We start from the raw sequence: 115,343 nt of genomic DNA, 5'->3' as shown, positions 1-115,343 counted from the left end.
ACAGTACTCTACTTATCTTCATCATTATCTTACCATGGATCATTCCAATTATGATTTTCGGCGTTTCAGCTGCTACAGCCCCAACAAATCCAAATGCCTCTTTTCTTACCTCCTTAGCTCTTCTTAGCGCTTTTTCACTTTTTTTGAGCCTTTTCAGCCCTTTTGTTGCTGCTAGAACGCTCAAGCTTTTATTAGAATAATAAAAGATGATTGCCGCATAACAAAACTATGTTTATTATCAATTGCATGAATAAAATAACTCGCACATATAACACATATAAAATGATGTCACTCCCTATAAGTTTTACTCGCTTCATGAAAATAAGCAAAATACTTTTGCCTTGGTTATCCAGCATAACGTTGTGTTTCCTGATCTTAGGGCTTATTCTTGTAATGCATTCCCCTGATGACTATCAACAGGGTATTACTGTTAAAATTATGTACCTTCATGTGCCTTTTGCGTGGTTGTCTACATTCTGTTATATAACGATGAGTGCAGCAGCACTAGTAAATCTAATTTGGAAATATCATCTTGCTGATATGGTACTCAAATGTGGGGCACCTATTGGGATAATTTTTACCGCCTTAGCTCTCATGACAGGAGCCCTTTGGGGGCGCCCTACATGGGGCACATGGTGGGTATGGGATGCACGATTAACATCAGTTTTAATTCTGCTCTTTATCTATCTTGCCATTAGCCTGCTTGGGCAATCTTTTGACAACCAAACAAAAGCTGCTCGCGCTACTGCAATTCTCACACTTGTTGGATTTGTTAATATTCCTATTATCAAATTTTCCGTTAATTGGTGGAATACATTGCATCAACCAGCATCACTTTTACGTGCTGGAGGACCAACAATTGACAATGCTATGTTATGGCCCCTTATAACAATGCTATTTTGTTTCATATTTATGTTTATTACACTTTATTTGATGGCTATGCGAAATGAAATCAATCGTCGCTATATCCAAATACTCCAGATTAAAAAATCTCGTCGTGCACAGCAACAGGACTCCTCATCATGTTCAACTTAAATGTCATTCACAGCGGACTTTTAGGAAACCTGTCTCAGAAAATTGATTATTTCCTTGGAACTCTTAAACACGAGCAAATTGTTGCTTTAAGCTATCTTCTATCTGCAATAACCCTCCTTTGTCTTATTGGATATATTCTTTGCAAAGCCTTATATCAAAAAAAAATTCTTCAACAGTTACACAAAAAAAAGCTTTCACAAAAAGAACAATATAATGAAAAACACCACTCCAAAACTTAAAAAAAATATATCTTTGTCTGTTTTGTTTGTTCTTTTTGGACCATTTTTTCTTTTTCTTCTTCTTATGGTACTTTTTTTCAATTTTATGACTAAAAAATACCCTCAAGATCCTTCGCTGCTCCCAAATGCGTTAGCTGAAAAGCCTGCCCCCTATACTCACCTTCCCCTTCTTGATAAAGAAAGTTATCTCAATTCAAAACAGTTTAAAGGACATGTTGTCTTGGTCAATTTTTGGAGTTCTTGGTGTTTACCCTGTCGCGCAGAACATCCTATTCTTATGAAAATTGCACAAGATAAACGTATTGATCTAATTGGTATTAACTATAAAGATAACAAAGCAAACGCCCTGCGCTTTTTAAATAATATTGGTAATCCTTTTAAATCGATTGGCTTTGATGTTTCAGGATATACAGCCATTGACTGGGGGGTATATGGGCCACCAGAAACTTTTCTCTTGAATAAAGAGGGCATCATTATTGCCAAACATGTTGGTCCCTTAACATGGGAAATTTATCAAAAAAAAATTCTACCAAAAATTGAACAAGCAATCATAATAGAAGAGAAATAAAACATTAAATATTGGTTTATAAATATAATTTATCGACTTTATTTTAAGTGAGAACACCGAATACTATGAGTTTTTTAAATTTCTTTATAAAAATGTTTAAGAAAAGGCTAAAAATCCTTTTTATGAATCATCTACACATAAAAATAATTAGCAACATTTTAAGTTAAAAAACATAATAATGCAGAGTTGTAAGAACATAAATTTTTATCATGCCATGCATGCCATTTTGTTTAGACGAACCATTCTTCTTAGAAAGTTTTACAAAATTCCCTTTTTAAAAAAGCACATCGGATGAATAGTGATTTTAAAAGGATGATTATTGATATATATATTGAAAAGCACTACGAAAAGAAATATTCTAGAGCTTCATATGAGCTCGTGTTTAGGTTTTTACAGCGCTAATAAAATGGATTTTTGTTAGAATCATCATTTTTTATGAAAAATATTTGATTATGTTTTTTCTTCAAAAAATTCCTAAAGTGTAAAACGATACACTTTTGAGCAAAATTCACATGTAACTGAAATATGTCCACTTTCAACCATTTTATCGCGTTCATCAATTGGAAAACCTTCTAAGATTCCTTTAATTTTTTCGTGTGAACAAGAACATTGATCGACAAGAGAAAAAGATTTAAAAACTCTCACACCTTGTTCATGAAAAAGACGGTATAAGAGCTGTTTACTTCCAACTTGGGGATCTGTTAATTCTGAACTTTCAATCGTTGCCATGAGTATTTTAGCTTCTTGCCATCGATTATCTAATTGAGTTTTCATTTCTTCTCGCTTTTGACGAAGATCTTCTGTTTTATGATGGAATGATGCTTGGGGTAAAAGTTGAGTCAAAATGCCTCCAGCTCGCCAGCTTTTTCGTTGTTTTTCTTGTTGATCATGATTGATTAATCTAGCAACAGCCAAACGGATATCGGTAGGAATTTGTTCTGATTGATCAAAATAAGTACGAGCAGCTTCTTGTAAATTTGATCCATCTAATGGAACTATCCCTTGATAAGGTTGCATGTGGGGACCTTGATCAATCGTGAAAGCTAAAGTGCCTTTTCCTAAAAGTGTTTCTGAAGAAGTTTGATCATTATTTATGGCTTGTTTAAGCTGTTCTTTATCAAAACGAGCATATCCCCGTAAACTAGAAGGAGGAGAAAAATCGCACACCACCATATCAACCGCTCCATCGGAATTGGTTTGTAAAATAAATTTTCCCGTAAACTTGAAAGAAGTGCCAAGCAGAACAGTTAAAAGTAAAGCTTCTGCCAGAAGATAAGAAACTGGTTCAGGATATTGATGTCTTGTGAGAATACAATTTAAAGTTTCTCCAATTTGGACAACACGTCCACGAATATCAAGTTTTTCAACTTGAAAAGGAATAACAGTATCATCCTCATGTAAGAAATTGTTGTTGAGAAAGACTTCTTCTTTTGCTTGCTCACTCATGACTCTACCTTTTATTATAATTCATTGTAGAGAATCTATTGTGGTGAAAAAAAAGCATCTTGTAAATACCAAGAAAAAACAGCTTTTTGAGCATGAAGACAATTTTCAACTTCATCGAAAATAACTGTATGCGGTCTATCAGTCACAGTATTGATAACTTCTTCACTACGATCAGTAGAAAGATAATGCATAAAAAGAGCATCAAGTTTTGCTAATTTCATGAGAGTTTCTTTGATTTGATAAAGCTGAAAATAGAATGACTGTGCGCATAAAATCCTTGTCCATAGAGACCAATCGGTCATATATACAATCAAAATCTTGAGCCGCTTTTGAAGGATTATAGATTAGAGTAAGGTACGCTCCCCGTTCACACATCCAATATGTAATAATGTATAAATTGTCCTTATGATTCACTGCCCTTTGGAGTAGCAAGATGCAAATAAAAATTCTAAAGGAGCCGTAGATTCAATCGAGGAATGGAGGACTTTATTCCCCCCATCCACACAACTATTTTGTTCGTAATTGGCCCTCAATATCCTGATAGATTAAGATATCTGCTAGAATTTTGTAAGAAAGTGTGTCATCTATTAAGGACGTTAATGACAGGAATTTGTGTATCTTGTGTCAACTCCAGTATGAATTGATGTGTTGTTGTTAACAATATTACGATATCCACAAAACGGGATAAAATGCATACCGTGTCAGCTATGAGTTCACTATGACCAAGCTGCATCTCTACATCCGTGAGCTTGATTGCTTTTCCCCAAGCTGGTGCATACCGATATTAAATGAAATACAAGTTCGTGTGGATAATTTTTCACAAATCATCGCGAATGTGTTACCCATAAAAACTTTTGAACCTTTCCCTGCTCTAAAAGTTGCTTTAAGGATTTTTGGATAATCGATTATTGCACGTGTTACTTCTGGCATTAAATTGGATAAGTCTATGAAATGACGAGTAAATTTTGTCAAGTGTGTGATTTTTGCTTTTCTTTATTGATTTGCGAAAGATAAGCTATTGCTTTTTCAATACGATGCAAACTTTCATCTATCTCTTCTTCCTTGATGATAAGAGGAGGCAATAAGCGTACAACGTTGTTGTTAGCTGCAACACTTAAGAGATATTCACTTTCCAAAGCATTAACGACAAGATTTGCAGGCACAACACACTGAATGCCCACCATAAGCCCCATCCCCTGAACTGCACAGATAATATCAGGATAGATATTAAGAATATGTAAAATGCCTCTTTTCAGTCTATCCCCCATACACTGCACATGGTTAAAAAAACTTGGCTCTAATAGGGTATCAAGAATACTATTTCCTACAGCCATTCCAAGAAGATTTCCTCCAAAGGTTGAACCATGGGTCCCAGGTGTCATACTTTTTGCAACTTTATCCGTTGCAAGGCACGCGCCTAATGGAAATCCACCTCCTAACCCTTTTGCAAGAGTAAGAATATCAGGTGTGACATTACTCCATTCATAAGCAAAAAGCTTTCCTGTTCGTCCCATACCTGTTTGAACTTCATCAAAAATCAACAATAGACCATTATCATCACATATTTTACGTAAAAATCTTAAATATTCATGAGAAACTGTACGTATTCCTCCTTCTCCTTGAATGGGTTCAATAAGAATAGCGGCAGTATTTTTATTAATAGCGTTACGCAAAGCGATTTCATCACAAAAAGGGACTTGAATGAATCCACCAACTTTAGGTCCAAAGCCTTTAAGATATTTTTCATGCCCAGTCGCAGCGAGTGCTGCAAGCGTCCGTCCATGAAATGCCCCTTCAAAACTAATTATTTCAATGCGTGCTGAATGACCCGCAGCATAGTAATAATGACGTGCCGTTTTGAATGCGCATTCCAATGCTTCAGTACCTGAATTGCAGAAAAAAACCTTGTCCGCAAAACTATTTGCACAAAGCCGCGTTGCAAGAACTGTTTGTTCAGGAGACTGAAAAAGATTAGAAACATGCCAAAGCTTTTCAGCTTGTCTTTTAAGCGTATCAATTAATTTAGGATGGGCATACCCTAATGCATTAACAGCAATGCCAGATGTAAAATCAAGATAATTTTCCCCTTTGTCGGACATAAGCCATACACCATGCCCCTGTTTAAAATGCAAATTTCGTCGTTCAAAACATTCATAAAGTGGTTGCAGAGAGATGGCATTCATCATAATACCCTTTATATTTTAACCCTTTCATAATATATACAAAGCAACGCTACAAATAAAACAACATGATATATTTCGTTAAAGTACTTTCAACATTTCACTAGATTAATGATTATGCCTACAGAATAGATCATTACACCAATTGAAAAAAAGTCAATGAAGGTTTTACAAAGAAGCATTTTTGAGAAAAACCTTAAATAAAAGTGAATGTTTAACCTATAATTGATTTGCAAGTTGGGGAAAACATTCTAAATAAACACTTTAAGAGGTAAAGACTCTTGTCATGGAGTGAGTGCATATTGTAGTTTGCACTATAGTAAGTATGATGATGTGTTTTAATTTATAAATTACACAGGTTGGATGATTTTCTTATGCTCACTTAGAGTATAAAATTCTTTCATTCAGCGCATTGAGAACATTATTGAAATATTTGAAGATGCAAAAGGGGGCGTCTCAGTGGCGTAATTGGAATGGAGTGCTGATATGGGTTGGACATGTGAACGCGTCGAGCTTCTTAAGAAGCTTTGGAGTGAAGGGTTAAGTGCAAGTCAAATTGCTGCTCAATTAGGTGGAGTGAGCAGAAATGCAGTCATTGGAAAAGTACATCGATTAAAATTGCCAGGGCGTGGCAAGACAGCACAAGGAAACGTACGTGCACAAAAAACTCCCGTAGGAAGCAACCCATCATCTCCACGTGTACGTCGCAACATATCTACAGTATCACCAATAAATATATCATCTGACAGCGTTGAAGAGATAACTTTCAAAACAGAGTTTGTAGCAGAAAATATAAAAGAAGTTGATATGTCCACAAAATCTAATGTAGTAGTGCCTATATCACGTCAACTTAATCTGCTACAATTGAGTGAAAATACATGTAGATGGCCAGTTGGGGATCCATTATCAGCCGATTTTCATTTTTGTGGTGCCGATTCTGATGAAAATAGTCCCTACTGTGCTTTTCATGCTAAGCTAGCATTTCAACCAATATCTGAAAAACGGCGAATAAGAATATAGACTCGCGATATAATTTCATATTCTGCGTTTTCTGTGCCTCATTATTAAATTTCAAGACCGAATTATTATGAGAAAGGAATTTGATGAGGTTTATAATGGATGAGTGCATTTTCTCCTGAAAATATGTAACGAAATTATATCTTTTAGTGCTCGGTGCAGCTATATGTTAAGCTAGTTCTTGTTTATTTTCACGATTCTCTTTAATTCAATTGTACTGTTTTTAAAACTATTTATAAGGATATCTTTTGAAGAATGTAGTTCCTCAATTTATAACGTTTTTATCCTTCATATGCTTACATAAGGTAATGTTGTAGTTTATAAAAATAATTTATCGTTTGCAACCTAAGTAAAACTCACAAATATCTTTCTCATTTTGAACTCTCTTATATTGAATTAATCAAAATCTTTCGCTTACACGTCACAAACGAAAGGAGCCATCTGGAGTAAAAACACTTAAAGAAAAGTTTGCCTTTTATAACCCCTTTCAGGTGCTAAGAGTTTAGCAATATTGAAGATTAGAAAAGTGTGTGATGGTGCCCTACTTGCACTTTTATTAGGCGTAAAGATGGAGGTAGATAACGAATTTTACGCTTCAGGGAGATTACTATTTTTGTGCCCTGCTACAGAATAAGCTTAAAAGTATTAAGGGGTATTTCTCTACAATGAGCACGTGAATATGCAAAATCAGAGTATTCTACTTTAAGCATTCTGTTTTACGCGAAGAGCATAACCAAAAAAACACGTTATAAACAAAAGCACGATGCAATGCGCAGCGTGTAAGATGAATAGTCTTTAATAAAAAAATTAAAAATAAGAGTATATTGTATTCGCAACACCTATGCAATAGATGGAAATTATAAATTAATATATTCTCATGCCTCTCTTATGAGAGAATAAACGAGATCTTTTGAAATCAATATTAAATCTAAAACAACTATAATAGCATCACATTCCTTTTCCCGACACAAAACGACGCAACCAAATGTAAAGCGCACCTTCACCGCCATGCTGGCGCGCTGCTTTCTCAAATGCATGAACATAATATCGAAAAGCTGGTGTTGATAACCAATACGGAACAAATCTATACAAAGCCCCATTACTCCCTATGGATCGGCCTTTTCCTGTAATCACAAGAACATAACGCAATCCATTCTGCTGAGAGGATTGTAAAAATTTCTTTAAGAAAGAATAGGCTTCTTCCTGCATATAGCCGTGAAGATCAAGACACGCCTCAAGAGGATAACGACCTTGAGAAATTTTACGATGTGTAGCACGATCAAAAAAATGAATCTTATGTGCTTGCGTAACTGCTCTCTTCTCCTTTTTAATAATTGTCAAGGGCTGTTGATTTTTCTGAAACGCTAGAGGGATTTGAGTTATGTGCTGTTTTTTATCATTAATATTTGGAAACGCTTCTGGAATAGAAGAACTTCTCTTACCATGAAAAGGTGTTATCGTACGACAAACCATGTCCCATAAAAGGCGATCTCGTGAAGTTAATAAATCTCTTTCTTGTCTCCATTTACTTGAGGACATTTCAATTTCTCATAAATCATTGAGTACTTATGGAAAAAAGTACTTTAATTTTCATCTTCTGTAGCAAAAAGCTTCCAGTTTGGATCCAGCGATAGGCTATTGCGAACGAATGTCCAAATATCCCTAATTTCTACAATAACATCAGGATCACCATCTATACGCTCGCCCTGTTCATTATAAGTAACAGAAATCATCTCACTGATAATACGTATCGTTAAAAATTCGTCTTTTTCTTGTATTGTCGCTGCGACAAACTCGATTTTATTAATTCCAACAAAAGTAAACTCTATTTTTTCTTTGTTTTTTTCTCGTTGCTCAATAGCAGCACAAAAACTCTCAAAAACACTCTGACAAAGCAAACTTTCAAGTTGATTGCGATCACCTTTGGCAAAAGCTGTTACAATCATTTCATAAGCAACTCGCGCACCTTTTATAAAAAATTGAGGAGAAAAATAAGGATCAATACTGCACAGCGCGCGCAAATTTTCATTCAAAATACTTCCCTCTGGTGCAATCTCATTAATTTCACTAAAATCGCCTTTTTGTGAATTTTTCTGATGAGGGAACGAAACAATATTATCTGTCGTTTCTGCCTCAGCTTGTTCTTTAGAGCGACGTGAATAAGGATCAAAGGGAGGCTTTTCAAATCCAATTCGCTTCCCTAATACACTACGGAGTTGCACAAAAATAACAACCATAACAACAAGAGCGATGACAAGTATAACGTCAAATTCCATAGGTGCTGTCAATCTCCAAAAATTAAGTCTGTAATAAATATTGCAGTCAATATCATTTATCAATAAATATGTAAAATAGGGAATCCTATCATTTAAATATTTTTATAAATTTTATATTAAGGAGTGCTCTTAAGAATTTCTGCCCTAATCATCCAGAAGGAAATTTTCATGTGATAAAACTTTATTCTATAAATCCTCGTTTTTTTATCGTTATATTTCTCTGTATTCTTTTAATTGAGATTGCTGGTTTTATTTTTGTTGGTCAAGAAATTGGCATTTTGGCAACTTTGAGTTTGATTATTCTCACAACCATAGTTGGGGTTTTTTTATTGCGAATTCAAGGATTTAGCCTTTTAAAAAACACACAAAGTGAACTTATCCAAGGACGCACATTAGAAAACAATATTATTCATGATGTTTGCATCATGTTTAGTGCGATTTTGCTTATTCTACCCGGTTTTGTAAGTGATCTATTAGGAATATTACTTCTTATTAAACCAATTCGCTCTGTTGCTTGGCATTTCTTTTTATCACTAAAAAACACCCTGAAACCTAATATGAAAAGAAAAAATGACGCTGAAAAAGTAATTGATCTTAACGCTGAAGATTATCAAATTCATGATGCAACAGAATCCCCATGGCACAAAAATGATGACAACCAATGAAATATTGTAACGAGTGAAAAAAATAAGCAAAATGAAAGAGTGTATTCCTTGCAACCTTTTGCAAGGCGTGATAACCAATTCGATCTTTAAGATCTAAAATAAATATACATAATTATAATGAGAGAGGTTCGTTGATGGCTGAAGGTGAAATGAACAATAGTGGTGGAGAGCCGATTTTTGCTGTATTAACGCAATATTTAAAAGATTTATCATTTGAGAACCCAGGTGCTCCTCATTCATTGCGTGCGCGTGAAAAATCACCACAAATTGATATCAATATTAATGTCAATGCTAACCCAATTGGTGATGACAATTATGATGTCGTCTTGTCTCTGTCCATCAAAGCCAATGATAACACTGAAACCTTATTTCATGTAGAGTTAATTTATGGTGGCGTTTTCCACCTTAAAAACATTCCACAAGAACATGTTATGCCTCTAGTCTTTATTGAATGTCCTCGCCTTTTATTTCCATTTGTTCGCCAAATTATATCTGATGCTACTCAAAATGGTGGTTTCCCACCTTTGTGGATTGATCCGATTGATTTTGCAGCCCTCTTCCAAAAGAGGCTCTCTGAAGAACAAAAAGACAATCAAATACAAACATCTTGAAAATTTATTCCTTTTCTATCAAAAAGCCCCTTGTATATTATTGATCTATTAGGGGATTTTTTTAGACAGTTTTTGCCGCATGATAAGCTGCAAGCATTGCAATATTGACAACATCTGTATCGTTTCCACTAAACGGTACAATTTGGACAGATTTTTCCAATCCAATTAAAATAGGACCAATAATGGTTGCTTCACTAAGTTCTTGTAACATTTTGCTCGCAATGGAAGATGCGTGATATCCAGGCATAACTAAAATGTTAGCTGGCTCTGTTAATCCCATAAATGGATATTGCTGCATCAATTTGGAATTAAGTGCCACATCAGCACTCATTTCTCCATCAAACTCAAAATCAACTTTGCGCTCATGCAAAATATTAATCGCATCCTGAATTTGTTGCGTAACTCTTCCTTTCATATAACCAAACGTAGAAAATGCCAAAAATGCAACCCTTGGATGGTGTCCAAATCCACGTACAAACGAAGCGGTTTGTTCCGCTATATCCGCAAGCTCTTCAGCATTAGGATTTTCATAAACAGCAGTATCCGCAATAAATACAGTTCGACCACGACAAATAGCCATTGAAATACCAATCAATCTTTCTTTTGGTTTTTCATCAATTGCCCTACGTATATCAACCAATGCTGTTTCATAATTGCGTGTTACCCCTGTAACCATTGCATCCGCATCTCCTAGTGCCACCATACACGCAGCAAAATAATTTCGATCATTATTGATGCGGCGATGACAATCACGCAACAGCCAGCCTTGACGCTGCATTTTTTTATAAAGATAATTTGCATAAGCATCTGTACGACAAGAAAGCTTGGCATTCATTAATGAGATACCTTCACGCTCCAGATCAATTCCAGCGATAACAGCCGTCTCTCTTACTTGCTCTTCACGACCAACCAAAATCGCTTGTCCTAATTTTTGATGAACGTAGGAAACGGCAGCCCGCATGACTTGCTCTTCTTCACCTTCTGCAAAGACAATTTGTTTTGGTACTTGACGAACATGATGATAAACCCCTCGCATCACCGAAGAAATAGGATCACGTCTCGCACTCAAATCGCGCTCATAGGCCTCTAAATCATCTATGTTCTTTTGCGCAACACCGCTTTCCATTGCTGCTTTTGCTACCGCTATTGAAACAACCGTGAATAAACGCGGATCAAAAGGAACAGGAATGATATAATCAGGACCAAATTTTAATCGCTTTCCTCGATAGGCTTCTGCAACACTGTCAGGAACTTCCTCATGCGCTAAATCGGCAAGAGCCCTAGCCGCAGCAATTTTCATATCTTCATTAATAACCGTTGCACGCACATCAAGTGCACCACGAAATATATAAGGAAAACAGAGAACATTATTAATTTGATTTGGATAATCGGAACGACCTGTTGCTACAATGGCATCCTGACGCACTTGTAAAACCTCTTCCGGTGTAATTTCTGGATCGGGATTGGCCATAGCAAAAATAATTGGCTGCGGCGCCATAGATTTTACCATTTCAGGGGTCAGTGCACCTTTAGCAGAAACCCCGAAAAATATATCAGCCCCTTCTATTGCTTCCATAAGCGTACGCTTATCCGTCTGAACAGCATGTGCTGATTTCCACTGATTCATTCCCTCTTTACGACCTTCATAAACTACACCTTTTGTATCACATAATATGATATTTTCAGAACGAAAGCCCATCGCTTTAATCAATTCAATACAAGCAATCCCAGCAGAACCAGCACCATTACAAACTAACCGCGTATTTTGCATATCGCGTCCCGTTAAAGCTAAAGCATTGAGAACGCCAGCAGCCGCAATGATTGCTGTACCATGTTGGTCATCGTGAAAAACAGGAATATTCATCACCTCACGCAGGCGACTTTCAATCATAAAACACTCAGGTGCCTTAATGTCTTCAAGATTGATTCCTCCAAAAGAGGGTTCTAAATGACGTACCAAATTGATAAAACTTTCCGTATCGTCTATATTAATCTCTAAATCAATGGAATCAATATCTGCAAAACGCTTAAACAGCACTGCTTTCCCTTCCATAACCGGCTTAGAGGCAAGGGCACCTAAATTGCCCAATCCTAAGATAGCTGTACCGTTTGAAATAACAGCAACAAGATTGCCTTTTGTTGTATAATCGTAAGCTAGTGCTGGATTTTGAGCAATTGCCTTAACTGGGACCGCAACACCTGGTGAATAAGCAAGAGCTAAATCATGCTGTGTTGCCATAGACTTTGTTGCAACAATCTCAAGCTTGCCAGGCCGATTACGACTATGAAAATCAAGAGCTTCTCGTTCGCTCGCACTATAAATCACTTGAGGTGTTTTTTGATCTTGCTCGCTCTTTTTCATCTCACTTTATTTTCTCCAAAAACAGTGTAAATTTTACTTGATAATGCGTATAGTTATTAAATTTGATTCACATGTCGTAAATCGCTATTCTTTGCCTTAGCAAATCTAATGATGTGTTTCAATTTAGAGATAAATAAATATCGAAGTAAACAAAAAAGACTAAAAGCTTCATTGAAAGGGAACAGGCCACGTAAAAATGGATAAAAAAAATGATCATAAAAATAATTTAATTCCACAATCAGCCTCCTCATCTGCTTCCTCTCAAGAACGTCTTACACCTATGATGGAGCAATATATAGAAATCAAAGCCGTCCATCATGATTCACTTCTTTTTTACAGAATGGGAGATTTTTATGAATTATTTTTTAATGATGCAATTGAAGCTGCTCAGGCTTTAGGAATCACACTTACAACACGCGGAAAACATCTCGGGAAAGATATTCCTATGTGTGGTGTTCCCGTTCATGCTGCAGACGATCATTTGCAAAAACTGATTGCTTGTGGTTATCGCGTTGCTGTTTGTGAACAAACAGAGGATCCTGCTGAGGCAAAAAAAAGGGGCTCAAAATCTGTTGTTCGGCGTGATGTTGTTCGCCTTGTAACCCCAGGAACGATAACAGAAGAAAAACTCCTTGATCCAGCGCGCGCAAATTATTTGATGACACTTTCCCGTATAAAAACCGGCGATGGAGAAGAATTTGCTCTTTCTTGGATTGATATCTCAACAGGCGTATTTCGTGTAATAGAAAGCCGACAAGAAAAACTTTTAGCAGATATTATGCGTGTGGATCCGCAAGAAATTATTGTTGCTGATTCATTTTTTTATGATAAATCGCACAAATCACTCTTTAATGTTCTTGATCGTATTGTTTCACCTCAACCGGCTTATCTCTTTGATACTCTTACCGCTGAACGCGATATTTGCACTTATTTCAAACTTTCAACTCTTGAAGGTGTTGCCGATTATTCACGTTGTGAAATTTCTGCCATTGTAGCTGCTATTCGTTATATCGAAAAAACACAAATCACACATCGTCCTCCCCTTATGCAACCTGAGCGCCAAAATGAAAGTGCTACCCTTTTTATTGATGCCGCAACTAGGCTAAGCCTTGAGCTTATTCGAACGACATCAGGTCAACGAGATGGAAGCTTATTAAAAGCTATTGATCGTACTGTAACAGGAGGAGGCTCTCGCCTTCTCATCGATCGCCTTATTGCTCCTCTTACCACCCCTTCAGCTATTGATACGCGTTTGGATTCTATCGACTTTTTTCTCCGTAATCCTTCTCTTACCGAAGCAATAAAACTCACTTTAAAAGGGGGGCCAGATATGCCCCGCGCTGTTTCACGTTTGGCTCTTGAACGAGGAAGTCCTCGTGATATGGCAACGATTCAACGTGGCTTTGAAATCATTCGTGAAATTCATCAGCTTCTTAATAATGAGCTTCTGCCTCAAGAAATAAGTGATATACAACAGGTGTTTTCAAATCTACCCATTGCTTTACATTGCCATTTAGAACAAGCGTTGGCCGATAATCTCCCTCTGCTGAAACGTGATGGTGGTTTTATTCGTGCCAACTATCATAAAGACCTCGATGAAATGCGTGCTTTACGGGATGAGTCGCGCCGTGTCATTGCTGAACTACAAGCGCAATATGCCCAAGAAACAGATATTAAGACGCTTAAAATAAAGCATAATAATATTCTAGGCTATTTCATTGAAGTCACCAATATACAAGCAGCCGCACTCACCAATAGTCCACAAGCTAAAGCACGCTTTATTCATCGGCAAACAATGGCAAATGCTATGCGTTTTACAACAACAGAGCTTGCTGACCTTGAAAGTCGTATTGCCCATGCTGCCAACCAAGCCTTGACACTTGAACTGGAAATCTTTGATACTCTTGTTCAAGAAATTATCAAACAGGTTGATTTTATTCGTAAAGCTGCTGAAGCACTTGCTATTTTAGATGTTTCTGTCGCTTTAGCACATCTTGCTGAAGAACAAGGATATTGCCGTCCTAAAATTGATTATTCCCTTACCTTTCACGTCACCGCAGGACGCCATCCTGTTGTCGAGCAAGCCCTCCGCAAACAAGCAGCAGAACCCTTTGTTGCCAATAATTGTGATCTCTCTGTGAAAGAAAATCAACAATATGCAGCAATCTGGCTTTTGACAGGACCTAATATGGGCGGAAAATCAACTTTTTTGCGCCAAAATGCTCTCATTACTATTATGGCGCAAATGGGTTCCTTTGTTCCAGCAACTTCAGCACATATTGGTGTCGTTGATCGTCTGTTTAGTCGTGTCGGTGCCTCTGATGATCTTGCACGGGGACGCTCAACTTTTATGATGGAAATGGTTGAAACAGCAACTATTCTCAATCATGCAAGTCACCATTCTCTTGTTATTCTCGATGAAATAGGACGCGGAACTTCAACCTTTGATGGGCTTTCTATTGCTTGGGCAGCCGTCGAATATCTCCATGAAGTTAATCACTGTCGTGCTATTCTCGCGACCCATTTTCATGAAATGACAGCACTGACTGAAAAACTTGACAGACTGCATAATGTAACCATGAAAGTTAAAAATTGGAATGGTGATGTGGTTTTTCTTCATGAGGTCATACCAGGAGCTGCTGACCGTTCCTATGGAGTACAAGTTGCAAAGCTTGCCGGGCTTCCCTCAGCTGTTATTACACGAGCGACAGATGTTCTCCATCAATTAGAACAAGGTGAAATGGCTGGGAAAGGGCATAAACTCATTGATGAGTTACCTCTCTTTTCTCTTAAAGCAACCTCACCCCTCAACGAAGAGAGAAACAAACATGATGTACTTCACGAAGTTTTAAAAAATATTCATCCCGATGAGCTTTCCCCTAAGCAAGCTTTAGAAGCAATTTATCAGCTTAAACAGCTTGAAAAGAATAACATCCTATAAAAATAGATGTTTTTTTATTAAAAATCTTTCTTAATAGGAAATTAAAGTTCCCTTTTTTGATATGTTTCAGCATAAAACTATTGTTTACTGCTTCCTAATTTCTTTTCTGCACAACACATTTTGATAAACATCGAGAGGAAAAATTCTACGCACTTTCATATTTTCTTAGATTAAGGCTGATTTTTTTACAAAAAAAATTGATTAACGTTGATTCTTTTTTTGCAAAGATTGTTATGAAGTCTCTTTCATCTTGTAAATATACAACATCTAGTGAATCATACTTTTCACAATCAATATTCTTGTTATTATAGCAACAGCTTGATTTAAATCTATTTCTGGGTTGGAATGCCACCTAATTTTGCGTGATAAATTCATAGATAATGGAGTCATCTATTTTCTTTACATTTCGAATGATAAAGAGCTTTTTTACTGTTTTTACATATATTATCTAAGCAGGCCCTGCTGCTTTTGATTTTCTTAAAAAGCCCTTGAACTCTTTCTCGCATCTCAAAATAAAGATTTTCTCTCGAAACTAGTTTGAAAATAGTCTAAATTCTAAGAGCTTTCCCTTGCTTTTCAGTCATATGCTATGCTCATAAACTCATAGAATATCTGCTTAGAACATCGTGCAAAAAATCAGATACCCTCTCTTTTTATAAAACGCATCCTTTATCTCATTAAAGATTACGAACTGCACCCTTTGCAGCAGATGTGGTCATAGCAGCATAAGCTTTGAGAGCCTTTGAAACTTTACGCTGACGCTTTTCAACCGGTTGCCAAGCGCCTTTTCCTTTTGCTTCCATCTTAGCACGACGCCGCTTCATCTCTACGTCATCAACCAACATATGAATGCTACGGTTTGGAATATCAATTTCTATGATATCTCCTTCTTCCACCAATGCAATTTCTCCTCTTTCAGCCGCTTCTGGTGAAACATGTCCTATCGAGAGCCCTGAGCTGCCCCCTGAAAAACGTCCATCTGTAACAAGTGCACAAACTTTACCCAATCCTTTAGATTTGAGATAACTCGTAGGATAAAGCATTTCTTGCATTCCGGGTCCCCCACGTGGCCCTTCATAACGGATTAAAACAATTTCACCTTCTTTAATTTTATCCGTTAATATAGCTGAAATAGCTGAATCTTGGCTTTCAAAAATTCTTGCTGAACCTTTAAAAGTCAAAATTGATTGATCAACACCTGCTGTTTTTACAATACAGCCATCTTTTGCTAAATTTCCATAAAGAACTGCCAATCCTCCATCTTGTGAATAGGCATGTTCCTTATCGCGAATCACACCCTTTTCTCGATCAAGATCAAGAGTTTCATAGCGACAAGATTGGCTAAAAGCTATCTGTGTTGAAATCCCTCCTGGAGCAGCACGATAAAATGCACAAACTGTCGGTTCAGTGGTTTGTTTTATATCCCAATGATCAAGAGCTTCTTTCATTGTTTTTGCATGAACCGTATAAGTTGATGTATCAATGAGTCCCGCTGCATCCAATTCACCTAAAAGCCCCATAATACCACCCGCGCGATGAACATCTTCCATATGGATATTCGCAACAGCAGGAGCAACTTTGCATAAAACTGGAACACGACGTGAAAGATGATCAATGTCCGTCATGGTAAAATCCACCTCACCTTCCTGCGCTGCAGCTAAAAGATGCAGTACTGTATTGGTTGATCCCCCCATGGCTATATCAACAGCCATGGCATTTTCAAAAGCTTTGCGTGAAGCAATAGAGCGTGGCAAAACTGTTTCATCATCTTTTTCATAATAACGCTTGACCAATGCAACAATCTGTCTGCCAGCTTCTTCAAAAAGCATCCGTCGATCTGAATGTGTTGCTAGCACTGATCCATTTCCGGGAAGCGAAAGCCCCAAGGCTTCCGTTAAGCAATTCATGGAATTAGCAGTAAACATTCCTGAACAAGAACCACATGTAGGACAAGCAGCACGCTCCATTTCAGCAACTTCTTCTTCTGAATTCTGTTCTGAAGCGGCAGCAATCATGGCATCAACCAAATCAACCCTTAAATCTTGATCTTTCCATTTAATCTTACCGGCTTCCATCGGACCGCCTGAAACAAAGATTGTTGGAATATTCAACCGTAAAGCAGCCATTAACATTCCAGGGGTAATTTTATCACAATTAGAAATACAGACAAGAGCATCCGCACAATGGGCGTTGACCATATATTCTACAGAATCAGCAATAATTTCACGTGAGGGCAAAGAATAAAGCATTCCGTCGTGCCCCATCGCAATTCCATCATCAACAGCAATAGTATTAAACTCTTTCGCAACACCACCGGCAATGGTTATCTGTTGTGCAACTAATTGGCCAATATCTTTTAGATGAACATGCCCTGGTACAAATTGTGTAAAAGAATTCGCAATCGCAATGATGGGTTTACCAAAATCCGTATCTTTCATCCCTGTTGCACGCCAAAGACCGCGGGCTCCTGCCATATTACGCCCGTGAGTCGATATTCTTGAACGGTAAGAAGGCATTATTTTTCCCCCTCAAATAATTCCATTTTGTTCATTGTGCTGTAACTTCACTATAAAAACAAGAGCTTTAATATTAATAAAGAAAAAAATACTTTGTACTGAAGCATTTGAAGCACAAAGTTGTAAAAGCACTGTATAAGCTTCCTCATAAAGTTATAAAGCTTTATTTTTTATTACCAGTTAATCAACATCTAATCCCAGCACAACTGCACGTTTGAAACAAATATCAAAACGATTCAGGACAACACGAACTGTTCCAGATTTTTATATGCCAGATTTAGGAAGAATATTGCATCGATCTGTTTGCATAATTTCTGGAACAAGAAGACAGTTTAATTGGTGAAGAATATAAAAGCCTAATGGTATAAAAATTTACTATATTCTTACACTTCAGCTTTATGCCTTTCAAAAGCATCTATAGCGATATCTTAAATAATAATGACACATTGTCTCATGTCTTTGTTTTTCATATCCTTCAATGAAGTCATGTCCCCTTACAAAGAATAGAATATCCCAACAAAATCTATTTTCCTAACACTTCACATACTCATTTTAAAGAAGTATCTCTCAATATGCTCTAGGCTACTATTTCATTTTCAAGTCCTTGAGCCGTATAACGACCCTATAAATAAAACTTATAGAGCACCATCACCTTTATATTTATGTAAAGAAAAATTTAGTAAGAGGAATATTCCTTTCCTCAAGTACTTTTCACCTACACGCCAACTCTGCTTATAACGGAAAACAAGTAATTTAAATTGATCAATTCCTTTTACCCCCATATATAATACCAAAACACCACCGGCCATCAGCAACAAAAGAAAAAAAATCAAACATACCGCTAAACAGATTAATACCCTTTAAATTAAGAAAAAACGGCTAGAATTTATAAAGAACTCCGTTTTTTCTCGTACGGTAATTCTAATGCAGAGTTACAATTTGGAGCTCATGCTCATTGGCTCCAGCAAGGGCAATAGAGCGTTCATCGGATAAAATGATAGGATAACCTGTTTCACCAAAAAGCGCCCATATGGTAATGCCTGGAGTCATGGGGGGAAGATCTGGAAAATTTTTAGCTAGATCATCTGTACAAACCTTTTTTAAATAAGCAATCTGTCCTGTATCAGAGTAGGACGTATTCTGAAACGATAAGCTTTGTTTATGTTCTCCCATTTCACTGTTCCTTTACGCCTTAACTTTTATGATTCACCACTACTGACTTTAATTGGTATCTGTTTTATTTCTTTTTTTAATCTTGGTTGATACAGATTAATTGATAAAAGACCATTTTTCAACTCGGCATTTGTGACATTCATACCTTCTGCAAGGACAAAGGTCCGCTGGAATTGTCGTGCGGCTATACCGCGATACAAATATTGATGACTTTGATTATCCGTTTGTTTACCATGAATAACCAATTGATTATCATCGAGCAAAATATTAAGATGATTAATCTTAAATCCAGCAACAGCTAAAGTTATCCGGATATGATTCGCATCATCGTTTTTATGTAAACGTTCAATATTATAGGCTGGATAAGCCTCATCAGCTTTACCGATACGTTGTAATATTTTTTCTACGGTTTCAAATCCTAAAAGAAAAGGATTGGAAAAGGGTGTCACATGTGTCATTCATGAGTATCCTCTTTAAAGCGTATTTACTTGACCAAACTCTATATTAAAGTGTTCGCTGCATTCTTCTCATATGGCGAGCGTGAATGATAACTTCAAGAGAGAAGATGAAGAGAGTTCAATGCCTCAAAGTAACATAAAAATATCTCGAAACACCATAAATTTGTCAAAGGTGCGCAATTTATCTGATATATTATATAATGAAGGTGAAATTGCAGAAATATTTCGCCGTTTTTCTGTGCAACGCCCGACACCTAAAAGTGATCTTAACTATATAAATATTTTTACACTTTTGGTTGCAGTTGTTCTTTCAGCTCAAGCGACAGATGTAAGCGTTAATAAAGCGACAAAAGAATTATTTCGCCTTGCTGATCAACCGGAAAAAATGGTTGCATTAGGGGAAGAAGAAATAGCACATCATATCCGTTCAATTGGTCTTTGGCGTGCAAAAGCACGCAATATTTATGCACTTTGTAACTGTTTAATTGATCAATATGGCGGTCAAGTCCCTGACACACGTGAAGCACTCATGACTCTTCCAGGCGTAGGACGCAAAACAGCTAATGTTGTTTTGAATGTTGCTTTTGGTTTGCCTACATTGGCGGTAGATACACATATTTTTCGCTTAAGCAATCGTCTTGGTTTGGCGCCTGGCAAAACACCAGAGATTGTTGAGAAAAAATTATTAAAAATTATACCGATTCATTATCTTCGTCATGCGCATCATTGGCTGATTTTACATGGACGCTATATTTGTCAAGCACGTAAAACGCAATGTAAGCAATGCATTATTGCCGATTTATGTAAAGCTGCAAGAAAAACAAATGCTATTCCGGCACCTTTGGTTGAAATTCAAGGTAATGGAGCGCCGATTTTTTTGTAATACACTCTTGCTATTTTGTGTAGACTAGCTTATAAGAGCATCTTTTAAGAACCGCCCGGCAGGGCATGCCGTGGCTGTTTAAATGGCTTATTCAAGCAGTGGTCCGCTTGAAGAGATGAAATGTTTGATTGAATCAATTTATGTATGGAGTAGCAAAATGCCCAAGATGAAGACCAAATCATCCGCTAAAAAGCGGTTTAAAATCACTGCGTCAGGTAAAATTAAAGTAGCAGCTGCTGGTAAGCGCCACGGCATGATTAAGCGTTCGAATAAATTTATTCGCGATGCACGTGGAACAATGGTTTTGTGTGAACAAGATGCTAAAAAAGTTATTCAGCATTATTTGCCGAATGGTATTTAAACCTTGCGCTTTTGATTTTGAGGAGATTATAATATGGCACGTGTGAAAAGAGGTGTGACAGCACACGCTAAGCATAAAAAAATTCTTAAACAAGCTGAAGGCTTTTACGGTCGACGCAAAAATACCATTCGTGCTGCTAAGGCAGCAGTTGATCGTTCAAAACAGTATGCTTATCGTGATCGCAAAAATAGAAAGCGGACTTTCCGTGCTTTGTGGATTCAGAGAATTAATGCAGCTGTTCGTGCAGAAGGTTTAACTTATGGACGTTTTATTGATGGCTTATCAAAAGCTGGTATTGAAGTTGATCGTAAAGTTCTTTCAGATATAGCAATCTACGAATCGGAAGCATTTTCTGCTTTAGTTATTTCAGCAAAAAAAGCTTTAGAATATTTAAAAGATACAACGCCTAATGCTTTTGAAAGCGCTGTCAAGTAAGCCAGTCGTGTTCTCTTAAGGCATTTATTTATTCGGGTTCCCGTGCTGGCTATTGCGAGTGCGGTTTTTTTTATTAAAAATAGGCAAAAATATGAACGATATTGAGCGTCTGGAACAAGAAATTTGTTTAGCTTTAGAAGCTGCAGATGATGAACAGGCACTTGAAACAGTGCGTATTGCAGCATTAGGTAAAAAGGGCAGCATCTCTGAAAAATTAAAAGCATTAGGAAAGATGGAAGCTAGCGAGCGCCAAAAAGCTGGACCAGTTCTTAATGGGTTAAAGAATCGTATTTTAGAATTATGGGCGCAAAAGCGTGATCTTCTAAAAAGACAAGCAATGAATACGCGTCTTTCTTATGAAACAGTTGATATTACCTTACCTGTTCGCTCTTCGCCTATGGAACGTGGGCGTATTCATCCTATTTCACAAGTAATTGAAGAAATTATCGCTATTTATACAAAATTGGGTTTTTCTCTTGCAGAAGGGCCAGATATTGAAACAGATTATTATAATTTTACGGCTTTGAATTTTCCTGAAGGGCATCCAGCACGTGAAATGCATGATACCTTCTTTTTTGATGTTGATAGAATAGGAGAACGCAAATTATTGCGAACCCATACATCACCCGTGCAAATTCGCACGCTAGAAAAACAAAAAACACCGATACGGATCATTATTCCTGGAAAAACTTACCGCATGGACTCGGATGCAACACATTCACCCATGTTTCATCAGGTTGAAGGCCTTGTCATTGATAAAAGCTCCACTATTGCCCATATGATGTGGCTGCATGAAACTTTTTGTAAAGAATTTTTTGAAGTTCCCTCTGTAAAAATGCGTTTTCGTCCTTCTTTTTTCCCTTTTACCGAACCATCCATGGAGGTGGATATTCAATGTGATCGTTCTGGTTCAGAAATAAAGTTTGGCGAAGGACAAGATTGGTTAGAAATTTTAGGATGCGGAATGGTGCATCCTCATGTGTTAAAAAATGTTGGTTTAGATCCCAATGAATATCAAGGCTTTGCATGGGGGATGGGTATTGATCGCATTACTATGTTGAAATACGGTATGCCTGATTTACGGGCTTTTTTTGATGCTGATCTGCGTTGGTTAGATCATTATGGCTTTCATTGCTTTGATATGCCTGTTTTTTTTTCTAATAGAAATGTGTGATCTTATCATTGCTTTCATGTAAGGTTTTAAAATGAAATTTACTTTGTCATGGTTAAAAGATCATTTAGAGACAGATGCGCCTTTGGGTGAAATTTGTGAGAAATTAACAGCTATCGGTCTTGAGGTTGATCATGTTGATGATCGCTCTTCTTTAAAAAATTTTGTGATAGCAAAAGTTTTAACAGCAATAAAACATCCTGATGCAGATAAATTACAGATTTTATCAGTGGATACGGGAACTGCGACACCTGTTCAAGTTGTCTGTGGAGCGCCAAATGCACGTGCTGGACTTGTTGGTGTCCTTGCGCAACCAGGGACCTATGTTCCAGGACTCGGTGTGACATTATCTGTAGGAAAAATTCGCGGCGTTGAAAGTTTTGGAATGATGTGTTCACAAGCTGAGCTTGAATTATCAAATGAGCATGATGGCCTTATCGAACTTCCAGAAGACAGTCCTATTGGAGTTTCATTTGCAGCTTATGCTGGTCTAGATGATCCAATCATTGATATTGGTTTGACCCCCAACCGTTCTGACTGCACAGGTGTTCGTGGTATTGCACGTGATCTTGCTGCCACTGGAATCGGACAATTAAAAGAATTATCTTTACCAAAATTTAAAGCGTCCTTTGACACACCTCTCAACGTTTCATTAGATTTTCCGCAAGCTGCATCATTATGTTTAGGTTTTGCTTGGCGTGAGGTGTGTAATGTTCAAAATGGTTCATCACCGCAATGGATGCAACAGCGTTTAAATGCAATCGGTTTGAGACCTATTAATGCGCTAGTTGATATGACCAATTACATCAGTTTTGATCTTGGCCGTCCACTTCATGTTTTTGATGCTGATAAGATTAAAGGGAATTTGTATGTTCGTTGTGCTCATGAAGGAGAACAACTTCAAGCACTTAATGGAAAAACTTATCATTTGAGCACTCAAGATTGTGTCATTGCAGATGAAGAAGGTATTGTCTCGATTGCTGGTATCATGGGCGGTGTAAGAACGAGTTGTGATGAAGCAACACGACGTGTTATTATTGAATCAGCACTTTGGGAAGCGCAACGCATCGCACAAACAGGGCGAACATTAGGTCTTATCAGCGATGCACGTTATCGGTTTGAACGAGGTGTTGATCCAGCTTTTATTGAAACAGGACTTGATATTGCGACAGAATTGGTCTTACGTCTTTGTAACGGTGAAGTATCTAAGGCAAAAATTGTTGGTTATCAGCGACAAGAAACCAAACAAATTGCTTTTCCTTTTTCTGAAATTAAACGTTTGACACATTTGGAAATAGAGCCTGTAAAAGCCATCTCTATTTTAACAAAACTTGGATTTTGCGTTGAGGAAAAGGGAGATGTCGTTACAGTAAAAGTACCATCATGGCGCCCTGATATTATGGGTAAAGCCGATCTGGTGGAAGAAGTCATGAGGATTTATGGGTTAGATAAAATTAAACCTATTCCTTTGGAAAACTTCGCAGAAGAAAAAAATCAAGTTTTAACATGCGCGCAAATTCGTTTACGTACTGCCCGTTTGGCTTTAGCACATCGCGGCATGAAAGAAGCGGTCACATGGTCTTTTATTTCTGAAAATCAGGCTCTTGCTTTTGGGGGAGGTCAAGCAGAGCTTAAATTGGTTAATCCTATTGCCGCTGATATGTCAGTGATGCGCCCTTCTCTTTTACCTGGTTTGCTTATGGCAGCGCAGAGAAATGCTGATCGTGGCTTTTCTAATCTTGCTTTGTTTGAAGTTTCCAGCATTTATGAAGGCGATACCCCTGATAAACAACGGCGTGTTGTGAGTGGAATTCGCCGTGGCACAGAGAAATTTGAAGGTGCCGGGCGTTTTTGGAATGGAAATGCAACCGTAGTTGATGTTTTTGATGCCAAAGCAGATGCTTTAGCAGTTTTAGAAGCATGCGATATAAATGTTGGAAAATTACAGATTGAAGTTGGAGCGCCCAATTGGTATCATCCAGGTCGTTCAGGAATCATAAAACTTGGCTCAAAGATTATTCTTGGTTTTTTTGGTGTTTTTCATCCAACAACCTTAGAAAAATTAGATATCAGTGGTCCCTTATGTGGTTTTGAAATTTTTCTAGATGAAATTCCAAAATCAAAGAAAAAAACAACGAAAAGCCGTCCTCCTTTGAAATTATCGCCTTTTCAAATAGTGCGGCGTGATTTTGCATTTATCGTTGATAAAACGATTGCTTCCTCTCTTATTATTCGCGCTGCTGAGGAAGCTGATAAAAAACTTATTCGTTACGTGCAAGTTTTTGATCTTTTTGAAGATCAAAGCTTTGGTAAAGATAAAAAATCTGTTACCATTGAGATTGTTATTCAACCAATTGAACGCACTTTGATAGATAAGGACCTAGAGGAAATTGCTGCAAAAGTAATAGAAAACGTTACCAAAATGACAGGCGCTTATCTTCGCCGTTGAGTATTTTCGGATTACTTTTCTAAAGATAGAAACACTTTTGAATGCTTCTTTATTTTTAAAAACTTGAAATCTGTAGAATTGTTTTGAAAAAAACTTTTACTACAATAGATTGATTTATAATAATAATTTTTCATATTAAATAAAATCTTTAATATTATAAAACTTATTATTCTAAATTGTTTTTGAATGAATCAAAATCTTTTATTTTCGTACCTTAAAGTGGAATGGTTGTGTAGAAACCATAAAAAAGTAAGCATGCCCCCTTATACAAGCTCTCAAATGCCAAAACCTATCGTCAATATAAAGAATTAATCATGCAACATTGATATTGAAAAAATAAATAATAGTACTGCATTTTGTAAAATCAATGATGATGCTCAGTGGATCTCATCCCCTTTGGAGTATGCGCTTGACAGGTATTGCTATGAGATAAGATGTTTCGTTAAAATAGGTGCATAAATAACATGATAAGCCCTTATTTTGAGCATTCTATCGTTTGTGAGGAATGTGATCTTCTCATTACTCAATAAAACGATACATTATCCTTAGAAATTAACATGTTATCATTGATGATTAGATGTTAATTAATCAGCAACAAAAAAGACACAAGCTTTATGAGACAAAAAGTGCCATAAAACATAAGGTTTCCAAAAAAGAACGAGAAAAATAACTCAGCTTTTTATAAAATACTTTGCAAAATAACAAAGTAATTTTTCTTTAAAATTATCTACTTTTTTCAAGGTGAATTTTCAAGGCGAGAAAGAATTATTTAAAAAGGGCTTGAAAAGTTAATTTTTATAAAAATCCTTCATTGCAAATGCAAAAGATAACTGTTATTGCTAAATGATAATGCAAACCATTCGCAATAAAACAAGAGAAACTTAATGAATATAAAAAAATTTTTTACTCTGATTCTGGGAAGTTTTATTTTTCTTACACCCAATTTAGCGGTATGCGCTGGTAAATTTAAAGCTGTCACGACATTTACCATTATTGCTGATATAGCGCGAAATGTAGCTGGTGATGCTGCTGATGTTGAATCAATCACAAAACCAGGTGCTGAAATTCACGAATATCAACCTACCCCTCGCGATCTTATGCGTGCGCAAGATGCAAATCTTATCTTATGGAATGGATTAGAGTTAGAGCTTTGGTTTGAAAAGTTTTTTCAAAATATTAAGGATGTTCCAAGTGTTGTTGTTTCAGAAGGTGTTGTACCAATTATAATTGGTGAAGGGCCCTTTAGTGGTAAGCCAAATCCTCATGCTTGGATGTCACCGACTTCTGCTCTGATTTACGTCGATAACATTCGTGATGCTTTTGTAAAGTACGATCCTAAGCATGCTGCTATTTATAAAAAAAATGCCGAAATTTATAAGCAGAAGATTCGCGCCACCATTGATCCAATTAGAGCTGAATTGTCAGCTGTTCCTCAAGATAAACGTTGGCTTGTAACCAGTGAGGGTGCATTTAGCTATTTAGCACGTGATTTTTATCTAAAAGAACTTTATTTATGGCCCATTAATGCAGATCAGCAAGGAACACCTCAGCAAGTTAAACATGTTATTGATATGGTTCGAAAATACAATATTCATGCAGTTTTTTCTGAGAGCACAATTTCTCCAGCACCTGCTAAACAAGTGGCAAAAGAAACAGGAGCTAAATACGGTGGTGTTCTTTATGTTGATTCTCTAAGTGAAAAAAATGGGGAGGTACCCACTTATATTGACTTACTACGTGTCACGAGTGGTCGCATTAGCAAATCCTTATTAGAGGGAGTAAAACACCAATGACGAAATATGGAATATTTGCCCAAGGGGTAACAGTAACTTATGGTAATGGACATACAGCTTTACGTGAAGTAAATTTTGAAAGTCCAGAAGGTTCTATTACAGCATTGGTTGGGGTTAATGGATCCGGTAAATCAACATTATTTAAAGCAATTATGGGATTTGTACGCCCCTCAAAGGGAAAAATTCGCATATTTGGTTTGCCCATTGATATAGCTTTGAAAAAAAACCTTATTGCTTATGTTCCTCAAAGTGAAGATGTTGATTGGAATTTTCCTGTCCTAGTTGAAGATGTTGTCTTGATGGGACGTTATGGCCATATGAATTTCTTTCGTTATGCACGAACGCAGGATCATGAAGCCGTTCGTGTTGCCTTAGAACGCGTGGATATGTTGCCTTTTGCCAAGCGCCAAATTGGCGAACTTTCTGGTGGGCAAAAAAAGCGCGTTTTTCTAGCGCGTGCTCTAGCACAGAAAGCAAAAGCTATTTTATTAGATGAGCCGTTTACAGGAGTTGATGTTACAACAGAAGATAAAATCATTACTCTGTTGCAAGATCTTCGTAAAGAAGGGGCAGTAATCTTGGTCTCTACACACAATTTAGGTTCTGTCCCGGAATTTTGTGATCATACAGTTTTAATAAAAGAAACCGTTTTAGCTTCTGGGGTAACAGAAAAAATCTTTACAAAGGAAAATTTGGAGAAAACTTTTGGAGGTTCGTTGCACCACCATATTTTTGACCTTCAAGGCACGAAAAAAAATGATGTTTTCATGAAAAGAAAACAGTCTGCAATTTGTAAAAATGTCGAAAGAGTGGAGCACGTTGCATGATTTCTTGGTTGCTTGAACCACTAAGCTATCAATATATAGTGAATGCAATGTGGGTTTCTGGGTTAGTTGGATGTGTTTGTGCCTTTCTTTCAACTTTTTTGATGTTAAAAGGTTGGTCATTGATTGGTGACGCGTTATCCCATTCGATTGTTCCTGGTGTAGCAGGAGCTTACCTTTTAGGATTACCTTTTTCACTTGGCGCTTTTTTTTCTGGTGGTCTTGCTGCAGCAGCAATGCTGTTTTTGAATCAGCGAACAAAACTGAAAGAAGATACTGTTATTGGTCTCATTTTTTCTTCCTTTTTTGCTTTTGGATTATTTCTCAAATCATTAAAACCAATGGCTGTTAATATTGATACGATTGTTTTAGGAAATATTTTAGCCGTTAGTTCATCAGATATTATACAATTGGCTTTGATTGTTTTTGTTTCTTTATTTATATTGCTTTTGAAATGGAAAGATCTTTTTGTTTCTTTATTTGATGAAACACACGCGCGTGCCATTGGATTAAACGTAAAGTTTTTAAAGATTCTCTTTTTCACACTGCTTGCTGCTTGTACTGTTGCTGCCATGCAAACAGTTGGAGCATTTTTGGTTATTTGTTTGGTTGTGACGCCTGGGGCAACCGCTTATCTTTTAAGTGATCGTTTTATAAATATCTTGATTACTGCAGTTATTATTGGGACACTCACAAGCATATTAGGTGTCTATGTGAGTTATTTTTTGAATGCACAAACAGGGGGGGTTATCGTACTTTTTCAAGCATTCTTATTTATGTTAGCTTTTATTTTTGCTCCTAAACACGGATATATTGCTGCGCGTTTGCGTATAAATGCAGCAAAAAAGATGTAGTATGACCATGATTGATCAATTACTGTTCCCTTTTCAATTTTCTTTTATGTTGAAAGGTATGCTTATTGTCACGATCCTTTCTATTCCAATGGCAATGCTTTCTTGTTTTCTTATTTTGAAAGGATGGGCATTATTAGGCGATGCCATTTCCCATGCAGTTTTTCCAGGTGTTGTTGTTGGTTATATGACAACACCGTGGGTGATAGCTTTTTTAGCTTCTTTGCCATTTGCTTGGTTCCAGCATATGCGCCCAGAGAATATTACTATCACTTTAATTACTTGTGGTGCTTTTATTGCGGGTATAATTTGTACACTTATAACAGGTTTTTTGGGAAGCAATAGTCGTATCAAACAGGATACAGTGATGGGTATTGTTTTTTCATCGATGTTTGGTTTAGGACTCGTTTTGGCAACATCTATCTATAGTAGCCTAGATTTAAATCATATTCTATTCGGTAATCTGTTAGGCGTTAATTGGCTTGATATTACGCAGACAGCGATCATTTCTGCCATTGTTACTTTTACTTTAGGAGCAAAATGGCGCGATTTTATGCTGTACATTTTTGATTCAGTACAAGGTTGTGCAATGGGATTGCGAATATCATTGCTCCACTATACCCTTCTCACGATGATTTCTCTTACAATTGTTGCAGCTTTGAAAGCTGTTGGAATCGTGCTTGTTATTTCTTTACTGATAGCACCAGGAGCAATTGCCTATCTTGTTACGAAACGGTTTTCTTTTATGTTAATGATTGCGATATTTGTTGCAGCTTTTTCTGGTTTTTTAGGGATTTATCTTAGCTTATTTATCGGTTCTGATTCTGCTTCCACAAGCGTATTAATCTTGACGTTGATTTTTATTGTCATTTTCATGATGACTTTTTTTCGTCGAAACATAATTCAAGAAAATTGACGGTGATAAAATTCATGCATATCAGCCATGCATTTTTATATATTGTTTCTCATGATAATTTTAATTACAGGTTGAGTCGCTAGGTTGTTTTTCCTCCTAATGTCTAGCAAGTGAATGCAGTGCATATTCTCCCCCCCCCCCAACACTGCATTCTTAATTAAGAGGCTGCATTGATTTATTTTGCAGCCTTTTTATTTTTTACTTTTCTAAAATCTCTTCTTATTTCTTGAAATCATTTAAAATAATTATCATATGATAAAGCTATTTAGTATCTTAAAGGAACTTATGGCAGTAAAAGCACTTACACATAGAAATGGTGGAAAAGGGAAATGATGAAGAGAAATTATCCACTCAGACAGATATAATTTTTTGCGAAAAATTTTGCGTAGAGGAAAATAATACGAGAGAATGAAGAAATATTTCAAGATATCAAATCCTTTGCGACTCTGCTATTATATAGCAGGTTGGGCAATGCTTATATTAGGTATTATCGGTGTGGTATTACCTATTATGCCGACTGTTCCTTTTTTGTGGGTTGCCTCATGGTGTTTTACGCGTTCTTCTCCACGTTTTCATCAGTGGTTGAATAATCATCGTATTTTTGGTCCCCCTCTTAAACAATGGGAAGAAAGAAGAGCTATCTCTCCATTTATTAAAATTTTTGCAGTAATGAGTATGATAGGAGGAGGATTATCCTTTTTCATAATGTTACACCCGCCTTTATGGATTTCTTTATTCGTTGCTGTTATATTATTGTTAATTGCTAGTTATATTGTGACACGTCCATCTTCATAATGACATAAAAGATTTTATGAGATGCTCTTTTTAACTTTGCTTATTTGTTAGAATGATGAAAGAAACTTTTCCCTCAAGTTTTAGATATAATTTTCCCACATTCAAAATGCATATGAAATAATAAACTTTTTAAAAGCAATTGATTAATGATATATTTATGAAATAATTTTTATGAACAAAGAAAATTATGCACAAAACCTTTAAAATTCAAAAAGTTGATTTGTAAACAATGATAATAAAATATTTAAGCTTCCTTAGCTTAAACTTCCTTGGTACATTAAGTTTTTAAATGCATCATATATATTTTTAAGTTTTGCTTATTGAGTCTTATGTCAGTAAACCGCATGTGTGGAAAGCCAAATGGAATCCGCTTAATGGGAAGTTGAACTATTTACAGACCCGAAAGGGTTGTTAAGAATCTTGGTCCTTAGGGTGGGAAAAGAATTAATCTTATAAATAATATGATGAGCCAATATATCCGTTTAAAAAGCTGACAACTACATCTTGATAGGTCTAGCAACACGCTTTTTATTACCAAAAAAATTGAGATAACGTTGTACTTCTTTTGAATCGCCGATCGTTTTCTCAGGATTATCTGAAAGTTTTACGGCTGGCCGCCCATTGGCAGAGGTCACCTTACAAACAAGGGAGAGAGAATCAAGGGTGGCGATTTCTTGAGGGGCACAGCCTGTAAAGTCATTGGTAAGATCAGTGCCCCATCCAAAACTCATGCGCACTTTCCCATGGAAATGATGATAAGTTTTTTCAATCGTATCAACATCAAGTGCATCAGAAAAAATTAAGAGTTTTTCGCGCGGATCTTTCCCTTTTTCTTTCCACCATTGAATAATACGTTCTCCACCTACAATAGGGGGTGCACTATCCGGTCTAAAACCCGTCCAATCCGCTACCCAATCTGGAGCATCACATAAAAATGCCTCTGTACCGAAGGTATCAGGTAAAACAATCAGAAGATTTCCACCATAATAACGGTTCCAATCTTGCAAAACTTGATATGGAGCTCTGCGTAATTCATCATCATTGTTGCTGAGAGCAGCAATAACCATAGGCAATTCATGCGCATTGGTTCCAAGAGCTTCTAAATCTGTATCCATAGCGAGAAGAACATTAGAAGTTCCCGTAAAAGAATTCCCAATGCCTTCTTTTAATGCCTCAACACACCAGCGTTGCCATAAAAAAGAATGGCGACGCCTTGTACCAAAGTCGGATATTTTAATATCAGGCAATTTTTTAAGGCGTTCAACTTTACTCCACATTTTTGCCTTAGCACGTGCATAAAGTACATCAAGAGCAAAGCGATCCAGTTTTTTCATAGCAGCACGTGATCGTAATTCACTGACAATAGCAAGAGCCGGAATTTCCCACATAGAACTATGAGCCCACGAACCATGAAAATATAGAATATATTGGCCATCTTTTCGGGTTAATTCATATTCTGGTAGTTGAAAATTCTCAAGCCACTGAAGAAAATCTGGTTCAAAAATTTGTTTGCGTCCATAAAATGTATTACCAGCAAGCCAGATCATTTCCTTTTTCGTAAAGCGCAAACTAAGAGCATGGTCAAGTTGAGCTCGCAATTCATCTTCATTAATATCGTCGGCAAGACGTATTGTTTTAGAGCGATTTATGAGGGAAAAAGTAACATTGACATTGGGATAAAGCCCCCAAATCATCTGCACCATAAGAAGTTTATAAAAATCTGTATCAAGAAGTGAACGAATAATGGGATCAAGTTTCCAGGTATGATTGTAAACACGTCTCGCAATGTCTGGATGATTCATAATCCTCTTTCTTTCGGTTTCATAGAATTTAAAGTTATTGTGCTCCAACAAGATCCATATAGGAATGAAAAAAAACTATAACAACTCTAAGATTTTGGGCAAGAATAAAAAAGCCTTTTAGCTTTTCTGTTTTGAGGATTTAAGTGTGCGGATGATTTCATGTTTTCCGGTTTTTTCTAACTTTATTCCTGTTTGAACATGAGCATATTCTTTTCCATTAACGCTGAGTGTATTTTCAGATCCCCATTTCACTTTAAGAATATAAATAGCCTCATAAAATTTCATTCTTGCTTCATATCCGGGCCAGAAAGAAGGTAAATGTGGATGTAAAAATAAAAAATCACCTTGACGATGAATACCAAGAATTGCTTTTGTTGCAGCATGATAAAACCATCCGGCTGAGCCTGTATACCATGTCCAACCGCCTTGACCACATCGTGGTTCAACAGTGTAGACATCCGCAGCCATCACATAAGGTTCAACACGATAGGTTTCAGGATTTTGTCCATGATTAATAGGGTTAATCATGGAAAATAAATGATAGGCTTTATCGCTTTCATCTATTTGTGCAAGCGCTAAAATGCTCCAAATAGCACCATGGGTGTATTGTCCACCATTTTCTCGAATACCAGGGGGATAACCTTTTATATAACCGGGTTCAAGAGTTGTTTTATCAAAAGGAGGCCAGAAAAGACGTAAAAGTTTTCTTTTTTCATCATAGAGATGCTCAAGCATTGAGGCCATAGCCTGTTTTTGGCGCTCAAGTGGTGCCATTTGAGAAATGACAGCCCATGATTGAGCAATAGTATCAATTTGGCATTCATCATTGCTTTTAGAGCCAAGAGGTGTTCCATCATCAAAATAACCACGTCGATACCAAGCGCCATCCCAACCATTTTCCTCTAAGGATTTTTTCAAGCGTTCAAGGTACATACTCCATATTTGCATATGGCTGTTGTCACCACGTTTTTGGGCCAAAGGAATAAATGCTTGTAGTGTATACCCAAGAAACCATCCTAACCAAATACTTTCGCCTTTTCCTTGGCTACCTACCAAATTCATGCCATCATTCCAATCACCACCCAAAATAAGAGGAAGACCGTGGGGACCACAGCGTTTAATAGCAAGATCTAGAGCTAAAGCACAATGTTCATAAACTGTTGCAACCTTTGAAGATTGAGTAGGTTGAAAATAAACATCCTGTTGTCCACTTTTGAGAACATCGTCTTCAATAAAAGGAATGAGCGTATCAAGAAAAGTGTCATCGCCCATAGTATTAACATAAAGAGCTGTTGCATATGCAAGCCAAACGATATCATCAGAAATGTATGTGCGAACACCAGCATTTGTGTCAGGCAACCACCAATGTTGCACATCTCCTTCAAGAAATTGGTGCGCTGCAGCATTTAACAATTGTTCATGGGCTAATTGTGGTTTCAGCAATAACAAAGATAAACTATCTTGTAACTGGTCACGGAAACCAAATGCTCCACTTGCTTGATAAAAGGCAGCGCGCGCCATGATGCGGCATGCATAGATTTGATAGGGAAGCCAATGGTTAACCATAATATCGAAAGAGGGATCTGGTGTTTTTACTTGAAGCGGTGAAACAAAATCACTCCAATATTGTTTTTGTTGTGTGAGTAAAGTTTCAAAATCATTTTCACGGACTTGATTGAGTAATTTTTCAGCTTCTTTTCTATTTTCAGCGCTGCCAAGATAGAAAATGATTTCTTTTGTTTGTCCTGGAAGAAGCTCAATATCATAAGCAAATGCCGAACAAGGATCACATCCTGCTTCAACTGTATTCGAAAGAGCACCAGCTTTACGGATCGCATTTGGATGTGTTACAGTTCCGGTTACACCGATAAATTCTGTGCGATTGGTTGTAGTGCTGGATGGCATTTCGGAAGCTGATAAAAATGTGACTTGTTGAGATTTTTCTATATGATAGGGATTTTGAATAAAATGTGCACCCCATCTAGCCTCATAAGAGGAAATAATAAAGGGAGCATATTTTGTACGAACATTTCCCAAAACCCATTCAACATAATTATAAAGACGTAAACTACGTGATTTTTTTCCTTTATTTGTAAGGATAAGACGGGAAAAGCGAATAGGTTTTTCAAGATCAAGCGTGTGAGTAAGTTCTAATGCAATTTCTGAATGGGTTGATTTAAAAGTTGAGAATCCAAAACCATGACAAGCCTCATAAACAATATTTTCATCACATTCAACAGCAGAAACTGGTGAAAAACATTTTAAAGACTGATGATCAACCAGATAAAGTGCTTCCCCTGGTCGGTTAGACGTCGGATCATTCGTCCAAGGAGTTAATTGATAATCACGACTATTGTTAACCCACGTAAAAATGGCACCTTCAGCAGAAACATGAAACCCAAACCGAGAATTAGCAATGACATTAATCCACGGATGTGGTGTGGCGGTGTGTCCACGAAGACGTATTACATAATGATTATGCTGATTAAAACCACCATAACCATTCCAATGCCTTAAATCTTCTCTATATGTAGGAAAAGAAGATAGTTTTTGTTGGCTAGAAAAATCAACGGCAGTAAAAAGATTCTGTTTAATTCGTGTTGCAATGTGCCTTCCTTGGTTATATTTTAGCGAGTTTGATTTATCAATTGTGAGATCAAAATCATTTTCATCAAGTCGTTTAAGTTGTTCAGATAAAGAGCCATTTTGGGCATCAAGGATGATGCGCGCTGATGCAAGAAGCGTTTTAAAACTCTGTTCGCTCATTTGATCACGCCGAAGTGTGAAAATATGTTGGCGTTTATCTGCCTCTTGCGTATGATGACGATAAGATTCACAAACCCATTCAAGAACGCGTTGTGTATTTTGTATATAAGAAAATGCTTGTTCATTGAGAATGACCAAATCAACAATGAGTCCTCGCATACGCCAATATTCATGTGCTTTGAGGAGCTCACGCAAGACAGTTATATTTCCTTCACTATTTAATCTAAGAAGACAGATAGGATTGTCACCTGAGATAGACATGGGCCAAAGATCAGACTGTTTTCCAAGCGTTTTTGCTAATAGTTCAGAAGGAAGACGCCATTTTCGTTCGGGATAGATAAGCGGTGTTGCATATTTTTGATAGACAACAGCTTCTTTAAGCTGGGTTCCACGCTGATAGAGGGCGACTTGGGAGTGCATCCATGCCCTTGAAAGTTCTTTTTGAAACATATCATGTTGTCGATAATGTTTAATATGATTATGTAGCGCTTCTTTTGTATGGGCAGCAAAAGTCCAAAAAATAAGTTCTGATTTTCCATTGGCTGGTATTTTTATCCGGCATCGCAATGACATAATAGGATCAAGAACACAACCTTGACTGTTACTGAAATGAGTATTTTTGTCAAATGCAGCGGGACGATGAATGGATCTCCCCCGTCCAATAAACAACGAGCGATCCGTTTCAGCTTCTGTCTTTTGGAGGATATCTGTTGTACTAGAAACAAAATGGGTAATATAGATTTCAGGATCGCTAGGTGAGAATTTGCGCCTTTTGGCAAAAATTGTTTTGCCTTCCTCAGCAATTTCTGTCTCTATAAACATCCGGGAAAAAATAGGATGAGCACAATCTATGTCCATTGTTGCAAGCGCTAATTCACCATAAGAAGTAACTTCAATAAGACAATCTTTATTTGTCATATTCAGTAGTTGAATACGTCTACCTTCGCCATCTCCTTCAGACGCAATAAGACATTCAAGTGTTGATTTTATACCATTAACTATTTTTGTATATTCAGCCTTTTCATCTGTAAAAATGCTGACAGCTTTTTCTTCAATAATACGTGTTGGTTCACCCGTAACAGACCACCATCGTCCACTATGCGTATCGCGTAGAAAGAATAAAGTACCTTGTTGATCTTCTGTTGCATCAGGAATAAATCGCGTAATCGCATAATCATGCCAACGGCTATAACCAGAACCATTAGCTGTTAACATGATAGAATAAAAGCCTTTTGATAAAAGCAAAGTTGCTCGTGGTTTGAGTAATGGGTTTGTAATAATACGCAAAGGGGCAGCATCAAATGCTTGAGATGTATTGCGCATACGACTAACGGCTTTGGTATGAAGTAGAGGAATGAAATGTGGTGCTCGCTCCTGTAAGAGAAATTGAGTCGCTTCAATAACGGGATTACGATGAAAACGATCACGCATTCGCCCTTGAAAAATAACATTATTAAGAGCAAGAATAGACATGCCATGATGGTGTGCATAATAATTACGCACAATAGCGTATTTTTCCCCTGTCTTCACGCGTGAAGGGGTAAAATCAACAGCATCATAATAACCGTATGTTCCTAAAGCTCCAAGATCACGTAATCGTTTTAAATTGGCGACAGCGCAAGCAGGTATATATTGTGCCGCTAGGATGCTAGCATAGGGAGCAATGACAGCATTACGTGAGAGACCACGTTGAAGTCCGAGATTTGGAATACCAAAATGAGCGTATTGGTAATTCATTAAATGATCGCGAGCGTTAAATGCAGCCTCTGAAATCCCCCATGGCAATTTCCGTTTATGAGCATATTGTATTTGACAACGAATAATTAATCGATTTGTTTGATCTAGTAGCGATCCTAACGGTTCATGCATCACAAGAGATGGCATAAGGTATTCGAACATGGAACCAGACCATGATAGGAGCGCACTTTTCCAACCTATAGGTACGAGGAGTCGACCAAGATGAAACCAATGTTTAAGTTTTATATCTCCTTTGGCAATGGCAAAAAAGCTTGCAAGACGTGCTTCAGAAGCAAGGAGATCATAACAATTTTCATCAAGCTTATTTTCTTGCACACGATATCCAATGGATAAGAGGTGCCGTTTAGGTTGTTCTAAAAAGTCAAATTTCATGTCAAAGGCTATTTGCCGTGCCATTATAGCTAACTTGTTTAGTTTCTTGCATAATTTTTCAGTATCATAATTATCAGTAGCATCATGATGATGAGCATTGCAGGTTTCTACAAGGCATTTAGCCCAAGAGAGTGCACGAGCAGATTCTATCGTTTGAATTTTTTGGTCGAGTTCATCGATTAAGTGCACAATATCATGAGCTGTAAGTGAAAGAGCCGTAATGTGAGAAGCGGTCGTATTGCCATACTCTACGAAAGTACGGACAGAATGATAAAAATGCGTAATATTTTCTTCAACTCTTTTGCGTAAGGGACGTAAACTGGATTGATGATTTGGAACTTCTTTGACGGTTTCTTCAAGAATAGAATGAACATCCGATAAACCTTCTCGATCACTTTGAAAAAAAATATGAGGTTTTTCAGCCCATTCACTTAAAGCAGAAGAGAGTGTTATCAAATGACCAGCAAGATTTCCTGAATCAACAGTTGATACATAAGTAGGCAAAAGAGGTCTGAGTGTATCTGTTTCATACCAATTATAGAGATGACCACGGAACTTTTCCATTTTTGCAAGAGAGCGCAACGTACATTCAATACGCGTGATGGTCTCTTCAAAACCAATCCAGCCAAAATCACGTGCAGCAATAATAGAAAGGAGATAAACCCCGATATTCGTTGGAGATGTACGTTGGGCAACAAGAGGTTCGGGATCTTCTTGAAAATTATCGGGAGGCAAATAGTTGTTTTGTGCATTGACAAAAGTTGCATAATAAAGCCATGTTCGTCGTGCAATAGAGCGGAGTTTTTTTTCATCCTTTAAAGAAAGATTAAGACTATCTTGAAATGTTGAAGGTTGACTCACCAACCAAGCAATGAAGGGTGAAAAAAACCATGCCAACCCAAAAGGCAAAGCAATCAAGTTTGCAAAGATATCAGCAAAGAAAGGTAGTGTTATAACAAGAGCACCAATAAGTGATGCCGGTGCCATTGTAAAAATATAGAAACGCAAACTATTAGGCATTGATTTTGTTGCGGTAGAGGTTGTCCATTCAAGAAGGTGCTGTTTTGAAATCATCACACGATAGAGTGTACGAATAATCGCATCGGTCATAAAATACGCCGAATGAGCGAGAAATGTCGTTTTAAGAAATATATCAGCGCCTGTAAGAACAGTTTTGTTCCAAATTAATTGAAAATGTCCACCCAAAGCATGATCTGTATTAGATGAGACAAGCGTTTTTAATACACATAAAATGGGTGAAATGAAGACGCTAAACAACAAGAATATTTGCCAAACAATTGCACTCTTTAATGGTAAAAAAGTCCATCCTGCAAATGCCGCAATTAACCACATAAGAGGAGTGAGAGAACGACGTAAATTATCATGCATTTTCCAACGCGTCACAGAGCTTATTTGACGAGAGAAAAAAAGATAAGGTAAAAGTTGCCAATCACCGCGAATCCAACGATGATAACGCATAACATCAATATTATAAGCTGTCGGATAATCTTCAATGACTGCTATGCTACTTACCAGAGCAGTACGAGCATATCCTCCTTCTAAGAGATCATGACTGAGAACAGTATTTTCTTTAATTCTGCCGTGAAGTGCTTGTTCAAATGCATCAATATTATAAAGGCCTTTACCGATAAAGGTACCTTCTCCTAATAGATCTTGATAAGTATCAGAAACAGCAAAAACATAAGGATCAAGACCACGGCTAGTAGAAAAAACCCGTTGGAGAATTGATGTTTTTTTTCCTGTTGTAAGAGAAGGAATAATGCGCGGTTGCAAAATGCTATAACCTTTTACAACCTTTCTACTTTGCGCATCGAAAAGAGGATGATTAAGGGGATGATTAAGCTTTCCAACAAGTTTTGTGACACTTTCAGAAGTAAGACGTGTATCGGAATCCAATGTCATAACAAAACGACAATCCACAGGAAGACGTGGATCGGGAGGATAGAAGCTCGTATTTTTATTGCCTCTTAAGAGCTGATTGAGTTCATGAAGTTTGCCGCGCTTTCGTTCCCACCCCATCCAACATTTTTCGCTTGGATTATAAAGGCGTCGGCGATGTAAAAGGAAAAAAAGAGGAATATCTTCACGATGATAACGATTATTAAGTTTATCAATATTCTTTTGTGCATAGTGCAACAAATCAAAATCATCTTGCGTTTCTCTTAATGGAGCATCCACCCAATCTGTAATAAGTGCAAAATGAATAGCTCCTTTAGGATTGGAAAGATAGTGCACTTCAAGAGTATGCACTTGCTCATCAATATCATCGTATGATGTCATCAAAGTAGGCACAACAACGATTGTACGTGCATGTTTGGGAATACCTTCTTTATATTCATAACCAATGAGTTGCTTTGATGGGACAAACCACGAAACAACAGTATTAAAGAAGGAAAAAGCAGCATCCATAGCAGGAAAAATTGCCAATGCAGTAAAAAAAAGAGACATCCATGATGTTATGCCAGATATTTGTAAAAAGGTGTAAATTACAAGCAAAAGAGCAAGCGTTAGAAAAGAAACCGGAATGACGATGACTCGCAATTTTAAGCAACAGAAAGCATGTGCCCATTTTATGAAAAAGGGAGGGCTATATCCACAAGCCTTTTCAAAAGCGCTACGACCGTCATCAACAAGATACCACCCCACACAGGAACAATGTGGCATATCTTCAGAAGTGGAATTTGCCATTTCTATGACTTTATGTGCAATTTCCAGCTCACTAAGAGATGAAAAGCGTGCAACTTTTTCAATGACTTGTCGATAAATCGTGCGTGAGTGAGAATCAATTTCAGAAAAATCACTATTTTTACGCAAAATAGAATCAACACAACTCACCGTTTCAAACCATACTGTCCAATCAACATCATCTATAGCTTTAAGAGCACGGATAATATTGCCCATAGTTACACCATCTGCAGCTTGTCGGGTATGTTCATCGGCTGTTGCAATCTCTAAGCTGCTGTCTTGGCTTTCCAATTGCTTTTCAAGCCAAGCTAATGCTACAGTTGAATCAATAGATGCACTGCGCAGACGATAGAATAAATACGCTGAAAAGGTTGGATCAGCAGTAAGTGGTTTATACTGCGCAAAAATAGAATGTAGTTTTGTTTTATTTTCTACACAAGAAATTCTATTGGCTACTTGGCCAGCAAGATGGCGCATATGTCGCACTTTTTCAATACGTACTGAAAGACGACGCACATTTTCAATTAACAGCATTTGCATAACAGAAGGAAGGGCCCACAATTCACCAATTGTGAGCGCACAAGCTTCTTGAAATCCATTGATCATAGCAGTGAGTGTCTCTTGTGAAAAGCTGCTATCGGTATGCGCAATATAAAGCCAAGTTAAAGCAAAAATTCGTGGTATTTCTGCTTTTTGTGTAAAAAGAGGAAGTTTCTTTATGAAGGACTTGGATAAGTTACAACGTAGCTGTCTTACGGCTTTATCAATGGTGTAATGATTATCAAGAAGCCATTGAGCCGACGGCGCTATAGTCTCATCATTTCGGGCAGCAAAATCACTGGCATGAAACGCATGAAGAATAAGTTTAGCATTTTCATTCAATCTCCTGCGAAAATCTTCTATTCTTTCATATTCAGGAAGTAAAATCTCTTTACCAGAAGCCAAATCATATCCTAAGCTATAAAGGTCTTCCTGTACTTTATAAATTGCACGAAGAGGAAAATCCGTATTAATAAAATAGTCTTTTTCCTCTTTGTACGAAAAAAACTGCTTGATGAAAGGTATTATGCCCGCCATACTGTTCCATTATTATTCAATTACATAGTTTTTTATTTAAATTGTAAACATTTTATCTGAATAATGAGCCGTTGATAGCTAAAAAACAAACTTTTTGTTTTTATTTGCAATTTTTTGACGTAATAATTAAAAAAACGAGCAAACAATTTCTTAAAAAATAAAAAGGTCACTCCTAAAACGAATGACCTTAATAACAACATCAACGTTTATGATTAATCTTGTTCTTGTTTTTTCAAAGCTGCACCAAGAATATCACCAAGAGAAGCACCTGAATCTGTAGAACCATATTGCGCAACAGCTTCTTTTTCCTCTGCAATTTCTAAAGCTTTGATCGATACTGAAATTTTACGTGTTTTTTTATCAAATGCTGTAATACGAGCATCAACCTTTTGCCCAATTGCAAAACGTTCAGGGCGTTGCTCATCACGATCACGCGCTAAGTCAACACGGCGAATGGTTGTCTCAAGACTGTGGTCAATCAATTTCACATCAATATCATTGTCGTTAACAGCAGTAACTTCACATGTTACAACAGCACCTTTTCGCAATTCACCAGAAGCCGCTGCTTCTCCAACTTTGTCATTAGAAAGCTGCTTAATTCCAAGAGAGATACGCTCTTTTTCGATGTCAACATCAAGTACCACAGCTTTAACGATATCGCCTTTATTGTAAGTATCAATAACTTGTTCACCAGGGCGGTTCCAATCAAGATCAGATAGATGAACCATACCATCAACATCGCCTTCAAGCCCAATAAATAGACCAAATTCTGTTTTATTTTTAACCTCTCCTTCAATTTGCGAATTGATAGGAAATTTATTGGCAAAAGCTTCCCATGGATTTTCAAATGTTTGCTTTAAGCCAAGAGAAATACGTCGTTTAGAAGGATCAATTTCAAGAACAACCACTTCTACTTCCTGTGATGTGGACAGAATTTTTCCAGGATGAACATTTTTCTTTGTCCAGCTCATTTCAGAAATATGGATCAGCCCTTCAATTCCTGGTTCAATTTCAACAAAACCACCGTAATCAGTAATGTTGGTAACAGTACCCGTAATTTTTTTACCAATTGGATATCGTAAACTAATACTTTCCCAAGGGTCACTTTCAAGCTGTTTCATGCCAAGAGAAATACGGTGTGTATCTTGATTGATACGAATAATCTGAACTTTAATCGTTTGACCAATTGTGAGAACCTCAGATGGGTGGTTAACACGCCGCCATGCTATATCTGTAACGTGTAAGAGACCGTCAATCCCTCCGAGATCAACAAAAGCACCATAATCTGTGATATTTTTCACCACACCTTCAACGATTTGGTTTTCTTCAAGATTTTGTACGATTTCTGAACGTTGCTCGGCACGACTTTCTTCTAAGACGGTGCGACGTGAGACTACGATATTGCCACGACGTCGATCCATCTTCAAAATTTCAAAAGACTGTGAATTATGCATGAGAGGTGAAACATCACGAATGGGACGAATATCAACTTGGCTGCGAGGCAAAAAAGCAACGGCACCATCAAGATCAACTGTAAAACCACCTTTTACTTGGCTAAAAATAACGCCATCAACACGTACACCAGCATTGAATTTTTCCTCCAAACGGATCCAACTTTCTTCACGCCGTGCTTTTTCACGCGATAAAACAGCTTCACCCATCGCATTTTCAATGCGTTCAATGAAAACTTCAACTTCATCGCCAACTTGCAAAGAACCATCCTTTGCTTTAGCTCCAAATTCTTTGAGAGGAATACGTCCTTCGACTTTAAGCCCAGCATCAATAATGGCCATATCTTTTTCGATTGCAATAATACGACCTTTAACAACAGATCCTTCATTTAGATCATTGATTCGAAAAGATTCTGTTAAAAGGGCTTCAAAATCCGCTGTTGTAGGATTGTACTGTGACATAAGAACTCCTAATAGACACCTTTATCATAAGGTATGAGCGCTAGGTTAGTGTTAACATAAGCAACCTCCTGCCTTTTTCCTTGAACACAGGAAAATAAAGTTAGCGCTAGGCTGGAAATTACCTTAACAAATTTATCCAATTATATGCACTTTTATGATCGGATCAATAAAAGTGCGTGCAATTGCAAATGTTGCTTCTATACTCAATTCTGATGTATCAAGCAAGTGGGCATTTTTTGCTGGTTTTAGGGGGCTTTGTTTGCGCATTATATCGCGACTGTCTCGCTGTTCAAGTTGAGCTAGGATTTCATGATAATTTGCCTGAACACCTTTTTTTAAAATCTCCTGGTAGCGACGTTTGGCGCGTATTTGAATATTGGCTAGAATATAAAACTTGATATCGGCATCAGGGCAAACGACAGTACCAATATCCCGTCCATCAAGAACGCTTCCAGGTAAAGTTTTAGCAAAATCTCGCTGTCTATCGATAAGAATTTTTCGTACACTAGGGTTAAGCGCTATTTTTGAAGCCGCCTCACCAAGTTCATGAGAAGAGAGAAAAGCAGGATTCAAAGTATCCAAATCAAGTTCTTTAGCATAAATAATAGCATTATTCTCATCATTAAGAGCCAAATTTTGTTTTAAAAGCGCATGAGCAACCCCACGATAAGTGAGACCAGTATCGAGATAATGAAGATGATAATGTGCAGCAATTTTGCGTGCTAAGGTTCCTTTGCCTGAAGCTGCAGGCCCATCAATTGCAATAATAAAAGGCTTCAAGCGATTTTTCCCCCAAGTTGTTTTATAAAAGGAATAAATTCTGGAAAGCTCGTAGCAATCATTCGTTTATCATCAATGGTAACAGATTTTTCTGAGGCAAGTCCAAAAATGAGAAAACACATAGCAATTCGATGATCAAGATATGTAGAGACATGCCCACCACCCAATCCCTTGGCAGAACCCTTCCCATAAACAACGAGAAAATCTTGACCTTCTTCACAGTCTACGCAATTAATTTTTAAGCCTTTAGCAACAGCAGACAATCGATCTGATTCTTTAACACGCAATTCTCCAATGCCTAGCATGACTGTTTTGCCTTCTGCAAAAGCTGCTGCGACTGCTAAAGCAGGATATTCATCAATCATCGACGGAACACGTTCCTTGGGCACAGTGACACCTTTAAGGATTGATGATTTTATCCGTAAATCAGCAACATCTTCTCCACCTGTCTGGCGTTGGTTTAAAAATTCAATTTGAGCACCCATCTCCCACAATATTTCTATAAGTCCTATTCGAGAGTTATTTATTAGAACATTTTCAATGGTAATATCAGAGTTTTCAACAAGAAGAGCTGCTATAATTAGAAAAGCAGCAGAAGAAGGATCGCCCGGAATATGGATCGTTTGTCCAGTAAGATGGGAATGACCATAAAGATGAATCAAACGCGCACCTTCTTTATCTCTTTCTATTTCAAGTTTAGCACCAAATGCTTTCAACATTTTTTCTGTATGATCTCGTGTAAAAACAGGTTCAATAACAGTTGTAATGCCGGCAGTATTGAGTCCAGCTAACAGGATAGCTGATTTAATTTGGGACGAAGCTATTGGAACACGGTAGCGAATTGGGTTAGCCATTTTCGGACCATAAAGCGTTAAAGGAAGATAATCGCCATGTGTTGCTTCAATTTCAACCCCCATAAGACGCAGAGGATCAAGGATACGTCTCATAGGACGTTTGGCAAGAGAAGCATCACCGATAAAGGTTGTTTTCATATGATAGGGGCCAACCATGCCCATAACCAAACGAGCACCTGTTCCAGCGTTTCCAAAGTCTAAAGGTTTTTGCGCAGCTAAGAGGCAACCATTCCCTGTTCCTCGGATGATCCAAAAGTTATCCTTTTTAATAATACAAGCACCCATAGCTTGCATAGCAGCAGCTGTATTGTATACATCAGCGCTTTCAAGTAATCCGTGGATATATGTCTCACCATTCGCTAATCCCCCTAATATAAGAGAGCGATGAGAGATTGACTTATCGCCAGATATTTGAATTTTTCCAGAGAGATTACTCGATTTATAAGCAGTTATAGGGATTGCTTTTTGCATGAAAATTCTATCTAATTTTTATAAATTATGCATCCTTTAGCACATACTTTAAAGAACGTCATGAAAAAATCTATGTGGAACTGTGGATTTATCTTTGACAAAAGCATTATTTTTCGATTAAGCACCATGGAATTTATCTTTTAATGGAATAATAGTTAATCAAAGAGGCGCGATTTATGGCAAAACAAGAACTTGGAACTAAACGTGTTGATCCAGAAACAGGAAAAAAATTTTACGATCTAAATCGCGATCCTATTGTGTCACCTTATACAGGAATTTCTTATCCGCGTTCTTATTTTGAGGTTGCCGCAGCTGAAGCAAATAATGAAGAAGAAGTTGACACTGAAGAGCTTGATACAGCACTTGAAAAGTCTGCTTTTATGCTGCTTGAAGAAGATGATGAGGATTCTAAAGGGGATGATCTTCCTGATTTGGACGATAGTGATGTAGATCTCAGTGATGATGATGATACATTTTTATCTCATGATGATGACGATGAGGAGGATGACGTTACTGATATTCTCGGAGGAGGTGTTACTAATGATGACGATATTTAAGAAAAGTATAAAGAAGGCATCTTTTCCATTGAATGCAAATTCTTCTTGACCTCCAATTTTTCTCGCTTTAAACAAAGCTGAAATTGTAGACTATCCTTTTAGCGAAATTTGTTTTATAGGGGCTATAGCTCAGCTGGGAGAGCGCTTGCATGGCATGCAAGAGGTCAGCGGTTCGATCCCGCTTAGCTCCACCAAAAGGATCAGCTATCCTATCAAGATAATCAATTATAACAGAGAATGTGTGCATCAGTTAAAAGATTTATATGCTTTGGTATCTCTATCTTAACAGCGCTTTCCTTGTATTTTAATGCTATCATAATATATTCTTAACCGTTTATTGGCTTGTAAAATTGCACCATTATAGCAGTAAAATAGGTAATTTTTTATGCTTGCACAAAAATAAAAAATGAATTGTTTAACTTTCACCTTGTTTTAAGAATAAAATTTGAATGCCACTTCACTACAACATTTCCCAAAAATCATAAGATGTTGATCGTAGATATCCTTTCCAACAGGATTAAATACTTAAACAGAGATTTGGAAATAGAATAAGCTTTTCTCATCATAAGTTCTTACATATTGAACCAATTAATTTTTTTCCTTGAGTATCACAAACAATGGTGAGGAATAGGTGCCAAAGCAACGCCATTATTCTATTTACCAGCTCCCAATATGGCTATAGCCTTGACACTAAGACGATTTAGAAGAAGTATTTTTAATCTTTTCTTGTACAGTTTTTATCCACATGCCAATCACACTTATTTTATGGACAAGCCAATAGTTTTTCTTGATTCAACAAGAGATTTGAAATGACAGAATCCTAAGCTATTCAAAACTCTTAATTCAATATAAATAACAATATATTATCTTTATAAATCAACAAATTGCGTTAAATTTAATAAAAGAATAAAAATGCTTCTTATAAATAGCCTCAAATTCAAGCGCTATCATAACATTGGAGACTTGCTTATTACTTCACAGGCGCTACAAGTAAATTTTACTCTGAATATTCTTCTATATAAAATTGTACATACCTTACCATCCTATAAACGAACGTGTTTTACAATACAACAAGATAACTTTTTTCAATTAAGATGGACAGGTAAACGGATAAGACACACTTCATTTCATGCAATACGAAATACTATCAATCTTTGGAGAACTGCAACTACTCCTTTACACAAAGCAAAGTTTTACGAAACGATGCTCTTTAGTTTAATGCATTTCTCATTTTTTATATTGAACTTTTTATCTTTTTATGCTCTTAGAATTGCATTTGCTTTAATTACTATTCTTACGTTTAATAACACGTAATAATCAGGCAATAACGCGCATAATGAAAATACTTTAAAAATTTTCCTTTAATAGCCTCTGATATTTAGTCCACGTTAAATAGTTTCTCTTGTAAATTTTTCAATCAAGGGAATAAAAATATCGAGGGTAGATAAATACATTGCGTATTACAAAAGCCTTCTGTCACCTGCGTTTATTCTACTCAATAACAATTCATTCCCTTCGACAACCGAAAAAATGACATTGCCTTATCACACCACAAAAAATTTTCTTTCCAACAATTTTACAACAACAATTCCCTGATTGAGATTTTCAGAAACCTTCCTAACGCCATCCACAGCTCTTTAATTGCTGTTCATAGAGCTTCGCTATTCTTGCCATACGCTGTGCTGCCTGTGAAAGTGCAAGAGGAATATGCCCCCCATTACGTGCATAAGCACCATGTCCTAGATGATAATTTAAATAAAGGCTATATGCATCATCAAACCTTACACCATTGCGTTGAACACTTTGGTGATGGTACCAAGCAACAAAATCAGCAGAATCTGCGAAATTCGTACGCCATGCAAAAGACTTACCTGTGGAACGTAGATACATTGCCCATGTACTATCAAGCGCTTGAGAATAACCATAAGCTGTTGATCGACGCTTCCATGGAATAAAACCAAGGAGTTTTTTGCGTGGAGGATGTGCATTGTGACGAAAGCTCGATTCCATATTAATGGTTGCAAGAATAATAGGCATAGGAATCCCATAGCGCATTTCTGCTCTTTTTGAAGCCTTTCTCCAATTATCAAAAAAACCATTTTTTTGTGCTAACAGAATACAAGCATTATTTGTGTGGATAGGGGTAGTGGTAGCACATCCCCCTAGCAGAAACACCAATGCCCCTAAAAACAAAAGGTGCCGCATATTCTCTATGCCTCTCATTTAAGAAATAAACCAGAATGAAGATACTAAAAAATTATTACCAATCAATAAAGAACATGATCTAATTCGCGATATTTAGGCAACATATTGATTTACATATATAATATAGTATTATTCATATTGAATGAGAGTCCCGAATAACGTAAAATTCTCTTATTTCAAACCTACTTATTTTTAATCAATCAAAACCACTCTACTTGCACACCACAAGCGGGATGGGGGTATGGATCAAATTTGTATAAGAAAGGACTAAAAATGACTCTTATGAGCCGTGGTAATGCAAGAGTTATTGCATCATTTAGAAGCTTTCTTTGCTTTATTCCTCATCAACTAAATGCAATGGTTGCGATTGAATAGCGGATGTTGTCATTTTTGTTGGTTCAGAGTAATTTTCTTTTAGTTCGAAAGTTTCAATACGATTTGCCCGTTTCATAATTTTTGATGATGATATTAAAATTCTTTCGATATCTTCACCTGCCTTGTAAAAGTGCTTTTGTAACGCGCGAACGCGCGTATCCATTTTTCCAAAATCTTCCATTAATTTTGCCACTTCTGATTGAATTAAATGTGCTTGTTCACGCATCCGTGCATCTTTCAGAATGGTTTGTACAACTTGGACAGATAGCATCAACAAAGACGGTGAAACAATAATTACATGAGCTCTATTGGCTTTTTGTACTAATGGCTCAAAATCCTCATAAATTGTTGCAAAAATCGATTCCGACGGCACAAAAAGAAAAGCGGTGTCATGGGTTTCTCCAGGAATCAAATATTTTTGTGCAATATCCCGGATATGGACTTCCATATCGGTACGAAATTGGCGCTCTGCCTCTCGGCGTTCTTGCACTAATGCTGCTTTACGCATAGCATTCCAAGCCTCCAGAGGGAATTTAGCATCAATAACAAGAGAGGGTGCTTTATTGGGCATATGAATGAGACAGTCCGGACGTTTTCCATTGGAAAGAATCGCCTGAAAAACGTAGGCATTAGCTGGTAAGGCATCAGCAATAATTGCTTCCATCCGCCCCTGACCAAAGGTACCACGTGTCTGTTTATTGCTTAAAATAGATTGCAACTGAACAACTTGTCCCGTAAGCAATTGAATATTATTCTGTGCCGCATCTATCACTGCTAAACGCTCTTGCAAACGATTCAAATTTTCATAAGTGGATTTAGTCTGTACCTGAAGTGTTTGACCTAAACTTGTTGTCATACCATTGAGTTGCTCGCTGAGTGATTTATTTAATTCAGCCTGCCGTTGACCAAAAATTTCCGCCATCGTTTGCATTCGTCCTTGCATTTCAGCTTGTGTCTTCAATAAAGTAGCTATCTGCATTTGTGTCTCACGCACGCATTCAGCAGTTTCATTTGCCAAAAATGCCTTTTTTCGGTAAGAATGTATCAGCATAAAAAATACCAAACAGACCAGTATAAATAAAAGTAAAATTACGGGTGTAGAGCAAAACTCACCAATGAGGATAGAAAAAAAAGAATCAAACATAAATAGTAATATAACGCTCTCATCGTAAAAAAATGCAAGAATTCGTTATTCAATATTGACCAATAAAAAACCATTGATTAATCTCTCCTTATGTCAATAAGATCTTTAGTTACTTTACCTGATCCAATTTTACGGGAAATGTCTAAACCCGTTGAGCAGGTTGATTCAGCTCTCCAAAAACTCGCGGATGATATGTTGGAGACTATGTATAATGCTAAAGGCGTTGGTCTTGCTGCTATTCAAATTGGTGTACCACTACGTATATTGGTTATGGATGTCGCTAGAAATCACGAAGATGAGCAAAAAAAACCACTTGTTGTCATCAACCCTGAAATTTTATGGCTTTCAGATGAGCGTAATATTTACAAAGAAGGTTGTCTTTCTATTCCTGGCTATTTTGTAGAAGTTGAACGCCCTAAACGCCTTCGCATTCGCTATCAAGATCGCGGAGGAAAACAGATAGAAATTGAGGCAGATGATCTTTTGGCAACTTGTTTACAGCATGAAATTGATCATTTAAATGGGTGTCTTTTTATTGATTACATTTCAAAAGTTAAACGTGATATGGTGATGCGAAAATTTAAAAAACGCGCAAAAGAAAAAAACACACAGGAAGCAGTTTTGTAATGGCATTACGATTAAGTTTTATGGGAACACCAGATTTTTCTGTTCCCATTTTACATGCTTTATTGGATGCGGGTCATAATGTTGTCGCTGTTTATAGCCAGCCTCCTCGTCCAGCAGGACGTCGGGGGCTTAAATTAATTCCTTCAGCTGTTCACAACGCAGCAAAAGAAAAATCTATTCCTATCTTTACGCCTCAAACACTCAAAACAGCCGAACAACAAGAGAAGTTTTCAGCACTTTCTGTTGATGCTGCTATTGTTGCGGCTTATGGACTCTTGTTACCCAAAACTATTCTCGAAATACCGCGTTTTGGTTGTTTAAATGCCCACGCTTCTCTCTTACCACGTTGGCGTGGTGCTGCACCTATTCAACGAGCAATTATGGCTGGTGATAAGGAAACAGGAATAATGATTATGAAAATGGAAGAAGGTCTTGATACGGGGCCTATCGCTCTTTCTCGCTCTATCCCCATTACTGATAAAAGCACGACTGCTGAGCTTTCCAAAAAACTTTCCCATATAGCCGCAGAACTTATGATAGAAGCTTTATCAACTCTTGAAAAAGGGCAACTTAAACTAACCCCACAATCAAAGGAAGGCATAACCTATGCTGCCAAAATTAAAAAAGAAGAAACTCGCATTGATTGGACAAAACCTGCAGAATTTATTCATAGGCATATTCGCGCGCTCTCTCCTTCTCCTAGTTGTTGGTGCAATATGAATATTGGTGGTCGAGAAGAACGCGTAAAAATTCTTGAAAGTCGCTTAACAACAGGGCCTTCTCTTAAAACTGGTCAAATAGAACCAAATTCTTTGATTATCCATTGCGGACAAGGGCGCCTTGAAATCACCCATCTCCAAAGATCTGGCGGTAAAATTCTTGATAGCTCAACCTTTTTGCGAGGTGCTTATATTTCTGCTGTTTTTTAATATGCCACGGTTTAAACTCACTCTTGAATATGATGGCTCAAATTATGCTGGTTGGCAACGCCAAGAAAAACTCCCAACTATACAAGGAGCTCTTGAACAGGCTATCTTTTTCTTTAGTGGACAACAATTAACCATAACAACAGCAGGACGAACGGATGCAGGGGTGCATGCGACAGGGCAAGTTGCCCATGTTGATTTCATGAAAAACTGGCACTCTCACACTGTACGTGATGCGCTCAATGCTCTTTTACGTAAACAGGGAGAAGCAATTTCAATCTTAAACGTACAAAATGTCCCTGATAACTTTGATGCACGATTTTCTGCAATCAAACGCCACTATCTTTTTAAAATTCTCAATCGCCGTTCTCCACCAGCTCTAAATGTTAAACGTGTCTGGTGGATACCAAAGCCTCTTAATGCTGAAGCCATGCATGAAGCCGCGCAAAAGCTTGTCGGACAACATGATTTTACAACTTTTCGTTCAACACATTGCCAAGCCAAAAGCCCTATTCGTACCCTTGAACGCCTCGATGTTCAAAGAGAAGGAGAAGAAATCTTCCTTTATGCGCAAGCTCGTTCTTTTCTTCATCATCAAATCCGTTCATTCGCAGGAAGCCTTATGGAAGTAGGTATTGGACATTGGACAACTCAAGATCTTGAAGCAGCTCTTCAGGCTAAAGATCGTAAACGTTGTGGTGTCGTTGCTCCTCCTTCAGGGCTCTATTTAACTAAAGTGGAGTATTAATTACCCTTAAAAAGTTAATATCTCAAAAGCTGTTAAGTCAGCTTATAAAAAGAACGAATCTCTTCAAAAGCTTCTACTGCTGTATTAACAAATTTCACAAAATTAACATCAGTAGGAGAGATTGTGCCTTGTGTAGACAAATACTCAAAATTGATAGCATTGCTCCAAAATTCTTTGCCAAATAATAAAATTGGTACCTGCTTCATACACCCCGTCTGTACTAAAGTTAATGTCTCAAACAGCTCATCCAGAGTCCCAAATCCTCCAGGAAAAATAGCTAATGCTTTTGCTCGTACTAAAAAATGCATTTTTCGCATACCCAAATAATGAAAATTAAAACACAAATGCGGCGACACATACGAATTAGGCTCTTGTTCATGCGGTAAAATAACATTTAAGCCAATCGTTGGAGCACCAATATCACAAGCACCACGATTTCCCGCCTCCATAATCCCTGGTCCTCCCCCGGTAACAACCACAAATTCACGATATTCTGTCGTTGCAGAATAAAGTGAACACAAACGTGCAAACTCTCTTGCTTCATCGTAATAATGTGACATAGCACGCAAATTTCGCTTTTGTGTTTTATTTTTTGCAGCCCACGCTGCTTGCCCAGGTTCAGGAATACGTGCACCACCAAACAAAACAACTGTTGATTGAATATTATATTCTTTAAATATTATTTCCGGCTTTAAAAATTCAAGACTAATACGTTGTGAGCGTAGCTCTGGACGCATCATAAACTCTTGATCGATATATGCTAAACGATAAGCAGCCGAATGCTTTTGGGCTGAATTAGAGCCTTTATGTATTTGTTGTAGATTATCCTTTGTATGGAGAAGTAGAGTCCTTTTTTCCTGCTTCCCTTTTCTTTTTTCTTTACAGCTTTTTTTCATGCATTTGTCCTACCTCTTTATCGTTTTATTGACTGAAAACACTTCTTCGCCTAAATCATAGAGAATAAATCTTGAAGCTTTCAACTTGTTTAACGGAACTATGTTCATGATCAATCTCTCACAACTTGAAATCATTATCGAAAAAGCATTTGATGATCGCGATTCTATCAATACTACCACAAAAGGCAAAATCCGTGAGAGTGTCGAACACGTATTGAACCTTCTTGATAAGGGTGAAATTCGTGTTGCAGAACGACAAAAAAATGGACAATGGCATATTCATCAATGGTTGAAAAAAGCTGTTTTGCTCTCTTTTCAGCTTAATCCTATGCAAATTATTTCGGGTGGCGTAAATGGAACACATTGGTGGGATAAAGTTCCTTCAAAATTTTCTAGTTGGCAAGAAGGAGATTTTAAAAGCGCTAATTTCCGGTCTGTCCCTGGAGCCCTTGTGCGTCATTCTGCTTATATTGCACCACATGTTGTGTTGATGCCATCCTTCGTAAATCTTGGCGCCTTTGTTGATGAAGGAACAATGGTTGACACATGGACTACCGTTGGTTCTTGTGCACAAATTGGTAAACATGTTCATCTTTCTGGCGGTGTTGGTATTGGAGGTGTTTTGGAACCTCTGCAAGCAAATCCAACAATCATTGAAGATCATTGCTTTATCGGTGCTCGCTCTGAAATTGTTGAAGGCTGTATTATTCGGGAAGGCGCTGTTTTAGGAATGGGAGTCTTTATTGGAAAATCTACAAAGATTATTGACCGAACAACAGGTGAAATTTTTATCGGTGAAGTACCAGCCTATTCAGTGGTTGTGCCAGGTTCTCTCCCTGGGAAACCATTACCAAATGGTGAAGCAGGCCCAAACCTTTATTGTGCCGTTATAGTAAAACGCGTTGATCAAAAAACACGTGAGAAGACATCCATTAATGATCTTTTACGTGATTAGAAATAATATTGATTCATATTGATAATTCATCGTCTTAACTTGAATAATAACATCAAATACAGGGATTCTTTCACATTGAATCAATCACTATCATTCCTGCATGTCACAAACGCTGTTAATGTATGCGTAAAAAACACTTTAAGAAAAGAACAAAAATGTCTTTAATGAATTCTCTCAAGAACCAAAGGCTATCATAACGTTTCAAACTAGCCAAGAGAGAGAGAATGATGATAACCCTTGCATCTTTATGATGTGTAAAGATGGTAGAGCATGTAATTTATAGTGGGTTTTATGTTATATTTCTCACGATCCCCAGTGTAAAATGAAGCTTGATACATTGAGAAATATTCCTTTGAAATAAGTGCATAAGTATGCAATACAAACGTATTTTGTTTAAAGTGCTTTGTTTACGTAAGAAATGTGGGATTATTACGTAATATATAAAAGCGTGTAACCCTTACAATTTGCATTAAAAAGTATTCTTAAAAACTGAACTAATCGATAAAAGCAAAGCGTAATTAATGAGGAGAAATTCCCTTTTTTCTATTATTTATTCATTTTGAGTGCTTGAATAAAAGCTGATTGAGGAATTTCTACCTTTCCAAATTGACGCATTCGTTTTTTTCCTTCCTTTTGCTTTTCCAAAAGTTTGCGTTTACGCGTTACATCTCCCCCGTAACATTTCGCTGTTACATCTTTACGCAAAGCACGAATCGTTTCACGCGCGATAATTTTACCCCCAATAGCCGCTTGAACTGGAATCTGAAACATATGCTGAGGAATAAGATCTTTTAGTTTTTCGCACATTGAACGCCCACGCTTTTCTGCAATTATGCGGTGCACAAGCATTGACAAGGCATCAATAGGCTCGCCATTCACCAAAATAGTCATTTTAACTAAATCTCCTTCTGCATAATCCGTCATGTGATAATCAAAAGAAGCATAACCTTTTGAAATCGATTTTAAACGATCATAAAAGTCAAAAACAACTTCATTCAGTGGTAAATCATACGTTACCATAGCACGCGTTCCAACATAAGATAAACCAACCTGGATCCCACGCCGCTCTTGGCACAATTCTAAAATTGATCCAAGATAATTATCAGGAGTCATGATTGTCGCCTGGATCCATGGTTCCTCGATGGAAGAAATTTTAACCACATCAGGCATATCTGCTGGATTGTGCAACTCTTTAACAGAACCATCATTCATATTCATGCGATAAACAACCGAAGGTGCTGTTGCAATTAAATCCAAATTAAACTCGCGCTCTAACCTTTCTTGAATAATCTCAAGATGAAGAAGCCCCAAAAAACCACAACGAAAACCAAAACCCAAAGCTGCCGATGTTTCTATTTCAAAAGTAAAACTTGCATCATTTAAGCGTAATTTACCCATGGCCGCACGCAAATCATCAAAATCAGCAGCATCAATTGGAAAAAGTCCACAAAAAACAACCGGTTGCGCAGGTTTAAAACCAGGCAAAGCATTTTCACAAGGACGACGCTCTTCCGTAATTGTATCGCCAACCCGTGTATCTGCTACCTCTTTGATCGAAGCAGTGATAAAACCAATCTCACCTGGTCCTAATTCATCAACCTGAACCATTTTAGGTGTAAACACACCAACGCGTTCCACTGGATATTTTGCCCCTGTCCCCATCATACGAATGATTTGACCTTTTTTTAAAATACCATCTATTACTCGTACCAAAACAATGACGCCAAGATATGCATCATACCAGCTATCAACCAACATTGCTTTTAAGGGATTTGCAACATCACCCACGCGTGGAGGAGGCAATTGCGTAACAATTGCCTCCAAAACATCAAGAACACCAAAACCTGTTTTTGCTGATATTTCCACTGCTTCAGATGTATCAATGCCTATCACATCTTCAATTTGTTCTTTAATACGCTCAGGTTCTGCTGCTGGAAGATCAACCTTATTGAGCACAACAACCAACTCATGAGAATTATCAATGGCTTGATAAACGTTTGCTAACGTCTGCGCCTCTACGCCTTGACTCGCATCCACCACCAACAAAGAACCTTCACAAGCTGCCAACGAACGCGAAACCTCATAAGAAAAATCCACATGACCAGGTGTATCCATAAGATTTAAAATATAGGTCTCATCATTCTTTGCTTTATAATGCAACCGTACCGTTTGTGCTTTAATAGTAATCCCGCGTTCACGCTCAATATCCATGGAATCGAGCACTTGTTCTTTCATTTCACGGGTTTCAAGCCCACCTGTCATTTGAATCAAACGATCAGCTAAAGTGGACTTTCCGTGATCAATATGTGCCACGATGGAAAAATTACGAATATAATTACGATTTATTGTCATATAAGGCGATTTAGCAAAGAATAATACAAAACGCAAAGACCAATTATGCTTCAGCTCTTTGCAAGAAAAGATAAATCAAAAGAGCTTTTCAAAATATAACTTCTCATAGTCTAAAAAATGAGGCTTTTGTTTGCTCAATTAAATATAATAAGGTACTAAAAAGATCTTTTCACATCTCGTTTAATGACTTATATGCAGACCCAACGCGATGAGTGTATATATTATTTAGGCGTTCAATGAAATTCACAAGAAATGTTTTTTTATTTTTACGAAATAATCTGCAATCTTATATAAAATAAAATGGATATCGGGGGAGATAATTTTCTTCTCAATGTTTAAAACTTTTAAAATATGTCCTCTTAAACAGAAATTTTATGTACTTTCTGTCAACTCCTTTTTTTCATTAAAGGTAAAAAAGACTAATCCTCTTCGATTCGCGGAATTATGCACCAATTTATAATGATTGCTTAGTGTTTTGCAATTTAAATGAAACCCTTGAATATCATAAGCCTCACTCATCTTAAACTTGTTCATAGTGAGTCAATAATTTTTTTACGCATTACAAATAGGGCTAGCGTGTAGATAAAATCGTTTAAGAAATAAGTAAAAATGCCTCCTGTAAACTCTTTCAAATACCAAAGGTTGTCATAATATTAGAAACTAATAAAAAATAATACATCTTTTATTCTAAGTAAACATGGCTATGGCTTTACGCAGACTCTCAATGAGTAATGGCATACATTAAGAAAACGTATCAATATACAACATTAGGAAGCTGCTTTGAGCGTTCAATTTTGCGTGACAAGCATAACTCGATTAAAAAATAACATATGATAGTGTATAATTCATTATTCAAAAACATTACCGTAGATGTTTTTGAAAGTTATAATGATTGTAAATATGGACATTGATTTTTACCTATACCGCTAAAGTTGTCTTTCCGTTAATGAAAACTCCAAATGCGTAGCTAATCAATTTTTCTATGTTTTTTACGCCATTGTGAAGATTGTAATTCAGCTACAACGATCCCGATCAAAATAAGTAAACCACCCAATAAAGCTAAAGGGGATAAATGTTCGCCAGCCAAACGTCCAACGATCCCAGCCCATACCGGTTCACCTGCGTAAATGAGTGTTGCACGCGTAGGGGAAATAGACTTTTGTGCCCAATTCATAGCTAATTGAATAATAGCACTCATTAATGCCAATCCTATACCAATACTAAACCATACCCATGAAAATTCAGGAATACTTTCACCTATCAAAAGCATACAAGAAAATGAAAAAAAACCACTAAAAAATAACTGCATAATAGTCACACGTCGGCTATCAACCTTGTTGGCAAAAATTCCGATGAGTATGACTTCTCCAGCAATCGCTAAAGCGCCTAACAAAGTCAAAATTTCACCTTTTGAAAAATCAAGACTTCCCGGTTTTTGTCCTGAAACAAGGACAAGTCCAAGAAAAGCAAAAACAATACCAATCCAACAAGTTAAACGAGGAGGTTTTTTAAAAACAATCCATTGCAAAATTGGAACCATCGGTACATAAAGCGCTGTGATAAAAGCCGACTGACTACTAATAATCGTTTGAAGTCCAGCTGCTTGAAAAGCATAACCTAAAAACATGGCTAAACCAATCGCCATCCCAGCGAAAACTTCATAAACAGTTATACCTTTTATAGAGTGCCAAAAAATTGTTCCACATATAAGAGATGCAACAATAAAACGAAATCCAACAAAAAATAGTGGACCGCTATAGCGTACTGCAATATGAATTACTAAAAATGTAATGCCCCATAATATTGTCGCAGCAAAGATTGCCAATTCTTGCTTACTGAATAAAGGATATTTAAACTGTTTTATATTTGTCATGAAAAGTCTGCTCCTCCAATTTTCCGTACAATTTATGAAACAATAAGCGTTCCACCCCCCTGTTCGGTAAACAGTTCTAGTAAAACAGAATGAGGGGTTTTACCATTTAAAATGGCAACACCTTCCACACCATTTTTAAGAGCTTTCATACAAGTTTCTACTTTTGGAATCATGCCTCCTGAAATTGTCCCATTTTTAATAAATTTCTCAGCTTCAGAAACTGTTAATTCTTTTAAAAGGTTACCCTGTTTATCCAAAACACCAGGAACATCAGTGAGAAATAAAAGACGTTTAGCTTCTAATGCACCAGCAATAGCTCCAGCAAAAATATCAGCATTAATATTATAAGTTTTACCATCGCGTCCTGGAGCCACCGGAGCAAGAACTGGTATCATCTCAGAACATGCTAAAAGATCCAGCAATGTGCGATCAATTTCAATAGGCTCACCAACAAACCCCAAATCTAAAACACGTTCAATATGCGAATCAGGATCAATGATAGTTTTATAAGCCTTTTCGGCAAAAACCATATTGCCATCCTTGCCGCACAACCCTATTGCCCATTCACCTTCAGCATTGATGAGAGCAACTATTTCTTTGTTTATGGAACCCGCTAAAACCATTTCAACCACTTCAACGATCCGCTCATCGGTTACCCGTAAACCATTTTCAAATCGTGATTCAATTCCCATTTTCATTAAAATTTCAGCAATTTGAGGTCCACCACCGTGAACAACAACAGGATTAATCCCCGATTGCTTTAATAGAGCGATATCACGCGCAAATGCTCGCCCCAAGGTAGGATCGCCCATAGCATGGCCACCATATTTTACCACGACCGTTTCACTTTCGTATTTTTGCATATAAGGTAAAGCAGACGATAAAAATGCTGCTTGTTTTTCCAAAACATCTACAGCATCGTTTTTAGCACCATCCATTAATAGAGCCTCCTCATCACTTTTTTCCATCTCTTAATGAAATTTAGGAAAAGTGAAAATAATAAAACAAAGCGTTACTTTATCTATCCCCCTGAAAACCGTCAATTTTCCTTTAAATTACAAAAAAAGAAGAACGAGATGAAACACAAAAACTCCCTTTGAAAATTGACAGCAAAAAATTAAACAAAATAGGTGTAAAAAACATTTTTAGTTTATGATTTTATGTCTAAAATTGAAAAGTAAAATTTTGAAAACTTTCAAGCTACACCTTCCCTTCAACTCACCAGTTGATCCCTATGGAGATTTAACAATGAATAGAAATATATACTACCATTGATTTTGTAAGATAAAAACAGACTCTCTTATAATAATAAAATTAACATATCGCCAAGATAAGAAATCGCTCACCTGCTTTATGGGATATTTCTATAAATGATAATTTTGCTTCTAAAAATTGGCTATTTCTCAATCATTAAACATGAAACAATACCAATTAAATGCTCTTTACGAAGAATTATAATAAATTATTCTTTTATATCGTCAAATCGTAAAAAAGTTTTGCGAAATAATTATATATTTTAACTTTATTATGAATAACTCTTCAAAAGTATCTTCATAAAAGAATAATTTATTATAATTCTTCGTAAAATTTTGCACAATCTTTTATTTTCATGATTTGTTTATTAAACTTTTCTTTCCGCACAACAATAAATGCTTAAGTCATTCAATTTATTCTAGAATTTATAATTCTTTATATTGCTTTAATTATGTTATTGTATGAAATAATCTCCACCTTTTTATTATGCCAAGAAATTCAACTCAACGAATTCCATCGTATCTACTCCCTAGAAGAACCATCGAGGACCTCAAAACATGTTTTGTTACAGCAACTTTAGCATTCAAGACACATAATCTCATTCCACACTTTCTTTGAATATGGATAAGCCCTTTTTAAACTTAAAAATTAAGACTCATCCATAAAACTCATGAAACGTAAAAACCATCAGCAGCGGGAGATTATTTTAAATCATCCGTCTCTTTCTTTATTTTTTCAAGGAAAAATGCTTTCCAAAGATGATGAAATAATAGAAAGCTTAATAGAAATAATTTTCCCAAAATCCTTTCTAATTTATTCTGAGAACATTCATATACTTTAACTAGAAATATTTTCAAAAAATTCTTTCATACGTGAAAAAAAACCATGTGACTGCGGTGAATTTTCATGATTTGAGAGTTTTTCAAATTTTTGCAACAGCTCACGTTGCTCTTGCGTTAATTTCTGCGGAGTCTCAATTGTGATATGAATATAAAGATCACCCCTTACTTGCTGACGACGCAACATAGGCATACCTTTGCCTTTAAGGCGAAATTGACGTCCATTTTGCGTCCCTTCTGGTATCTTAACACGTGCTTTAACACCATCAAGGTTAGAAACTTCAAACTCTCCTCCTAAAGCAGCTGTTACCATTGAAATAGGAACGCAACAGTGAAGATCCGCTCCTTCTCGCTGAAAAAATTCATGCGGCTTAACAGAAAGGAAAATATAAAGATCACCATTGGGACCACCACAAATACCAGCATCACCCTCACCAGAAAGACGAATACGTGTCCCATCTTCAATACCAGCAGGAACATTTACACTCAATAAACGTTTTTTCTCTATACGTCGTTTTCCTTGACATTTGGGGCATGGATCCGTAATAGTTTCACCACGTCCATGACATGTAAGACATGTTCGTTCAATAGAAAAGAAGCCTTGTGCAGCACGCACGCGACCAGATCCGTGACATGTTCCACAAACTTGCGGCTTAGAGCCCTTTTTCGCTCCTAATCCTTCACAAACATCGCACATGACGGAACTGGGAATATTAATCTCTGCAGTTTTTCCTGAAAATGCCTCTTCTAAAGTCACTTCCATATTATAACTCAAATCTGCACCACGTTCGCGACTATCACCACGCTTACGGTGCGCGCCCCCCATAATTTCACCAAAAAAATCTTCAAAAATATCAGCAAATCCACCACCTGCAGCAAAACCGCTAAAAGGATGTGCTCCCCCTTGACCACCGCTATTTTCAAAAGCCGCATGACCAAATCGATCGTAAGCAGCGCGCTTTTGAGGATCTTTAAGAATTTCATAGGCTTCACCAATTTCCTTGAATTTTCGCTCTGCCTCTTTATTCCCTGGGTTGCGATCAGGATGATATTGCATTGCCAACTTACGAAAAGCAGATTTCAACTTTTTATCATCACATTCACGAGTCACGCCAAGAATTTCATAATAGTCAACCTTCATCATGTATTCCTGATAATTTCTCTGTCATCCATCTTTATGAATAATATTGCTTTTTAATTTATATTTTTAGCAACAAAGTTGCAACTCACTCAAATAATAAAGCCCAGCCTTATATTTCAAAGACTGGGTTATAACTTAATCAACACATATGCTGACACTATTTCTTCTTATCATTAACTTCTTCAAAATCAGCATCGACAACATCATCATTCTTTGTATCGGTTTCAGTTTCTGCAGTCGCTGCCTGTGACGCTTCATACATAGCCTGTCCAAGTTTCATACTGACCTCTGCTAATTTTTGCATCTTTGTTGTTACTTCTTCAATATCAGTGCCTTCAAGCGCAGACTTCAAATCAGACATTGCTGTCTCAATCTGTGCCTTTTCTTCAGTTGATATTTTATCGCCATATTCATTGAGTGACTTTTCAGTTGAATGAATAAGGGCTTCAGCTTGATTCCTAGTTTCAACACCTTCACGGCGTTTTTTATCCTCAGCAGCATGCTCTTCCGCATCCTGTATCATTTTTTCAATATCAGAATCACTTAAACCACCGGATGCCTGAATGCGAATTTGATGCTCTTTGCCAGTTCCCTTATCCTTAGCTGAAACATTAACAATACCATTCGCATCAATATCAAAAGTAACTTCAATTTGTGGTATACCACGTGGTGCTGGTGGAATACCAACAAGATCAAACTGAGCCAATAACTTATTATCACTTGCCATTTCCCGTTCACCTTGGAAAACACGAATAGTTACAGCACTCTGATTATCATCAGCTGTCGAAAAAACTTGCGATTTTTTCGTTGGGATAGTGGTATTGCGCTCGATGAGACGTGTGAAAACTCCACCTAAGGTTTCAATACCCAAGGATAAAGGTGTTACATCTAGCAGCAATACGTCTTTGACATCACCTTGCAAGACACCTCCTTGGATAGCAGCACCCATTGCGACTACTTCATCAGGATTAACGCCTTTGTGCGGATCCTTGCCAAAGAAGCTCTGTACAACTTCCTGAATCTTAGGCATACGTGTCATACCACCCACTAAAACAACTTCATCAATCTCTCCAGCCTTTAATCCAGCATCTTTCAATGCAGCTTTACAAGGTTCGATAGTACGCTGTACTAAATCATCAACGAGAGATTCAAATTTTGCCCGAGTCAATTTCATTGTTAAATGCTTGGGACCCGATTGATCTGCCGTGATAAATGGTAAATTAATTTCCGTTTGTTGTGATGAAGAAAGCTCTATCTTCGCTTTTTCTGCTGCTTCTTTTAAGCGTTGTAAAGCTAATTTATCATTTTTCAGATCAATTCCTTGCTCTTTTTTGAATTCATCTGCAAAATAACCAACCAAGCGCATATCAAAATCTTCACCACCTAAAAACGTATCACCATTGGTTGATTTAACTTCAAAAACACCATCTCCAATTTCAAGGACTGAAATATCAAATGTACCACCACCAAGATCATAAACAGCTATTGTTTTTCCGTCTTTTTTGTCCAAACCATAAGCTAAAGCAGCAGCAGTTGGCTCATTAATAATCCGTAAAACTTCAAGTCCAGCAATTTTGCCTGCATCTTTAGTAGCTTGACGTTGTGCATCATTAAAATAAGCAGGAACAGTAATAACCGCTTGTTCAACTTTCTCGCCAAGATAAGATTCTGCTGTTTCCTTCATCTTTTGCAAAATCATAGCTGAAATTTGCGATGGAGAATATTTTTTACCTGCTTCTTCAACCCATGCATCACCATTGTCACCTTTAACAATTTTATAAGGCACAAGTGCCTTATCTTTTTCAACCATAGGATCATCAAAACGACGCCCTATCAAACGTTTAACTGCAAAAACTGTTCCTTCAGGATTTGTTACTGCCTGCCGTTTAGCAGGCTGCCCAACAAGTCGTTCCCCCCCATCAGTAAAAGCAACAACGGAAGGTGTTGTTCGTGCCCCTTCTGAGTTTTCTATAACCTTTGCGTTTTTGCCATCCATAACAGCCACACAAGAGTTTGTTGTTCCCAAATCAATACCAATTACTTTTGCCATATTATAATCTCCATTCAGCAAGCTACCTCAACCTTCATAAAGCATCTTTTTAAGACAGCTCCTCATAACATTCAAAGCCAGTATACCGTGCTTTAAGCAACATAAAATAATAATAAACCGCAAGTCGCAACAAGCCTTGCTGCCTCGTATATAAGAACAGGCTTTTATTGCTACAAGAGAATAATGAGAGAAACATCGCTAAAATAAAAAAATTCTTTTAAAACAGGCACCCTAATGATCCATAAATACCAGATTTATGAAATAACTTGAAATCATAATCCATTTTTTTTGCAATTCTCAATAAATATACCTGTCGATAAAAATTAAAAAAATAAAAAAGAGTGATTGCACACCTGTTCTCGATCGCTCATCATTAATAAAAAAATACTCATGTAAAAGCTTTTAAAAAACAACACTTAAAAGCGGATAACCCGTATCACAAATATTATAACCCTTCTTTAGACTAAAAGAATCGTCATAGTCTTATGAAGCTATTTTTTATTAGACTCCTTCATGGTATTAAACTGCGCTTTTCCAAATGCTCATATCAGGAAAGGTATTATCTATCGATCTCCTCTCACAATTCCCCTTCCAATGGCCTCATTGTTCACTGCTTTCAAAAACTGTGCTTTTTAAACTCACAAGAAGCGTTTTTTTACTTGTATAATTCTAAAATTTGAAATTACCTCTATATAAACGTTTTAAAGTGCTAAAAATTATTGTAACATTAAAAGTTGGTAAAGTATGACAGTTCTGTGTTATATCTTAGTAAGTAAAATAGTGGCGCACCATAGATTTTATACTATTTACAAAGGTATTATAAAATGAACAGAGAAACGTTGAGAGATGTTTTATTGTTGTAAACTTTACTGTTTTCCCTTAAAGTCTACAAATCCTATGCTTGCTCTTCATATTCAAATCGATTCAGTTCAGCAATTCTTTCTTTTATTTTAAATAAAAACTCTGCTAAACTAAAAAAACATTCAAAGTGTGAATCTTATGAAGGAGGGCAAATCAATGATGACATCTATTATTAAGAAAATAATAAATCTCATCTTCAAGCATACAATATATGCACAATATCCATACAAAAGGGTTATCAAAAATGTCGTGTGGGCTCTTCTTTTTGCTGGTACAGCCTTTCCAGCAGATGCTCAGCAATATAAACTTGGCGACATAGAAATTCTCAATCCCTGGACACGCGAAACACCTAGAGGCATAAAAGTTGGTAGCGGTTATCTTTACATTATTAATCACAGTAACACCCCAGATCGTTTAGTTTCTATTTCCACAAATGGGGTAAAAACAACAGAGATCCACTCTATAGCAGTTGTTAATGATATTATGAAAATGGAAAAAATGCATAATGGCATTGAAATTCCAGGAAATGGTGAAATTACACTTAAGCCTGGAGGTGATCATATCATGTTTATGGGACTTTCACAACCATTCAAGCTAGGTGATAAAATTAGCGCAAAATTGACATTTGAGAAAGCAGGAACCATTAATGTTGATTTCTCTGTAAACGCTATAAAAGCAATATCACCTTCTAAGCCCACTTCTGTTCATTAAACTCTCTTTATTATAAACACATATTATAAAATAAGAAGCGTGAAAATTTTTTACGCTTCTTATTTTTTTAATGCCAACGGTAAAAATTATCTCTTTTGGTGAATTAAGTATGATCAATTTCAGGGATACGCAAAACTTGTCCAGAATAAATTTTATCAGGAGACTTTAGCATTGGCTTATTAGCTTCAAAAATAAATGTGCTTTTATCACCTTGCCCTTTTCCATAAACTTCTTCAGCAATTTTCCAAAGATTGTCACCAGATTTAACCTCATAAAAGCGAGAAGTTTTTCCAGGCGTAGTATCATCTACAACCTTTAATTGATCAACATCTACAGAAGCGATACCTTGTGAATTTCCAACAACTAGAAGTGCTTTTTCAAGTGTTTCTCTATCTGGAACCTCACCGCTTAAAATAGCTTTACCGTCTTTAACTTGAATATTTACTTTTTCTGTATCGAGTTGAAAATGATCAAATACTGCCTTAAAGTCTTTTTCCTTTGGTTCATGATCTCCAATACCCAACTTTTCTCCTACAGTTTTAATAAAATTAAAAAATCCCATTATGACCTCCTTTCGTGTAATAGAAACAAATTTTTGTGCATATTTTGTTCATATATTGCCACATTCTTTTCTTTGCTCTTAAAACACATAGGCGGATTCCCTAAACTTCAACAATTAAAACTAAACTTGTTCAATTATGGAACAAATACGATAGTAAACTTTGCAATAAACTTTGATAAAAAAGCCTTTATGAAAATTTTCTCTCAAACGAAAGGATCTTAATAAACATAGAAACATTATAAATTATGAAAACAAAACAAGATTTTACAGGAATGATAACAGAGTTTTTCCTTTGCTACAATTTGTATCATATTTGTTTTGCAAAAAAAATGTGAACTCCCATATAAATAAGTGTGGGTAATTTGCTACCACAGCAATAGAAAGGTCTAAGAAACCATGAAAGATACACCAACAATCACACAAACGATTGTACTTGTTGATGATGACCGCAATATCTTGACATCTTTGTCTTTTGCGCTTGAGACAGAAGGATATCGGGTTGAAAGCTATACAGATGGAGCATCTGCACTTAAGGGTCTCACACTTCACCCCCCACACTTAGCTATTTTTGATATTAAAATGCCCCGAATGGATGGGATGGAGCTTTTACGCCGTTTGCGTCAAAAATCTGATCTTCCAGTTATTTTTCTTACCTCTAAAGACGATGAAATTGATGAATTATTTGGTCTCAAAATGGGAGCTGATGATTTTATCACTAAACCTTTCTCACAACGTCTTCTCATTGAACGTGTGAAAGCTATTTTGCGCCGTTCCAATGCACGTAACCAACCACTTTCTGCAGGAGCTTCTTCCACCTCTTCTCTCAAACGTGGAGATCTTGTGATGGATCAAGAACGACACACCTGTACATGGAAAGATAAACCTGTTATTTTAACTGTTACAGAATTTTTGATTCTGCAGACTTTAGCACAAAGACCGGGGGTTGTAAAAAGTCGTGATGCTTTAATGGATGCGGCCTATAGTGATCAAGTCTACGTAGATGATCGCACCATTGATAGTCATATTAAACGTCTGCGTAAAAAGTTTAAACAAGTGGATGATGATTTTGCAATGATTGAAACACTTTATGGTGTAGGTTATCGTTTTCATGAGGTATAAAACTAATTTGTTGCAGAAATTTGAACGGCAATCAAATCGATGACAAACAATTCTCAACTGGAAACTTTACAAAAAGCAACTCCTAATGATACATCTTCAACGGCATTTCTTGTGTTTGCTCGTTTGCATCTTCGAATACAACGCCTTTTCAGACAATTGCTTTTTTCCAGTCTCACACGTCGTATTGTTATATTAAATATTGCTGCCCTTGCCGTTCTTGTTACAGGCATTTTATATCTTAACCAATTTCGCGATGGTTTAATTGAAGCAAAAATTAAAAGTCTATGTACCCAAGGAAAAATTATTGCTGGAGCTATTGCTGCTTCTGCAACAGTAGATACAAACTCCATCCTCATTGATCCGCAAAAGCTTTTAGAGTTACAGGCTGGAGAAAGTGTTACACCCGCCCCTCAATCAACAGACTCTTGGGATTTTCCCATTAACCCTGAGCAAGTTGCTCCTCTTTTAAGGCGTCTCATCACACCTAAAACGACAAGAGCGCGTATCTATGATCGTGATGCTACTTTACTTCTTGATTCGCGTGTTCTTTATTCTAGTGGAGAAGTTTTTAGCTATGACTTACCCCCACTAAAAACAGAACAAAACATGTGGGATCGCCTCAGTTCATGGTATTCAAGTACATTTTATGGCAAAGGTATAGTTCTTGACAGAGAACAAATGAAAACCAATGGTATTCCTTATCCAGAAGTATATCGAGCATTAAACGGATCTCTTGCAACCGCTAAAAGACGTAATAAACAAGGTCAATTAATTGTCTCCGTTGCCGTTCCGGTTCAACGCTATCGTGCAGTAGTTGGTGCCCTTCTTCTTTCAACCACTGGCTCCGATATTGATAACATCGTAAAGGGTGAAAGACTGGTTATATTTAAAGTTTTTGCCGTTGTAGGCAGCGTACTTTTGGTCCTTTCTCTCTTTTTAGCTCACACGATTGCCCACCCATTAAGCAAATTATCTGCATCTGCTAACCGAGTACGGAATGGCAACAATCAGCGTGTAGAAATTCCTGATTTTTCAATGCGTGAAGATGAAATTGGTCACCTTTCAACTTCTATTCGTGATATGACCAATGCCCTTTATATGCGTATTGAAGCCATTGAACGCTTTGCTGCTGATGTAAGTCACGAATTAAAAAATCCCCTCACCTCTCTACGCAGTGCCGTTGAAACGCTCCCTTTAGCGAAAAATGAAGAAGCACAAGAAAAATTACTCGAAATTATTCAACATGATGTGCGTCGTCTTGATCGGTTGATTACAGATATTTCTGATGCATCGCGATTAGATGCAGAACTTGCACGAGAAACTGCAGAAATCATTGATATGACACCACTTTTGGAAAGCCTTGTTCATGCTGTTCAAGAAGTATACCGTAATACGCAAACCATTGATGTAAGCCTTAATATTATTCCACGTCCTCACGGAAAAGCCTATCTTGTGTTGGGACATGAACTGCGTTTAGGGCAAGTGATTTCAAATCTTCTTGAAAATGCACGTTCTTTTATTCCTCGTGATCGTGGAAAAATTTGCATAACTATGAAAAATCATGCTTCAACCCTTATTTTAACCATTGAAGATAATGGCCCTGGCATTCGTTCAGAGAATATTGAACGCATTTTTGAGCGTTTTTATACAGATCGACCAAACGAAGATGCTTTTGGACAAAACTCTGGACTTGGCCTTTCTATTAGTCGGCAAATCATCGAGGCTCATAATGGAACAATTACTGCCGAAAATATTATTGATCCCACACTGGGGAAGAGTAAAACTGGCGCACGTTTTATTATTATGCTTCCCCTCGCTAAATAAATATTTTATCCAAAGTAAAAGGTATGGAAACAAAATGTGAAATACACCACGCAAATTGCCTTCAACTGGGTAGAAAGGGGCTGTTAATTATAGGTCCATCGGGATCAGGAAAATCGACCCTTACTCTTTCTTTGCTTGACCGTGCTAAGTGGTCAAAACGTAAAGCGAAACTTATCAGTGATGATTATACAATACTGCGTGTGGAAAATGGAAAACTCCACGGATACACTCCTGACAGCTTAGAAGGCGGAATCGAGATTCGCGGTGCTGGTCTTTATACGATAGAATTTGAAAAGAATACAGCTATTAATTGCGTTATTTCTCTCGGTCCTGAATATGAGCGTTTTTCCACAAATAAAACTTTTCAATTTGAAAATTTACATATTCCTCTTTTAAAACTTCCCTCTCTTCGTGAAGCCGATTGTACAGCCATTTGTCAAGCTATTGAAGCATTTTTGTTTCGAAAAATATGGCGCAAAAACGTCTAATTTCTTTCTAAAAATAAAAAAATTACACTTTTTGCCTTTTTTTTGCAAATTTTTCTTGGCAGCAGAACAAAGCCTTGTAAAATACCCTTCCCAACCAATATGGTCGGATCTTATTTAGTTAACAGGAGTTTGCGTAAATGATTGGACTCGTGCTTGTAACGCACGGTGAATTGGCTGTCGAATTTTTACATGCCGTGGAACATGTTGTTGGAGTGCAAGAAAAGTTCGCAACAATATGCGTTTATCCCGATGACGATATAGACCAACGCCGAGGTGATATCATAGCCGCAGTAACCGATACAGATACAGATCATGGTGTAATCATATTAACAGATGTGTTTGGTGGAACGCCATCAAATATAGCTATTCCTGCTATCGAAAAAGGACGCGTTGAAATGATTGCGGGTGTTAATTTACCCATGCTTATTAAGCTGATTTCTATTCGCCAATGTCCTGATATTTCATTATCAGATGCACTAAGAATAGCACAAGAAGCAGGGCGTAAATATATTAATGTACCAAGTATGATTTCATAGCGGATAAGAAAATACCAATGTTTTCCAAAGATACTCCCCCATGTATAAGTCGTCATTTCAATATCTGTAATAAGCGCGGGTTGCATGCCCGTGCTTCTGCAAAATTTGTACAAACTGTTGACAATTTTAACGCCACTGTTGAAGTTGAAAAGGATGGAAAAATCGTTGGTGGCTCATCAATTATGGGGCTTATGATGTTAGCAGCTTCATCTGGTTGCAACCTCACTATTCATGTTTCAGGACCAGAAGCAACAGATGCTCTTAATGCTCTTGAAAAGCTCATCAATAATAACTTTGGAGAAGAAAACTAGTGCCTCTGACCATAAAAAAATGATTATCCTTAGAGAATAAAAAAATTTCTATCGCTATTTTGAATTTTAATCGCCTTTCTTGTTTTTATATTAAAATTTATAGCAGCTATGGATTGGCAAAATTATCGTAAACATAAACATTTGTTGTAATTTTGTTATGCCTGAATTTTTTCTTCCTTTCTTCACATGGCTAATTTGAATAGTTTTGCATATATGGCTAACATCCAATTTAATCATATAATTAACATCTTTTTATAGAAAAGAAAAATCTTTCTTTATAGCCTTTATCACACATAAATAATCTTCCATTGAGCATTATTGCAATGCAGATTAGGAAAACCTAATTTTTATCGATATCATAATTATTTTCTTAAAATGAATAACCTTTGTTCATTCATAATTATAGTAAGCATTTTTAGATCTTCTTTTGCTATACTATTGGTCTTATCTTTTGGGGTATATGTCCCATCTTGATTATCTATTATCGCGCTTGGAATAGCCTCTTTTTATTATATTATAAGAAGATAATATTATGCTTCATTTATTTAGTGCTCTTCAGCTTCCTAAAAAACAACAATATATTGATTTATAATGATAATTTACTGTTTTGTATATTGAATGAGAATCCCTAATATCGTAAGATTCTCTCATTTCAAATCCATGTATGTTAATCAAATAAACCCTTTTCCTTACACATTACAAGCGCAGCTAACGTGCGGGTAAAAACTATAGAAAAAAGGACTAAATATTTCTTATGAATTGTCTTAATGTAAGATCTGACGCAATATTGGGAACTAATAAATATAATGATAGTGCCAGCTTACTCCTTCACAAATAAAAACCCTCATATCATTACAAAATAGCTTATCAAAAATGCTGTGGTTTAATCGATAAAATTTTTATGTCACCTTATTTCTGGGGCGAAGTTGAAAATTCCCTAGCAGATGAAATTACGCACACCTTTAATACTGTAGAACATCCTTCTTTTACACTACCCGACAAAAGGTTTTAAAATTTTGGATTCAGAAAATACTTTCCATTCTCTTGTGATTCGCCCTAAACCTTACAAAGGGCTCAATTTTTTTTACATGAAAACATGCAATATATCTACAATAAATTAGAGTCAAAACCTGATGAAAAACAATTTACTCTGCATATTATTCGTACACCAATGCTTGATTATTAATCTTGAAGATTTTCCTTCTTTTTTATTTTCTTGAGATGATTTCTTCTCTCTCCTTTTGGCGTTTGATCATTTTATTTTACTGTTATCGCCTTCTCTCTTAAGTGTTGCTCCTATATTGTAAAAGGAAGTTGGACACTTTAAAAATAAAGGGTGTTTGTAACACCCTTTAAAAATTCTTTGAGAAAAGACCTCATATATGTAAACGTATGGAAAGCTTTGCGCTTTATGTTGAGGGGATGTTATTGATGTACTTTAAGCCGAATCAACCTCAACGGGAGCTTCTTTTGCTCCTCCTTTAGCTACACCTACTATAGCTGGACGTAGCACCCTTTCCCCAATAATATAACCTGCCTGAACAACTTGTTGAACAGTGTTATCTGGAACATCAGCGTTAGAAATTTCAAACATCGCTTGATGAAAATAAGGATCAAATTTTTGCCCTTCTGGATAAATTTTCTGCACCCCATGACGTTCTAACGCGGCCATCATGGCACGTTCAGTCATTTCAACGCCCTCTGCCAATGATTTCAAACCAGCATCACTCTCCCGTACACCTTCTGGAATAGCTTCCAAAGCACGATTGAGATTGTCAGAAACAGATAACATATCCCGTGCAAAATTAGCAATCGAATAAGCCTTCGCATCTGCCACATCACGTGCAGTACGACGTCGAAGATTTTCCATATCTGCAGCAAGACGTAAAAGCTGATCTTTCAGTTCTTTATTTTCATCCTGCAAAGATTCTAAAGGATTACTCACGTCATTGCCTTTTTCTTCAATGTCTTCAGCTCCATGTGATTCTGTTTTATGTGTTTCTAAAAATTCATCGGCCGATTGTTTAAATGCATTACGATCAACCGGATTTTTTAAATTGCAATTTTCAAATGAAGCGTCAGTAAATTTGTTTTTTTCATCAGACATAAAAATTTTATTCCTTCATAAGATTTATTATTCTCGATATCGAAATTTTACAGACAAAAATCAAGAGGTATCCATATATATTAATACAATGAGCTTCTATAATACAAATACTTACCTACATCGTTTTAACGCAATAATTGTGACACAAGTTGAGCTGTATAATCAACCATGGGTACAATCCTTGCGTAATTAAGCCGTGTAGGACCAATAACACCTAAAGCACCAATGACTCTTTGTTGTGAATTACGATAAGGTGCTACAACTAAAGAAGAACCAGAAAGTGAAAATAACTTATTTTCTGAACCAATAAAAATTCGAACCCCCGAACCTTCATCTGTTAAATCGAGAAGCTGTGCCATACTCTCACGCGTTTCAAGATCATCAAATAAATGGCGTAACCGCTCTAAATCTTCTTCTGCTTTCACGTCCTCAAGCAAATTGCTGCGCCCGCGAACAATGAGACGTATTTTATGATCAGCCCCTTCTCCTCCCCAAAGAGCTAATCCCGTTTCAATAAGATGCTGCGATAAATCATCAAGTGCAGCCCGTGTTTCTGCACATAAACGGGCTATTTCCTCTTTAGCTTCACTCAATGTACGCCCTTGTATATGGGCATTGAGAAAATTCATTGCTTCCGTCAATTGTGCATGGGTAACCCCTTCTGGCAAATGAACAATACGATTTTCAACTTCACCTTGTTGAGTCACCAAAACAGCAAGAGCGTGCTCCCTATCAAGACGCACAAATTCAAGATGTTTCAATGTTCCTTCTTGTTTTGTTGCTAGTACAAGCCCGGCCCCCCGTGAAAGATCTGAAAGAACTCGACTTGCTTGAACAAGAAAATGTTCAACTGATTGCGCATGACCAGCCTCTTTGACTTGCATTTCAATATTTTCTCGCTCCTCGTTTGGTAAATCACCTGCTTCCATAAATGCGTCAACAAAAAAGCGTAAACCTGATTGTGTCGGCATTCGGCCTGCAGAAACATGTGGTGCATAAATCAAACCAAGATGTTCAAGATCACTCATCACATTGCGAATCGTTGCAGGTGATAATGTCTGTTGTAAGAGCCGCGAAAGATTGCGTGACCCTACAGGTTCGCCATCATTAAGATAAGCTTCAACAATATGACGAAAAATATCACGCGAACGTTCATCAAGATATTTTAGTTCATTATCAATAGGTTTGTGCTTCATTACAATTTTTTCACTACTAAAAAAACACTTTATCTCTTATATAAGTTTTGCCAAGGTTTGGTCAAATAATCTAAAGTAGGATAAAGCATATTATCCTATCGGGTCGTAAAAAACCATCTTTTAGAGTGATAATATAAGGTGCAATTATGCACTGAGTGTTTTTGTTAGAATCTGGAATGAATATTTAAAACAGAAGGAGCTGTAGGAGAGAATAGTCTGCTGTAAGCACGTTCTAAGAAGAGCTGTTTTTTTACAAACCGATGTGAATAGAATTTTCATACTTTAGAGCAAAAAATTGGGCATTTTCCATAAAACTCGATCACAAAAAAATATCTTTCATATGTTTTCAATCGTTATTTTAGCAAAATACAAGAAATTTTCTTTGAATAAAATTTCATAAAACATTTTAAAAGATTGTATCCTATAAAGCCAAGCAAAATATGTGTATAAAGAGAGCATTTAAGTTGGTTTTTAGCACAAAAATAGTGCTCCTTCTATTTTTGGAGAAATCTATATGAGAAGCATAGTAGATAAAAAACTCGTCATTGCTACACATAATATGGGTAAATTGCGTGAAATCACTGCTTTAGTTGCGCCTTTCAGTTTAGTAATACAATCAGCAAAAGAGCTTGGCTTGCCAGAACCAAAAGAAACGGGAAAAACATTTGAAGAAAATGCTTATATCAAAGCTTTCTCAGCAGCAAAAAACACAGGACTTCCTGCCCTCTCTGATGATTCAGGCTTAGAAGTGGATGCATTGGATGGTGCGCCAGGTGTTTATACAGCTGATTGGGCGATTCAAGCCGATGGTACATGTAACTTTCCAAAAGCTATGAAAAAAATAGAAAATGAACTCCAAAAAGTCGGAGCACGAGAAAAAAATCAACGAAAATGCCGTTTTATATCTGTTATTTGCGTTGCATGGCCTGATACTCATGCAGATTATTTCCGCGGATGCGTTGAAGGAACATTCATTTGGCCTCCACGAGGAAACAAAGGCTTCGGCTTTGACCCTATTTTTTTACCAGATGGATATGAAAATACCTTTGGAGAAATGTCAACAAAGCAAAAACATGGCTGGGAACACAATGATACACCCCCTCTTTCACATCGCGCGCGTGCTTTTAAACTTTTGACAGAAAACCTTTTGGAATCTTCATGAATGAACCTTTTGGCATTTACATTCATTGGCCCTTTTGTGCAGCCAAATGTCCTTATTGTGACTTTAATTCGCATGTTCGCATCCACGGTGTTGATCAGCCGCGTTTTATTGCCGCCTTTGAGCGCGAAATAGAAACGCAATACTACAAAATAGGCCCACGCCATATTACAAGTATTTTTATTGGTGGAGGAACCCCCTCCCTTATGGAACCGCAAACCGTTGATGCTTTATTGCAAGCACTTGCAAAAAAGTGGATCGTCGACGATAAAGTTGAAATTACATTAGAAGCTAATCCATCCAGTGTAGAAGCAGAGCGTTTTCGTGGATATCGTGCAGCAGGTGTTAATCGCTTATCTTTAGGTATACAAGCACTTAATGATAAAGCACTACGCAAACTTGGCAGACTCCATAATGTGGAACAAGCTCTTTGCGCTATTGCTTTAGCGCGGCAAATTTTTCCACGTTTATCCTTTGACCTCATTTATGCCCGCCCCGAACAAACCCTTGAAGAATGGAAATCTGAACTTGTACAAGCAATTGATTTAGCAGCAGATCATCTTTCTCTTTATCAATTAACGATCGAAGAAGGAACAGCCTTTAAACGCCTTCAGGATGCAGGAAGACTTATCCTTCCCCCATCAGAGCTAGCAGCAGATCTATATCATCTTACCCAAGAAATAACGACATCACATGGACTTCCTGCCTATGAAATCTCAAACCACGCAATGCCCGGTGCTGAATCAGCACATAATCTTCTTTATTGGCGTTATCACCAATATGCAGGCTTTGGTCCGGGAGCACATGGACGTTTCATTGAAAACATACGGGATCATTCCCCTACCTGTTCAAAAGCATCATTAACATACCTTGAAAACCATGAACGTTATGTCACAATAAATGAAAAGCACCCCGAACAATGGCTTAATTTGGTAGAAACAATAGGACATGGCTGTATTGAAACAGAACAACTAACCACGGAGCAACAAGCAAATGAAATGCTCCTTATGGGATTACGTCTGTGCGAAGGCTTAGAACTTATACGCTATGAGGCTTTAAGCCCCAAATGCATTCCAATGCAAAAACTTATGGATTTACAACACCAAGAATTGATAGAAATGGTAGATAACAAACGTTTAAAAGCGACACCCAAAGGACGCATTGTTCTTGATCACATCATTAGCCAACTTGTAAATTAAATTTTATAATATCATATTGATCTTAATCTGTTGTTATCATTTTTCATAGCAAAAGCAAGGCTAAAATATCGTAAGATTATCTCATCTCAAAATATTTATAATAAATTAATTATAACCAATTGCTTACACCCTAAAAGTCGAAGAGTGAATAGATAAAAACTATAAAAAAGAGTCAAAATGCCTTTTATATCCATCCTCAAGTATTAAAAGCGATCTCAATATTTTGAAGTGAAAATTGTTATGGTAATCCAACTTTCTTTTTCATAAACGTAAAGATAGGGCCCTTAATAGCTTTATCGTTATACCATTCACAAGCATCATCCTGAAATAAGCTTGAGTTCCTTAAGAGATGTTTCTTTAAAACAAGCACATGAATGCATAATACAATAATGTATTGTTCTCTTTATGAAATCGTGGCACCATTAAAGAATTAGAGAAAGAAGCATGAAACAATGCATCAATCTTTAATTATTAAAAAAATATTACGTTAGATACTTTTGAAAACCGTAAACCAAATGAAAAAAGATAATAAAAGACATGCTGATTTTTACCTTTATGCTTTTATATTCTCTCTTAATGAAGCAAAGTTGCATGTTTATTTCAGAGACTATAAAACACAGATATAATAGAGATACATGCAATATTTATTTGAGATATACAACTGTACGACTGGCATGATTTGCAAGTCGCAGCAAAATCATGAGCTTTATTAAACAAACAATGTCATTACCGGTATGCGTACATGTTTATGGATATCTGCCGTACACGTTCTTTAAGGTTATTTTATAAAAAAATTAAAAATAATATAGGATAACTCTTAGCTAAAGAAGTCAACGTAACACTACAGAAAAATTTCTGTGTATCTTTATCATTATAAAGTATTAAAGCTGATTGAATAAGTTTACTTTCTATCGCGTGCTGATTTTTTTGTAATGGGGTTCTTTGGAACAAAGAGAGCATGGAAAATATATAAGATAAATTTGAAATACGTTTCTATGGACTTTACTCTAAGAGAGGCTCATTGAAACAAGGTATACCTTTTATGAGAATGTAGAAACCCTATTAAGACATGTGTTGTAAATAAATGCATTTACGTTGTGCGAACTTTTTACAACAGCAGCATACCTTTGTATGTCTTTATGACTTAAAAATATAGTAATATAATTTATGACATAATATTTTCTTCCCCTTGCGCGATTGCGTATTAACTTTCTTCTTACACTTTAAAGTACGAATATTTTAACCCAATTTCATCTGCAAATAATTCTGCTTCTATTATTCTCCACTCGTGCGATGCACTTAACTCAGACCTTGCAGCCAAGAATTTTAACTTAAGAATACTTACCACCCACTCTAAAATCATTTAATAAATTAAGTCTTCCGTGCCTTATATCAGCATACCTAAAATTACAATGTTTTTATAGCACAACAAAACAAAGATATTTTTGAATTGAAATATTTTCTTTAAGCAAAAAACTCAACAATAAAACGCTCATAAATAGCAGTGAGTGTTTCCATTGCATCAAGGGTTACATACTCATCTACCATGTGCATTGTTTGCCCGGGTAAACCCAATTCAACCACTGGGCAATAATCCTTAATAAATCGCGCATCTGAAGTGCCACCAGAGGTAGAACATTCTGGTGCTCTCCCTGTTACACTTTTAATAGCATTGGATAAAATTTGAATCAGTCTATCATTTTTGGTCAAAAAAACATCCCCTAAACTTGGAATCCATTCAAGCTGATAAGAGAGATATTGATCCCCATTGTTTTTTAATTGCACCGAAGCAAGACGCTTTTCAATTTCTGCAATAAGTGTTTCTTTTGTCCAAAAATCATTGTAGCGGATATTAAAACGAATTGTTGTCTGCGCTGGAATAACATTAACTGCATAATTACCGGTATCGATAGTCGTTAGCTCTAAATTACTGGGTTGAAAATTTTCTGTCCCTTTATCTAAAGGAGTTTGTGTTAATTCCTGAATAAGTTTATTTGCCAAAGGTAAGGGATTAGCCGCCCGCTCTGGGAAAGCAACATGACCTTGGCGACCTTTCACAGTAATGATACCAGAAATCGATCCGCGACGACCAATTTTGATGATATCTCCAGCAGTCTTAATGCTTGTTGGTTCTCCCACAAGCGCCGCAGTCCATTTTTCGCCTTTTTTTTCTGCCCATTTGAGAAGTTTGACCGTACCATTAACAGCAGGCCCTTCTTCATCCCCAGTAATCAAAAGGCTTACTATTCCTTTAATAGACCGTTTCTCAAGAACTCGAGCTAGCGCTGCAATAAAACAAGCAATTCCACCCTTCATATCAACAGCGCCCCGCCCATACAATTTTCCCTGATCTATGACAGCTTTAAAAGGTGGATAGGTCCATTCATCCAATGCACCTGGTGGTACAACATCCGTATGACCCGCAAACATAAGATGGGGTCCTTGATGTCCCATTTTTGCATAAAGATTTTCAACATCATGTGTATTTTTATCCGTAAAAATAGGGCGTTCGACATGAAATCCCATTTTTTTTAAAAATTGTTCCAAAGTTGATAAAGCCCCTGCTTCATGAGGTGTAACAGAAGGACAACGTATAAGATCCTGTAATAGCTGAAGTGGATCTGTAAGAGCAAGCATGAGAACCCTCCCCATTTGTTATAAATCATCGAAACTTAAAATTACTACGCTGAATTACAAAAAAGATAAAGCCAAAACATTGAAAACTCTCAACAAACCAAGTAGGGGAGGACAATCTGCTGAGAGCTTCAATAGCTTCCCTATATGTACGATGAAGCACATACACAACGACACACCCAATAAAAAGTTCCATAAAATATTGCTTTTACTTGAAAGCTTTTTACGCTTTTAATTTATATGAATCAAAATTAATTGCCTGCAACCTGTGAGCATTTTCCTTCAACCAAGTACGATACATTTTACTACCAGGACATAGTTCTTCACAAAGAGCCCAAAATCTTGGTCCGTGATTCATTTCCACAAGATGAGCAACTTCGTGAGCAACAACATATTCAATAACTTCTTTTGGTGCCATTACAAGGCGCCAAGAAAAAGAAAGACGCTTATCTATGGAACAAGATCCCCAACGACTTTTTGTATCTTTATAGCAAATTGATTTGACTTTACGCTCTACCTTATGGGAGTAATGTGTCACTAAAGGTGTTATAATAAATGCTGCTTGTTTTTTCAAAACGTCAGCAATACGTCTTGGAAGATATTCTACTTGACCATAAACAATAATTTTAGATCCTTGCCCAGCATCTGCTGTAACAATTTCTGTTACTCCACGTCCTTCTCTATGCCTTATAGTATGGGAAACACCCAAAAAAGGAATCGTCGCCCCTTCTTTAAGATAAGCGTTTTTATGAGAGATTTGCACACGAGCAAGACGTGCCTCTATCCAAGCCCGATGTTTTTCAATAAAACTTTGAACCGTACAGAGACTTATTGATAGCGGTATTGTTACGCAAATCTCTTTACCGCTAGAATTAACACGTAAGGTAAGACGACGCGCGCACCTTCTCCTCCGCACTCGTAAAGGTACAACGCAATTAGAAAAAATAAAACGCTGTTCAGAAATGCTCATATATTTATTTTCATCATCAATAAATGTATTCCTTATCTTGCATTAATCTGATCAATCAAAGATCTCAATACTGTTTCAAGGCAATTTAAATCTTGTGCACGAGAAAAGCGATGATCCGCATCACGAACAAGAGTCAATGTTACATCATGAAGCGGCAAATGATCAAGTAAAGTCAATGTATGCTGATAGGGTATCTCCACATCCTCCATACCCTGCAGAATATGGATTGGGCACCCAACATCAATGCATCCCTTCATGACACAGTTGTTTCTGCCATCTTCAATAAACGCTCTTGTAAAAGGAACCGGTTCCGTATAACTAATTTCAGAACGTTCAATATGCTCTGTTCCTTCCAAAACTTTCCACTTCTTCACACCTAAGCCTGATTCTATCAATGTTTTTGTAAAATCAGGTGCTGGAGCAATCAATATCATTCCAGCAAGCTTTTTATTTTTCTGCGCTAACAACATAGAAAGCCTTAAAGCAATCCACCCACCCATAGAAGTACCAATCAAAATTTGTGGTCCTTCACAATAGCTTTCAAAGACCGCTAAACTTTCCTTAACCCAACGTGAAATCGTTCCTTGAAAAAAATCACCTCCCGATTCTCCATTCCCAGAGTAATCAAAACGTAAGCAGGACAGATCATTCTTCTGAGCAAAATTATCAACAAACGCCGCTTTATCCCCTAACATATCGGATAAATAGCCAGGAAGCCAAACTAAACCTGGAGAATGGCGCCCCTTGCGATAACGTACCGCAAGAGCGATATCCTCAAACGGAAAAAATTGACAAGAAATATTTTGATTCATGATTCTTTTCCTCCATAAAACAATTTCTTTAAATTTAAGAGAAAAACTTTTATAATCCAAATTGTTCAAAAAAGTAATAAATCAAATAATAAAAAAGACGCGAATTATAGTTGTTTTTATGTGTATAATTGTATATTAAATTAACTGTAGTTGAATCAAAAATAAGGAGCGTAAACCATTCGTAGACCGTTTAAAATGACATCTTCCCCAAAAGACGGACCACGTTCAAATCAAGATATTCGGGTATCTCATGTTCAACTTATCGATGATGAAGGACAACATCAGGGAGTTGTTGCGATACAAGAGGCTCTTACTATGGCTGCAGATGCGGGACTTGATTTGGTTGAAATTGTACCAAATGCGGAACCGCCTGTGTGTAAAATCATTGATTTGGGCAAATTAAAATATCAAACCCAAAAAAAAGCCGCTGAAACACGTAAAAAACAAAAAGTCATCGAAATCAAAGAGATTAAGATTCGGCCGAATGTTGATGTCCATGATTATGGAGTTAAGCTTAAAGCTGTTCATCGCTTTATTGATCATGGTGATAAGGTAAAAATTACTTTGCGTTTTCGTGGTCGTGAGATGGCTCATCAGGATCTTGGATTAAAGCTTCTTCAGCGTGTGAAAGAAGATACAAGTGAAATTGCTAGAATTGAATTGGAACCAAAACTTGAAGGACGGCAAATGATGATGGTGATAGCACCTAAATAGTTTTTGTTAGAATAATATCTTGTGTGCAATTCATCAAAATGAGTGTATGTGTGTAATTTAAAAGCACCATATAAAGTTTTTTGTGGTGCTTGTGAGGTTTTATAGATGTGTATAAATCCTTCTAATTTAATGGCACTTTCTCGATTTATAAGAAAAATTCATTATTTTGCGCATTAAATGAAAAGTCTCAAACATCGTAAGATTTTTTCATTTTGGACTCTTTTATATGAAATATGGTAAAATAATTTTCTTGCACGTGGAAAAAATAAATAAGGCATAAAACATTAAAAAAGCAGAAATGCCTTTTGGGATCTTTTTCAAGTGTAAAAGATTATTACATATTACAATATGGAAATTGATACAATAAAATGGTGGGATGCACTTGATTCTTTTATTTAATGAAGACAGTGATAAACAAAATATTTTCATTATATTTTTTTACAAAAATTTTGCATTATATTCTTCACGCTCTTTGTCGTGAAATGGGTGTGTTAAGCCTTAAAAAACTCCTTTTAAAAAAAGATTAAAGGGCTTTTTAATTAAGAGTGCTTCAATCTTGCATAAAATAATAAGAAAATATAGAAGCACTTCATGGCCAAAAAACAAATTTCCTCTTTTGAGAAACATCTTATTATTCGTCTTTTGCGAGAAAATTTTCATAAACATGCGCGTTGGTATAGCGCAGCTATTTTCTCAATGATCATCATTTCTTGTACAACTGCATCCAGCGCATGGATTATACGCGATGTTGTTAATCATATTATTGATGCACAGAATTTTCCTATGATCATTTTGATTTCTAGCATCATTGCTTTTATCTTTATTCTCAAAGGATTTGCAACTTTTTCCCAAACTTATTTTTTAAACAAAGCAGGCAATAGCATCATTGCTGAACAACAACGTAAAATTTTTGCACGGCTTATGGAACAAGGAATCTCTTTTTATCATAATAACACTTCATCTGATCTTCTTGTTCGTGTAACCCACAATGCTACAGCCGTACGTACAATTATTGATACTATTATCACAACTTTTGTGCGTGATTTGCTTTCCGTTAGTGGTTTGTTACTTGTCATGTTCATTCAAAACTTTATGTTAATCTCTATTACTTTAATCATAGGACCACTGGCTTTTTTAGGCATTCGAATGGCCTTAAAACGAATTCGCTGCCTTATGGAAAAAGAACTCTTTTCACTTGGTGAAATTATTAAAATCGTACAGGAAACTGCTGTTGGCATTCGAGTCATTAAAGCTTTTTCACTAGAAGAAATTATGAAGAAAAGAATGGACAAAGCCATTTGTGATGTTGAAAAACAAACTAATAATATCGCAACACTCGAAGCTATTACCAATCCGATTATGGAAACACTTACGGGGGTTGCCATTGCAGGTATTATCTGTTTTTCTGGTTACCTTGCAACCCAACGAGCAGGTGTTCAAGGTGAATTTATGTCTTTTATTGTTGCTTTACTTTTAGCTTATGAACCCGCAAAAAGACTAGCGAATGTCCGTGTCAAAATTGAATCCGGCTTAGTCAATGTCCAGACGATGTTTGAAATACTCGATCGTCCCCTTACAGTTATAGAACATAAAGAAGCTAAAGATCTGAATAAAACACAAGGAGCTATTTGTTTCGAACACGTTTCTTTTGCCTACACTGATAACAAAATGGTTTTGAAAGACATAAATTTTGAGATAGAAGCTGGAAAAATAACTGCAATAGTGGGACCATCGGGTTCTGGAAAATCAACCCTTATTAACCTTATTATGCGCCTCTATGACCCCACAGAAGGACGCATATTGATTAATAATCAAGATATCCGCTACACAACATTTCGCTCTTTGAGAAACTTAATGGCTTATGTAGGACAAGATACTTTTCTCTTTCAAGAAACTATTAAATATAATATCGGACTCGGAAAAGAAGGGGCTAATGATGACGAAATTATCAAAGCAGCAAAAGCAGCAAATGCTCATGACTTTATTGTGAATTTACCAAATGGTTATGATACACAGATAGGAGATAATGGTTGTAAGCTTTCAGGTGGACAAAAACAACGACTTGCTATCGCTAGAGCAATGATTCACGAAAGTGAAATTTTGATTCTTGATGAAGCAACAAGCGCTCTTGATGCACACACCGAAGCACAAATTAATGAAGCACTTCATCACCTTACCAAAGGACGCACAACAATTATCATTGCTCATCGCCTCTCAACGATTGCTCATGCTCATAAAATCGTGGTTATACAAAATGGACAACTGATGGAACAAGGCACTCAAAAAGAATTGCTCGCAAAAAAACATGGATTTTATAAAAAACTTCATAATATTCAGTTTAAAAAGCACATGTCCTAAGAATATTTAAATAAGCTTTGAAATAAAAATCCATAGAGGTAAATCCTCATTTGTACGAAAAGAAATGTTATCAAGGGAAAGTATTACTTCAATCAAAGCTTAGCAAATAATTTATGATTTATTAAAAATAATTTTTTTGATTTAGATAAAAATTAGGAGTTTCATACATTGCTTTATTGAATGTAATTAATTTTAACAACAACGAAATATTGATTCATAAAGTTGATTTACTTTTTTGCATGTTGAATAAGCAAACCGAATATCGTAAGATTTTCTCATTTCAAATTTATTTATCTTGCATCAATCAAAATCACTCCCTTGCCCGTCATAAACGGGGGTGTCGTGTAGGTAAAAGCTGTACTAAGAAAAGACTAAAAATGGCTCTTATAAACCGTTTTAATGCAAAGGCTGTCGCAACAATTTGGAGCTAGCAAATATAATGATGGCATCGGCTTACTTCTTCACAAGCGTAAAGATGGAGGTGCTTAATGGCTTTATCGTTATACCATTTATAGGCATCGCTGTGAAATAGGCTTAGATGCGTTGCGAAATGTTTCTTAAAAACAAACACGTGAATTTTCAACATTCTAGCATTCTGTTTGGGAGACTGTTTGTCATAAGAAAAGGAAGCTTGCTAAAAAATATAATAAATAAAAATGTGAGTAATAGGCCATGTTCATTATTTAAAAAATATTGCTTTAAATGCTTTTTAAAATAAAATTTGTACCATATGAATTTTACATTATACACTTCACACAACCACATGAAATGGGGTTGAGAACAAAGATAAGATATTTCTCTAAAACTAAGTATACAATAGAAAAATAATATATTGTCTTTCGTGAAAATTTTATCTCTTTAGAATAATATCATAAACAAAAATAAAATATTTTAGATAGACTTCTTTACACCTCAACAAAGATCTTCTTCTTTAATAGGGTTTCTAGTCTATGCTTTTTTCTCAAACTTAAAAATAAGAGATAAAAAACGAAGAAATTGATTTTTCAAAAATTCAATCATTTAATAATCTCTTTCATAAAAGAGACCAATGCTAGAATTTTGTTCATTTCCTATGGCCCCTTTAGCTTTGAAATGACGCGAAATATCTAAATTAATTGTCCCTTTCGTCATTCCATCAGACCCTGCTTCAAAGCCCAAATAAACATTATTGTGTATGTAGCGTCCAATACGTAAGCCTGTATTACCCTTTTCATTAACAATAACATCAAGATCATCAAGTCCAATTTTAGCTCGTAAAGTATTCAACAAAGATGTATTAGAAGCACCTGCAAGATCTGCGGCGGCTGCCGCAAGTTGAGCAATCTGAAATGGTGATAATTCATTAAGAGAGCGATTAAAAATCAAACGCGCCAAAATTTCATCCTGTGGCAAATTCGGTTGTGATGAAAAATTAATATCAAGATTGTCAATTGTTCCACTTACCGTAACAGTAACGCGAATGTCACCACTGTTATTGTTAGTGACAAAATAAACTGTAGGATTAAGATTACCGCTAAAACTCGCTTGTCCTTGATCAAAATTAAGACGTTGCGAAAGAATATCAAAACGTCCACGAATCATTCTAAATTCACCAACTGGATGCACATCATTCAACGGACCCGCTAGATTAATGCGTCCTCCCAGTTCAGCATCTAACCCTTTTCCGCGTACAAAAAATTGATTGCGTGCTGTAATACGCATATTTGATAGCACAACAGATGAAGATTCTGGTGTGATAATACGGTTTTTGTTCGTATTTTTCACATCAGCACGCTCAAGCGTTGTTTGAATCAATTTGGTTAAATTCTTATTTCTTACACCAAGAAATTTGGCATTTCGAAAATGATCAGGAATAAAAACTTCAGCTTTTTCAACAATAATATCACCACCAATAACAAAATCACTCAAAAAATGACCTGCCATTGTCATCTTACCTGACAATGTTGCAAGAATCATAGAACCATCATTATAATTGGCATTATCAAGATGAAATATTAAATCTGCCTCTAGATTATTAGAAATACGACCTGAAGCAGAAATCTTTCCCCCTTCCAACGAAGAAGCTGAAGCTTCCTCTATAAGAATACGATCGCCATTTAATCTGCCTACAAGTGTTATATTATTCAATCCTACATTTGTTTGTGAATCAAAAAAACTACCGTCTCTTATAGAAACATTTCCCATCAATTGAGGCTTTGATAACGCACCATTAAGAACCGTATCAATTCTTGCTGTACCCGTTATATGTGCGCCACGCTTAGCTAATAAGAGATTAACAAAATCAAGAGGCATTATCCCTTTAATGTTTAATTTTGTCTCTGAACCATTAAAAGAAACAGGCCCATGTATAGAAAAATCTAATCCTTTATCTCCTGTAGCTATCATCTTTTCAAGATAAAATGTCGATTTTTTATAGGAACCATAAGCATTTATATTGATTGACATCGGTTCTTTATGTGTCACAATGGCTAAACTTTGACTGGAAAGCTCAAAATGAGCAGAGGGATCTTTCATTGTTCCACCAATATCAATTTTGCCTATCACCGTCCCATTAAGCACTTGTCCTGCAATAAAATTATTCGCCAAACGTGTAGATAAATTTTGCAAATTAATATGGAGATCAAGCTTGTCTTGCTCTAGAGACACATGTCCCTGAGCTTGTGCTTGTATTCCTTCTCCAATTAAATTTGCATTCAAAGTAAGGTTCTTGTCTAAAGTTTGCCCCGTAGCAGAAAATGAAAAAGGCATAATTTTTTTATCTTGAAGCGCAACAGTTGTCAGTCCCTCACCTCTTATATCATAGGTTATATCAGGTTTTTTTAAACGACCACGAATCATAACCTCCCCTGTTATACTCCCTGCTGCTCCAAGATCAGATTTCCACAGATTAGCTAAAGTAGCAGGAAGAGCATTCATCGTAAGCTGCAAATTCAGAGTATCTTGAATATTCCCGGCAAGGATAATATTGCCTCCATTTATTGCAATTCCTAATTTATTAATTGTTATTCCATCTTTATCAAAAACAATTATCGATGGTTTTGGCAATGTTGCATGAAGATTGCGTTGATTTAAATCCATAGTTTCAATTTGTACCTCTCGCTTTATGCCTTCTGGAAGTTCCACAACCATTACATGACCAGAAAGCTGAGCCTTGAGAGCATTAGGCAATATTGCCTGAACAGTAAAAACCGTTTGTCCATTATTTCTATTGGCATGAGCATTTAAACTATTGGCTATTAGAAAAGGTGTTTGAATATGCTCTGCATTGATAACCCCTTCAAACTGTGTTATTCTAAAAGGATCAAATATGTCAGCATCTATTACCAACTTTTTTATTTTATTTTTGGCAAAACTCAAATGGTTAATAGATGCTTTCACATTGGTTGTTTGTTTGCCATTTCGTTCATCAAAAATAAAATCTCCTTTTACTTTTCCATTACCATCTTGCAAAAATAATGCTGAAAGCACTGAAATATCATCGGCATCAATATGCAACGCTCCTTTCACAAAACCTCCAAGTTGTTGAGAAAGATCACCGGTGATTTTTGCATTTCCCCCTCTAATATCGATATCTTCAAGTTTTCTCATTTGCTGAGATTTTTTAAAAGACGCAGATAAATGCAACGGTTTTTGAGCAAAAGTTCCTTCACCTTTTACAACACCTGTTAAAGAAGTAACCGGTGTTGTATTATCCATAAATGCCTCTATATTAAAGGTTGCATTTTGAAGTTTCTTCCCTACGAAGAGAGCTTCAACCACATTAGCGCGTGTATTTAGTTTTATATGGCGATTGCGTCCTCTCACCGTACTTTGAATTGTAAGTGCACCTCTTATCTTCGGATCTAATTTGGCCAAATCAAAGATTTGAGCAGACAAATCCATTTTAGCGCTTTCATCTGAAAAATAACCATCAGCCTTTATGTTTGCATATTGGTTTTTCAAATTCAAATGACGTAAAACGAATCCCATCGTATTTCGAGCAGCAGCACCTGAAAGAGTGATATTTCCTTTGAATAAACGATCAAAAAGCTGTACGCCTATTTTCATATTGTCAGCCATTCCTAATAATTTGAGATCAAAAATACCACTCAATAAACCAATAGTTCCTTTGGCTTTAATGTCTGCACTACCAGAGAATGATTGCTTACTGAATACTTCCAAAGGAGCCAATGTTTGAGCTTTTAAACCAAGATCGCCTTTAAAAATAAAATGCTCCATTGTCCCTTTTAACCAAGAAGAAAAGCCCTGAGCTGTAATACTAAAATCATGAATTAAAATTGGTTTTTTAGAAATAAGATCGGTATCTAGATGCACATGAACCGCTTGACTTAAATTTTCTATTAACGCTCCCTTAATCCTTTTAACCCCTAGAAGCATTCCATTAACCTGAACACCAACATGACGAGAAGCTGCACTATCAAGATTTTCACTTACCCCTCCCATATCAAAAACTGCATCACGAATATAAATATTTTTATTGCTCAAATGATGTCCAACCAACCGGCCATTCCAAGATTGTTGCCCTTCGCGACCATAATCAATGTTCAAAGCGAGAGTATTAGCAGGTTTTGCCGATTCTGATGCAGATAAATGAACAGACTCCTCTTCGTTATCAAAAATCATTTTGCCATCAACCGAAAGCCGCCGCAAAAATCCATCAGCTGTTATTTTAGCATTGGCGATAACATTCATGGTTTTGCCCTGAATAACCATTTGATCAAGATGTGTCATACCATCTCTTGTCCTTCTTGCCTCTGCTTTTAATGTTATATCAGATTTGAAAAAACTACGATATTGAGCAGGGATTAAGGGACTTAATATACCCTCTAGTGTCGTAGAAAAACTGTATCCTTCTGAAATACTCGCAAGAATAACATTACCAGCTAAAATAGAATGATGATCAGCTTCTAAAGAAAATTTGATAACCAAATCATCAAAAGTACCATCACCTTTCATAGAAAGATTTAATGCCGGACGTTTTTCAATGTTAAAAATATTCGCCAAAATACCATTTTGCGGCTCATTTGCAGAAATATCAAGTTGAGCTATACGATTGCTATCAGATATCTTGGTGAAAACAGAAAAAGAACCCGGTGCATCTAAACGGCGCGCCACTATATCAATACCAAAATTACCACTCGCCAAAGTGAAACTGCCCTCTAAGGACATATCAGCAGAAAAACCAAAAAGATTTTGCTCAAACATTATATGTTGAGCTGTAAGCGTATTGATAGAAAGAGCAAGTGGTAATTTTGGTAAAGAAAACTCACCCGCCTCAAGAGAAGAAACAAGAGAAGAATTGCCTTGTGGTTTGCGGAAAAACGTAACTTGTTCTGCCGAAAGCTGATTAATATCCAGGCGCCCTCTCAGCAACGCCAGACGATTCCAATCCATTTTAGCATTAGTAATTTTAAGCCAAACCCCTTTTTTATCACTGACAGTAATAGCATCTATTGATGTTTGAGAAGATAGTGTCCCTTGCATATTGTGTAAACGAACTTGACGATTAGGTGCTGAAAGCTTGCGTTCAATTAAAGAAACAAACCATGAACCATCATCTGTTTTTATTTCGCCAGAAGAAAAACTGCCTTCTCTTTGCGCAAAAACAAAACCACTCACCCAAACAAACAAAAATCCAAAGATAAAAGCTAATAAACGGACACTTTTTTTCATTAAAATGCTTGTCCTATACCCACATAAAAACCAATGCGCGGATCACCTTGTTCTCTTTTTAAAGGAAAAGCTAAATCAACGCGTAAAGGCCCGAGACCCGTCATATAACGACCTCCTATACCGGCTCCCCATTTAATTTTTTGAGAAAAAGAAAAATTCGCCTTTTCTCCTACAAGACCTCCATCAAGAAAACCGACAAACCCTATTTTATCATTTAGAGAAACACGTAATTCTGTGGAACCTTCTATAAGTGCTTTTCCACCAACAATAGCATCATTTTTTGTTTTAACACCGATATTACGATAAGCATAACCACGAACGGATCCTCCTCCACCAGCAAAAAAAAGCGTATCCACAGGAATCTGTGCTGTATCACTCCCAAGAATTGTACCAAATTTCGCCCGTGCAGCAAAAACAAAACGACCTCTTTCATCTAGCACCCAATAAGAACGACCTTCTGCTGTTATTTTTGCCACAAAATCACTAAAACGCATTTCATAAAAAGGCTCAAGTAGAAATTCACCATACAAACCCTTTGTCGCATTAAATTTATTATTGCGACTATCGTAAATCAAACCGCTAGGAAACCCAATTGTTGTAAAATTATGGCTCTCCAAATAGATATTACGTGAATAACCATTCGCAACTTCCACCGCAGCCTGTCCTGATAAATTATCATTAAAAATATGCGTTATTCCCAATTTCCCTCTTATCGCTTTTGTCGTATAATTTTCTAGAACATCTTGCTGAATTTTTAATTCTGATCTAAAATCTGTATCAGGAGTGAATATACCAGGCTTTATAAATGTGCCACCGAAAAGATAATCAAAGTTTTTAAAATTATATGATTTCTTTTTATTACTACCAACACCACTTATTTTGGTCTCAACTTTAAGAATTTCTGCATGACCAAAAAGATTGTTATGCATCCAATAAGCTTCAAAACCAGCTCCATCTAATGTTGAATAACTGCCACCTATGCCGAAACGACGCGGTTTACGTTCTTGTACAACAAGCGTAAGTGGTAAACAACCATCTGGATTAATTGCATCATCCTCATCTATATTGATAGCATGAAAAATACCAAGACGCGCAAGACGTTCACTTGCCTTAGTTAAGGCATTAGAATCGTATTTCTGGCCTAGCTTTAAACCAGACATCCATGCGATATAAGCTAAATCTACCTGTGGTTTCTTACTTATATTACGCACACTTAAAGGACCATAATAAGCCTTTTGTCCAGGATCAACAACTATCCGTCCTTCAACACGCAAGGCAGCATGGTCAGCCACGACTTCACTCTTCATAACTTTAGCTTTAGGATAGCCTTGTTGACGCCATCCTTCTACCGCCCATTTTTCTGCTTTCAAAATGGTTTCAGATTTAGCAATAGCTCCAATTTTATAGCCCAATTCTTCAATTGTGGGTATTTTACGCCCTTTATGTTTTGCAAATGGAGCAACTTTATCGATATTTGCAAGGCTAAAAACATATTGTGGACCAGCATCAATCGTAATAACAATATTGGATTGTGCTGGAAGTTGAGTTACCGGGCTTAAATCAGCGACTTCCAAACCATTAATTTTAATACTAAGAACACTACCATAGCGTCCATCAGCATAAAGAGCAGAAAGAATTGCCCGATAATCTGAACGTGCTTTAGCTAACAAACCAGAAGAACTGGCAGATGCTTTTTCTTTATCAGCAACAAGAGAAGAGACAGATTTAACTATTTTGATACCTTCTAATGGTGCCCCTGGCGGTGCAACAATATCAACTTTATAAAACCTCTCTGCACTTTTGCCATGATTTGAAGGAGAATTTATTTTCTTTTGACCAAAAAGAGGGATGCCGAAAAAATCAAATGCCGCAACTGGTTGTGGAAAAGAAAAAGTGAAATACAAGCCTATAAATACACAACGCACAGCTCCTGATTTTAATAAAATTTTCATCTGGTATGCCATAAAATCAGATATCTTTAAATACACCTTGCAGCTACGACGCTTTAAATAATATAAAAATAAGAAAGGTAAATCCAACTACTTTGCATATTTTACACGTTTTATCACATTAAATAACGCTCTGCGATACATAACGTTATCCCCCCTCTTATTATCTTTATAAGATCCTACCCTGTTGCGTAACACAAACAGCCTCATTCCTTTCTCTTAACATATTTATTTAGCTTATTATAAATGTTTTATTGTCCAACATATTAGCATGGTTAACTTTGTACAAATGACTTTACCATGAAAACACAACAAAAACCTGTAGATGTATATAAATCTCTCCATAAAAAAAACCAGAGAAATGCTTCTTGATTTTTACGTATAGATATGATTGTTTCTTTCAAATCTAAACGGGGGAAAATAAATAAATGATCGCACATATTACAACTGTTGCTTTTCGCGGTCTGGAAGCAGTGCCTGTCGATGTACAGGTTATGATTTTAGCTGGTAAAATAGGAATGGCGATTGTTGGATTAGCTGATAAAGCAGTTGCAGAAAGCCGTGAACGTGTACAAGCAGCTCTCCATGCTTGTGGGCTTTCTATGCCTACCAAGCGAATTACGATTAATCTTGCACCAGCTGATTTACCTAAAGAAGGATCACATTATGATTTGCCAATTGCTATAGGTTTAATGCTTGCTATGGGAATTCTCCCTCCCGAAGTAGCGCAAGACTATGTTATTTTAGGCGAATTATCACTGGACGGTTCACTGACTGCTGTCAATGGTGTTTTACCAGCTGCTATGACAGCTTTATCACTCGATAAAGGACTGATTTGTCCCTTTCAATGTGGACCTGAAGCAGCATGGGCAAATGCAGAAATAAATATTCTTGCTCCAGAGACTCTTCTCACGATAGTCAATCATTTTAAAGGAACCCAAATTCAAAAACGTCCACAACCGCGCCAATATACCATTGAAACTGATCTTCCAGATCTTTGTGAAATCAAAGGACAGAAAACAGCCAAACGTGCCTTAGAAGTTTGTGCTGCTGGGCGCCATAACCTTTTGTTTGTAGGTCCTCCTGGCGCTGGGAAATCTATGTTAGCTCAACGCTTACCTTCCATTTTGCCACCTCTTGATAGCCGTGAGCTTTTAGATGTCTCGCTGATTGCTTCTATTACAGGAGAAACGATTCATAATACTCTTTCACTTCATTGCCCCTTTCGTTCTCCACATCATTCTGCTTCTATGGCTGCAATGATTGGTGGGGGGCTTAAAGGGCAACCAGGAGAAGTCTCTCTTGCCCATAATGGTGTATTATTTCTTGATGAATTGCCTGAATTTTCTCCGCAAGTTCTTGATTCTCTTCGTCAACCTTTAGAAAGTGGAGAATCAATTATCGCCCGCGCTAATCATCATATCAGCTATCCTGCTCGCTTCCAACTTATTGCCGCAATGAATCCTTGCCGTTGTGGTAAGGCAGGCGAAAAAGACCATCTTTGTGCTAAAGGAATGCGTTGTCAAATCGATTATCAGTCCCGTATTTCTGGCCCTCTGCTTGATCGAATTGATTTAAGGATTGATGTTCCTGCTTTGACAGCTATGGACCTTATGCAACCAGAACAAGCAGAAAAAAGCCACGATGTTGCTAAACGCGTTGCACAGTGTCGTACCATTCAGTCCAAACGCTTTAGAAAATTAGGGCTTGACCACATCCGAACCAACGGCGATTGTCCTGCAAAAATTATAGAACAAATCGCTATTCCTGATAAAAGTGCGGCCGTACTCTTACGAGATGTGAGTGAAAAAATGCGTCTTTCTGCACGAGCCTATCATCGTATTCTCAAAGTTGCACGCACAATTGCTGATCTTGATGGATCAGATAATCTTTCATGCCATCATCTTGCAGAAGCTATTTCCTATCGACTAGGTACAGAAAGATTAACAGCCCTGATATAAAATTAGTTATCAATAAAAACTTATTGGAAAATAGCGCAAATAAAGCTCTGTAAGTTTACCATCCTCTTCTAGAGATTTCAGTGCATAATTGAGTATATCAATCAATTTTTCGTTCTTTTTTGCAACAGCAAGCTGCATTCCTTGTCCCAATAACTGTGGTGCTACATATGCTCCATCAACAAAATGGCAGCAATCAACAGCTTTTTGATTTTTGAACCATAACGATAAAGCAAATCCATCATCAAAAATAAGGTCAATTTTACGTTCCTGTAACGCTTTATAGAGTTCTTCTCTCTCTTTAAATCCTTGTCTTTTAGCTTTAGGAAAATAATGATGAAAAAGCTTTTCGTGAATACTTTTAGACAAAACACCACTAGTTAAATGTACCAATTGACCGCTTATTGGCTCATCAAAATTTAAAAGTCGAGAAGCAACAAATCTCGCTGGAAAGCGCAAATATGACTTTGTAAAAACAAGATCTTGCTGGGTTTTACTCGTTTCTTTTAAACCCGCAATAATAACTTCTGCACTACCATTTTTAACATGCTCTACAAGCTCTTCCCAAGGAACCACTTCTACTTCACAAAGTTTCTCCAATTTTAATTTTGAGCAAATAGCGCGCAATAAATCAATGTTATAACCTGCAAGATGCCCCATTTGATCAAAAAAATTAAACGGAGGAAAATCAAAAGTTGTTACAAAACGCAAACGAATAATATCCTTTGTATCAGGTTCTATCAAGTGTTCATGTGAATTAAAAAAAGAAGGTAACTTTTCAGCTATTTCAGCTTCTGCAGAAGAAGCAAATAGAAAGCTCCCTGCTGTAAATAAAATATGAATTAGAACATTATATAAATTAAAGTACCGTAAACGCAATTGAAATTGTTTTACAGGTATAATTTTTCTTACTTTCAAAATCTCTCTCTCATTTTTCAAACCCAAGATGTAATTTTTCTTCGTTATTATCTAATGCACTTCATTAAAATATCTGGTGCTCAATAAATAAAATTATTGCTATTTTCTAAAACTATTAAAAATTTTAATAGTTTTCGTATATTTAAAAAAAATATTTAGATTTTTGATGTTAACTTACCAAAAACAAATATAATTTGCGAGAAAAGCAATTTTATTTTTTAAATTTAAGAAATAAGCTATCCATACCTTTAAGAAACGCACCCTATTTTAAAGATGTCACTTAAAATAAATTACATACGATATTTTCGCCGCACGTTAGATCTAAAAACTTGAGCTGCTTAAAGAGCTCGTAATCTTGGTTTTAAATATACGATAGTATTAGGTTTGAAGATTGACTTATAGGTAAAACAGGAAAAGCTTGGTTAGTATACCACAAAGACGCACAACTAATTTTGGAACATTATGTATATGCAAAAATAAATAAAATAAACAGCATCACTTTATGAAATAATTTTCTGTGTAAATCAAAATTGTTCATAAATAGACGAAAATTTATTATTGTTTTATGATAAGATAAATGATATCATTTATTTCTCTGTGCAATTGTTGATCTTACGTCAAGCTTAATTGATTTCATCCCTACATCTCAAAGAAAAGTGATTTCTATCAGCTTTTAGCTGTAAACAGTTCTGATTTTCCTCGACAAATTCTTCTAGATTTCCTACTTATGTGATTCACTTAACTAAAGGCTATAAGAGCCAACCCTACCCCGAATATTCAACACGCATTTTAAAATATATGATATATCAAGGAAGCGCTTACTTGCCTTATATCACAATCCTACACGACAGTTTTACAGCATAACAGTCTAATATCATTTTATCTATTATCTGACAGATATTGAATCTAGATCTGATATACGGTAAATGTTTAATGTGGTTATTCCATAAATAACTGATCAGAACATTGAGCTTTTAAAAAGCGGATAAAGTATTGTAAATTGAACACAGAAATGGACTAACTTATGAGTGATGAAATAACCTCACCGACACAAAGTAATGACTATGATGCTGCTTCTATCAAAGTTCTTAAAGGTCTTGATGCTGTACGCAAACGTCCTGGTATGTATATCGGTGACACGGATGATGGATCAGGGTTACACCATATGGTTTATGAAGTGGTAGACAATGCTATCGATGAAGCTTTAGCTGGCTATGCTACTCTTGTAAATGTCACACTCCATGCTGATGGTTCTTGTTCTGTTTGTGATAATGGACGTGGGATTCCGACGGATATCCATCCAACAGAAGGTATTTCTGCAGCTGAAGTTATTATGACACAGCTTCATGCCGGCGGAAAATTTGATCAGAACTCTTATAAAGTCTCAGGTGGATTGCACGGTGTTGGTGTATCTGTTGTGAATGCATTATCCGTTTGGCTTAAACTGCAAATCAAACGGAATGGTAAAATTCACGAAATATCATTTACCCACGGAGTGGCTGATGCTCCATTAAAAGTTGTTGGCGATTGCAATAAAGAAAGTGGAACAGAAATCAGATTTTTACCAAGCTCTGAAACCTTTACGATGGTTGAGTTTGATTTTGAAACTTTGGAGCGTCGTTTACGGGAATTAGCCTTTCTAAATTCTGGGGTTCATATTATTCTTGTTGACAAGCGTCATGCTGATATTAAATCTGTTGAATTGCATTATGAAGGAGGATTAACGGAATTTGTCAAATATATTGACCAATCAAAAAAAGCTCTGCTTGATAATCCTATTTACATTGCAAGTGAAAAGGATGGCATGAGCGTTGATGTTGCCCTATGGTGGAATGATTCCTATCACGAAAAGGTTTTGTGTTTTACCAATAATATTCCCCAACGTGACGGTGGAACTCATTTGATAGGTTTTAGAAGCGCTCTTACACGCCAAATTAATGGCTATGCTGAATCTTCAGGTCCTGCCAAGAAAGAAAAAGTAAACTTAACCGGCGATGACTGTCGGGAAGGATTAACAGCTATTCTTTCTGTAAAAGTCCCTGATCCAAAATTTTCTTCACAAACAAAGGATAAGTTAGTTTCTTCTGAAGTGCGTCCTATTGTTGAAAATTTGGTCAATGAAGGTCTTTCAATATGGCTAGAAGAACATCCTAATGAAGCGAAACTTCTCATTAGTAAAGTGGTAGAAGCTGCAACAGCACGTGAAGCAGCACGCAAAGCACGTGAACTCACAAGGCGAAAAGGAGCGCTTGATATCACTTCCCTGCCAGGGAAGCTTGCCGATTGTCAAGAACGTGATCCTGCAAAATCAGAAATCTTTATTGTCGAGGGAGATTCCGCTGGTGGTTCAGCAAAAAGTGGGCGTTCACGGCAAAATCAAGCAATTTTACCCCTCCGTGGTAAAATCCTCAATGTTGAACGAGCACGTTTCGATCGCATGCTTTCATCTGATATGATCGGAACACTCATTACAGCTCTTGGAACTTCTATCGGTAAAGATGAATTTTCACCCGATAAATTACGTTATCATAAAATTATTATCATGACAGATGCGGACGTTGATGGAGCCCATATTCGTACTCTGTTGCTTACTTTCTTTTTTAGACAAATGCCCGAATTGATTGAACGTGGACATCTTTATATTGCTCAGCCGCCTCTTTATAAAGTATCGCGTGGAAAATCTTCCCAATATATTAAAAATGAAGCAGCATTTGAAGAATTCTTAATCGATACTGGACTAGAGGAAACAACACTTGAGCTTTCAACAGGGGAAATTCGTGCAGGAGCTGATTTGTATCAACTCGCTAAAGATGCTTGTATATTACGTCAGCTTTTAAATGGTCTTCATACCCGTTATGACCGTAATATTGTTGAACAAGCAGCAATTGTTGGCGCTTTTAATCCTGAAACTTTTGCAACACAAGAAAAAGCGCAAAAAATAGCAAATGTTATAGCTCACCGCCTTAATCTGATTGCTGATGATATGGAACAAGGTTGGAGTGGACAATATACAACAGATGGAAATTTATGTTTTGAGCGTATCTTGCGTGGTGTTAAAGATATTATCACGCTTGATACAGGACTTATAAACTCAACTGACGCACGACAAATTGATCGCATTTCCCAAAATTTTATTGACATATATCATCCTCCTCTTCTTTTACGACGCAAAGATAAGACAGAGCGTATTTTTGGTCCTATAAGCCTCTTAGAGAGTATTTTTACAAACGGTAAAAAAGGTATTACTCTTCAACGTTATAAAGGCCTTGGAGAAATGAATGCTGAACAACTTTGGGAGACAACTCTTGATCCCAATGCACGTTCTCTCTTACAAGTAAAAATTAATGATGCAACCGATGCCGATTCACTCTTTTCTCGTCTCATGGGTGATGAAGTTGAACCTAGGCGTATTTTTATTCAAGACAATGCCTTAAGCGTTGCCAATCTTGATATCTAAAGATATTCTTCTGTTTTTAGCTGTATAAACGTCGCAGTTTTATACGTTGTTTTTTCGTATTTGAACATTCCATCTCTATTTCATTTACGATAAAAGAAAAATAAGGAAGGTCATACATATGGCAGCTGAAACAGAACGTATAGGAATTAAAGGTGGCATGGAATACTTTTTTGGTTTTACAAGGGTTGATGAAACACAAAAACAATCCATGGTTGATGATGTATTTCATTCTGTTGCTGAAAATTATGACAAAATGAATGATGTCTTATCATTAGGGCTACATCGTGTGTGGAAAAATTCTATGATTGCATGGCTTTCCCCACCAGCACTTTCTCATTGGAAAGTTCTTGATGTAGCCGGCGGGACAGGTGATATTGCTTTTCGTATTCTTAATGCTTCACGCCAAAAAGCCCATGTTACAATTCTTGATATTAATGGCTCAATGCTCAGCGTTGGAAAAAAACGCGCGCAAAAAAATGGCCTTGCTCCTCTAATTGATTTTGTTGAAGCCAATGCAGAACATCTCCCCTTTGAAGATCAAAGCTTTGACGCTTACACTATTGCTTTTGGAATTCGCAATGTTCCTCATATTAATCAGGCCCTTAAAGAAGCTTTTCGTGTTTTAAAACCTGGAGGGCGTTTCTTATGTTTAGAATTTTCAAATGTCGAGATGCCCCTGCTAGATAAAATTTATGATCTTTGGTCTTTCCATGCTATCCCTAGGTTGGGTGAATTTATTGCAAATGATGGTGATTCTTATCGTTATTTGGTTGAATCTATTCGCAAATTTCCTAAGCAAGATGATTTTGCCCATATGATCAAACATGCGGGGTTTTCGCGGGTATCATACCGCAATCTTACCGGGGCGATTGCAGCACAGCATTCAGGTTGGAAAATTTAAAAATGGTACAAATTTCTCCTTATTTTCAATTAATGCGTGCAGGATGGATTTTAACACGTGAAGGTGTTTTAAGTACTCTTCCTCATGACGACCTTCAAGGATTTCCGGCATTATGTCATCGTCTAGCACGAGCACTAGCACGACACAAAACGAAAAAAAAACAGCGATCTGAAAATATTTCATATGCCATCAATAAGCTTGGCCCTTCTTACATAAAACTTGGTCAATTCCTTGCCACAAGACCTGATATTGTTGGACGTAATATTGCAGAAGATTTGGCACAACTACAAGATCGTGTCCAAACATTTTCTTGCACCGCTGCTATTGCTCAAATTGAGAATTCTCTTGGTCGCTCCATTGATGATTTATTCGTAAATTTTTATCCCCCTATCGCCGCTGCTTCTATTGCTCAAGTCCATCCAGCTGAATACAACGATGAAACCGGTCAGACAAAGAAATGTGCTGTAAAAGTCATTCGTCCCAATATCAGAGCACGTTTTTCTAAAGATCTTAGAGGATTCTATCTCATTGCTCATTTACAAGAGCGTTATATCCCTGCCTCTCGAAGACTGCGTCCTGTTCGTGTGGTGGATACTTTAGCACAAACAACACGCCTCGAAATGGATTTACGCTTAGAAGCAGCAGCTATATCTGAAATGGCTGAAAATATTCAACATGATCCAGGTTTTCGAGTTCCACGGATTGATTGGGAACGGACAGGACGTAATGTCCTTACAATGGAATGGATTGATGGTATAAGAATATCTGAGACTTCAAAACTTAAAGAAGCAGGTTTTAATTTGCAGGCACTCGCCATAACGCTTGTTCAATCTTTTCTACGCCATACATTACGTGATGGTTTTTTTCATGCTGATATGCATCCTGGCAATTTATTTGTAGACTCAAAAGGATGTATTGTTGCTGTTGATCTTGGCATTACAGGAAGACTGGGAAAAAAAGAAAAGCATTTCCTCGCTGAAATCCTTTATGGTTTTATTACCCGTGATTACTATCGGGTAGCACGCGCTCACTTCGAAGCAGGTTATGTCCCTTCACACCATAATATTGAAAGCTTTGCACAAGCTAATCGCGCTATTGGTGAACCAATTCATGGACAATCAGCACAAAGCATTTCCATGGCTAAGCTGCTCACACTATTGTTTGAAGTCACTGAATTGTTTGACATGCAAACGCGGCCTGAACTTTTATTGCTCCAAAAAACTATGATTGTTGTGGAAGGTGTTGCCCGCACATTAGACCCCAATTTTAATATGTGGAAAGCTTCTGAACCCGTTGTCACAGAATGGATTGGTAAAAACTTAGGACCCATAGGCCTTGCAAAAGACTTGAGTGAAGGGGCACAAGCTCTCCTTTCGCTGGCACATAAAATACCACAACTGGTGCAAAATTTCCAAAGTATAGAAGAAAATTTCAACCAAATGAAAAATACAGGTTTTAATCTTTCTCCTACTACTCTCAAACAACTTGCTATCGAACAAAGTCGTAGAAATCGTTATGGTCGTTATAGTCTCTTCATCATTGCGTTATGTTGCGTTTGGCTCACTTTTTACTTTTTTCATCTTTTTTAATCTTCTTAATATGCTAAAAATATCAATAATGAAATCATTGAAATCTTTTTATTTCTTAGAGGTATTTTATGGCCAGTATTACCATTCGTAACCTGTCTCCTGAAATCAAAGAGGCTTTACGAATACGCGCCGCACAAAATGGTATTTCTATGGAAGAAGAAGCCCGCCGCCTTTTAAGTAATCCTACCACTCTAACTCCACAACCCTCTCATGCCAGTGCTGCTGAAGTGCAATCATTGAAATCAAAATCTCTCCTGCTTATTATTGGTGGAAGTATTGCAGCCTATAAAGCGCTTGATTTGATTCGTCGTTTACAAGAACGTGGAGCACATTTAAAAGTTGTTATGACAAAAGCAGCGCAAAAATTTATTACGCCACTAGCCGCTGAAGCTTTAAGCGGTGGTACTGTATATACTGATTTATTTTCACGTGAGGAAGAACATGATATCGGACATATCCGATTAGCACGTGATGCTGATCTCATTATTTTAGCCCCTGCGACAGCCAATCGCATTGCAAAAATAGCCAATGGTATAGGAGATGATCTGGCTGATTGTATTCTTTTAGCAGCACGTTGCCCACTTTTGATTGCACCCGCTATGAATCCAGCCATGTGGGCACATCCGACAACTATTCGTAATGTTGCGCAATTGCGCGCAGATAGCGTTCATATTATCGGACCAGAAATCGGAAATATGGCAGAACATGATGAGACAGGATATGGGCGCATGAGCGAACCTTTAACCATTGTCGCTGCTATAGAAATCCTTTTGAATGTACATGAAAAACCTCTTTCTGGCCGCCATTTTATTGTTACCTCTGGTCCTACTCATGAACCAATTGATCCTGTGCGTTATCTTGCTAATCGATCTTCAGGTAAACAAGGTCATGCCATTGCAACCGCTCTTGCACATTTAGGTGCAAAAGTAACACTTATTTGTGGGCCTGTTAATCTTGCAGATCCACAAGAAGTAAAAACTATCCATGTTGAAACAGCACAACAGATGCTACAAGGTGTTCAAACTGCATTGCCTGCTGATGGTGCTATCTTTGTTGCTGCTGTTTGTGACTGGCGCAGTCAAACTCAGTCTTTACACAAAATTAAAAAAAATGCTCATAAAATACCGCCATCCTTTCATATGGTCGAAAATCCTGACATTTTAGCAACGATTGGACACGCTCCAAACCGCCCCTCATTGGTCATTGGTTTTGCTGCTGAAACATATGATATCATTGCCAATGCACAAAAAAAATGTGTTGAAAAAGGAGCTGATTTCATTCTTGCTAATAATGTTTCTCTTAATCCTGATGGGAGAAATGTCATGGGTGCTGATACAAATCAAGTTTATCTCGTGAGTAGAGAAAAAATAGAACAATGGCCACATATGAGTAAACAACACGTAGCACAAAAATTAGCCAATATGATTGTTTCATTTTTTACCAAACAAACATCTATTCTTCATGAAGAAAAGTAGTCCCTTTTTAAATAATAAATCTTCAAATGCATAGATAGGAAAACACCTCATAAAATAGAACTAAGAATAGGTATCTATCCATCTCGACTAGATTAAAATCTCATCTTATTATAGCTTTCATAAAGCGTAAGATCTATTATACTGTAGTTTCTCAAACTTATAAGAAGACAAATAAGAATCACCATTCTATTTGCTAGCCCTTAATTTTGCGAAAGCTTTTGCACTAGGGAGAGATTTATAAAAAGCATTTCCTTGTTTAAACCGTTTTTTATCCTCAGATTGGTTCTATTTGTGGTGTGTAAATAAATGATTGTTTTAATTTTAACGACGAAACTTTGAGAGAATATTTCTATATTTGAGATTCTTATTCAAGGTAAAGATGATAAATTCTCTTCATAAATTATATGATGTTATTATCTAAAAATTATTTTAGTATAATGAATCATTGTATTATTTTCATGAAAAATGCTTTAATGAATCACTTTATTAAATTTATAGCTTGTAAAATTCAAAATCTCATCATTTTTAATCATCAGTAATATTTCCCTTTTTTTTCTCAAGAAACAGTTCTTCCATGGAATATGGACAGTAAAAAGCCTCTTTCTTTCCTTTATTGCTGTAGCATATGAATCATTCTGTTGCCCAAAACAAAAATATCTACGTAGCTACTACGCTGCCCTTAAACCATTAACCTCAATAATGTCTCGAATAAAAGCAAGAGTCAAAGCTATACCATCAAATGAAAAAAATCTCTGAACACCAAGTCTTTTGCAAAATTAAGGAAGGATATAGATAGGTGAAATTATGCAACTCTAATGGATAAATGGAAATAAATAATTACCTCCCGAATAGCTCCTACTAACTTAATTTTTTACCTATATCATATAAACGCAATAATCTAAATTCTGTATAAGAATATTTAAAAGTTCTTCTACAATAGCTGTCTTTTAAATTCTTCTTACTTTTTAAAAATCAAATTTTCTATTTATTCAAACTTTATTTTAAACGAAGAATCCTTAGCTGTTTTTTATAATGTGAAAATAAATTTTGTAATTCAAAAAAGAAAAAATCATACAATAAATTCTTTGAAATATATTTCCTGTTTTTTGCTTCTTTTCTTAATCTATGATTTTTACTGCTGCCGATCGTGCTTTACAATACCTTCTAGCCTTGCAATACAGAATTATGATATTAAAAGCGTTAGACGTTACTTTCTTCATGTTCGCTATTTTATGGTCATGCGTACACTAACTTTTTGTGTCTTATTTAGGACCCTGGATTGCTCAATTTATTCCTGAATTCCCTAATTGGACAGGGTGGTTGGGTTTTAGCATGCTCATCATCCTTAATATTGGTGTAGCTCTTTTGTTGGCTTTTTTAATTGCACCAATCACAGCTATGATTGGTAGTTTTCTTATTGACTCTGCCGTTGAAATTATTGAAAAGGAAAATTATCCAAACTGGCAGATTGGACAAGCTCTGTCATTTAAACGTTTGCTTATTATTTCTTTTTAATTTGTTATTTTAAGCCTTATTGGCAATGGAATTGCTTTTATTTTATTCTGCATACCAAGTATTAATTTGATCGCTTTTCACACTATCAATGGTTATTTTCTTGATTATAGATATTCCCTGTTTGCTTCTCACCGTTTTCGATAAAGAGCAAGACGCACATGCTTTCTTACAAACTCATCACATAGCAGGATTATTGATCGCGCTTTTTGTTTCTATTCCTATCATTAATTTAGCAACACCACTTTTTGCAAACGCCTTTATGACACATTTACATAAAATGCTTTTCCCCAAAACCATAGCAAGCATCCCACAAAAATAATGCTCCTTAGCTTTAAACCTAACAAAACTTACTAGTCAGAAAAAGCGTAAAATACTTTTCATGAATTCTCTCAAATGTAAGAATTGTTGTCACATTGGAAACTGGAAAAAATAAAATGGTATTGGTTTGTACCTTCTATTTCAGAAAAAATGGAGGACATGCAGACATAATGAATTTTATACCATTCGTAGAAAAGGGAATATAATACTATTCACGGACGCCACACAAAATGAGCTTGAATACTTTGAGAAAGCTCTTTGTTAAACAAGCGGGTGAATATGCAACGTTAAGTATGTGCTGTTTTACATGAAAAGACATTATCAAAACATCAAGAAAAGCTCTTTTGACAAAACCTTTAAAAAAATATTGTGCTGGTATTGGTGCTTCAGTAACATAACGTTATCATATCCATTAACTTTAGTGGATGAGTGTGGTTTTGTTAACATTTTATATTATAAGATTTCTCTGCTTAAAAACTGTTGATATTAATGATTAATTAGACGTTCATTTTTATTAAAAAAATAAGGCGGTTGTTAGCTAGCGCGAGAAGTGAGCTTTAACATCAAAGTCAAAGAATAAAAACATGTTAGTTCTTAAAAATCCAGAGAAATTTGTTATAGAAATATTTTTCATGCATATGATTTTATGGCATTTGAATAATTAAAAATAAAAAACGATGGAGTTAGGGCTATACGTGGGTTGATAAAAACATTAAACGGATTCGTTTGTTCAGCCAGTAAAGTAAATGTAATTATTTAAGTTTTATATTCTTTCAAATCGTGCAAAAAATGTATAATATTTTTAAAGGGAGGCTAGGAAGATGAACTGGATTACAAATTATGTTCGTCCTAAGATTAACTCTATATTAGGACGCCGTGAAATTCCAGAAAATTTATGGATTAAAGATCCTACTAGTGGTGAAATGATTTTTCATAAAGATTTGGAAGCCAATCAATTTGTGGCTCCTAATTCCGGTTATCATATGCGTATCAGTGCTAAAAATCGTCTCATGCATTTTTTTGATGATGGCCTTTATACACTTCTTGAAAATCCAAAAGTTGTAACAGATCCTTTAAAGTTTCGCGACGAAAAACGCTACATTGACCGATTAAAAGAATATCGTTCTAAACTAGGTGTTGAAGACAATATTTTAAGTGCACGTGGCACAATTGAAGGATTACCAATTATTGCAACCGTTCAAGATTTTGCCTTTATGGGTGGATCACTGGGTATGGCTTCAGGAGAAGCTATTATAAAAGCTTTTGATACTGCCATTGCCGAAAAATGCCCCTTGGTTCTTTTTACTGCTTCTGGTGGTGCGCGCATGCAAGAAGGAATACTCTCATTAATGCAAATGCCCCGCACAACAGTCGCGATTGAAATGTTGAAAGAAGTAAAACTTCCTTATATTGTAGTGCTAACCAATCCAACCACCGGTGGTGTTACTGCTTCTTATGCCATGCTCGGCGATATTCACATTGCCGAACCCGGTGCTATGATTGGTTTTGCCGGTCCACGTGTAATTCAACAAACTATTCGCGAAACCCTACCAGAAGGTTTTCAAAGCAGCGAGTATCTGCTTGAACATGGTATGATTGATATGGTTGTATCGCGTTTAGAAATGAAAACAACTATTGCACGTCTTTTACGCTTGATGATGAAATGCCCTGCCGTTGTTCCTCCTTCCGATCCATACCCTACAGATTCTCAAACATCGCTTTCTACAACAAAAGCAGCTTAGATTCATGCAACAAAGCCAAGTACAAAAGGTTGTAGATAATTTACTAAAAAACTACCCGAAAAAATTTGATCTTTCTTTAAAGCGTGTTGTTCACCTTTTAAAGCGTCTTGGTAATCCGCATTTAAAACTTGCACCTATTATTCACATTGCTGGAACAAACGGCAAAGGATCTGCCTCAGCAATTTGCCGAGCTCTTTTGGAAAGTGCAGGCTACCGCGTTCATGTCTATAGCTCACCTCATCTAGTGAACTGGAATGAACGCTGTCGGTTAGGTCAAAAAGGAAGTGGTCAACTTGTTACAGAAAGCCAATTGGCTGAAACAATCCATGAAATTGTAAAAATAAATCGTCAAGAGCCAATTACTATTTTTGAAATTTTTACAGCCGCTGTCTTTATGCTGTTTAGTGTACATCCCGCTGACGTTATCATTTTAGAAGTTGGATTAGGCGGACGTTTTGATGCTACTAATGTAATTAACAAACCAGCTGTATCTCTTATTATGCCCATTGATTATGATCATGAGATTTTTCTTGGAAACACAATTGCTCAAATCGCTTTTCAAAAAGGGGGGATTATCAAACCAAACGTTCCCGTAGTCATTGGAAAGCAAAATTATCAAGAAACTCTTGATACTTTAATACCCCTTGTCGATAAAAATAAAACATCTTATTCTCTATTTGATAAAGATTATCAAAGCTATAAAGAACATGGACGGATGGTTTTTCAAAACAAGCAAGGACTCATGGATCTTTCACTTCCTAACCTTATTGGAGATCATCAAATTGCTAATGCTGGTGCATCTCTTGAAGCAATCTATCAAGCAGGTTTTCAACTTTCAGAACAAACCATAAATGACGCTTTAAAAAATATTTATTGGCCTGCACGTATGCAACATCTTACCCAAGGACAGTTGGTTGAGCAACTGTTTCCTAATATTGATTTATGGTTAGATGGTGGTCACAATCCTGCTGCTGGAAAAGTTATTGCGGCAGAGCTTAGACAATGGAGACAAAAAACAGATCGTCCCATTATTATGATTGCTGGCATGCTTAAGACTAAAGATGCTGTTGGTTATTTTCATCCTTTAGCTAACCTTGTCGATAAAATATATACGATACCGCTGATTGACAACAATGCTTGTCTCTCTCCAACAAACTTAGCTGAATCAGCCCAAAAAGCAGGAATCTTGGCTACTCCACAAGCGCACTTACAAGATGCCTTGCATAAAATTAAGGTGGAATATAAAGAGGCTATTGTCCTTATTGGAGGTTCCCTTTATCTTGCCGGAGATATTTTGCGTGACAATAAAACACCACCGTGTTAGAAGTTAGTTGTTTTTAACTATTTGAAAGATAGACTTTTTAATCATGCAACTTGATTGTGCGCTTTATCAACATCCTAAAATCATTACTGTTTTTGGCGGATCTGGTTTTGTAGGGCGACATGTCGTTGAAACTTTGACTAAGCGGGGGTATCGCGTTCGTATTGCTATTCGGTGTCCACAAAAAGCTTATTACATGCTCCAAATAGGAGAAGTAGGTCAAACCCAAATGCTTAAAACGGATATCAAGCATCGTGCCTCTGTTGCACGCGCATTGCTTGGAGCTGATGCTGCAGTGTTTTTACCTGGTAGCTTGAAGCAAGCAAATCAATCAAATTTTAAAAATACACAAATTGATGGTACTTATAACGTTGCTGAATTAACAGCAAAAGCTGATATTCCACTCATCTATATGTCAACACTTGTGTCAAACGAGAATACTTCATGTCTTTATGCACGTATTAAGTTTATGGGTGAACAAATCATTCATAACAAGTATCCTCAAGCAATTATACTGCGTCCATCTGTTATTTTTGGACCAGAAGATTGTTTCTTTAATACTTTAGCAGATTTATCACGTTTTCTACCAATTATACCTCTTTTTGGAGGTGGGAAAAATAAACTGCAACCTGTATATGTTGGGGACATTGCCGAATTTATTGTGCGTGCTTTAGAGGGACAGGTTGCTTGGGGAAAAAACTATGATCTTGGTGGACCCCAGATTATCACCTTCCAAAATGTTCTTAAAAATATACTTAAAATTATTCATCGTAAAAAAACAATGCTATCCATGCCTATTTCTATCAGTCTATTGATTGGAGCAATTTTTGAAACAATCGGTAAAGTACCTTTTGTACCAACACTTGTAACAACCAATCAGATACGCTTTTTGCAAATGGACAATATTGTTTCTCAAGAAGCTATTGAAAATGGATATACTTTAGAAGGAGGAGGAATTACTCCTAAAGCAATGACTGCAGTTTTGCCAAGTTATCTCTGGCGATTTCGTCGGCATGGTCAATTTTCCCAAAACTTATCAGTCTAGAATAAATGCTTTTAGAAATTAGTTAGTTATTTGATTTTTGATTATTAGCTGTTTTAAAATTAGAGTATTAAATTTAAATAGAATGATGTTTTTGCATTTTAAATGCTTCATTCAGTCTCACAAAAAAGATTCCTCGCACATCTATAGGATTTGGAGAAAGATCTTTGAAAATAAAAGAAAAACGCATCTTATAAACTACCTTTATATACGCGAAGATGCAACATTAGAACCCAGAAGAACCTTTTCTGGATTACGGTTCTTTGAATATAAAAATGGTAACCGATAGCTTTGCATTATATTATTTTGCTAAAAAGCTTAATAATGAGATTAAAAAAGGAAATAATGCCTTTTTCAACAACTATATGAGTGAGTAAAATAATCGATATAAAAACTGTGGTGCCATGTACAATTTTTATTATTTAAAAGGTATTTCCTTAGAGATTTTGAAAAATTGTAAAACTAGATGAAACGGATAGAGCTTTGTTTTCACCTTTATGCCTTCGTATTTTTTAAAAGCTTGTGTTTTATTTCATAGATTACTTGAAATATATTAAGTAATGCTTATCTGCCTTACTCTGCTATATAGAAAGTGGGGGGTGCTTATAGAACACTTTCAATCGTTTCAATATTTGTTTTATCTATGTAATTGCATTACAGTTAGATGTTAGTTTACAAATAACAATTAAAGCAAAAGTTTTATGAGGAAAACGACATCACATAAAATATACCAACTCTTATAAATTGAAAAAAGTTCTGGATTTTTCAGACACTTTGCAGAATAATGACATAATACATTTAGATTTATATTTTCTCATCCTTACAGGTTATCGCATAGCTTTTTTGCATCATATTTTTAAAAATATAAAGCTGAAAGAAATTTACGACAACACTAAAAGGGTAGATCTTATGAAATAAATAACTGTATAAAAGCAACCATATCCTTGGTATGAATTAGCATGGCTTTTTTATCAATTACTGAGAAAAATAATATTAGGAACATTTCTCACTTTTTATAGGTGTTTTATGCATCCATTGCATCATATTCATAAAGCTCAAATTGAGGATAATATATAAATACTTTTTGGTGAGAGAATATCGAAAGAAGATATGATGCCATTATAGATTTTTGTGTAACTTTATTATAAAAAACACAAAAAATTATTAAACAAAGTTTTTAGCTTTTTACAAAATAATTATATTTTTTCTTATCAAGAAGACACTCTTTAAAGAAAATTCCAATTAGATTTGAAACATATTTCTTAAATTTTACTCTCATTGACACGATTGATTAGAATTTTTGACGTTTTGAAAAATGAAAATTTTTTGATAAGTTTTGTTTATGTAATCATAACTTATCCTGAAATTGTTTAGCCTGTCAGAAAAATCATTACTCAGATCTATAAATGCGCATTTGTTGCACAAATTTATGAAAATTTTAATTTTTTTTCACATAAAGAAGTCTTCTTCTTATCTTGCATTTTTTTTTAATTTCTCCTACCGTCCTCCTGGAAGAATTGATTTTAAAGGAATAAAGAATGGCAGCTCAAGATTTTGTTGTCAGAGATATTGCACTTGCCCCTTTCGGTCGTAAAGAACTTGACATTGCCGAAACTGAAATGCCTGGTTTGATGGCTTGTCGCAAAGAGTTTTCCTCCAGTCAGCCCTTGTGCGGAGCGCGTATTTCTGGTTCATTGCACATGACAATTCAAACAGCTGTTTTAATTGAAACATTAAAAGCTATTGGCGCTGATATACGATGGAGCTCTAGCAATATTTTTTCTACGCAAGACCATGCAGCAGCAGCTATCGCCGCAACTGGTATTCCTGTATTCGCAGTTAAAGGTGAAACATTAGAAGAATATTGGGCTTATATAGATGCAATTTTCCAATGGCCTGATGGTAATCCTTCCAATCTTATTTTAGATGATGGAGCTGATGCCACAAATTATATTTTAATGGGAAGTTTTGCAGAACAAAATAAAGATATCCTATCGCATCCTAAAACAGAAGAAGAAGCAATTTTTTTCAAACAAATCCAAAAGCGGATGGATGCAACACCAAGTTTTTTTACACGACAGCGTGCAGCAATCAAAGGTGTAAGCGAAGAAACTACAACAGGTGTAAACCGCCTTTATCAATTACAGAAAGAAGGACTTCTTCCTTTTCCTGTTATTAATGTCAATGATAGCGTCACTAAATCAAAGTTTGATAATAAATACGGGTGCAGAGAATCATTGGTTGATGGTATTCGACGTGGAACAGATATGATGATCGCTGGTAGAACTGCCATTGTCTGCGGTTATGGGAATGTAGGAAAAGGTTCAGCAGCATCTCTTTCCGGTGCGGGAGCTCGTGTTAAAGTGACAGAAATTGATCCTATTTGCGCTCTTCAAGCTGCTATGGATGGTTATGAAGTTGTTAATTTGGATGATGAGGCTTCCAGTGCTGATATTATTATCACAACAACAGGTAATAAAGATGTTGTTCGTTTAGATCATATGCGACAAGTAAAAGATATGTGTATTCTTGGGAATATTGGTCATTTTGATAATGAAATCCAAGTCGCAACCCTCAGAAATTTGCCGTGGACAAATATTAAACCACAAGTTGATATGATCACCTTTCCCGATGGAAAACGCATTATTTTGCTCTCTGAAGGACGTTTGTTAAACCTCGGTAATGCAACGGGACACCCTTCTTTTATTATGTCAGCCTCATTTACTAATCAAGTTTTAGCGCAAATTGAACTTTTTACTCGTGCAGAACACTATACAAATGAAATTACTGTTTTGCCTAAACACCTTGATGAAAAAGTTGCACGTCTCCATCTTGATCAGTTAGGAATAAAATTAAGTGCTTTATCAGAAGAACAAGCCGCTTATATTGGAGTCACACCACAAGGACCTTACAAACCAAGCCATTACCGCTACTAAAATGTTTCCTTGGGTTTAAAAAAAGGAAAAATATCGTGCTCAGCTTTGGTGACTGTAACCCCAAAGAAAAAGCTCAAAAAATGATTCGAATTTATAGGTATATATTTTGTCTTTTTGTCTTTTTTTCTCCAACATGCACCGTTGCTCAAACATCGGAGAATTATTTACCATTTTCTTTCACTGTGTCAAATGGTCCATGGTTGTTTTTAGCACTGTGTGGAGGAATTTCTTGCGCTTCACTTCTCATATGCGTGGCTGTTATCATGTGTGCAAAAAAATCTGCACAGCAATCTCTGAAGATAATTCAGGTAGATTTTTCTGAAAAACTTAAATATTATGAATGGCTTCTAGAAGAAACCGAGCAATTCCTTCTTATTTGGGAAAATCCAATAGCCTTTCCCCGTGTCGTTGGTGCTCTTGCCATATTGCAAAAAATAGAAATCGAGCAACAAGATTTTCAACACTTTGAGCTCTGGGTTGAAGAAAATTCCCTGCGAGAACTTAATGATGCATTGATTCAACTACGTTGTAAATATCACCCTTTTGAACTTTCTATCATCACCAAAAATAATGTGCTTCTACAAGTTACAGGAATCATCGCAGGAACTGTCGCTATTGCTCGTTTTCAAGATATCTCAAAACAACAGAGTGAAAATGCTCGTTTACAGAAAGAAACTGCACGCCTTCTTACTGAACTCAGAATGCAGCGCAATCTTCTTGATCTTATTCAAGAGCCCGTATGGATAAAAGATCCTGAGGGAAATGTTTGTTTTATCAATCGCGCTTTTAGAGAGATGACAAATTTTCGTGAAAACAACGGTGAAGTGGCGGATCTTTTCAATGAAAACACACAACGTAAAACAGATGAGACAGAAACAATTTTTCAAGAACATGTTCATACCGTTATTGATGGAGAACGGCACCGTTTTTATCTCACACGTATTACAACAGCTGAAGGGATGGCCGCTTTTGCACGCGATGACAGTGCCTATGATAATCTTGTTCATGAATTAAAATATATTCTTCAAAGCCATTGTGAAACACTTGACCAAATCTCAACAGCTGTAGCCATTTTTGATACAAACCAAAAATTAAAATTCTGCAATCATGCTTTTAAAGTTTTATGGCCGTTGGAGAATTCATTTTTAGAAAGTAAGCCAAGCCATACATTGTTTCTTGAACGCTTGCGTGAAAAAGGGCTCATTGCTGAACACCCAGACTGGCGCGCATGGAAAGAAGAACTTTTTAAAGCCTATCAACAAACAGAATCAAATCAACAAATTTGGAATCTTCCAGATGGGCGTACCGTACGTGTTATTTCTAACCCTCACCCACAAGGAGGTGTTATCTGGCTTTATGAAAACCTTACAGAAAAAATTGATCTTGAACGCCGTTATAATACACTTATTAAAATACAGGGTGAAACACTTGATAAGCTTTCCGAAGGCGTGGTCGTTTTTGGTGCTGATGGACGGCTTCGTTTATCAAATCCCGCCTTATCAAAATTGTGGTCACTTCCTTATAATTTACTGGTAGAAGGAACCCATATTACTCAGTTACAAAGCTATTGTTCAACCTTAACCTTGGGGAAAGAATGGGATCAGTTTACCAAATTTATTACCGGTTTTGCTGAAAAACGTGAAACATATTCAGGTCGTATAGATCTTAAAAATAATATGATTATTGATTATACTTTGGTCCCTCTTCCCGATGGACAAACAATGCTTACTTTTGCAAATGTTACAGACACTGTCCATGTTGCACGTGCTCTTCAAGAAAAAAATGAAGCATTAGAAAGTGCTGATCGTTTGCGTAATGAATTTGTCCAACATATTTCCTATGAATTGCGTACACCTCTCACCAATATCATTGGATTTTCTGACATTTTACGTGATCAAATTTTTGGTTTTATCAATGAACGCCAACAAGAATATCTTGGGTATATTCATTCAGAATCAGGAGCCCTTTTAAATATTGTTAATGATATTCTTGATCTTGCCACTCTTGATGCAGGCATTATGAAGCTAGATATAAAACCGGTTAACATTGCCGATGCTATGATACAAGCAGTAGCACGGGTAGAAGATCGACTTAATGGGCGCCATATTACGCTTTTACAACAAATTTCTCCTTCCTTAAACTCTATTTCTGCTGATGAAAAACGTTTGCATCAAATTTTTGTGAATGTATTGAGTAATGCTATTAATTTTGCAACAGAAGCAAGTACTATTGAGTTTTGCGTCGATGAACAAGATAATAACATTGTATTTAGCGTTCACAATCAGGGCTCTGACATCCCTAAAGACATTCTTGATCGTGTTTTTAAACGTTTTTCTTCTCATTCACACCATGGTGGGCGTGCAGGAGCAGGTCTTGGTCTTTCCCTTGTGAAAAGTTTTGTTGAATTACATGGTGGACATGTTGAAATTCTGACAGGTTCAGGACAAGGAACAACAGTTAAATGTTTTTTCCCATTCCCCAAAGGAGAGAAGATTTTTTAATTTCAATTCTTACTATAATAAAAATTTTTCATCCATTTCAGGGAACACTTGATGAATCTTAACTTTTTTCTTGAAAATGAAGAAGCAACAAAGCTTTTTGCACAAAATTTAGCTCTTTCTTTAAAGCCTGGAGATCTTGTAACTCTGCAAGGGGATCTTGGAACTGGAAAATCAACCATTGCACGTACAATCATTCAAACACTTGTAAACGATAACACAATGGATGTTCCAAGCCCTACTTTTACTCTTGTGCAAAATTATCAACTTCCAAAGTTTGAAATTATTCACGCTGATTTTTATCGCCTTTCTATGGCAGAAGAAATTGATGAATTAGGATTGCATGAAGCACGTGAAAAAAATATCTTACTTGTTGAGTGGCCAGAAAAAAGTTCAGCTTTTTTAGAACTGGCTACTTTTGCACTTACCTTACAATATGAAGCTCATGGGCGTCATGTGACACTTAAATCATCACAACATTCCATTAAACGTTTACAACTATCTTTTGCAATTCATACACTTTAAAAAACATAACCGTGATCATGGACATCATCATTTTTTAATTGATGATACCCTTCTTAATCTATACCTATGAAATTTAAGATGATGAAAACATAAAAATCCCCTTTTGGCTGCACCAACTATGACGATACAACAAAACACTGATTCTTTTATTTATATAATAGTGGAACAACTTGCAAAGCACATCCGTCAATTTGTAGAAAGTAATCGGTTTATTTTAGAGAATCTAATATCTAGAATTTTGAGACCTCGCCACCAGCTTGATGAAAAGCTAACTTATTTTAAATATATATCACACCTAAAGGATTATTTTATTTATAATTTTTCATATTCGAATCTTGCACCTTTATAAAATCGATTAAAAAATATAAATTCTTAAAAAAAGCCGATGCATCTTTAAATTCAAAAAATTAAATATTCTAATTCTAGGAATATGTTTTTAGAATAATTTTAGCTCTTATCTTACTAAAGAAGTTAATTTAAATTTTTAGTGAGATTTTTAAGAGTTTATTCAAATATTTGTATTTAGTAAAGCTATAGTAAGTTTAAATTCTACCGCCTTATTTTGAATAAGTCTTCTCAAATCTACAAGTTTTGTATGACTAAAATTTCTCAACCAAAACTCGATTTCACTATTTTTAAACTATAATTTTCAAAATATCTTTGATACTTAACCAGATAATACGTTAGTAAGGGCTTCCAATTTCATAAGACATAACATTATGATTTTATAATTTTCATTATTTATTGTGACAGCAGATATACATTTTACAGTTCCAAACTTTGGAAATTGCAAATTTTATTTTTTAATGTGATGTCCAACTCATTAAAACAAGATGTAACCTTTAAATATATGATGTTATCAATCAATTTCAAATTACTAAATGTTTTAAGGTTTTTCTTTTCTATACGACAAAACTTTTTATATTATAAAAAACGTATCGTAAAATTTATGAACTGTCATCAGAATAACGTATTTGCGTTTCATTTAAACTAGCTTAATGCATTATAATCTTTGCATCATTATTGACTGTGTATACTTTTGTTTATATATGGGAATTTTTTAATTATAATAGACTGCAAAAAATAATGTTTAAAAAGACAAAAGGAGAGATAAAATTTCTCCCCTTTGTGGTTGTTATGTGGCGGCATTAACTAAGCCCATCTTTTATCCATTCATAAAGGTGTCCTTTAGGGGAAGCGCCAACTATATTCGATGAAACATTTCCATTTTTAAACATTAGTAATGTAGGGATAGAACGTACTCCATATTGAATAGCCAATTCCGGATTCTCATCAATATTCACTTTAGCAATTTTAACTTGATTTTGCATTTCTTTTGAAATTTCATCCAAAATTGGAGCAATCATTTTGCAAGGCCCACACCATTCTGCCCAAAAATCAACTACAACAGGTGTGGAAGAGGTTAAAACTTCACTTTCGAAATTGTCTTTATCAACTTTTATACACGTCATTGATTTATCCTTTAGATTCATTTCTATACATTGGGATGATAGCAATTCATATCAAGTTATTGCAAAGATAAATTATTAAAGGACCTTTTTACATTAGATATTGTGAATTGTATTTATTTGTATGATTTTATGAAAATAAAAAGATGCTTTGAAGAGAAAGAGTAACTCATAAGGCAATTTCATTAAGACATGCCTCCAATTTTTCTGGAGGAAGTTTAAAAACTTTAGCTTCTTTACTGTAGATTAGCAGAGCTTGAACATCTTTACCAGGATGAATAGCTTGCAACAATTTTCGGTAAAGAGCCATTTGCAACCAATGATGGGAGGCAATAGCAGCTTCGTTTTCTGGTGGGATTCCCGTTTTAAAATCAGCAAAGATAATGCTATTTTGCGTAATGGAGAGACGGTCAATTTGACCAGAGATTGCTTGTTCTTTTCCATGAATTTTTATAATACCCATTAAGGAAACTTCAGCGCGTGAATGTTCAGAGAAGAGGGGTTTGAGGTCAACATGATCTAATATTTTCCAAATATGGTGAAGAGCATCTTCTTTTTGGTTCTCATACCAATGAGACGCTTTGATATTGAGATAGCTTCGAGCATAATCTCGACGTTGTTTTGGGGGAAAATCAGGTAAATATTGTAATAATCGATGAATGAAATTACCATATTCAATAGAAAAAGTTCTATTGATGTTCGTTTCTCCTAAAACAGGTGAGGTAGTAAGTTGTTTTGAATCTGAGGAAAACTCTGTATCAACTTCAATGGAAAGACTAGCAACTGAGGGTTTTAACGGTTTTGGTAATACTGGTTCTGCTGGTATTTTATGAAAGAAAAAAGCAGGCAAAGGTGGTAATGTTTGGTATTCAGCACTAGATGTTTTTTGATTTATAGAACCAGAAGAAGGTGCTGTAATGCAATAACGCCAAGCTGTAATATCTTCCGCAGGCCCTTTCACAGCAACAACATGCGGTTCTAGGGCTCTTTTTACCAGTTGTAACCATGTCTGAGATGATGTTTTCTGGCTTTTATATCCACAAATAAACAAGCGATCCTCAGCGCGTGTCATTCCTACATAAAGAAGACGTCTATATTCTTCTTCTGCACGCTTTTTTAAATGCGAAATTGCTTGATTAGAAAGTTTTGTATCTAACTTTTCATTGGGGCGCCAAATAAAAGCTTGTTGTCCATTCCATTGTGTATCGTTTAAAGGAACTTTAAGTAAGTGAGGTGCATGCTGAGGGTGCCAAATCGCACTGCCAGGATCAACTAAAAACACAACAGCAGCCTCTAGTCCTTTTGCAGCATGAACTGTCATGACACGAATTTCTTCATTATTTTGTTCAAATTCACGTTTAATTTCTGGCTCGCTCGCACTTAATGTTTCTAAAAAAGCTTGTAATCCAGGTAATCCTGCCTTTTGAATAGTGAGCGTATAATCCATAAAAGCATCAAGCACATCACTTGCTTCAGATCCTAAACGAGCTAGAATTTTTTGTCGTCCCTTATCGTTGTTCAGAATATGGCTATAGAATTCGAAAACCGGTATCTGATCCACCAAATTACGATAACAGTTTAGCTTTTCAAAAGCATATTTAAAAGATACCTGCGATGATGTATGTGTACGCAGACTTTGCCAAAGAGAGCCCGTGCGATGTGCAGAAATCTGATAGAGTTCCTCTTCACTCAGAGCAAAAAGAGGACTTTTTAAAACACAAGCAAGAGAAAGATCATCTTGTGGCTGTAAAACAAAACGCGCAAGTGCCATTAAATCACGAATACTAATATGTTTGGTAAGTCGTAAACGATCAGCACCTGCTACCGGAATATTACGGTGTTTAAAAGCACGGGAAAGAGCTGAGACAAATTGATCACGTTTACGAACTAAGATCATAATATCACTTGCCCGTATTAAACGTCCTTTTGCTGAAAGTATTTCACCTTTTTGTAACCAATTAGCAATAGTCTCAGCAATTTTTTCTGCTAATCGGACTTCAGGTGTATCTAAATGATCAACAGTTGTACACCAATCTTGAGGTAATTCACGCTTCTCTTTGGAAATGGCATCCCATATAACAACTTCACCA

Annotated in this window: 77 protein-coding genes, 1 tRNA gene and 3 pseudogenes (2 of these 81 cut by a window edge); 47 read left to right on the top strand and 34 right to left on the bottom strand. The window is 36.4% G+C overall.

Features of this window, described 5'->3' with window-relative positions:
• The 4 genes in view from ccmB to GGR08_RS01270 are tightly spaced (at most 46 nt apart) and all read left to right on the top strand, a layout consistent with a single transcriptional unit that may run on beyond the window.
• On the top strand, positions 1 to 200 hold the 3' end of the coding sequence (gene ccmB, locus GGR08_RS01280; protein ID WP_183193604.1) for a heme exporter protein CcmB. It extends 466 nt beyond the left edge of the window; only the last 200 of its 666 coding nucleotides appear in the window; its start codon lies off the left edge, out of view; its stop codon occupies positions 198 to 200.
• A gap of 46 nt (positions 201 to 246) precedes the next feature.
• On the top strand, positions 247 to 1,035 hold the full coding sequence (locus GGR08_RS01275) for a heme ABC transporter permease (protein WP_183193603.1): 789 nt from the start codon (positions 247 to 249) through the stop codon (positions 1,033 to 1,035).
• Entirely contained in the window at positions 1,023 to 1,274 is a 252-nt protein-coding gene (locus tag GGR08_RS08100) for a hypothetical protein (RefSeq protein ID WP_246350068.1), read from the top strand. The genes GGR08_RS01275 and GGR08_RS08100 overlap by 13 nt, the downstream gene beginning before the upstream one ends.
• Positions 1,249 to 1,842, top strand: a complete 594-nt coding sequence (locus tag GGR08_RS01270; protein ID WP_183193602.1) for a DsbE family thiol:disulfide interchange protein — start codon at positions 1,249 to 1,251, stop codon at positions 1,840 to 1,842. The genes GGR08_RS08100 and GGR08_RS01270 overlap by 26 nt, the downstream gene beginning before the upstream one ends.
• A gap of 474 nt (positions 1,843 to 2,316) precedes the next feature.
• Here GGR08_RS01270 and GGR08_RS01265 read toward each other — a convergent pair whose 3' ends face one another.
• From GGR08_RS01265 to GGR08_RS01255, 4 genes and pseudogenes are all read right to left on the bottom strand, one after another.
• Complete coding sequence (locus GGR08_RS01265) at positions 2,317 to 3,288, bottom strand: Hsp33 family molecular chaperone (RefSeq protein ID WP_183193601.1); 972 nt, start codon at positions 3,286 to 3,288, stop codon at positions 2,317 to 2,319.
• A 35-nt stretch (positions 3,289 to 3,323) separates the two neighbouring features.
• Entirely contained in the window at positions 3,324 to 3,509 is a 186-nt protein-coding gene (locus GGR08_RS08095; protein WP_246350067.1) for an ornithine carbamoyltransferase, read from the bottom strand.
• Between the two features lie 359 nt (positions 3,510 to 3,868).
• A pseudogene (locus tag GGR08_RS08090) lies at positions 3,869 to 4,218 on the bottom strand (Rossmann-fold NAD(P)-binding domain-containing protein).
• 38 nt (positions 4,219 to 4,256) lie between these two features.
• Positions 4,257 to 5,471: an aspartate aminotransferase family protein gene (locus tag GGR08_RS01255; RefSeq protein ID WP_183193645.1), complete on the bottom strand. Its 1,215-nt coding sequence runs from the start codon at positions 5,469 to 5,471 to the stop codon at positions 4,257 to 4,259.
• Between the two features lie 483 nt (positions 5,472 to 5,954).
• On the opposite strand from GGR08_RS01255, the gene GGR08_RS01250 reads away from it, so the two are divergent.
• Complete coding sequence (locus GGR08_RS01250) at positions 5,955 to 6,488, top strand: GcrA family cell cycle regulator (RefSeq protein ID WP_183193600.1); 534 nt, start codon at positions 5,955 to 5,957, stop codon at positions 6,486 to 6,488.
• Between the two features lie 945 nt (positions 6,489 to 7,433).
• Here the strand turns inward: GGR08_RS01250 and GGR08_RS01245 are convergent.
• Positions 7,434 to 8,024 (bottom strand): Smr/MutS family protein, encoded by a 591-nt coding sequence (locus tag GGR08_RS01245; protein WP_183193599.1) that lies wholly within the window; start codon positions 8,022 to 8,024, stop codon positions 7,434 to 7,436.
• Positions 8,025 to 8,068: 44 nt separating this feature from the next.
• Entirely contained in the window at positions 8,069 to 8,761 is a 693-nt protein-coding gene (locus GGR08_RS01240; protein ID WP_183193598.1) for a Tim44/TimA family putative adaptor protein, read from the bottom strand.
• 170 nt (positions 8,762 to 8,931) lie between these two features.
• Between GGR08_RS01240 and GGR08_RS01235 the strand changes: the two genes are divergently transcribed.
• Both GGR08_RS01235 and secB read left to right on the top strand, forming a co-directional pair.
• Positions 8,932 to 9,426, top strand: a complete 495-nt coding sequence (locus GGR08_RS01235) for an FxsA family protein (RefSeq protein ID WP_183193597.1) — start codon at positions 8,932 to 8,934, stop codon at positions 9,424 to 9,426.
• 134 nt (positions 9,427 to 9,560) lie between these two features.
• On the top strand, positions 9,561 to 10,037 hold the full coding sequence (secB, locus tag GGR08_RS01230; RefSeq protein ID WP_183193596.1) for a protein-export chaperone SecB: 477 nt from the start codon (positions 9,561 to 9,563) through the stop codon (positions 10,035 to 10,037).
• Positions 10,038 to 10,098: 61 nt separating this feature from the next.
• Here the strand turns inward: secB and GGR08_RS01225 are convergent, their stop codons facing one another.
• Positions 10,099 to 12,399, bottom strand: a complete 2,301-nt coding sequence (locus GGR08_RS01225) for an NADP-dependent malic enzyme (RefSeq protein WP_183193595.1) — start codon at positions 12,397 to 12,399, stop codon at positions 10,099 to 10,101.
• Positions 12,400 to 12,595: 196 nt separating this feature from the next.
• On the opposite strand from GGR08_RS01225, the gene mutS reads away from it, so the two are divergent.
• Positions 12,596 to 15,340, top strand: a complete 2,745-nt coding sequence (mutS, locus tag GGR08_RS01220) for a DNA mismatch repair protein MutS (RefSeq protein ID WP_183193594.1) — start codon at positions 12,596 to 12,598, stop codon at positions 15,338 to 15,340.
• A 677-nt stretch (positions 15,341 to 16,017) separates the two neighbouring features.
• On the opposite strand, the gene ilvD is transcribed toward mutS, so the two are convergent.
• The 3 genes from ilvD to GGR08_RS01205 all read right to left on the bottom strand — a co-directional run bounded on the left by ilvD (position 16,018) and on the right by GGR08_RS01205 (position 19,487).
• A complete protein-coding gene (ilvD, locus tag GGR08_RS01215; RefSeq protein ID WP_183193593.1) occupies positions 16,018 to 17,856 on the bottom strand; it encodes a dihydroxy-acid dehydratase in 1,839 nt (612 codons plus the stop codon).
• A 921-nt stretch (positions 17,857 to 18,777) separates the two neighbouring features.
• Positions 18,778 to 19,029: a BQ00720 family protein gene (locus GGR08_RS01210; protein ID WP_183193592.1), complete on the bottom strand. Its 252-nt coding sequence runs from the start codon at positions 19,027 to 19,029 to the stop codon at positions 18,778 to 18,780.
• Positions 19,030 to 19,055: 26 nt separating this feature from the next.
• On the bottom strand, positions 19,056 to 19,487 hold the full coding sequence (locus GGR08_RS01205; RefSeq protein ID WP_183193591.1) for an Hsp20 family protein: 432 nt from the start codon (positions 19,485 to 19,487) through the stop codon (positions 19,056 to 19,058).
• Positions 19,488 to 19,608: 121 nt separating this feature from the next.
• On the opposite strand from GGR08_RS01205, the gene nth reads away from it, so the two are divergent.
• The 10 genes from nth to GGR08_RS01155 all read left to right on the top strand — a co-directional run bounded on the left by nth (position 19,609) and on the right by GGR08_RS01155 (position 29,965).
• Positions 19,609 to 20,370 (top strand): endonuclease III, encoded by a 762-nt coding sequence (gene nth, locus GGR08_RS01200; protein WP_210273913.1) that lies wholly within the window; start codon positions 19,609 to 19,611, stop codon positions 20,368 to 20,370.
• Between the two features lie 157 nt (positions 20,371 to 20,527).
• Positions 20,528 to 20,731, top strand: a complete 204-nt coding sequence (gene rpmI / locus GGR08_RS01195; protein WP_183193590.1) for a 50S ribosomal protein L35 — start codon at positions 20,528 to 20,530, stop codon at positions 20,729 to 20,731.
• Positions 20,732 to 20,764: 33 nt separating this feature from the next.
• Entirely contained in the window at positions 20,765 to 21,166 is a 402-nt protein-coding gene (rplT, locus tag GGR08_RS01190; RefSeq protein WP_183193589.1) for a 50S ribosomal protein L20, read from the top strand.
• A gap of 91 nt (positions 21,167 to 21,257) precedes the next feature.
• On the top strand, positions 21,258 to 22,340 hold the full coding sequence (gene pheS / locus GGR08_RS01185) for a phenylalanine--tRNA ligase subunit alpha (RefSeq protein WP_183193588.1): 1,083 nt from the start codon (positions 21,258 to 21,260) through the stop codon (positions 22,338 to 22,340).
• Positions 22,341 to 22,371: 31 nt separating this feature from the next.
• Entirely contained in the window at positions 22,372 to 24,786 is a 2,415-nt protein-coding gene (gene pheT / locus GGR08_RS01180) for a phenylalanine--tRNA ligase subunit beta (RefSeq protein ID WP_183193587.1), read from the top strand.
• Between the two features lie 884 nt (positions 24,787 to 25,670).
• Entirely contained in the window at positions 25,671 to 26,579 is a 909-nt protein-coding gene (locus GGR08_RS01175; protein WP_183193586.1) for a metal ABC transporter substrate-binding protein, read from the top strand.
• Positions 26,576 to 27,406, top strand: a complete 831-nt coding sequence (locus tag GGR08_RS01170; protein ID WP_183193585.1) for a manganese/iron ABC transporter ATP-binding protein — start codon at positions 26,576 to 26,578, stop codon at positions 27,404 to 27,406. Before GGR08_RS01175 ends, GGR08_RS01170 begins: the two co-directional genes overlap by 4 nt.
• On the top strand, positions 27,403 to 28,257 hold the full coding sequence (locus GGR08_RS01165) for a metal ABC transporter permease (RefSeq protein ID WP_183193584.1): 855 nt from the start codon (positions 27,403 to 27,405) through the stop codon (positions 28,255 to 28,257). The genes GGR08_RS01170 and GGR08_RS01165 overlap by 4 nt, the downstream gene beginning before the upstream one ends.
• 7 nt (positions 28,258 to 28,264) lie before the next feature.
• Positions 28,265 to 29,170 carry a metal ABC transporter permease gene (locus tag GGR08_RS01160; RefSeq protein ID WP_183193643.1) on the top strand — a complete coding sequence of 302 codons (906 nt, stop codon included), beginning with the start codon at positions 28,265 to 28,267 and terminating at the stop codon, positions 29,168 to 29,170.
• A gap of 408 nt (positions 29,171 to 29,578) precedes the next feature.
• Positions 29,579 to 29,965 carry a YbaN family protein gene (locus GGR08_RS01155; RefSeq protein ID WP_183193583.1) on the top strand — a complete coding sequence of 129 codons (387 nt, stop codon included), beginning with the start codon at positions 29,579 to 29,581 and terminating at the stop codon, positions 29,963 to 29,965.
• A gap of 497 nt (positions 29,966 to 30,462) precedes the next feature.
• On the opposite strand, the gene pncB is transcribed toward GGR08_RS01155, so the two are convergent.
• The 5 genes from pncB to aroA form a co-directional block, all read right to left on the bottom strand.
• The gene (gene pncB, locus GGR08_RS01150; RefSeq protein WP_183193582.1) at positions 30,463 to 31,767 is read right to left on the bottom strand and encodes a nicotinate phosphoribosyltransferase; all 1,305 of its coding nucleotides are present in this window, start codon (positions 31,765 to 31,767) and stop codon (positions 30,463 to 30,465) included.
• Positions 31,768 to 31,884: 117 nt separating this feature from the next.
• Positions 31,885 to 40,446, bottom strand: a complete 8,562-nt coding sequence (locus GGR08_RS01145) for a glycoside hydrolase family 94 protein (RefSeq protein ID WP_183193581.1) — start codon at positions 40,444 to 40,446, stop codon at positions 31,885 to 31,887.
• A gap of 212 nt (positions 40,447 to 40,658) precedes the next feature.
• Positions 40,659 to 42,359: a 30S ribosomal protein S1 gene (rpsA, locus tag GGR08_RS01140; protein WP_183193580.1), complete on the bottom strand. Its 1,701-nt coding sequence runs from the start codon at positions 42,357 to 42,359 to the stop codon at positions 40,659 to 40,661.
• A 132-nt stretch (positions 42,360 to 42,491) separates the two neighbouring features.
• On the bottom strand, positions 42,492 to 43,139 hold the full coding sequence (gene cmk, locus GGR08_RS01135; RefSeq protein WP_183193579.1) for a (d)CMP kinase: 648 nt from the start codon (positions 43,137 to 43,139) through the stop codon (positions 42,492 to 42,494).
• Positions 43,136 to 44,464, bottom strand: a complete 1,329-nt coding sequence (gene aroA / locus GGR08_RS01130) for a 3-phosphoshikimate 1-carboxyvinyltransferase (protein WP_183193578.1) — start codon at positions 44,462 to 44,464, stop codon at positions 43,136 to 43,138. Before aroA ends, cmk begins: the two co-directional genes overlap by 4 nt.
• Before the next feature lie 176 nt (positions 44,465 to 44,640).
• On the opposite strand from aroA, the gene GGR08_RS01125 reads away from it, so the two are divergent.
• On the top strand, positions 44,641 to 45,021 hold the full coding sequence (locus GGR08_RS01125; protein WP_183193577.1) for a TIGR02300 family protein: 381 nt from the start codon (positions 44,641 to 44,643) through the stop codon (positions 45,019 to 45,021).
• 118 nt (positions 45,022 to 45,139) lie between these two features.
• Positions 45,140 to 45,215, top strand: a tRNA-Ala gene (locus GGR08_RS01120).
• 1,423 nt (positions 45,216 to 46,638) lie between these two features.
• Here GGR08_RS01120 and GGR08_RS01115 read toward each other — a convergent pair.
• Both GGR08_RS01115 and GGR08_RS01110 read right to left on the bottom strand, forming a co-directional pair.
• A complete protein-coding gene (locus GGR08_RS01115) occupies positions 46,639 to 47,226 on the bottom strand; it encodes a transglycosylase SLT domain-containing protein (RefSeq protein ID WP_183193576.1) in 588 nt (195 codons plus the stop codon).
• 334 nt (positions 47,227 to 47,560) lie between these two features.
• The gene (locus GGR08_RS01110) at positions 47,561 to 48,745 is read right to left on the bottom strand and encodes a DNA recombination protein RmuC (protein ID WP_183193575.1); all 1,185 of its coding nucleotides are present in this window, start codon (positions 48,743 to 48,745) and stop codon (positions 47,561 to 47,563) included.
• A 90-nt stretch (positions 48,746 to 48,835) separates the two neighbouring features.
• Between GGR08_RS01110 and def the strand changes: the two genes are divergently transcribed.
• The 3 genes from def to truA are packed head-to-tail and all read left to right on the top strand — an operon-like array spanning position 48,836 to position 51,046.
• Positions 48,836 to 49,372, top strand: a complete 537-nt coding sequence (gene def / locus GGR08_RS01105; protein ID WP_183193574.1) for a peptide deformylase — start codon at positions 48,836 to 48,838, stop codon at positions 49,370 to 49,372.
• Complete coding sequence (gene fmt, locus GGR08_RS01100; protein WP_183193573.1) at positions 49,372 to 50,301, top strand: methionyl-tRNA formyltransferase; 930 nt, start codon at positions 49,372 to 49,374, stop codon at positions 50,299 to 50,301. The genes def and fmt overlap by 1 nt, the downstream gene beginning before the upstream one ends.
• Before the next feature lies 1 nt (position 50,302).
• Positions 50,303 to 51,046: a tRNA pseudouridine(38-40) synthase TruA gene (gene truA / locus GGR08_RS01095; RefSeq protein ID WP_183193572.1), complete on the top strand. Its 744-nt coding sequence runs from the start codon at positions 50,303 to 50,305 to the stop codon at positions 51,044 to 51,046.
• 32 nt (positions 51,047 to 51,078) lie between these two features.
• On the opposite strand, the gene GGR08_RS01090 is transcribed toward truA, so the two are convergent.
• Complete coding sequence (locus GGR08_RS01090) at positions 51,079 to 51,942, bottom strand: LOG family protein (RefSeq protein ID WP_183193571.1); 864 nt, start codon at positions 51,940 to 51,942, stop codon at positions 51,079 to 51,081.
• A gap of 106 nt (positions 51,943 to 52,048) precedes the next feature.
• Between GGR08_RS01090 and dapD the strand changes: the two genes are divergently transcribed.
• Positions 52,049 to 52,897, top strand: a complete 849-nt coding sequence (gene dapD / locus GGR08_RS01085; RefSeq protein WP_183193570.1) for a 2,3,4,5-tetrahydropyridine-2,6-dicarboxylate N-succinyltransferase — start codon at positions 52,049 to 52,051, stop codon at positions 52,895 to 52,897.
• Between the two features lie 546 nt (positions 52,898 to 53,443).
• Here the strand turns inward: dapD and lepA are convergent.
• From lepA to dnaK, 5 genes are all read right to left on the bottom strand, one after another.
• The gene (gene lepA / locus GGR08_RS01080) at positions 53,444 to 55,249 is read right to left on the bottom strand and encodes a translation elongation factor 4 (RefSeq protein WP_183193569.1); all 1,806 of its coding nucleotides are present in this window, start codon (positions 55,247 to 55,249) and stop codon (positions 53,444 to 53,446) included.
• A 967-nt stretch (positions 55,250 to 56,216) separates the two neighbouring features.
• On the bottom strand, positions 56,217 to 57,122 hold the full coding sequence (locus tag GGR08_RS01075) for a DMT family transporter (RefSeq protein ID WP_183193568.1): 906 nt from the start codon (positions 57,120 to 57,122) through the stop codon (positions 56,217 to 56,219).
• 32 nt (positions 57,123 to 57,154) lie between these two features.
• A complete protein-coding gene (gene argB / locus GGR08_RS01070) occupies positions 57,155 to 58,060 on the bottom strand; it encodes an acetylglutamate kinase (protein WP_183193642.1) in 906 nt (301 codons plus the stop codon).
• Between the two features lie 1,153 nt (positions 58,061 to 59,213).
• Positions 59,214 to 60,356, bottom strand: coding sequence for a molecular chaperone DnaJ (dnaJ, locus tag GGR08_RS01065; RefSeq protein WP_183193641.1), 1,143 nt, complete (start codon positions 60,354 to 60,356; stop codon positions 59,214 to 59,216).
• Between the two features lie 157 nt (positions 60,357 to 60,513).
• Positions 60,514 to 62,406 (bottom strand): molecular chaperone DnaK, encoded by a 1,893-nt coding sequence (gene dnaK / locus GGR08_RS01060; RefSeq protein WP_183193567.1) that lies wholly within the window; start codon positions 62,404 to 62,406, stop codon positions 60,514 to 60,516.
• 1,017 nt (positions 62,407 to 63,423) lie between these two features.
• Here dnaK and GGR08_RS01055 point away from each other — a divergent pair.
• Positions 63,424 to 63,978 (top strand): copper chaperone PCu(A)C, encoded by a 555-nt coding sequence (locus tag GGR08_RS01055; RefSeq protein ID WP_183193566.1) that lies wholly within the window; start codon positions 63,424 to 63,426, stop codon positions 63,976 to 63,978.
• Between the two features lie 103 nt (positions 63,979 to 64,081).
• Here GGR08_RS01055 and lysM read toward each other — a convergent pair whose 3' ends face one another.
• Positions 64,082 to 64,540: a peptidoglycan-binding protein LysM gene (gene lysM / locus GGR08_RS01050; protein ID WP_183193565.1), complete on the bottom strand. Its 459-nt coding sequence runs from the start codon at positions 64,538 to 64,540 to the stop codon at positions 64,082 to 64,084.
• A 396-nt stretch (positions 64,541 to 64,936) separates the two neighbouring features.
• Between lysM and GGR08_RS01045 the strand changes: the two genes are divergently transcribed.
• The 5 genes from GGR08_RS01045 (at position 64,937) to GGR08_RS01025 (ending at position 68,818) form a co-directional block, all read left to right on the top strand.
• Positions 64,937 to 65,659, top strand: a complete 723-nt coding sequence (locus GGR08_RS01045) for a response regulator transcription factor (protein ID WP_183193564.1) — start codon at positions 64,937 to 64,939, stop codon at positions 65,657 to 65,659.
• 39 nt (positions 65,660 to 65,698) lie between these two features.
• Positions 65,699 to 67,483, top strand: a complete 1,785-nt coding sequence (locus GGR08_RS01040; RefSeq protein WP_183193563.1) for a sensor histidine kinase — start codon at positions 65,699 to 65,701, stop codon at positions 67,481 to 67,483.
• Between the two features lie 23 nt (positions 67,484 to 67,506).
• The gene (locus GGR08_RS01035) at positions 67,507 to 67,971 is read left to right on the top strand and encodes an HPr kinase/phosphatase C-terminal domain-containing protein (protein ID WP_183193562.1); all 465 of its coding nucleotides are present in this window, start codon (positions 67,507 to 67,509) and stop codon (positions 67,969 to 67,971) included.
• 137 nt (positions 67,972 to 68,108) lie between these two features.
• Positions 68,109 to 68,507, top strand: a complete 399-nt coding sequence (locus GGR08_RS01030; RefSeq protein ID WP_183193561.1) for a PTS sugar transporter subunit IIA — start codon at positions 68,109 to 68,111, stop codon at positions 68,505 to 68,507.
• A gap of 17 nt (positions 68,508 to 68,524) precedes the next feature.
• Positions 68,525 to 68,818 carry an HPr family phosphocarrier protein gene (locus tag GGR08_RS01025; RefSeq protein ID WP_183193560.1) on the top strand — a complete coding sequence of 98 codons (294 nt, stop codon included), beginning with the start codon at positions 68,525 to 68,527 and terminating at the stop codon, positions 68,816 to 68,818.
• A 1,438-nt stretch (positions 68,819 to 70,256) separates the two neighbouring features.
• Here the strand turns inward: GGR08_RS01025 and grpE are convergent.
• Positions 70,257 to 70,925 carry a nucleotide exchange factor GrpE gene (grpE, locus tag GGR08_RS01020; protein ID WP_183193559.1) on the bottom strand — a complete coding sequence of 223 codons (669 nt, stop codon included), beginning with the start codon at positions 70,923 to 70,925 and terminating at the stop codon, positions 70,257 to 70,259.
• A 125-nt stretch (positions 70,926 to 71,050) separates the two neighbouring features.
• Positions 71,051 to 72,121, bottom strand: coding sequence for a heat-inducible transcriptional repressor HrcA (gene hrcA / locus GGR08_RS01015; protein WP_183193558.1), 1,071 nt, complete (start codon positions 72,119 to 72,121; stop codon positions 71,051 to 71,053).
• A gap of 514 nt (positions 72,122 to 72,635) precedes the next feature.
• Between hrcA and rdgB the strand changes: the two genes are divergently transcribed.
• Together rdgB and hemW are read left to right on the top strand one after the other, a co-directional pair.
• Positions 72,636 to 73,283, top strand: a complete 648-nt coding sequence (gene rdgB / locus GGR08_RS01010; RefSeq protein WP_183193557.1) for an RdgB/HAM1 family non-canonical purine NTP pyrophosphatase — start codon at positions 72,636 to 72,638, stop codon at positions 73,281 to 73,283.
• Entirely contained in the window at positions 73,280 to 74,479 is a 1,200-nt protein-coding gene (gene hemW, locus GGR08_RS01005) for a radical SAM family heme chaperone HemW (protein ID WP_183193556.1), read from the top strand. The genes rdgB and hemW overlap by 4 nt, the downstream gene beginning before the upstream one ends.
• A 1,464-nt stretch (positions 74,480 to 75,943) precedes the next feature.
• Here the strand turns inward: hemW and dapE are convergent.
• From dapE to GGR08_RS00990, 3 genes are all read right to left on the bottom strand, one after another.
• A complete protein-coding gene (gene dapE / locus GGR08_RS01000) occupies positions 75,944 to 77,116 on the bottom strand; it encodes a succinyl-diaminopimelate desuccinylase (RefSeq protein WP_183193555.1) in 1,173 nt (390 codons plus the stop codon).
• Between the two features lie 220 nt (positions 77,117 to 77,336).
• Positions 77,337 to 78,083 carry a M48 family metallopeptidase gene (locus tag GGR08_RS00995; protein WP_183193554.1) on the bottom strand — a complete coding sequence of 249 codons (747 nt, stop codon included), beginning with the start codon at positions 78,081 to 78,083 and terminating at the stop codon, positions 77,337 to 77,339.
• A gap of 32 nt (positions 78,084 to 78,115) precedes the next feature.
• On the bottom strand, positions 78,116 to 78,895 hold the full coding sequence (locus tag GGR08_RS00990) for an alpha/beta hydrolase (protein ID WP_183193553.1): 780 nt from the start codon (positions 78,893 to 78,895) through the stop codon (positions 78,116 to 78,118).
• Between the two features lie 195 nt (positions 78,896 to 79,090).
• Between GGR08_RS00990 and infC the strand changes: the two genes are divergently transcribed.
• The 3 genes and pseudogenes from infC to GGR08_RS08615 all read left to right on the top strand — a co-directional run.
• On the top strand, positions 79,091 to 79,609 hold the full coding sequence (gene infC / locus GGR08_RS00985) for a translation initiation factor IF-3 (RefSeq protein WP_183193552.1): 519 nt from the start codon (positions 79,091 to 79,093) through the stop codon (positions 79,607 to 79,609).
• 591 nt (positions 79,610 to 80,200) lie between these two features.
• Complete coding sequence (locus GGR08_RS00980; RefSeq protein WP_183193551.1) at positions 80,201 to 81,967, top strand: ABC transporter ATP-binding protein; 1,767 nt, start codon at positions 80,201 to 80,203, stop codon at positions 81,965 to 81,967.
• A 377-nt stretch (positions 81,968 to 82,344) separates the two neighbouring features.
• Positions 82,345 to 82,525: pseudogene (locus GGR08_RS08615) on the top strand (hypothetical protein); the annotation flags it as partial.
• Between the two features lie 462 nt (positions 82,526 to 82,987).
• Here GGR08_RS08615 and GGR08_RS00975 read toward each other — a convergent pair.
• Together GGR08_RS00975 and GGR08_RS00970 are read right to left on the bottom strand one after the other, a co-directional pair.
• Positions 82,988 to 87,640 (bottom strand): translocation/assembly module TamB domain-containing protein, encoded by a 4,653-nt coding sequence (locus GGR08_RS00975; RefSeq protein WP_183193550.1) that lies wholly within the window; start codon positions 87,638 to 87,640, stop codon positions 82,988 to 82,990.
• Entirely contained in the window at positions 87,640 to 89,604 is a 1,965-nt protein-coding gene (locus tag GGR08_RS00970; protein WP_183193549.1) for an autotransporter assembly complex protein TamA, read from the bottom strand. Before GGR08_RS00970 ends, GGR08_RS00975 begins: the two co-directional genes overlap by 1 nt.
• A 413-nt stretch (positions 89,605 to 90,017) precedes the next feature.
• Between GGR08_RS00970 and GGR08_RS00965 the strand changes: the two genes are divergently transcribed.
• Entirely contained in the window at positions 90,018 to 91,550 is a 1,533-nt protein-coding gene (locus GGR08_RS00965; RefSeq protein ID WP_183193548.1) for a YifB family Mg chelatase-like AAA ATPase, read from the top strand.
• A 9-nt stretch (positions 91,551 to 91,559) separates the two neighbouring features.
• Here the strand turns inward: GGR08_RS00965 and GGR08_RS00960 are convergent, their stop codons facing one another.
• Complete coding sequence (locus GGR08_RS00960) at positions 91,560 to 92,465, bottom strand: transporter substrate-binding domain-containing protein (RefSeq protein WP_183193547.1); 906 nt, start codon at positions 92,463 to 92,465, stop codon at positions 91,560 to 91,562.
• A gap of 1,024 nt (positions 92,466 to 93,489) precedes the next feature.
• On the opposite strand from GGR08_RS00960, the gene gyrB reads away from it, so the two are divergent.
• The 11 genes and pseudogenes from gyrB (at position 93,490) to tsaE (ending at position 111,784) form a co-directional block, all read left to right on the top strand.
• A complete protein-coding gene (gene gyrB, locus GGR08_RS00955) occupies positions 93,490 to 95,922 on the top strand; it encodes a DNA topoisomerase (ATP-hydrolyzing) subunit B (protein ID WP_183193546.1) in 2,433 nt (810 codons plus the stop codon).
• A gap of 118 nt (positions 95,923 to 96,040) precedes the next feature.
• On the top strand, positions 96,041 to 96,823 hold the full coding sequence (ubiE, locus tag GGR08_RS00950) for a bifunctional demethylmenaquinone methyltransferase/2-methoxy-6-polyprenyl-1,4-benzoquinol methylase UbiE (protein ID WP_183193545.1): 783 nt from the start codon (positions 96,041 to 96,043) through the stop codon (positions 96,821 to 96,823).
• 2 nt (positions 96,824 to 96,825) lie between these two features.
• Positions 96,826 to 98,412 (top strand): 2-polyprenylphenol 6-hydroxylase, encoded by a 1,587-nt coding sequence (gene ubiB, locus GGR08_RS00945; protein ID WP_183193544.1) that lies wholly within the window; start codon positions 96,826 to 96,828, stop codon positions 98,410 to 98,412.
• Between the two features lie 68 nt (positions 98,413 to 98,480).
• Positions 98,481 to 99,887: a bifunctional phosphopantothenoylcysteine decarboxylase/phosphopantothenate--cysteine ligase CoaBC gene (gene coaBC / locus GGR08_RS00940; protein ID WP_183193543.1), complete on the top strand. Its 1,407-nt coding sequence runs from the start codon at positions 98,481 to 98,483 to the stop codon at positions 99,885 to 99,887.
• Positions 99,888 to 101,012: 1,125 nt separating this feature from the next.
• Positions 101,013 to 101,721 (top strand): annotated as a pseudogene (locus GGR08_RS00935) (sulfate transporter family protein).
• 820 nt (positions 101,722 to 102,541) lie between these two features.
• On the top strand, positions 102,542 to 103,462 hold the full coding sequence (accD, locus tag GGR08_RS00930; protein ID WP_183193542.1) for an acetyl-CoA carboxylase, carboxyltransferase subunit beta: 921 nt from the start codon (positions 102,542 to 102,544) through the stop codon (positions 103,460 to 103,462).
• Positions 103,463 to 103,466: 4 nt separating this feature from the next.
• Complete coding sequence (locus GGR08_RS00925) at positions 103,467 to 104,786, top strand: bifunctional folylpolyglutamate synthase/dihydrofolate synthase (protein ID WP_183193541.1); 1,320 nt, start codon at positions 103,467 to 103,469, stop codon at positions 104,784 to 104,786.
• A 43-nt stretch (positions 104,787 to 104,829) separates the two neighbouring features.
• A complete protein-coding gene (locus GGR08_RS00920) occupies positions 104,830 to 105,828 on the top strand; it encodes a complex I NDUFA9 subunit family protein (RefSeq protein WP_183193540.1) in 999 nt (332 codons plus the stop codon).
• Between the two features lie 1,535 nt (positions 105,829 to 107,363).
• A complete protein-coding gene (gene ahcY, locus GGR08_RS00915; protein WP_183193539.1) occupies positions 107,364 to 108,761 on the top strand; it encodes an adenosylhomocysteinase in 1,398 nt (465 codons plus the stop codon).
• 35 nt (positions 108,762 to 108,796) lie between these two features.
• On the top strand, positions 108,797 to 111,262 hold the full coding sequence (locus tag GGR08_RS00910; RefSeq protein ID WP_183193538.1) for a PAS-domain containing protein: 2,466 nt from the start codon (positions 108,797 to 108,799) through the stop codon (positions 111,260 to 111,262).
• A 51-nt stretch (positions 111,263 to 111,313) separates the two neighbouring features.
• Positions 111,314 to 111,784 (top strand): tRNA (adenosine(37)-N6)-threonylcarbamoyltransferase complex ATPase subunit type 1 TsaE, encoded by a 471-nt coding sequence (gene tsaE / locus GGR08_RS00905; RefSeq protein ID WP_183193537.1) that lies wholly within the window; start codon positions 111,314 to 111,316, stop codon positions 111,782 to 111,784.
• A gap of 1,148 nt (positions 111,785 to 112,932) precedes the next feature.
• Here tsaE and trxA read toward each other — a convergent pair.
• Positions 112,933 to 113,256 carry a thioredoxin gene (trxA, locus tag GGR08_RS00900; protein ID WP_183193536.1) on the bottom strand — a complete coding sequence of 108 codons (324 nt, stop codon included), beginning with the start codon at positions 113,254 to 113,256 and terminating at the stop codon, positions 112,933 to 112,935.
• 166 nt (positions 113,257 to 113,422) lie between these two features.
• Positions 113,423 to 115,343: the 3' portion of a double-strand break repair helicase AddA gene (gene addA / locus GGR08_RS00895; RefSeq protein WP_183193535.1), read on the bottom strand. It continues 1,556 nt past the right edge of the window; 1,921 of the gene's 3,477 nt are visible here — the last part of the coding sequence; its start codon lies off the right edge, out of view; it ends in the stop codon at positions 113,423 to 113,425.

Source organism: Bartonella fuyuanensis (genome assembly GCF_014197255.1).
GTDB lineage: Bacteria > Pseudomonadota > Alphaproteobacteria > Rhizobiales > Rhizobiaceae > Bartonella > Bartonella fuyuanensis.
This window is presented reverse-complemented; position numbering and strand designations above follow the sequence as displayed.

Coding starts and splice junctions, on each gene's coding strand:
- infC (WP_183193552.1), top strand. CDS start 79,091: ATGACATCTTCCCCAAAAGACGGACCACGTTCAAATCAAGATATTCGG.
- GGR08_RS01025 (WP_183193560.1), top strand. CDS start 68,525: ATGTTTTCCAAAGATACTCCCCCATGTATAAGTCGTCATTTCAATATC.
- hrcA (WP_183193558.1), bottom strand. CDS start 72,121: ATGAAGCACAAACCTATTGATAATGAACTAAAATATCTTGATGAACGT.
- grpE (WP_183193559.1), bottom strand. CDS start 70,925: ATGTCTGATGAAAAAAACAAATTTACTGACGCTTCATTTGAAAATTGC.
- GGR08_RS00925 (WP_183193541.1), top strand. CDS start 103,467: ATGCAACAAAGCCAAGTACAAAAGGTTGTAGATAATTTACTAAAAAAC.
- GGR08_RS00975 (WP_183193550.1), bottom strand. CDS start 87,640: ATGAAAAAAAGTGTCCGTTTATTAGCTTTTATCTTTGGATTTTTGTTT.
- GGR08_RS00990 (WP_183193553.1), bottom strand. CDS start 78,895: ATGAATCAAAATATTTCTTGTCAATTTTTTCCGTTTGAGGATATCGCT.
- dapE (WP_183193555.1), bottom strand. CDS start 77,116: ATGCTTGCTCTTACAGATCCACTTCAGCTATTACAGGATCTTATACGT.
- GGR08_RS01030 (WP_183193561.1), top strand. CDS start 68,109: ATGATTGGACTCGTGCTTGTAACGCACGGTGAATTGGCTGTCGAATTT.
- tsaE (WP_183193537.1), top strand. CDS start 111,314: ATGAATCTTAACTTTTTTCTTGAAAATGAAGAAGCAACAAAGCTTTTT.
- GGR08_RS01075 (WP_183193568.1), bottom strand. CDS start 57,122: ATGACAAATATAAAACAGTTTAAATATCCTTTATTCAGTAAGCAAGAA.
- GGR08_RS01145 (WP_183193581.1), bottom strand. CDS start 40,446: ATGGCGGGCATAATACCTTTCATCAAGCAGTTTTTTTCGTACAAAGAG.
- rdgB (WP_183193557.1), top strand. CDS start 72,636: ATGAGAAGCATAGTAGATAAAAAACTCGTCATTGCTACACATAATATG.
- GGR08_RS01160 (WP_183193643.1), top strand. CDS start 28,265: ATGATTGATCAATTACTGTTCCCTTTTCAATTTTCTTTTATGTTGAAA.
- ilvD (WP_183193593.1), bottom strand. CDS start 17,856: ATGCCTTCTTACCGTTCAAGAATATCGACTCACGGGCGTAATATGGCA.
- GGR08_RS01250 (WP_183193600.1), top strand. CDS start 5,955: ATGGGTTGGACATGTGAACGCGTCGAGCTTCTTAAGAAGCTTTGGAGT.
- aroA (WP_183193578.1), bottom strand. CDS start 44,464: ATGCAAAAAGCAATCCCTATAACTGCTTATAAATCGAGTAATCTCTCT.
- GGR08_RS01240 (WP_183193598.1), bottom strand. CDS start 8,761: ATGGAATTTGACGTTATACTTGTCATCGCTCTTGTTGTTATGGTTGTT.
- GGR08_RS01115 (WP_183193576.1), bottom strand. CDS start 47,226: ATGCGGCACCTTTTGTTTTTAGGGGCATTGGTGTTTCTGCTAGGGGGA.
- GGR08_RS01090 (WP_183193571.1), bottom strand. CDS start 51,942: ATGAAAAAAAGCTGTAAAGAAAAAAGAAAAGGGAAGCAGGAAAAAAGG.
- GGR08_RS01210 (WP_183193592.1), bottom strand. CDS start 19,029: ATGGGAGAACATAAACAAAGCTTATCGTTTCAGAATACGTCCTACTCT.
- dapD (WP_183193570.1), top strand. CDS start 52,049: ATGATCAATCTCTCACAACTTGAAATCATTATCGAAAAAGCATTTGAT.
- truA (WP_183193572.1), top strand. CDS start 50,303: ATGCCACGGTTTAAACTCACTCTTGAATATGATGGCTCAAATTATGCT.
- GGR08_RS08095 (WP_246350067.1), bottom strand. CDS start 3,509: ATGAAATTAGCAAAACTTGATGCTCTTTTTATGCATTATCTTTCTACT.
- GGR08_RS01035 (WP_183193562.1), top strand. CDS start 67,507: ATGGAAACAAAATGTGAAATACACCACGCAAATTGCCTTCAACTGGGT.
- rplT (WP_183193589.1), top strand. CDS start 20,765: ATGGCACGTGTGAAAAGAGGTGTGACAGCACACGCTAAGCATAAAAAA.
- GGR08_RS01055 (WP_183193566.1), top strand. CDS start 63,424: ATGATGACATCTATTATTAAGAAAATAATAAATCTCATCTTCAAGCAT.
- GGR08_RS01270 (WP_183193602.1), top strand. CDS start 1,249: ATGAAAAACACCACTCCAAAACTTAAAAAAAATATATCTTTGTCTGTT.
- secB (WP_183193596.1), top strand. CDS start 9,561: ATGGCTGAAGGTGAAATGAACAATAGTGGTGGAGAGCCGATTTTTGCT.
- dnaJ (WP_183193641.1), bottom strand. CDS start 60,356: ATGAAGGTTGACTATTATGAAATTCTTGGCGTGACTCGTGAATGTGAT.
- GGR08_RS00995 (WP_183193554.1), bottom strand. CDS start 78,083: ATGAGCATTTCTGAACAGCGTTTTATTTTTTCTAATTGCGTTGTACCT.
- GGR08_RS01255 (WP_183193645.1), bottom strand. CDS start 5,471: ATGAATGCCATCTCTCTGCAACCACTTTATGAATGTTTTGAACGACGA.
- GGR08_RS01275 (WP_183193603.1), top strand. CDS start 247: ATGAATAAAATAACTCGCACATATAACACATATAAAATGATGTCACTC.
- pheS (WP_183193588.1), top strand. CDS start 21,258: ATGAACGATATTGAGCGTCTGGAACAAGAAATTTGTTTAGCTTTAGAA.
- GGR08_RS01245 (WP_183193599.1), bottom strand. CDS start 8,024: ATGTCCTCAAGTAAATGGAGACAAGAAAGAGATTTATTAACTTCACGA.
- GGR08_RS01265 (WP_183193601.1), bottom strand. CDS start 3,288: ATGAGTGAGCAAGCAAAAGAAGAAGTCTTTCTCAACAACAATTTCTTA.
- accD (WP_183193542.1), top strand. CDS start 102,542: ATGAACTGGATTACAAATTATGTTCGTCCTAAGATTAACTCTATATTA.
- GGR08_RS08100 (WP_246350068.1), top strand. CDS start 1,023: ATGTTCAACTTAAATGTCATTCACAGCGGACTTTTAGGAAACCTGTCT.
- ubiE (WP_183193545.1), top strand. CDS start 96,041: ATGGCAGCTGAAACAGAACGTATAGGAATTAAAGGTGGCATGGAATAC.
- def (WP_183193574.1), top strand. CDS start 48,836: ATGTCAATAAGATCTTTAGTTACTTTACCTGATCCAATTTTACGGGAA.
- fmt (WP_183193573.1), top strand. CDS start 49,372: ATGGCATTACGATTAAGTTTTATGGGAACACCAGATTTTTCTGTTCCC.
- GGR08_RS01125 (WP_183193577.1), top strand. CDS start 44,641: ATGGCAAAACAAGAACTTGGAACTAAACGTGTTGATCCAGAAACAGGA.
- GGR08_RS01205 (WP_183193591.1), bottom strand. CDS start 19,487: ATGACACATGTGACACCCTTTTCCAATCCTTTTCTTTTAGGATTTGAA.
- GGR08_RS01225 (WP_183193595.1), bottom strand. CDS start 12,399: ATGAAAAAGAGCGAGCAAGATCAAAAAACACCTCAAGTGATTTATAGT.
- GGR08_RS00970 (WP_183193549.1), bottom strand. CDS start 89,604: ATGGCATACCAGATGAAAATTTTATTAAAATCAGGAGCTGTGCGTTGT.
- gyrB (WP_183193546.1), top strand. CDS start 93,490: ATGAGTGATGAAATAACCTCACCGACACAAAGTAATGACTATGATGCT.
- GGR08_RS01040 (WP_183193563.1), top strand. CDS start 65,699: ATGACAAACAATTCTCAACTGGAAACTTTACAAAAAGCAACTCCTAAT.
- GGR08_RS01110 (WP_183193575.1), bottom strand. CDS start 48,745: ATGTTTGATTCTTTTTTTTCTATCCTCATTGGTGAGTTTTGCTCTACA.
- GGR08_RS01165 (WP_183193584.1), top strand. CDS start 27,403: ATGATTTCTTGGTTGCTTGAACCACTAAGCTATCAATATATAGTGAAT.
- GGR08_RS00920 (WP_183193540.1), top strand. CDS start 104,830: ATGCAACTTGATTGTGCGCTTTATCAACATCCTAAAATCATTACTGTT.
- GGR08_RS00965 (WP_183193548.1), top strand. CDS start 90,018: ATGATCGCACATATTACAACTGTTGCTTTTCGCGGTCTGGAAGCAGTG.
- GGR08_RS01045 (WP_183193564.1), top strand. CDS start 64,937: ATGAAAGATACACCAACAATCACACAAACGATTGTACTTGTTGATGAT.
- lysM (WP_183193565.1), bottom strand. CDS start 64,540: ATGGGATTTTTTAATTTTATTAAAACTGTAGGAGAAAAGTTGGGTATT.
- ahcY (WP_183193539.1), top strand. CDS start 107,364: ATGGCAGCTCAAGATTTTGTTGTCAGAGATATTGCACTTGCCCCTTTC.
- lepA (WP_183193569.1), bottom strand. CDS start 55,249: ATGACAATAAATCGTAATTATATTCGTAATTTTTCCATCGTGGCACAT.
- mutS (WP_183193594.1), top strand. CDS start 12,596: ATGGATAAAAAAAATGATCATAAAAATAATTTAATTCCACAATCAGCC.
- coaBC (WP_183193543.1), top strand. CDS start 98,481: ATGGCCAGTATTACCATTCGTAACCTGTCTCCTGAAATCAAAGAGGCT.
- trxA (WP_183193536.1), bottom strand. CDS start 113,256: ATGACGTGTATAAAAGTTGATAAAGACAATTTCGAAAGTGAAGTTTTA.
- pheT (WP_183193587.1), top strand. CDS start 22,372: ATGAAATTTACTTTGTCATGGTTAAAAGATCATTTAGAGACAGATGCG.
- GGR08_RS01155 (WP_183193583.1), top strand. CDS start 29,579: ATGAAGAAATATTTCAAGATATCAAATCCTTTGCGACTCTGCTATTAT.
- rpmI (WP_183193590.1), top strand. CDS start 20,528: ATGCCCAAGATGAAGACCAAATCATCCGCTAAAAAGCGGTTTAAAATC.
- GGR08_RS01170 (WP_183193585.1), top strand. CDS start 26,576: ATGACGAAATATGGAATATTTGCCCAAGGGGTAACAGTAACTTATGGT.
- pncB (WP_183193582.1), bottom strand. CDS start 31,767: ATGAATCATCCAGACATTGCGAGACGTGTTTACAATCATACCTGGAAA.
- GGR08_RS01175 (WP_183193586.1), top strand. CDS start 25,671: ATGAATATAAAAAAATTTTTTACTCTGATTCTGGGAAGTTTTATTTTT.
- ubiB (WP_183193544.1), top strand. CDS start 96,826: ATGGTACAAATTTCTCCTTATTTTCAATTAATGCGTGCAGGATGGATT.
- nth (WP_210273913.1), top strand. CDS start 19,609: ATGCCTCAAAGTAACATAAAAATATCTCGAAACACCATAAATTTGTCA.
- argB (WP_183193642.1), bottom strand. CDS start 58,060: ATGGATGGTGCTAAAAACGATGCTGTAGATGTTTTGGAAAAACAAGCA.
- GGR08_RS00980 (WP_183193551.1), top strand. CDS start 80,201: ATGGCCAAAAAACAAATTTCCTCTTTTGAGAAACATCTTATTATTCGT.
- dnaK (WP_183193567.1), bottom strand. CDS start 62,406: ATGGCAAAAGTAATTGGTATTGATTTGGGAACAACAAACTCTTGTGTG.
- hemW (WP_183193556.1), top strand. CDS start 73,280: ATGAATGAACCTTTTGGCATTTACATTCATTGGCCCTTTTGTGCAGCC.
- rpsA (WP_183193580.1), bottom strand. CDS start 42,359: ATGTCACAGTACAATCCTACAACAGCGGATTTTGAAGCCCTTTTAACA.